General features: G+C 58.5%; 81 protein-coding genes, 6 pseudogenes and 1 CRISPR repeat array (1 of these 88 cut by a window edge). Of the genes and pseudogenes, 45 read left to right on the top strand and 42 right to left on the bottom strand.

The window, feature by feature from the left end; genetic code table 11:
* The 4 genes in view from ccoG to PRZ03_RS18020 are tightly spaced (at most 31 nt apart) and all read left to right on the top strand, a layout consistent with a single transcriptional unit that may run on beyond the window.
* A protein-coding gene (gene ccoG / locus PRZ03_RS18005; RefSeq protein WP_273601634.1) for a cytochrome c oxidase accessory protein CcoG crosses the window boundary here: on the top strand, nt 1–88 show its end. It extends 1,361 nt beyond the left edge of the window; 88 of the gene's 1,449 nt are visible here — the last part of the coding sequence; its start codon lies beyond the left edge, outside the window; its stop codon occupies nt 86–88.
* Nucleotides 88–1,284, top strand: coding sequence for an NnrS family protein (locus tag PRZ03_RS18010; protein WP_273601635.1), 1,197 nt, complete (start codon nt 88–90; stop codon nt 1,282–1,284). The genes ccoG and PRZ03_RS18010 overlap by 1 nt, the downstream gene beginning before the upstream one ends.
* A gap of 31 nt (nt 1,285–1,315) precedes the next feature.
* Nucleotides 1,316–1,648, top strand: coding sequence for a metal-sulfur cluster assembly factor (locus PRZ03_RS18015; RefSeq protein WP_273601637.1), 333 nt, complete (start codon nt 1,316–1,318; stop codon nt 1,646–1,648).
* Nucleotides 1,645–2,706, top strand: a complete 1,062-nt coding sequence (locus PRZ03_RS18020) for a hypothetical protein (RefSeq protein ID WP_273601638.1) — start codon at nt 1,645–1,647, stop codon at nt 2,704–2,706. Before PRZ03_RS18015 ends, PRZ03_RS18020 begins: the two co-directional genes overlap by 4 nt.
* Before the next feature lie 51 nt (nt 2,707–2,757).
* On the opposite strand, the gene PRZ03_RS18025 is transcribed toward PRZ03_RS18020, so the two are convergent.
* The 3 genes and pseudogenes from PRZ03_RS18025 to PRZ03_RS18035 all read right to left on the bottom strand — a co-directional run bounded on the left by PRZ03_RS18025 (nt 2,758) and on the right by PRZ03_RS18035 (nt 6,763).
* Nucleotides 2,758–3,552: a Crp/Fnr family transcriptional regulator gene (locus tag PRZ03_RS18025; RefSeq protein WP_273601639.1), complete on the bottom strand. Its 795-nt coding sequence runs from the start codon at nt 3,550–3,552 to the stop codon at nt 2,758–2,760.
* Between the two features lie 179 nt (nt 3,553–3,731).
* On the bottom strand, nt 3,732–4,451 hold the full coding sequence (locus PRZ03_RS18030; protein ID WP_273601640.1) for an anaerobic ribonucleoside-triphosphate reductase activating protein: 720 nt from the start codon (nt 4,449–4,451) through the stop codon (nt 3,732–3,734).
* Nucleotides 4,448–6,763, bottom strand: a pseudogene (locus PRZ03_RS18035) (ribonucleoside triphosphate reductase). The gene PRZ03_RS18030 and the pseudogene PRZ03_RS18035 overlap by 4 nt, the downstream one beginning before the upstream one ends.
* A gap of 197 nt (nt 6,764–6,960) precedes the next feature.
* Here PRZ03_RS18035 and PRZ03_RS18040 point away from each other — a divergent pair.
* Nucleotides 6,961–7,401 carry a putative zinc-binding protein gene (locus tag PRZ03_RS18040; protein ID WP_273601641.1) on the top strand — a complete coding sequence of 147 codons (441 nt, stop codon included), beginning with the start codon at nt 6,961–6,963 and terminating at the stop codon, nt 7,399–7,401.
* 107 nt (nt 7,402–7,508) lie between these two features.
* Here PRZ03_RS18040 and ipdC read toward each other — a convergent pair whose 3' ends face one another.
* The 7 genes and pseudogenes from ipdC to PRZ03_RS18075 form a co-directional block, all read right to left on the bottom strand.
* On the bottom strand, nt 7,509–9,167 hold the full coding sequence (ipdC, locus tag PRZ03_RS18045; RefSeq protein ID WP_273601642.1) for an indolepyruvate/phenylpyruvate decarboxylase: 1,659 nt from the start codon (nt 9,165–9,167) through the stop codon (nt 7,509–7,511).
* A 72-nt stretch (nt 9,168–9,239) separates the two neighbouring features.
* Entirely contained in the window at nt 9,240–9,713 is a 474-nt protein-coding gene (gene ubiT / locus PRZ03_RS18050; protein ID WP_273601643.1) for a ubiquinone anaerobic biosynthesis accessory factor UbiT, read from the bottom strand.
* Nucleotides 9,706–10,692: a U32 family peptidase gene (locus PRZ03_RS18055; RefSeq protein ID WP_273601644.1), complete on the bottom strand. Its 987-nt coding sequence runs from the start codon at nt 10,690–10,692 to the stop codon at nt 9,706–9,708. The genes ubiT and PRZ03_RS18055 overlap by 8 nt, the downstream gene beginning before the upstream one ends.
* Nucleotides 10,693–10,725: 33 nt before the next feature.
* Entirely contained in the window at nt 10,726–11,742 is a 1,017-nt protein-coding gene (ubiU, locus tag PRZ03_RS18060; RefSeq protein ID WP_273601645.1) for a ubiquinone anaerobic biosynthesis protein UbiU, read from the bottom strand.
* 264 nt (nt 11,743–12,006) lie between these two features.
* Complete coding sequence (locus PRZ03_RS18065) at nt 12,007–12,429, bottom strand: SirB2 family protein (protein ID WP_273601646.1); 423 nt, start codon at nt 12,427–12,429, stop codon at nt 12,007–12,009.
* Between the two features lie 605 nt (nt 12,430–13,034).
* Nucleotides 13,035–13,319 (bottom strand): annotated as a pseudogene (locus PRZ03_RS18070) (DDE-type integrase/transposase/recombinase); the annotation flags it as partial.
* A gap of 149 nt (nt 13,320–13,468) precedes the next feature.
* Nucleotides 13,469–13,693: pseudogene (locus PRZ03_RS18075) on the bottom strand (IS3 family transposase); the annotation flags it as partial.
* Between the two features lie 260 nt (nt 13,694–13,953).
* Here PRZ03_RS18075 and PRZ03_RS18080 point away from each other — a divergent pair.
* Both PRZ03_RS18080 and PRZ03_RS18085 read left to right on the top strand, forming a co-directional pair.
* Nucleotides 13,954–14,652 carry a Crp/Fnr family transcriptional regulator gene (locus PRZ03_RS18080; RefSeq protein ID WP_273601647.1) on the top strand — a complete coding sequence of 233 codons (699 nt, stop codon included), beginning with the start codon at nt 13,954–13,956 and terminating at the stop codon, nt 14,650–14,652.
* Nucleotides 14,653–14,684: 32 nt separating this feature from the next.
* Nucleotides 14,685–15,107: a ribonucleotide reductase subunit alpha gene (locus tag PRZ03_RS18085; protein ID WP_273601648.1), complete on the top strand. Its 423-nt coding sequence runs from the start codon at nt 14,685–14,687 to the stop codon at nt 15,105–15,107.
* A 205-nt stretch (nt 15,108–15,312) separates the two neighbouring features.
* On the opposite strand, the gene PRZ03_RS18090 is transcribed toward PRZ03_RS18085, so the two are convergent.
* Nucleotides 15,313–15,783 (bottom strand): TniQ family protein, encoded by a 471-nt coding sequence (locus PRZ03_RS18090; protein ID WP_273601649.1) that lies wholly within the window; start codon nt 15,781–15,783, stop codon nt 15,313–15,315.
* A gap of 123 nt (nt 15,784–15,906) precedes the next feature.
* Here PRZ03_RS18090 and PRZ03_RS18095 point away from each other — a divergent pair.
* Nucleotides 15,907–17,030, top strand: a protein-coding gene (locus tag PRZ03_RS18095; protein ID WP_273601650.1) for an IS3 family transposase whose coding sequence is annotated in 2 segments (ribosomal slippage) — nt 15,907–16,168 and nt 16,168–17,030 — 1,125 coding nt in all. Because the reading frame shifts where the segments join, the coding sequence is not laid out codon by codon here.
* 136 nt (nt 17,031–17,166) lie between these two features.
* Here PRZ03_RS18095 and PRZ03_RS18100 read toward each other — a convergent pair.
* Nucleotides 17,167–18,453 (bottom strand): diguanylate cyclase domain-containing protein, encoded by a 1,287-nt coding sequence (locus PRZ03_RS18100; RefSeq protein ID WP_273601651.1) that lies wholly within the window; start codon nt 18,451–18,453, stop codon nt 17,167–17,169.
* A 597-nt stretch (nt 18,454–19,050) separates the two neighbouring features.
* On the opposite strand from PRZ03_RS18100, the gene PRZ03_RS18105 reads away from it, so the two are divergent.
* Nucleotides 19,051–23,247, top strand: coding sequence for an EAL domain-containing protein (locus PRZ03_RS18105; protein ID WP_273601652.1), 4,197 nt, complete (start codon nt 19,051–19,053; stop codon nt 23,245–23,247).
* A 116-nt stretch (nt 23,248–23,363) separates the two neighbouring features.
* On the opposite strand, the gene PRZ03_RS23990 is transcribed toward PRZ03_RS18105, so the two are convergent.
* From PRZ03_RS23990 to PRZ03_RS18130, 4 genes are all read right to left on the bottom strand, one after another.
* Nucleotides 23,364–25,853, bottom strand: coding sequence for a methyl-accepting chemotaxis protein (locus PRZ03_RS23990; RefSeq protein ID WP_409993975.1), 2,490 nt, complete (start codon nt 25,851–25,853; stop codon nt 23,364–23,366).
* Nucleotides 25,854–26,162: 309 nt separating this feature from the next.
* Nucleotides 26,163–26,471 carry a hypothetical protein gene (locus tag PRZ03_RS18120; protein ID WP_273601653.1) on the bottom strand — a complete coding sequence of 103 codons (309 nt, stop codon included), beginning with the start codon at nt 26,469–26,471 and terminating at the stop codon, nt 26,163–26,165.
* A 38-nt stretch (nt 26,472–26,509) separates the two neighbouring features.
* Nucleotides 26,510–26,941 (bottom strand): type 2 periplasmic-binding domain-containing protein, encoded by a 432-nt coding sequence (locus PRZ03_RS18125; RefSeq protein WP_273601654.1) that lies wholly within the window; start codon nt 26,939–26,941, stop codon nt 26,510–26,512.
* Between the two features lie 38 nt (nt 26,942–26,979).
* Nucleotides 26,980–28,176 carry a hypothetical protein gene (locus PRZ03_RS18130; protein WP_273601655.1) on the bottom strand — a complete coding sequence of 399 codons (1,197 nt, stop codon included), beginning with the start codon at nt 28,174–28,176 and terminating at the stop codon, nt 26,980–26,982.
* A 322-nt stretch (nt 28,177–28,498) separates the two neighbouring features.
* Here PRZ03_RS18130 and PRZ03_RS18135 point away from each other — a divergent pair, with 322 nt between their 5' ends.
* Entirely contained in the window at nt 28,499–29,866 is a 1,368-nt protein-coding gene (locus tag PRZ03_RS18135) for a metal-dependent hydrolase family protein (protein ID WP_273601656.1), read from the top strand.
* Between the two features lie 183 nt (nt 29,867–30,049).
* Here PRZ03_RS18135 and PRZ03_RS18140 read toward each other — a convergent pair whose 3' ends face one another.
* Nucleotides 30,050–30,292, bottom strand: coding sequence for a hypothetical protein (locus PRZ03_RS18140; protein WP_273601657.1), 243 nt, complete (start codon nt 30,290–30,292; stop codon nt 30,050–30,052).
* A gap of 670 nt (nt 30,293–30,962) precedes the next feature.
* Between PRZ03_RS18140 and PRZ03_RS18145 the strand changes: the two genes are divergently transcribed.
* On the top strand, nt 30,963–31,697 hold the full coding sequence (locus tag PRZ03_RS18145) for a PEP-CTERM sorting domain-containing protein (protein WP_273601658.1): 735 nt from the start codon (nt 30,963–30,965) through the stop codon (nt 31,695–31,697).
* A 613-nt stretch (nt 31,698–32,310) separates the two neighbouring features.
* On the opposite strand, the gene PRZ03_RS18150 is transcribed toward PRZ03_RS18145, so the two are convergent.
* From PRZ03_RS18150 to PRZ03_RS18160, 3 genes are all read right to left on the bottom strand, one after another.
* A complete protein-coding gene (locus tag PRZ03_RS18150) occupies nt 32,311–33,030 on the bottom strand; it encodes an IclR family transcriptional regulator (protein ID WP_273601659.1) in 720 nt (239 codons plus the stop codon).
* 99 nt (nt 33,031–33,129) lie between these two features.
* Nucleotides 33,130–34,323 carry a mandelate racemase/muconate lactonizing enzyme family protein gene (locus PRZ03_RS18155; protein ID WP_273601660.1) on the bottom strand — a complete coding sequence of 398 codons (1,194 nt, stop codon included), beginning with the start codon at nt 34,321–34,323 and terminating at the stop codon, nt 33,130–33,132.
* The gene (locus PRZ03_RS18160) at nt 34,320–35,255 is read right to left on the bottom strand and encodes a dihydrodipicolinate synthase family protein (protein WP_273601661.1); all 936 of its coding nucleotides are present in this window, start codon (nt 35,253–35,255) and stop codon (nt 34,320–34,322) included. The genes PRZ03_RS18155 and PRZ03_RS18160 overlap by 4 nt, the downstream gene beginning before the upstream one ends.
* Before the next feature lie 326 nt (nt 35,256–35,581).
* Between PRZ03_RS18160 and PRZ03_RS18165 the strand changes: the two genes are divergently transcribed.
* The 5 genes from PRZ03_RS18165 to PRZ03_RS18185 all read left to right on the top strand — a co-directional run bounded on the left by PRZ03_RS18165 (nt 35,582) and on the right by PRZ03_RS18185 (nt 42,549).
* Nucleotides 35,582–38,266 carry a TonB-dependent receptor gene (locus tag PRZ03_RS18165; protein WP_273601662.1) on the top strand — a complete coding sequence of 895 codons (2,685 nt, stop codon included), beginning with the start codon at nt 35,582–35,584 and terminating at the stop codon, nt 38,264–38,266.
* 65 nt (nt 38,267–38,331) lie between these two features.
* Complete coding sequence (locus PRZ03_RS18170; protein ID WP_273601663.1) at nt 38,332–39,036, top strand: SDR family NAD(P)-dependent oxidoreductase; 705 nt, start codon at nt 38,332–38,334, stop codon at nt 39,034–39,036.
* Entirely contained in the window at nt 39,020–39,967 is a 948-nt protein-coding gene (locus tag PRZ03_RS18175) for a 2-dehydro-3-deoxygalactonokinase (protein WP_273601664.1), read from the top strand. The genes PRZ03_RS18170 and PRZ03_RS18175 overlap by 17 nt, the downstream gene beginning before the upstream one ends.
* Before the next feature lie 85 nt (nt 39,968–40,052).
* Nucleotides 40,053–41,216: a mandelate racemase/muconate lactonizing enzyme family protein gene (locus tag PRZ03_RS18180; RefSeq protein ID WP_273601665.1), complete on the top strand. Its 1,164-nt coding sequence runs from the start codon at nt 40,053–40,055 to the stop codon at nt 41,214–41,216.
* Nucleotides 41,217–41,226: 10 nt separating this feature from the next.
* Nucleotides 41,227–42,549, top strand: a complete 1,323-nt coding sequence (locus tag PRZ03_RS18185; protein ID WP_273601666.1) for an MFS transporter — start codon at nt 41,227–41,229, stop codon at nt 42,547–42,549.
* Here PRZ03_RS18185 and PRZ03_RS18190 read toward each other — a convergent pair.
* The 8 genes from PRZ03_RS18190 to PRZ03_RS18225 all read right to left on the bottom strand — a co-directional run bounded on the left by PRZ03_RS18190 (nt 42,546) and on the right by PRZ03_RS18225 (nt 50,571).
* The gene (locus PRZ03_RS18190) at nt 42,546–42,875 is read right to left on the bottom strand and encodes an L-rhamnose mutarotase (RefSeq protein ID WP_273601667.1); all 330 of its coding nucleotides are present in this window, start codon (nt 42,873–42,875) and stop codon (nt 42,546–42,548) included. The genes PRZ03_RS18185 and PRZ03_RS18190 overlap by 4 nt on opposite strands.
* An 18-nt stretch (nt 42,876–42,893) precedes the next feature.
* Complete coding sequence (locus PRZ03_RS18195) at nt 42,894–44,003, bottom strand: mandelate racemase/muconate lactonizing enzyme family protein (protein ID WP_276595303.1); 1,110 nt, start codon at nt 44,001–44,003, stop codon at nt 42,894–42,896.
* Nucleotides 44,004–44,030: 27 nt separating this feature from the next.
* Nucleotides 44,031–45,062, bottom strand: a complete 1,032-nt coding sequence (locus PRZ03_RS18200) for an aldo/keto reductase (RefSeq protein ID WP_273601668.1) — start codon at nt 45,060–45,062, stop codon at nt 44,031–44,033.
* Nucleotides 45,062–46,552 carry a 2-dehydro-3-deoxy-6-phosphogalactonate aldolase gene (locus tag PRZ03_RS18205; protein WP_273601669.1) on the bottom strand — a complete coding sequence of 497 codons (1,491 nt, stop codon included), beginning with the start codon at nt 46,550–46,552 and terminating at the stop codon, nt 45,062–45,064. Before PRZ03_RS18205 ends, PRZ03_RS18200 begins: the two co-directional genes overlap by 1 nt.
* A gap of 175 nt (nt 46,553–46,727) precedes the next feature.
* Complete coding sequence (locus PRZ03_RS18210) at nt 46,728–48,011, bottom strand: L-fuconate dehydratase (RefSeq protein WP_273601670.1); 1,284 nt, start codon at nt 48,009–48,011, stop codon at nt 46,728–46,730.
* A 34-nt stretch (nt 48,012–48,045) separates the two neighbouring features.
* Complete coding sequence (locus PRZ03_RS18215) at nt 48,046–48,900, bottom strand: fumarylacetoacetate hydrolase family protein (protein ID WP_273601671.1); 855 nt, start codon at nt 48,898–48,900, stop codon at nt 48,046–48,048.
* Nucleotides 48,897–49,805, bottom strand: coding sequence for an amidohydrolase family protein (locus PRZ03_RS18220; protein ID WP_273601672.1), 909 nt, complete (start codon nt 49,803–49,805; stop codon nt 48,897–48,899). The genes PRZ03_RS18215 and PRZ03_RS18220 overlap by 4 nt, the downstream gene beginning before the upstream one ends.
* Before the next feature lie 13 nt (nt 49,806–49,818).
* Entirely contained in the window at nt 49,819–50,571 is a 753-nt protein-coding gene (locus tag PRZ03_RS18225; RefSeq protein ID WP_273601743.1) for an SDR family oxidoreductase, read from the bottom strand.
* 294 nt (nt 50,572–50,865) lie between these two features.
* Here PRZ03_RS18225 and PRZ03_RS18230 point away from each other — a divergent pair, with 294 nt between their 5' ends.
* The 4 genes from PRZ03_RS18230 (at nt 50,866) to PRZ03_RS18245 (ending at nt 54,633) form a co-directional block, all read left to right on the top strand.
* Nucleotides 50,866–51,654, top strand: a complete 789-nt coding sequence (locus PRZ03_RS18230) for an IclR family transcriptional regulator (protein WP_273601674.1) — start codon at nt 50,866–50,868, stop codon at nt 51,652–51,654.
* Nucleotides 51,655–51,724: 70 nt separating this feature from the next.
* The gene (locus tag PRZ03_RS18235; RefSeq protein WP_273601744.1) at nt 51,725–52,879 is read left to right on the top strand and encodes an alpha-hydroxy acid oxidase; all 1,155 of its coding nucleotides are present in this window, start codon (nt 51,725–51,727) and stop codon (nt 52,877–52,879) included.
* 600 nt (nt 52,880–53,479) lie between these two features.
* Nucleotides 53,480–54,223 carry a DNA/RNA non-specific endonuclease gene (locus PRZ03_RS18240; protein WP_273601676.1) on the top strand — a complete coding sequence of 248 codons (744 nt, stop codon included), beginning with the start codon at nt 53,480–53,482 and terminating at the stop codon, nt 54,221–54,223.
* A gap of 131 nt (nt 54,224–54,354) precedes the next feature.
* Nucleotides 54,355–54,633, top strand: a complete 279-nt coding sequence (locus tag PRZ03_RS18245) for a hypothetical protein (protein WP_273601678.1) — start codon at nt 54,355–54,357, stop codon at nt 54,631–54,633.
* Nucleotides 54,634–54,679: 46 nt separating this feature from the next.
* Here PRZ03_RS18245 and PRZ03_RS18250 read toward each other — a convergent pair whose 3' ends face one another.
* The 4 genes from PRZ03_RS18250 to PRZ03_RS18265 form a co-directional block, all read right to left on the bottom strand.
* Nucleotides 54,680–55,936 (bottom strand): hypothetical protein, encoded by a 1,257-nt coding sequence (locus tag PRZ03_RS18250; protein ID WP_273601680.1) that lies wholly within the window; start codon nt 55,934–55,936, stop codon nt 54,680–54,682.
* A gap of 374 nt (nt 55,937–56,310) precedes the next feature.
* The gene (xseB, locus tag PRZ03_RS18255) at nt 56,311–56,658 is read right to left on the bottom strand and encodes an exodeoxyribonuclease VII small subunit (protein ID WP_273601682.1); all 348 of its coding nucleotides are present in this window, start codon (nt 56,656–56,658) and stop codon (nt 56,311–56,313) included.
* Nucleotides 56,659–56,661: 3 nt separating this feature from the next.
* A complete protein-coding gene (gene xseA, locus PRZ03_RS18260; protein ID WP_273601684.1) occupies nt 56,662–58,467 on the bottom strand; it encodes an exodeoxyribonuclease VII large subunit in 1,806 nt (601 codons plus the stop codon).
* 401 nt (nt 58,468–58,868) lie between these two features.
* Complete coding sequence (locus tag PRZ03_RS18265) at nt 58,869–59,165, bottom strand: hypothetical protein (RefSeq protein ID WP_273601686.1); 297 nt, start codon at nt 59,163–59,165, stop codon at nt 58,869–58,871.
* A 53-nt stretch (nt 59,166–59,218) separates the two neighbouring features.
* Between PRZ03_RS18265 and PRZ03_RS18270 the strand changes: the two genes are divergently transcribed.
* The 3 genes from PRZ03_RS18270 to PRZ03_RS18280 all read left to right on the top strand — a co-directional run bounded on the left by PRZ03_RS18270 (nt 59,219) and on the right by PRZ03_RS18280 (nt 61,179).
* Entirely contained in the window at nt 59,219–59,551 is a 333-nt protein-coding gene (locus PRZ03_RS18270) for a hypothetical protein (protein WP_273601688.1), read from the top strand.
* 624 nt (nt 59,552–60,175) lie between these two features.
* Nucleotides 60,176–60,541 carry a type II toxin-antitoxin system Phd/YefM family antitoxin gene (locus PRZ03_RS18275; RefSeq protein WP_273601690.1) on the top strand — a complete coding sequence of 122 codons (366 nt, stop codon included), beginning with the start codon at nt 60,176–60,178 and terminating at the stop codon, nt 60,539–60,541.
* Nucleotides 60,541–61,179: a zeta toxin family protein gene (locus PRZ03_RS18280; RefSeq protein ID WP_273601692.1), complete on the top strand. Its 639-nt coding sequence runs from the start codon at nt 60,541–60,543 to the stop codon at nt 61,177–61,179. The genes PRZ03_RS18275 and PRZ03_RS18280 overlap by 1 nt, the downstream gene beginning before the upstream one ends.
* Nucleotides 61,180–61,267: 88 nt before the next feature.
* Here PRZ03_RS18280 and PRZ03_RS18285 read toward each other — a convergent pair.
* The 4 genes and pseudogenes from PRZ03_RS18285 to PRZ03_RS18300 all read right to left on the bottom strand — a co-directional run.
* Nucleotides 61,268–61,453: pseudogene (locus PRZ03_RS18285) on the bottom strand (transposase); the annotation flags it as partial.
* A 909-nt stretch (nt 61,454–62,362) separates the two neighbouring features.
* Nucleotides 62,363–63,700 (bottom strand): alpha/beta hydrolase family protein, encoded by a 1,338-nt coding sequence (locus tag PRZ03_RS18290; RefSeq protein ID WP_273601694.1) that lies wholly within the window; start codon nt 63,698–63,700, stop codon nt 62,363–62,365.
* Nucleotides 63,701–63,799: 99 nt separating this feature from the next.
* The gene (locus PRZ03_RS18295) at nt 63,800–64,897 is read right to left on the bottom strand and encodes a S41 family peptidase (RefSeq protein ID WP_273601696.1); all 1,098 of its coding nucleotides are present in this window, start codon (nt 64,895–64,897) and stop codon (nt 63,800–63,802) included.
* A gap of 11 nt (nt 64,898–64,908) precedes the next feature.
* Nucleotides 64,909–65,394, bottom strand: coding sequence for a MarR family winged helix-turn-helix transcriptional regulator (locus tag PRZ03_RS18300; protein ID WP_273601698.1), 486 nt, complete (start codon nt 65,392–65,394; stop codon nt 64,909–64,911).
* 139 nt (nt 65,395–65,533) lie between these two features.
* Between PRZ03_RS18300 and PRZ03_RS18305 the strand changes: the two are divergent.
* The 10 genes and pseudogenes from PRZ03_RS18305 to PRZ03_RS18350 all read left to right on the top strand — a co-directional run bounded on the left by PRZ03_RS18305 (nt 65,534) and on the right by PRZ03_RS18350 (nt 74,680).
* A pseudogene (locus tag PRZ03_RS18305) lies at nt 65,534–66,424 on the top strand (LysR family transcriptional regulator).
* Between the two features lie 187 nt (nt 66,425–66,611).
* A complete protein-coding gene (locus PRZ03_RS18310) occupies nt 66,612–69,245 on the top strand; it encodes a LuxR C-terminal-related transcriptional regulator (RefSeq protein ID WP_273601699.1) in 2,634 nt (877 codons plus the stop codon).
* A gap of 128 nt (nt 69,246–69,373) precedes the next feature.
* Nucleotides 69,374–70,012, top strand: a complete 639-nt coding sequence (locus PRZ03_RS18315; protein ID WP_273601701.1) for a DUF2306 domain-containing protein — start codon at nt 69,374–69,376, stop codon at nt 70,010–70,012.
* A gap of 108 nt (nt 70,013–70,120) precedes the next feature.
* The gene (locus tag PRZ03_RS18320; protein WP_273601703.1) at nt 70,121–70,927 is read left to right on the top strand and encodes a MipA/OmpV family protein; all 807 of its coding nucleotides are present in this window, start codon (nt 70,121–70,123) and stop codon (nt 70,925–70,927) included.
* A 4-nt stretch (nt 70,928–70,931) separates the two neighbouring features.
* Nucleotides 70,932–71,597 (top strand): outer membrane beta-barrel protein, encoded by a 666-nt coding sequence (locus PRZ03_RS18325; RefSeq protein WP_273601705.1) that lies wholly within the window; start codon nt 70,932–70,934, stop codon nt 71,595–71,597.
* A gap of 69 nt (nt 71,598–71,666) precedes the next feature.
* Complete coding sequence (locus tag PRZ03_RS18330; RefSeq protein WP_273601708.1) at nt 71,667–72,545, top strand: CPBP family intramembrane glutamic endopeptidase; 879 nt, start codon at nt 71,667–71,669, stop codon at nt 72,543–72,545.
* 96 nt (nt 72,546–72,641) lie between these two features.
* Nucleotides 72,642–73,415: a substrate-binding periplasmic protein gene (locus PRZ03_RS18335; RefSeq protein WP_273601709.1), complete on the top strand. Its 774-nt coding sequence runs from the start codon at nt 72,642–72,644 to the stop codon at nt 73,413–73,415.
* 216 nt (nt 73,416–73,631) lie between these two features.
* Nucleotides 73,632–73,811 (top strand): hypothetical protein, encoded by a 180-nt coding sequence (locus tag PRZ03_RS18340; RefSeq protein WP_273601711.1) that lies wholly within the window; start codon nt 73,632–73,634, stop codon nt 73,809–73,811.
* 78 nt (nt 73,812–73,889) lie between these two features.
* Entirely contained in the window at nt 73,890–74,258 is a 369-nt protein-coding gene (locus PRZ03_RS18345) for a GIY-YIG nuclease family protein (RefSeq protein ID WP_273601713.1), read from the top strand.
* On the top strand, nt 74,258–74,680 hold the full coding sequence (locus tag PRZ03_RS18350; protein ID WP_273601715.1) for a MarR family winged helix-turn-helix transcriptional regulator: 423 nt from the start codon (nt 74,258–74,260) through the stop codon (nt 74,678–74,680). The genes PRZ03_RS18345 and PRZ03_RS18350 overlap by 1 nt, the downstream gene beginning before the upstream one ends.
* Nucleotides 74,681–75,163: 483 nt before the next feature.
* On the opposite strand, the gene PRZ03_RS18355 is transcribed toward PRZ03_RS18350, so the two are convergent.
* The 5 genes from PRZ03_RS18355 to PRZ03_RS18375 all read right to left on the bottom strand — a co-directional run bounded on the left by PRZ03_RS18355 (nt 75,164) and on the right by PRZ03_RS18375 (nt 80,680).
* Nucleotides 75,164–75,454, bottom strand: coding sequence for a hypothetical protein (locus PRZ03_RS18355; protein WP_273601717.1), 291 nt, complete (start codon nt 75,452–75,454; stop codon nt 75,164–75,166).
* A 287-nt stretch (nt 75,455–75,741) separates the two neighbouring features.
* Nucleotides 75,742–76,338 carry an XRE family transcriptional regulator gene (locus PRZ03_RS18360; protein ID WP_273601718.1) on the bottom strand — a complete coding sequence of 199 codons (597 nt, stop codon included), beginning with the start codon at nt 76,336–76,338 and terminating at the stop codon, nt 75,742–75,744.
* Nucleotides 76,339–76,754: 416 nt separating this feature from the next.
* Nucleotides 76,755–78,824: an AAA family ATPase gene (locus PRZ03_RS18365; protein ID WP_273601720.1), complete on the bottom strand. Its 2,070-nt coding sequence runs from the start codon at nt 78,822–78,824 to the stop codon at nt 76,755–76,757.
* 8 nt (nt 78,825–78,832) lie between these two features.
* On the bottom strand, nt 78,833–79,231 hold the full coding sequence (locus tag PRZ03_RS18370; RefSeq protein WP_273601722.1) for a hypothetical protein: 399 nt from the start codon (nt 79,229–79,231) through the stop codon (nt 78,833–78,835).
* Between the two features lie 111 nt (nt 79,232–79,342).
* On the bottom strand, nt 79,343–80,680 hold the full coding sequence (locus PRZ03_RS18375; RefSeq protein ID WP_273601724.1) for a CAP domain-containing protein: 1,338 nt from the start codon (nt 80,678–80,680) through the stop codon (nt 79,343–79,345).
* A 701-nt stretch (nt 80,681–81,381) separates the two neighbouring features.
* On the opposite strand from PRZ03_RS18375, the gene PRZ03_RS24130 reads away from it, so the two are divergent.
* Together PRZ03_RS24130 and PRZ03_RS18380 are read left to right on the top strand one after the other, a co-directional pair.
* On the top strand, nt 81,382–81,708 hold the full coding sequence (locus PRZ03_RS24130; RefSeq protein ID WP_409993976.1) for an antitoxin Xre/MbcA/ParS toxin-binding domain-containing protein: 327 nt from the start codon (nt 81,382–81,384) through the stop codon (nt 81,706–81,708).
* Between the two features lie 419 nt (nt 81,709–82,127).
* The gene (locus PRZ03_RS18380; RefSeq protein WP_273601726.1) at nt 82,128–82,271 is read left to right on the top strand and encodes a hypothetical protein; all 144 of its coding nucleotides are present in this window, start codon (nt 82,128–82,130) and stop codon (nt 82,269–82,271) included.
* Nucleotides 82,272–82,325: 54 nt separating this feature from the next.
* Here PRZ03_RS18380 and PRZ03_RS18385 read toward each other — a convergent pair whose 3' ends face one another.
* Complete coding sequence (locus PRZ03_RS18385; RefSeq protein ID WP_273601728.1) at nt 82,326–82,703, bottom strand: H-NS histone family protein; 378 nt, start codon at nt 82,701–82,703, stop codon at nt 82,326–82,328.
* A 1,625-nt stretch (nt 82,704–84,328) separates the two neighbouring features.
* Between PRZ03_RS18385 and cas1f the strand changes: the two genes are divergently transcribed.
* The 10 genes and pseudogenes from cas1f to PRZ03_RS18435 all read left to right on the top strand — a co-directional run.
* The gene (gene cas1f, locus PRZ03_RS18390; protein WP_273601730.1) at nt 84,329–85,318 is read left to right on the top strand and encodes a type I-F CRISPR-associated endonuclease Cas1f; all 990 of its coding nucleotides are present in this window, start codon (nt 84,329–84,331) and stop codon (nt 85,316–85,318) included.
* Entirely contained in the window at nt 85,315–88,740 is a 3,426-nt protein-coding gene (gene cas3f / locus PRZ03_RS18395) for a type I-F CRISPR-associated helicase Cas3f (RefSeq protein ID WP_273601731.1), read from the top strand. Before cas1f ends, cas3f begins: the two co-directional genes overlap by 4 nt.
* Nucleotides 88,741–88,784: 44 nt before the next feature.
* Entirely contained in the window at nt 88,785–90,062 is a 1,278-nt protein-coding gene (csy1, locus tag PRZ03_RS18400; RefSeq protein WP_273601732.1) for a type I-F CRISPR-associated protein Csy1, read from the top strand.
* Nucleotides 90,059–91,108, top strand: a complete 1,050-nt coding sequence (gene csy2, locus PRZ03_RS18405; protein WP_273601733.1) for a type I-F CRISPR-associated protein Csy2 — start codon at nt 90,059–90,061, stop codon at nt 91,106–91,108. Before csy1 ends, csy2 begins: the two co-directional genes overlap by 4 nt.
* Before the next feature lie 62 nt (nt 91,109–91,170).
* Nucleotides 91,171–92,214 carry a type I-F CRISPR-associated protein Csy3 gene (gene csy3, locus PRZ03_RS18410; protein ID WP_273601734.1) on the top strand — a complete coding sequence of 348 codons (1,044 nt, stop codon included), beginning with the start codon at nt 91,171–91,173 and terminating at the stop codon, nt 92,212–92,214.
* A 5-nt stretch (nt 92,215–92,219) separates the two neighbouring features.
* Entirely contained in the window at nt 92,220–92,786 is a 567-nt protein-coding gene (cas6f, locus tag PRZ03_RS18415; RefSeq protein ID WP_273601735.1) for a type I-F CRISPR-associated endoribonuclease Cas6/Csy4, read from the top strand.
* Between the two features lie 129 nt (nt 92,787–92,915).
* A CRISPR array of direct repeats spans nt 92,916–96,723; the repeat unit is 28 nt; unit sequence GTTCACTGCCGCATAGGCAGCTCAGAAA.
* Nucleotides 96,724–96,774: 51 nt separating this feature from the next.
* Nucleotides 96,775–97,146 (top strand): annotated as a pseudogene (locus PRZ03_RS18420) (DDE-type integrase/transposase/recombinase); the annotation flags it as partial.
* Nucleotides 97,147–98,486: 1,340 nt separating this feature from the next.
* Complete coding sequence (locus PRZ03_RS18425) at nt 98,487–99,911, top strand: integrase domain-containing protein (protein WP_273601736.1); 1,425 nt, start codon at nt 98,487–98,489, stop codon at nt 99,909–99,911.
* A 318-nt stretch (nt 99,912–100,229) separates the two neighbouring features.
* Nucleotides 100,230–101,840 carry a Fic family protein gene (locus PRZ03_RS18430; protein WP_273601737.1) on the top strand — a complete coding sequence of 537 codons (1,611 nt, stop codon included), beginning with the start codon at nt 100,230–100,232 and terminating at the stop codon, nt 101,838–101,840.
* A gap of 631 nt (nt 101,841–102,471) precedes the next feature.
* A protein-coding gene (locus tag PRZ03_RS18435) for an IS3 family transposase (protein WP_273601738.1) occupies nt 102,472–103,489 on the top strand; the annotation gives its coding sequence in 2 pieces (ribosomal slippage) (nt 102,472–102,733 and nt 102,733–103,489; 1,019 coding nt annotated over the 2 pieces). This gene is flagged as partial in the annotation.

Here is a 103,489-nt window from a genome sequence, read left to right on the forward strand (position 1 = left end):
AACGCACACCGTGTACTTTTTGGCCGAGGATCTGGATCGCCCAGGCTCGGTGTTCCGCAGCAAAGCGGTGTTCTACCTGCCGCGCTGATGCTGAGCCCGCATCGCCCGTTGTTTGCAGCCGCCGCAGCGCTCTGGCTGGCCAGCGCGCTGTGGTGGTCGGCTCAGCTACTGATGCCACCGCCCGCCGGCCTGCTGCCGGCGTCGACCCTGCACGGTTTGCTGATGAGCCTAGGCTTCATGCCCTTGTTCATCGCCGGCTTTGTTTGCACCAGCCTGCCGCGCTGGTTGGACCAGCAACCCATCAATGGCCGGCCTCTGTGCCTGCCGGCTGCTGCGTCCGTGTTCGCTTGGTTGGGCTTGCTGCTGGCCGACGCGCAGGGCTGGCGCCACCTGGCCGGCTTGGCTGCGGCGCTGCCGGGCCTGTTTTTGCTGGGCCTGGCCCTGGGTTTGCTGCGCCGTTGTGGCCGGACCGGTGCGCGCTACTCGGGTCATGCCTGGGGCATCGCCGCCGCTCTGTCTTGGGTGGGCTTATGCCAGCTCAGCGCGGCGTTGGCCTTGCAGATCGACCCGCCGGGCTTGGTGCAAGGGGTGCAGCTGGCGCAGCGCCTCGGTCTGTGGCTGGGTGTTGGCACCGTCTTCATGCTGGCTTTGCAGCGGCTGACGCCTTTTTTGCACGAGCAAGGTCGCCGGACGCCCGGTTTGTTGATCGGCATGCTGCTGAGCTTGGTGCTGCGCTGCGTCCTTGATCTGGCTGCGTTGTGGGCCTGGCCGCTGCCGCCGTTGATGCGCTTGATGTCTGCCGGCGTCCTCGCGCTGCTGGCCGTTTTGGTTTTTCGTGACGCCCACGGGCCTGAGCTGGCCGCAGCGCGGCGAATGCCTTTGGTCGCCCAGCTTTATGTGGGCTATCTCTGGCTGGGCCTGAGCTTGCTGTTGGAGGCGGTGGCGCAGTTGGGGGCCTGGGCCGGGCGGCCTGGCCTGCTCGGCATGGCCGCGCTGCATGCGCTGAGTCTCGGGTTTATGGGCACGACGCTGCTGGCCATGGTGAGCCGGGTCAGCGCCGTACAGCATGGGCGCAGCGTGGCGGTCGACACCGGCCTGTGGCTGATGCAAGGCTTGCTGCAGTTGGCGGTGCTGGGGCGACTGGCGGCGGCGCTGTCTGTCTCCGCCGGGCTGGCTGGCTTGGCGCCATTTGTGCAGGCCGCGGCGTTGGGCTTTGCCCTGCTAGCCCTGGCCTGGTCGCTGCGCTACGGCCCGTGGCTGTTGCGGGGGCGTGCGGTTGATTGATGATGATCATGCGAACAAGGAGCAAATCAGTATGAACGACGACTCAACGCGGCTGCGCGAGCAGATTTTGCTGGCGCTGCGCGGTGTGGCCGATCCCGAAATCGGCGAAAACATTGTCGATCTTGGTCTGGTCGAATCGCTCACCCTGGAGCCTCAGTTGGCCTCGCTGCTGCTGATCCCGACCAGCGCCACCTGCCCGATGGCCGATCAGATCATGGAGGAGGCGGGTTGCGCCATCGAGCGCCTGGTGCCGCTGGACTGGCGCGTCGAGGTCGATATGGACTGGTCCATAGGCTGGACGCCGCAGCGCATGGCTGCGGCCTTGCGCCTGCGTCTGGGTTGGGGCGACGGGCCACTGCCATGAGGGCGAATCAGCCCCAGGCCCTGCCGCGTCCTTGGCTCTTACTGTGCCTGTTGCTGGCCTTGCTGAATTTGCTCTCCGGCCTGTTCGGCGGCCTGCAGCGTTTGGGAGCCGTTGGCGCGGAATTGGGTGGTCAGGCTCTGGTAGGCCACGGTGCTTTCATGATGGCCGGTTTCTTCGCCAGCCTGATCAGCCTGGAGAGAGCGGTGGCTTTGCGCCGTGGCGTTTGGGTGCCGCTGTGCTCGGGCGGCGCTGGTCTGCTGGCCATGCTGGGGCTGTGGCCTTGGGCGGCTGGGGCTTGGGTGTTGTCGGCGCTGGGCTTGATCGGACTGTACCTGTGGGCTGCGCGTTATCGCGCGGTCTCTTTGCCGCTAACGGTGGAGGCCAGCGCGACCGTCTCACTGCTGTGGGCGGCGCTTGCCTTCGCGTTGGGCGCAGCCGATCAGGCGCGCTGGGGCTGGAGCCTGTTTCTGGTGTTGACCATCGTCGGTGAGCGGCGCGAACTGATGCGCTTGCGGCCGCTACCGCGTTGGGCCGAACGGGCCTTCTTGTGGGCCTGGGGCTCGCTATTTGCCGTGGCCTTGCTGATGGGGCCGCAGCCCGGCCTCGCTGCGAAACTGGGCTGGGCGGTGCTGGGTTTGTTGGCCTTGTGGCTGCTGCGATTTGACCTGGCGCGGCTGCAATGGCGCATGCCCGGCTGGCCCGGCCACACTGCAATTTGCCTGCTTGTGGGCTATGTCTGGCTGCTGGCCGCAGCGTTGGCGGGCCTGCTGGGCCAGGGCAACGCCGGCGGTGTGGCCTGGCATTTGCTCTGGTTGGGCTTTGTTTTCGCAATGGTGTTTGGCCACGCGCCGCTGATGCTGCCTGCTCTGGCCGGTCTGCGGCCGCGGCATAGCCGCTGGGCGCTGCTGCCGCTGGCGGTGATGGGGTTAAGCTTGCTGCTGCGCACGCTGGCCTGGTTGAGCGGCCCATCGGCCTGGCTTGCATGGGCCGGCGTCGGCCATGGGCTGGCTTTGGTCATGTTCGGCCTGATCATGGCCGGGCTGGTTAGAACGAAGTGACAGCAAGGTCGGTGCGCAGCCGCCGACTCCCATGGCCGACCGGCTCTAGCCTTAAGACAGCGCCGCCATTCGGGCCGGGGCAAGAATGCGCAGCTCGCGATGGTGCATTTCGATCAGACATTGCTGCTGGAATTGGCGCAGGGTGCGCGACAGCGTTTCTGGCGTCACACCCAGTTGCGCCGCCAGGTCGCGTTTGAGCAGGCCCAGGTTCAGACATTCGCCGCTGCCCTGTAGTTTTTGCTCCTCAAGCAGCCACTGCGCCAAGCGAACTGGAAAGTCTTGCGTACTCATGGCCTGGCGCGCTGCCGTGGCCTCGCAGGCGGCGCTGCCCACGCTGTTCAGCAGCAGTTTCAACAGCACAGGGTGGCTGGCGCAAAGCTCCAATACGTCGTGGGCAGGAAATTCATGGGCGAGCACCGGTGTCAAGGCCAAGGCCGTTTCTGGAAACGGCGCTTGCGGCCAAGCACTGGCCAAATCTATCCACTGTCCGCCTTGCAATGCGCGCCCTTGCCGCCACACGTTTTTAGTGTCGCGCCTGCCCATGCTGAGCTTGCCGCGCACCAACAACCACAAGCTCCCCTGCGTATTGCAGACGCCGTCTCGCAGCAGGATGCCACGCTGCCGTATGCGGTGGCTGCGGCCCAAATGAGCCAGCGCGAGCAAGGCTTCGTCATCTTTGAGCAGGCTCGGCCACGCCTGCTGCAAAGCTTGGGTCAGCAATGCCGAAGCGGCGGCTTGGCCGGGTGTTGGCGCGGCTTCTTGATCCGCGCCTCGCTTCAAAAGCAAGGGTGGCGGCATACCGGATGAAGCCGCTTTAATTTCTTGCAATGGGGTGCTGAGGGTCATAGGGGATGTCTCCTGGAAAAGGCTAGAGGCCGCGCCACGGCGCCCTTGCGGCCCAACGTTTCAGGGGCAATCACCCTAACCGCCCCAAATTTTGCCAACGCCTAGTTGATCAGCGAAGGCCCTTACTCGGCCTTGAACTGGTACAAGATTGAGGATGAGTTCTGCATAGCGGCCTTGTTTCAACCGCGCCGCAGTTGCATCTTGGGGCTGAACAGCTTGAGCTCGGCCAACAGCGCTGGTGCCGGGTAATCGTCCCCCACGGCCGGCAGCGGCTGCGAACAAGTGACGGGCCTTGCCATCTGCAACACCCATTGTTGAACGCCGGCTTCGCGCAGCTGATCGCCGATGGCGCGCAAAACATCGTCATCGTGCAGCAGGGGATGCACGGTGCTGCGGCACTCGAAGGCGACGCCCGAGGCCGCCAAAATCTTCAAGCTATCCCGCACGGCGGCGGCCGACCGCTTGGCTCCGGCCGCGCCCAAACCAGCGATCTTGCCAAGCAGCTTCGCATCGTCAAGCGGGGTCTTGATGTCCAGGCCGACCCAGTCCAGCCAGGGCAGCAGCGGCGGCAGGCGCTGCGGCAGCATGCCGGCCGTGTGCAGGCCGATCTTGAAGCCGAGTGCTCGGGCCTGCGCCATCGCCTGCGGCAGGGCCGGGTCCAGCGTCGCCTCGCCGCCGCTGAAGACCACCGCGTCCAGCAGGCCCACGCGTAGTTCCAGCCAAGCCAGCAAGGCCGGCCAGTGCATGCTCTTCGCGCTGCGCCGCTGCATAGCGGGGTTATGGCAGTAGCCGCAGCGCCAGGGGCAGCCGGCAATGAAGACCACGGCCGCCAAATGGCCGGGGTAGTCCACGCTGCTGAAAGGCGTCAGGCCGGCGACAGCCAGCGCTGCTTGCTTCATCGGCAAAGCGTCAGCGGTGCCCGCTGCGGGCCCGGTTGACCCAGCTGGTCTTCTTGGAAATGCAGGCGCTGCTGGAACTCGCCCTGTTTACCGGTGTTGAAGGAGGCGACGGGCCGGTGGTAGCCCATCACGCGGGTCCAGATTTCGCAGCGCTGGCGTTCGTCTTCGCGCAGCAGGGCTTGGCCGTCGATGGGGCTGAGTTGGAGCTTGTTCATGGTGGGTGTCTTTCGTTCAGTGAGTAAATGTCAAGCAAGGACAGGGGAAGTGGTCAGCGCGTCGGACTTCTGACTCTTGCGCGCCAGCGCCTGGGCGTCGCAGCGGGGACAAAACTCATGTTTGCCGCTCAGATAGCCGTGCGTCGGGCAGATCGAGAAGGTCGGTGTGACGGTGATGTACGGCAGCTTGAAGCGGGACAGCGAGCGCCGCAACACCTCGCGGCAGGCCGCGGCGCTGCTGAGGGCCTCGTTCATATACAGATGCAAGACGGTGCCGCCTGTGTATTTACGCTGCAGCTCGTCCTGGCGCTCCAGCGCCTCGAAGGGGTCATCGGTGAAGCCGACCGGCAGCTGCGAGCTGTTGGTGTAGTAGGGCTGTTCGGGCGTGCCGGCCTGCAGGATGGCGGGGAAGCGTTTTTTGTCTTCTTTGGCGAAGCGGTAGGTTGTGCCTTCGGCCGGCGTCGCCTCCAGGTTGTAGAGGTGGCCGGTCTGTTCCTGGAACTCGATCATGCAGGCGCGCACATGGTCGAGCAAGCGCAGTGCAAGCGCATGGCCGGCGGGGCTGGTGATGTCGTCCCGGTCAGCGCTGAAGTTGCGGATCATCTCGTTGATGCCGTTCACGCCCAGCGTCGAGAAATGGTTGCGCAAGGTGCCCAGATAGCGCTTGGTGTAGGGGAACAAGCCCTCGTCGATCAGGCGCTGGATCAGCTTGCGCTTGATCTCCAGGCTGTCGCGGCCCAGATCCAGCAGCTTATCCAGCCGGGCCAGCAGGCCGGCTTCGTCGCCAGCATGCAGATGGCCCAGGCGGGCGCAGTTGATCGTCACCACGCCGAGCGAGCCGGTCTGCTCGGCCGAGCCGAACAGGCCGTTGCCGCGCTTGAGCAGCTCGCGCAGGTCCAGCTGCAGGCGGCAGCACATCGAGCGCACCATATTCGGAGTCAGCTCGGAGTTGAGGAAGTTCTGGAAGTAGGGCAGGCCGTAGCGCGCCGTCATCTCGAACAGCGCCTCGGCATTGGCGCTGTGCCAGTCGAAGTCTTTGGTGATGTTGTAGGTCGGGATCGGGAAGGTGAAGGCCCGGCCCTTGGCGTCGCCGGTCATCATCACGTCGATATAGGCGCGGTTGATCAGGTCCATCTCGACCTGCAGCTCGCCGTAGCAAAAACCCATTTCGCGCCCGGCGATCTGCGGCACTTGCTCGCGCAGATCATCCGGGCAGGTCCAGTCGAAGGTCAGGTTGGTGAACGGCGTCTGCGTACCCCAGCGCGATGGCACATTGAGGTTGTAGACCAGCTCTTGCATGCATTGGCGCACCTGCGCGTAGCTCAGAGCGTCCTTGCGCACATAGGGTGCCAGATAGGTGTCAAAGCTGCTGAAGGCCTGGGCGCCGGCCCATTCGTTTTGCAGCGTGCCGAGGAAGTTGACGATCTGGCCGACCGCGCTGGACAGATGCTGCGGCGGGCCCGACTCGACCTTGCCGGCGACGCCGTTCAGCCCCTCGTTGAGCAGCGTGCGCAGCGACCAGCCGGCGCAATAGCCGCTCAACATATCCAGATCATGGATGTGCAGATCGGCTTCGCGGTGGGCTTGGCCTATGGCCGGCGGGTAGACCTGGTCCAGCCAGTAATTGGCCACCACCTTGCCCGACACATTGAGGATCAGCCCGCCCAGGCTCCAGCCCTGGTTGGCATTCGCCTTGATGCGCCAGTCACGCTGCTGCAGGTACTCGTCCATGGTGTCTTGCACAGCGACCAGTGTCTGGCGAGCGCCGCGCAGTTTGGCGTGTTGCTCGCGGTACACCACATAGGCGCGCAAGGTCTGGCGCAGGCCGGCCTCGAACAGCGCCGCTTCGACGGCGTCCTGGATCTGTTCAACCGTCAGCAAGGCCTGACCCTCCTCGGCCGGCGGCGTTGGCCGGGCCGGCTGCGCAGCCAAGGCGCTGCAAAAAGCCCACAGCTTGGGTAGCACGGCTTGCTCGCACAGGTGCAGGGCAGCCAGCCGGTCTAACTCGCCGCTGGCGGCCCCGGCGCTGGCCAGGGCCTGGGCGATTTTGCTTGCATCAAAGGCCACCAGGCGGCCACAGCGCTTGCTGATTTGCATAAGGTGAAAACTCCATATCTAGTGTTGGGCTGGAGAATATTCACTAGGGGTAGTGTTTGCAAGCGCAATTGGAGGGGGTGCTGAGGAAACCTTGAGCCAGCGCAATGAGCTTTGTCAAGTGAACTCAAGGGGACAGGGGAGGTGGCGCTTGATGTCGCTCAAAGGTTTCTTTGCCGACGCGGGGCAAGATGGCAAGCATGAATGCAAATCACGCTCCGCTTGATCCGGCCGCTCAGGCGGCAGGTCAACTTCCCCTGGTTTACAGCTGCTCGGGATGCTCAGATGCTGCGCAGCTCGCCAATCATCTGGCCGTTCGTCTGGACCGCGCTGGCTTGGCGGAGATGTCTTGCATTGCAGGCGTGGGCGGCGGTGTACCGAATTTGGTGCGCAAGGCGCGAGAAGCCGCAGCCACGGGGCGGCCCATCATTGCCCTGGACGGCTGTGTGCTGGCCTGCTGCCGCGCCTGTCTGAGTCAACAGAAACTGGAGCCCAGCCGCCATGTGCTCTTGAACGAGTTGGGGGTTCGTAAGCGCTACCACTTGGCTTTCGATGCCGAGCAGGCTGACTGTTTGTTTGCCGAATTGGCCAATGAGCTGAAGGCGCAGGGCCAGGCGCCTTCAAGCGTGCTCAAAGCCTAGCCACGTTGGGGGGCCTTTGCTGACACTGGCTGTCAGTGGCGTCGCCGATTGCCGGCTTGTTCAGCTCGCTTTGCAGGGCCGAGCTGCTATGACCCGGCTTGAATGAATCAGCGGAGCGGCCCGCCTGCATCCGGCATCGAGAGTCGCTTGACCGCCGCAACGAAGCGACGCAGCGTGGGTGAAATCGCGCCAGGCGGCAGCCGAACGTCCAGCAGTTGGAAGCGGCCCCGCTCCGCATGGGCGAGTGCCAAGGCGCGCACCAGTTCTTCGACGGTAGCCACCTTGTAGCCTTTGCCGCCCATACCGGCCGCCATGGACGCAAAGTCCCATTCGCCGCGATCGTGAAAATGGCTTTCGGGTTGAAAAGTGCGCAGCATCTCCCAACTGGAATTGTTGAACAGCACGACGATGGGGTCGCAGCCCAGCGACCGGGCATTGCCGAGCTCCCACCCCGTCATCTGGAATGCGCCGTCGCCGACCAGCACGAGCGGGCGTCGCCCGGTGGCCACTTGCAGGCCCAGACCGGCGGGCACGCCATAGCCCATGGTGGCGTAATAGCCGGGTGCCAGCAAATCGGTGGGCAAAAGATCCAGGGCGGTGAACAGGCAGTCCCCAACGTCACAGGCCACCGGCATCGGCCCGTGGGCCAGCATCATCTGGTTGAGCGCGGATGCGATTGCGGCAGGACTCACGGCCTCATCCGGGGCGGGCAGCTCTTGCGCTGCGGGCAAATTTGGCGGCGCAGCTTGCTGCACCGGCGCGCTGCATGCCGGGCTCGCCGGCAATCGCAACAGCATGGCGTCGACCAGCTCCGCAATCGGGATGGCTTGATAGACGTGGTGGCCCATTTCGACCTGACCCTGCCAGACCCGGATCGCATGTCGGAAATCGATGCGCTTGGAGGACACGGCGAAGTTGCTGTCACTGACAATCGCGCCCAGCAGCAGCAGACCGTCCGAGGACTCGACCTGCTCGCACAGCTCGTGGTCGCCGGCGAGGCCCAGATAGGTGCCCAGGGCTGCGCAGCCCGTTTGGTTGAGCAAGCCTCGGCCCATCAAGGTGGTGGCCAGCGGAATGTTCAGGCGGCGGGCCAGTTCGGCGACTTTTTCTTCAATGCCGTAACGTCTAATTTCAACGCCCACCAGCATGAATGGTCGGCGCGCCTGGCGCAGACGGCTCAACAGCTCGTCGGCACAGGCCGCCAGACGCTCTGTGTCCACGACCTCGGCCGGGCTGCTGCCCACAGGCTCGCAGGCTTGCATCGGCATATCGCGCGGTATCTCCAGATAGACCGGCCCGGCCCGGCGAAGCGCCTGGTCCAGCACCCGGGCAATCAGCGCCGGAGCGGTCCGCGCATCGTCCAGACGGGCCCGGTCCACCGTGACTTCTTCGAGCAGGCGCCACTGCGAATCCAAGGTCTTGACCTGATGGTGCAGCAGCAGGCCGCTATCGGCTTCATGGACGGCCGGCGCGCCCGACAACAGCACCAGCGGCACGCGCTCTGCGTAGGCGGCGGCCATCGGGTTGATCATGTTCAAGGCGCCCGCGCCATAGGTGACGGCTGCGACGCCCAGCCCGCCGCGGGCGCGCGCGGCGGCGTCGGCCGCGAAGCCCAGGCCGGGTTCGTGCGAGAGGGTATGCAGGGGCAAAACGCCCGACTTTTCCATCGCGCCAAACAAGGGCAAGGCAAAGTCACCCGGTATGCCGAAAATCTCGGTGGCGCCGCGTGCCTTCAGGGCCAGCAGCAACTCGTGGGTCAAGTTCATGGCGGAGTTCCGGTGGGGATCAAGAGAGCAAGGGTGCGGGGTGTCTGGCGTTTGGTGTCTGGTGCAAGCGGCTCATCGCTGCGGCCCCCAAGGCGCTCGCCCGCTCGGTTCAGGCCAGAGCGGCCCGATGGCGTCCAGGGTGTTCTTCAGCACCAAGCCGTACTCGGTGTCGCCTTCCATCACCAAGGCGCGCTCAAAGAAAAGGCGATCGGCGTCGTCTTGGCCGCGCAACAAGCGCCAAAGCGCGTCGCTGCGGGCCCGTATGGTCACGGCCGCTGCGCCGGTGTGGGCGCGCACCGCTTGAAAGCCCTGTGGCCCCAGCCGCAGACGCAAACGCAAACCCGTTTCGATCAATTCCAGCTCGACGACGCGGCCCTGCAGCGCCGCGCGCTGCCCGGCATCCAGCTTGGGCCAAAGCAGCCGATCCAGCGCCCGCGCAGCGCACCAAGAGGGCGGCTCGGTCGGCAGGCGTCGCACCAGCTTGCGGGCATGGTCCAACCATGCGGGCAGGGCGCGTGGCGAATTCTTGCTGTCGAAGTCAGACATGTTCCAGCTCCTGCATGCCCGGCTGTCGCCGCGCGTAACCATCCAGCAAAGCACCCGGCAGCGGCAGGCGGCGCAGCTGCTGCAGCGCGTCGCCGGCAGCAGCGCCCTGGTTGAGCACTGCGTCAAACTGCCGCACGACTTCGGCAAAACCCTGGCTGCAGGGCGAGAGGCGCAGTCGATCAACCCCGGCGGCGCGCAGGGCCGGTGCCTGGCCGATCAGGCATTGCAGATCGGCCGATTGGGTGCTGATGCCGTTGAGCGCCAAAAACGCCTGGCCTTCGCTGCTGCGCAGCAGCAGTCCGTCCGCATCATCGCGGCAACGGAACTCGCATTGGTCCTTGCTGAGTCGGTGGTGCCGCGCCGTAAAGCAGCGCGCCGAGAAGGCCAGCGGCATGCGGCCAAAGCCGAAGACTTCGGTGCTGACGCGCTGCGAGCTGCCGACTGGATTGATCAGCGCCACGGCGTCGAGAGCGAGTTCCAGCGGCGCCACCCAGGTGCTGATGCCTGCGCCTGCATGCACTGTTTCATGCGGGGTATCGCGAAGGGGTTCATTGAGGGTTTCACGCAGCGCAGCGGCGCTGTAGATGTTGAGATGCGGGCCCAGCACCAGCGGTCGGCGCCGGTCCGCTGCTTGCTCGCTCCAGGCCTGCAACGCGCTGGTGTCACCGGCTTCGATGCTGAATTCGGTTTGCTCGGTGATGCGGCGCACGCTGCGCAACTCGGCCTCGCTCATCACCAAGGGCAAAGTGGCCAGGCGAACATTTTTGCCGCTTGACTGCAGATCGCGCGCCAGATCAAGCCAGTCGGCGTGGCTGAATTCGTTACGCCGCGAGCAGCACACTTCGCCCAGCACCAAGCAGTCGGCCGGCCCCTCGGCCAGCTCGGCGTAAAACTCCATCATCTGCTGGCGTGGCCACCAGTATTGAAGTGGCCCTACGGTCAAATGCAGACGGGGCAGTTGAAGGCTTGCAGGCGTCATGTCGTTCTCAGGTCATTCATATGCTTGATGCGTTCAGCGCCAAGGGCGGTCGAAGGCCCCGAGCGTGCTCTGCTGGCCTTCGGCCCAGCGACCTAGCTCGTTCTGCCAGGCCGGCTGCACGCTGTAGCGCTCGCCGTTGCGCAAGCTGTCGAGTGCCTCGCGCCAGACACGGGTGACGCCGGCCACATAGCTGGGGCTGCGCTGGCGGCCTTCGATCTTGATGGCGCGCACCCCGCTGGCGATCAGCGCAGGCAGCAAGGCGAGGGTGTTGAGGCTGGTCGGCTCCTCCAGTGCGTAGTCCGGCACCGCAGCGTCGCCGACATTGAAGCGGCCCTTGCACAAAGTGGGGTAGCCACGCGGCTCCTGCGGCCCATAACGGTCAATCAAAACGCCAGCCAGGCGCGCTTCAACGCCAGCCAGGCCCTCGAGCCACTGCACCGCTGCTGGCGGCGAACAAACGCCCGCTGTGTTCGGTGATTGGCCGGTGGCGTAGGAGGACAAGGCGCAACGCCCCTCGACCATCACGCACAGGCTGCCGAAACCAAAGACTTCGATCTCAACCTGGGTGTTGCGGATTACCTGCTGAATCTGCTGCAAGGTCAGCACCCGCGGCAAAACCGCACGCTGGATGCCGAAACGTTGGCGGTAGTACTCGATGGCGGTGTGACTGGTGGCCGAGGCCTGCACCGACAGATGCAGGCGCAGGCCCGGGTGGTGATCGCGTGCATAGGCGAGCACGGCGGTGTCGGCCACGATCAGCGCGTCGGCGCCCAGTGCGGCTGCCGCGTCTACGGCGGCGCACCACGGCCGGTCGTCGCGGGCATCGGCATAGGTGTTCAGCGCCATCAGCACTTGGCGGCCATGTGCGTGGGCATAGGCCACACCCTCGCGCACCTGAGCGTCGTCGAAATTAAGGCCCGCAAAATTGCGGGCATTGGTGGCGTTTTTGAGGCCTAAGTAGACGGCGTCAGCGCCGGCATCGACGGCTTGGGTAAGGGCGCGCAGGGATCCGGCGGGGGCAACTAAATCGGGAACGATAAGGATGGTCATAGGGCTCTGGCTGCAAATTTGCACGACCGGGCCGGTGCCCCAGAGTGCGGGCTGAAGTCTAGATTCGCGAGGCCGTTGACTCTTTGCCCTCCCGCAAGGCTTTCACTTGAGTTCAGTCAAGCGCCTGCTCGCATGCCGAGTCTTGCTTTTTAGACCACCATGCCCTGTTCACAAAGGCGGGCGGAGCTCGAGATCAGCCGCAACTGCTTGATGCTGAAACGTTGCAGCCATAGCATTGAAAAGTCGCTGGGTGGCTTATCAGGCTTAAAAGGGCCAAGCACTGTGCTGGCTTGCCACCGCCGCCATCAGGCTGACTAGGCACAAGGCAATGATCAGTGCCAGTCGTCTTTGCCTCAAATTGCGGCCACGCTTGATGGCGAAAGAGCCCGCCACAATGTAGCCAATCAGCAGGATCAGCCTCAGGCCCAGCCAGTGCTGCACCGTAGGATCCAGACCGAGCATCCACCAAAGGCTCGCGCCAGCGGTCAAGAGCAGCGCATCGACGATCACGCAAAGGCGCCGCGCCACGGTACCCAGAGGCCAACCGTGCCCCGCTTGACTTGCCAATGCGCGGATCACAAAGTAGCCAACGCTGCAAGCCACCAAGTTCAGATGGGTGTATTTGATGAGCCCGTAGTAGGGCACCCTGACCGACATCGCCAGCGGCTGGACCGAATGCATATCCATGCGAATGCGCAATCAAATGCTGGTCGTCGAGGCGCTGAGCAAAGCCGTGACCGACCTGCCGTTCGCCATGCTCGGCGTGGACTTGGATAACGACAGCGCCTTCATGAATTAAACCGTCTATGAATACTGCAAGGGACTTGGTCTTGAGCAAACTCGCTCGCGGGCCTACAAGAAGAACGACCAGGGTTGGGTCGAGCAGAAGAATGGTGCCATCGTGAGGCGGTTGGTAGGCTATGGCCGTCCGAGCGGAAGCGAGGCCACAAATACCCTGGCCAAGCTCTATGCGTCATCACGCCTGTACATCAATTTCTTTCAGCCGTCGTTCAAACTGAAGTCGAAGACACGCGATGGCGCTCATGTGCAAAAGGTCTACTTCACGCCGGCAACGCTTTGCGACAGGCTGCAAGCCCATGAAGGCATCGCCAACTTCAATAGCCGGACAGGACACTCAGAGTGCAGGACAAGGCTCATATTAGGTCACATGCATTGAGCCCGAAGGTGCTCGGGGAACGTCCGAAATGATCGACAGGTCAACGCGAAGGAATCAAGGCCAGTCGTAGCTTGGGTCAGATCAAATCGGCGTTCGAACAGAATGTGAACTGAGTGTCGTAGCTGTCCCCCTTGCTGCCTACCGACGGTTCAATGCCGGCCTCGGCGAGGCGCTCGCTGTACCGAATGGACACGTACTGCGAACCACGGTCCGAGTGGTGAATCAAGCTCCTGTCAGAGTCCGGCCGGCGGTCGTAGAGAGCTTGCTCAAGCGGATCGAGCACGAAGTCGGTGTGCATCGAACTGCTGACCCGCCAGCCCACGATTTGCCTGGCAAATACATCGATCACAAAGGCCACGTACAGCCAGCCCTGCCAAGTCGATACGTAGGGGTGAGTAGACCGGGGGAATTGAACCCCCGGCCCCTTGCAGAACCGGAGGTGAGCCTCTCGACTCATCCGGCTCCCGTCATCCAGCATTCGGTATGCATCCAAGCGACCAATGCACAAATGCAGCATTGTTGGCTTTCGCGACGGTTGACCTCGCGTTCGAGTTCATTGACGCGTTGAGCCTCGGCCGCGCTGACGCCGGAGCGAACACCCGCGTCAACTTCTTGGCGCTGGACCCAGTCCAGCAACGTCTTCGGTACACATCCGATCTTCGGAGCTATCGACTCCACGGCAGCCCATAGCGATGGGTACTCTCCGCGGTGCTCTTGGACCATGCGGACGGCCCGCTCACGGACTTCAGGTGAGAACTTGTTTGACTTCTTCATGGCTCCATCTTCTCAAAGGTTGGAGCCTCCTCAACCCGGGGCGATTCAGTGCAGCAGTAAATCGTCCAAATAGAGCGCCCGACTTTTGCCGCTCGCCCCTCATCCTGAAGAACTAGTGCGCAACAGTGCGACTAGCCCTGACCATCGTTCTGAAGAACTAGGCGTCGGCCAGATTTGACTTAGCGCAAGTTTCGAATTCAGTCACTTCGCAGAATCTCCCTCCAGCAGACCCTCCCATGCCTCTTCTTGGAGCCAACGAAATGCCAACCACTTTCGATCTACTCAGTTATTTGTCAGTGCTGCCCTTGTTTGCCGACATGGAGTCCAATGAATTGCGCCGATTGGCAGACAAGGGCTGCCGCTTGCAGCGCTTGGGCCGAGGCGAGGTGATTTTCCGCGTGGGCGAGTGTTGTGACGAGTTCCATGTGGTGGTGACAGGTCAGGTAAAGCTGTTTGTGCTGGCCAGCAGCGGTGCCGAGAAGGTAATCGAGTTGATCGGTCCGGGTCACAGCTTCGGCGAAGCGCCAATGTTCTCGGGCCAGGGCCATCTGGTCAACGCGCAAGCACTCAGCGAAACCTTCTTGTTGTCCATCTCCAAGAACGCTGTAATGGATGAGATTCAACGCGACCCGCGTTTTGCCCTGCGTATGCTTGTCGGTGTGTCCAATCGCCTGCACGGCATGATCAGCGACGTGGAGTCCTACTGCTTGCACAGCGGCATACAGCGAGTGATCGGCTATTTGTTGCGTGATCACATGTTGCAAGACAAACACTCCGACCAAGCCATCACAATCTCTTTGCCGGTCAGCAAAGCGACCATTGCCTCGCGCCTGTCGCTGACACCTGAGTATTTCTCACGCGTGCTGCATGAGTTGGAGTATGAAGGGCTGATCGAGGTTGACCGCCGCGATATTCACATCCTCAACACTCAAGTCTTGGCAAGATACCCACTACAGTAGCGGCACTCCCTTTTTCTTCGCCTGATCTCCTCATGCAAATCAGTAATTTTCAAGACCTGCTCGATGCCGCTACCTTGCAGTGCGCCGTTCAGCGCTTGCTGCTGGTGTTTGCCGGAGCCACGCTGCCCAAGGGTGCATCGGCCCAGCAGCGCGCCGAGTTCGAGGCCGGCCACGGCGGCGAACTCGATCCTCTGATGTGCGTGGACAAGCTGCCGCAGGAGCTGAGTAGCTTTTCTGCACTGGCGGATGAAGCCGATCAGTTGATGCGCGCCAATCAGCAGTATTGGCAAATTGTTTTCGTGGCCAGCCTATCGGGCAGCTCAGGTCTCCCGCCCAGCCCAGAGCAAGCTGAAAAAGCCTTGACGGCCATGGTGGACGCCATCAGGGGCGGGCGGATCGACGGCTTTATACCCTTCAATCGCCAAGGTGCAGCGGTCAATCTGCAAGCGGGGTAATGGGCCTGGCAATTTGGCCGCGTTCGGCCTTCATCCAGCCCCTGAATACCGGTCAGTGATTTGAGGGGTTCCATAATTTTGCTGCGAGCGACAGGGCGGCCCCGCGGTAGTACTCGTCGGCAAGGATCCCGTCCTGGGCTGTCCGCGAAAGTAAATGTTGGAACAACGCGAGGGTGAATGTGGGAATGCGTGTAATCGCAGCGATCTACGGGCCGACGATGTGGTGCGCGTGGGCAAGAATGGTCAAGTCAGCCACCAGCGGCGACATGCAAGTAGGGCAGGCCAGTGGTGTAGCCACTGCCGCCGGGTCCAGGCGATAGGGGATGGTCTTCCCGCAGTGCGGGCAGGCCTGAATCAGGGGAGCGTTGTGGGTGGGACAGCGGGTGATCGGCGAAAACTGGAACAGTGCTGCGTGAAGCCCTTCGGCCATGCAGGCCGGGCACCAGCGTAAATTGGCACTCGTCAGAGCCAGCGCTGGCGACGACTGCGAGGCCACACAAGCACCGGCGCATAGTGCGCCGGGCTGCATGCCGCTGAAATGGGCGAGGGCGTCGAGATCAAACGCTTCAAGCACGCGCAGGTCAACGCCCTGATACAGCCCTGTGCGCGACAGCGAGCTGACGCAGCGCGCCACCGTCGCATAGGGCAGCCGGTTCACGAACTGCCACTTGCCCACGATCGCCCAGCGCGACTCCACGGGCCGTGACCAGCCCGGCCTGCGGGTGTAGTCGTGACCTGCTCCCCTCCGACCGTACCAAGCAAAAGTAGTAGGGGTCCGCTTTTCAGGAGAATCGCGGACATGAGAAAGAGCAAATTCACCGATGAACAGATCATTGGGTTCCTCAAGCAGGCCGAGGCCGGCATGGCCGTGGCGGAGATCTGCCGCAAGGGCGGGTTCTCGGACGCCACCTTCTACAAGTGGCGCGCCAAGTTCGGCGGCATGGAAGTGTCTGAGGCCAAGCGGTTGAGGGAGTTGGAGGCGGAGAACGCCAAGCTCAAGCATCTGCTGGCCGAGGCGCATCTGGACATGCACGCACTCAAGAGCGTGCTCGGTGTAAAAAGATAGCCCCACAGGCCAAGCGAGTGGCCATCAAACAGCTGATCGAAGAACATCAGCTGTCTGAGCGCCGCGCCTGCGGGCTTGTGGGGCTAAGCCGAGACAGCTACCGGCACCCGCCGGTGCCCAGCGCTCAAACCGAAGCGCTGAAGACCAAGATCGTGCATGTGCGCAGGCGCTTCGGCTATCGGCGCGTGCACGATCTGCTGCGTCCGGAGTTTCCGGGCGTCAATCACAAGCGGGTGTATCGGCTGTACAGCGCAGCCGACTTGGCCGTGCGCAAGCGCAAGAAGGTCAAACGCCCGGTCGGCGAGCGCACGCCGCTGAGCACGGCTCGCCAAGTGAACGAGGTGTGGAGTATGGACTTTGTATCGGACAGCTTGGCCAATGGCCGGCGCATCAAGTGCTTGACCGTGGCCGATGACTACAGCCACGAGTGCGCGGACATCGCCGTCGACTATGGAATCAGCGGCTTGTACGTGACGCGCTTGTTGGATCAGGCCGCCAGGTTCAGGGGCTATCCCGCTGCTGTGCGAACCGACAACGGCCCGGAGTTCACAAGCCGCGTGTTCATCGGTTGGGCGCAGGAGCATGGCATCCAGCACATCTTGATCGAGCCAGGCCGCCCCATGCAGAACGGCTACATCGAGAGCTTCAACGGCAAGTTCAGGGACGAGTGCTTGAACGAACACTGGTTCCAAACCTTGCCTCAAGCCAGGACGGAGATTGCCGCTTGGCGGCGTGACTACAACGAGGTCAGACCGCACAGCAGCATAGGGCGAGTGCCTCCAGCTCAGTTTGCTGAGCCGCATCGCCGAAGTACTGGAGACGCTGCTCGACATCTGATCCCCACAGAATTCCATTAACCTTCAACCCTGGACCCCTGCCGAATCATTGGTACGGCTAAAGGGGGCAGGTCACGGACTCTTTGATCTTGTGCAAGTTCATCTGTAGCAATATTTCCCGAGACCGATCAGAATCAGAATCGCCAAAATATTAACTTCAATTTGAAAACATTTGCACTCGGTCGCGTCCATTGACCTTGGCAAGGTACATGGCATTATCTGCGTGACTAAGAAGAGTTTCCTGATCCTCCCCATGAACAGGATACATGGCTATACCAATACTGGAGGATAAATGAGCAATCCGTTGTGACCCAAGATCGAACGGCTGAGTGATCGATACACGAATTTTTTCAGCCACCTGTACCGCATTGGCCGCATGTTCTAGCGGCGATAAAAATACTACAAATTCGTCACCACCCATACGAGCAACCATATCGGATGCCCGTAGGCAATTCTGCAATCGCTTCGCTACCACTTGAAGGAGTATGTCGCCAGCATCATGACCCCAACGGTCATTCACCGGCTTAAATTGGTCCAGATCTATAAACAGAATAGCAGCCAGTGTGTTATTGCGCCGAGCCAGCTGCAAATCGTGTGCCATTTGGCTGGACATTAGATTTCGATTCGGAAGACTAGTCAGAGGGTCATGATTTGCGAGGTGTAGGATGCGTTTCTCATGGGACTTCCGCAGGGAGATGTCTTGTACGGTTGCAACGAAAAAGTCCACGGTTCTTTGAGGATTTCGGACACACCGGACATCAATTGTAGCGTCAACTATTTCGCCGTCTTTGCGAATAAATTTTTTGTCCATGGCGTAGCCCTCGCTGAGACCCGCCACCACACGGTTAAATTCGGCAATGTCCGCCGCTAGATAATCTTGGTGAGTAAGTTCGGCCCAACTTTTTTCAACAAGTTCTTCACGGGAGTATCCAAGGATCTCGCATAGGCGGTCGTTCACCATCAGCCAGCGTTTGGTATCCGGTGCCGTGATTGCCATACCGATGAATGGTAAACTATAAAATAAGTCAAGTAATTCAGCTTGTTTACGGCCTTTCTCTTCGGCGGCGATTCGATCAGTGACATCGGTCGCTAGCAGCACAGAAGATATTACCTGCCCACTATCAATTACGGGTGATATACGCCCTTCGTACCAACGAATAGAACCAGACGGGCCGTAACCCCTGGCCAAATATTGGCTAACCTGTGCGTGTTCAAAGGTGTATGTCAACGCCGCAAGCATTTCAGCGTGGTATTGAGGCAGTGCCCAAGTACAAAAATGTTTGCCAATTACTTCGCTTGGGACGAATCCGACTAGAACCTTGCTTAGGAAAAGCATTTGCCCGTGCTTGTCCAATTCAACAAATATGTTGTCCATGCTGGCCAACATGGTGTGCAAGGCGAGTGTTGAACCGCCTTGCGTCGTTGGAATTGGGCTTGGAGACATAGGGGCGTGCACCGTTGTTGCGAATTGCGGCCATTTTCCGTCCGCTAGCTCGATTTTTGCATGGGGTTCGGTGTAACACCGCGGCGAACTTTGAGAGTCGCTAGGGGCCTTAGTCCGAACTTGACTCAACCTCACTCGGGCTCGTTCTCGAACTTCACCTTTGGCACATTGCTGATGACGGGCTAAAGTCAAGTGCGTGCCCAAAGCGGACCCTGGTCGACATAGAAGGAACGCTCAACGTTCGAGGTGAGGGCGGGAACCCACGCCTCCTGCCTCACCATATTAGACGACTTGCGATCCTTGAGGTGTCCGAATAAGACCTTCCCATGGTATTCAGCCAACATCACCTCTTGTTAATGGCGATATTCATGTACTTGACGGAAGGAGGAGTCTAGATCAAGCTATGTTCAATGCCTATCTGCTGGATAACTTGACTGAAGCCGCGTTGTCAGCTCTTGAGCGCGCTAGCGGCGTATTTTCAGCAATTGAGGCCAGTTCTCTGAACTTGAAATTTGGCGGAAGTCAAACACCAAGAACATGGATACTTAGAATTTAATATTCAGGTTAACGTGCGCCTAGAACACCGAGGTCATCAAGATGAAGTTAGTCGCTGAGAATCGAGTGATGCAAAGGTTGTTTTGGGTATGGCTCGGCGTCGTTTCATCTCTCCTGATATTTTGGGTATCGGTGGTGTCGGTCATGCGCACCGAGGCGCTGCAAGCCGGGGAAGACGTCGCCTCGGCTTACGTCAAGTTTGCGGAAGTCCAAGCAAGCGGATCGTTCGAATCAGCTGAGCAACTCTTGCAACTGGTGCAACTGCGCTTGTCCACGCTGAAGGCCGCCGGGCAACTGACCACGGCTGCGGCCAACGCGATGCTGACCAAGGAGTTGGCCGGAGCACATCAATTGAATGGGCTCTGGGTCTTAGACAAACATGGCCATGTGGTGTACGACACACAAGAACATACGGTGGGGCTCGATCTTTCAGATCGGAGCTTCTTTACCGCACATACCGCGAGCGAACAAAGTCTATTTTTCATCGACAGGCCGGTAATAAGCCGTCGTAACGACAAATGGCAGCTTAGTGTTTCGGCAGCTATTAGGGCGACAGACGGCAGTTTGGCAGGGGTTGTCGTGGCGTCGATCGACTTACAGTTCTTCGAGCGCCTATGGGGCAATATGGATTTAGGCCCGAATGGCTCTTTGGCTTTGTTGTCAATAGACGGTGAAGTCTTGATGCGAAATCCATTCTTGGCCACCTATTTTGAAAAGAATGTCAAGCACCGGCCCCTCTTTACGCATTACTTACCGGTCAAGTCGCAAGGCACGTATGTCGATGCCAGCTCATTGGATGGAATATACCGCACCTTCGCCTACAAAAGGTCTGAAAGCATTCCAAAGCTTGTCTTGGTTGTGGGTATCTCTCAAGCCCATATGTTGCGGGCTTGGAAAGAATTTTCTTCGGCATCGTTTCTAATATGGCTGGCAGCCTCGGCGGCTCTGGCTTGGTTGAGTAGAAAATTGGCTATAGAGTGGGTTCAACGGATAAAGGCCGAAGAAGCCATCAGCGCAAGCGAATTGTCTTGGCGACACATGTTTGAACATAGCCCGGTAGCCCAATTGCTGCAGTTGCCGTCCTCGTTTATTGTCGCAGTTAATGCGCAGTTTCTAGCTTTGACTGGCTTTGAATCTCCTGAGGTGATCGGCCAAAATTTCAGCGATCATAGTTTCTTTGAGCGCGAAAATCAACTCCGCTCAGCAGAATTCAGTTTACAGAATACCGGCGGGTTTGACGACATCAAGCAACTTCGGCGCAAGGACGGCAAGCTACGCCTCATCAGAATGTCCAGTTGCGATTTAACCTGCGCCGGTGCGTTGCACCGGCTATATTCTTTCACCGACGTGACGCAGGAATACGAAGCCGCTAAGCAAGCCTTTATAAGCCAGCGAGCTTTGGCAGAAATATCGCAAGGCGTACTCATCACAGATTCCGATCGAATGACTATTTCGGTCAACCGCGCCTTTGAAGTGCTGACCGGCTATACCAGCGCTGAAATTATTGGGCGCTCTTGCTCGATATTGCAAGGCGCCTTGACCGACCCTGCGACCGTGGCGCAAATACGCGAGGCGCTTTCCCTACAACAGGCCTTTAAAGGCGAAGTGTTGAATTACCGCAAGGACGGGTCTTTATTTTGGAATGAGCTAACCATCAACCCGGTTCTAAATCAAAAAGGTACCCTGATGTACTTTGTCGGAATTCAGCATGAAATCACCCAGAGAAAAAAATATGAGCAGTATCTTAAAATAACCGAGCAGGTATTCACCCAAGGCAAAGAAGGCATTACCATTACCCACCAAACGGGCAAAATTATCAAAGTAAACAGTGCATTTACAGCGATTACAGGATATTCAGAACTGGAAGTTATTGGCAAGAACCCTAGGGTATTATCGTCAGGCATCCATAATTCTGACTATTTTAAGGATATGTGGGCAGAAATTATGGATCAAGGCTCGTGGTCCGGAGAAATATACAATCGCCATAAGAACGGTACCATCTACCCAGAGTTACTGACCATTACTGTGCTAAGGGACACTGCTGGCAATGTAAGCAACTTCTTGGGAAGCTTTAGCGACCTCACGCAGGTTAAAGCGGCCGAGAGCCACATCCACCGCCTTTCACATTTTGATGCTTTAACGGGCCTACCGAATCGCACCCTCGCGAAGAACAGAACCGCACACGTCATCAGCATGATGCACAGCAGCAGTGAACAGCTCTGCATGTTGTTGGTCAGCCTGGACCACTTCAAAATCATCAACGAAACCATGGGTCACCATGTCGGCGACAAACTGTTGATCGAAACCGCAAAACGCTTGAGCCAATCTGTTCGAGACCAAGATACCGTCTCGCATCACGCAGGTAAAGAGTTCTTGGTCATTCTGCCGGCGACCAACCCGGAGGGTTCTGCGCATTTGGCCGCTGAGTTGCTGTGGAATATCTCCCAGCCCTTCAAGGTGGGTGGGCAAGAATTCGAACTCACCGCATCGATCGGGCTTGCAACCTTTCCTGATAACGGCGAAGACTTTGAGTCCTTGTTCAAATCTGCCGAGATCGCTCTGCATCGAGCGCAAGCCAGTGGACACGATAACTTCAAGTTCTACAGCGAGAAAATGTACCAGGATGTCCTGGGGCATGAAAAAACTGTGCGGGCGCTGCGGTTGGCCCCCGAGCGAAGTGAATTTCAGATGCTCTACCAACCCTTGGCCGATTTGCAGACTGGCAGCATTTGCGGCATGGAGGCCTTGCTTCGATGGCAGCATCCTGAGCAAGGGACTATTTCTCCGAGCATTTTTATTCCAATTGCAGAAACCTCGGGGCTGATGATAAAAATCGGCCTCTGGGTGCTGCGACAGGTTTGCAGTGACTTGCGCATTTGGCTTGACAAAGGTATCAACCCACCCCCGGTTGCGGTGAATATTTCTCCCTTGCAGTTTCATGATCCCAATTTGGTAAATGAATTCTGTGCGGTACTCGCAGAACAGGGCATTTCACCCCATTTGATTCAGTTGGAAGTCACGGAATCGGCTCTGATGGATGATGTAAGCCGTTGCGAAGCGATGCTGCATGAACTCAAAGTGGCGGGTTTCCAACTTTCCCTGGATGATTTTGGCACCGGTTATTCTTCACTAAATTATCTGAAGCGCTACCCTTTTGACAAGGTGAAAATCGATCAGTCTTTCATCCGGGATATCGACAATACTCGTGAGGACGCCGTTATCGTCAAGGTCATCATCTCGATGGCGCACGGCTTAGGTTTGCGCGTGATTGCCGAAGGGGTGGAGACCGAAACGCAATGTGAAATATTGCGCACCAATGTTTGCGATGAGATTCAAGGATATTTGTTTTCTCGCCCAGTGAATGCCGCTGCGCTGGAAAGCCTATTGATAGAGTTGCGCCAACTGCCCGCACATCTATTGCGTTTTCGGAAACTGCAGCGCACGCTGCTGCTGGTCGATGATGAGCCCAACGTTTTATCTTCGCTCAAACGACTTTTCGGCCGCGATGGCCATCATATTTTGTTAGCCAACAGCGGTGCTGAAGGACTAGCAATTTTATCGAATAACAAAGTAGACGTCATTATTTCAGACCAACGGATGCCCGGCATGACTGGGGTAGAATTTTTTCGTGAAGCCAAGCTTCGCTTCCCCGGTACGATCCGTATCGTGCTTTCAGGATGTACCGAACTGCAGTCCGTGACCGATGCGATCAATGAAGGCGCTATTTATCGGTTCTTAACCAAACCCTGGGTGGATGAACAACTTCGAGAGCAAATTAACAAGGCCTTCGAGCACAAGGAGTTGATTGAAGAGAATCAGCAACTGGATATAAAGATTCGTACGGCCAACCAGGAACTGGTGGCGGCCAACCGCCAATTGAGTGCGGTGGTAAATGCAACCCGCAAGAAAGTAGCGGCAGATGCCACCAGCCTGGCGGTTGTGCATGAGGTATTGCAATATGTGCCTACGCCGGTGATCGGCCTTGATGATGATGATGTAATCGTGTTCGCAAACTTAGCGGCCGAGCATCTATTTGCTAGTAAAGGGCCTTTGATGGGCCTCGATTTGCTACATGTCTTGCCCGAGTTGCATCAAGCCATGCTGTCGTTGGCCGCGCAAACAGTCGCTATCGTCGAGGTTTCTGCCGGGCAATTGCAAGTGTGCTGGACCTACATGGGCAGCAGTTCCCAGTCACGTGGCCGCTTGATCACCTTGACGCTGCAGGCGCTGACCCTATGAAGATGCTGACACTGAACCAAGTCCTGGAAATGATCCGCGCTCTGCCGTCTTTGCTGGCCTGGGTGCTGGAGGTGTTGGCTAGCGTTGATTGCGGCCGCCTGAAACGACTTTCACTCTCAGTTTATGATCCATCGTCCCCCCTGCTGAGGCTTGCTTGATTGGTCGCCCTTGCTGTAGGCGTCTTCGGCCAACCTGAAGAAGGCCATCTGCTCTTGCAACTGCACGGCCTGAGCCGACAACTGCTCGGCCGTAGCCGACAGCTGCTCTGACGCTGAAGCCGTTTGCTGCGTCGCAGTGGACAGATGGTTCATCGCGCTGTTGATTTGCGAGACGCCCTGCGATTGCTCGCCCGAAGCTGAGGAGATCTCTTGCACAAGCTCCGAGGTCTTCTGGATCGAGGGCACCATGTTCGTCAGCAGCGTGCCGGCTCTTTCGGCCAGCTTGACACTGTTGCCGGCCAAGGTGCCGATCTCTTGCGCGGCCACCTGACTGCGCTCGGCCAGCTTCCTGACCTCGGCCGCCACCACCGCAAAGCCCTTGCCATGCTCGCCGGCTCTAGCTGCTTCGATCGCAGCGTTCAGCGCCAAGAGGTTGGTTTGGTAAGCGATGTCATCGATGATGGTAATCTTGGTGGCAATTTGCTTCATCGCGTCCACCGTCTGGCTGACCGCTTGCCCACCTTCCATCGCCTCTCGCGCGGCCTTGGTGGCCATGCCGTCGGTGACATTGGCACTGTCGGAGTTTTGCTTTACCGAGGCGGCCATCTCTTGCAGCTGCGCGGTGGTTTCTTCAACGCTGGCGGCCTGTTGCGAGGCCGAATGCGACAGGCTTTGCGAGGTCTGCGAGACCTGATTCGAGGCACCTCCGAGCTGATCGGCCGACACCCGCACCTCGCGGATGGTGTTGCTGATGGTGTCTACCAGCGAGTTGAACTTCTCACCCAACATCTTGAAGAACGAGTCTTTGCCCTCCAGATCAATCCGCGTGGCAAAGTCGCCGCTATTTGCGCCGTCAACCATCGCGCCGACCTCGACTTCGGCCGCTACCTCCGCCGTCCTATCCCTCCACTCCACTACGGTGCCGAGGCGAACGCCCTTGGCATCATTGATCGGATTGGCAGCCAAGGCAAAGGTCAGGCTGCTGACCTTGATCTCGGTTTTGTATTCACTTTTCAGGCCTCCGAGCAGATTGCGCTGATGCGAGGGGTTGCGGTGGAATTGATCAAAATTGCTGCCGACAATGCGGCGAACTTCGAATTGCGGCAGCACCTTGCGCAGCTCGCCTTCGTTCCTTTGCATCATCTGCACTGCCGAACTGTTGCTATAAATGATCTTGCCGTCCGGGTCGGCAATCATCACATTGGTGGAGCACACATCGAGCGCTTGCTTGATGCGGGCGTTTTCAGCGGCCAGCGCTTGCTCAAGTTCCCGGGCGGCCAGCTCCTGTGTGATGTCGCGCCATTCAAGCACCGTGCCAAGCCGCTTGCCTTTGGCGTCAACGATGGGGTTTGCCGCTAGGGTAAAGCTGATCGTCCCGACCTTGATTTGGCTCTTGAATTCAGTCTTCAGGTTAGTGATCAAATTGCGTTGATGGCTGGGTGTCTTGTGGAAGCTGTCAAAGTTGCTGCCCACGATGCGAGCGACATCGAGTTGAGGCAAATACTTGCGCAACTCGATTTCGTTGCCTTTGAACATGGCTTGCAAAGAGTCATTGGTGTAGATGATCAGGCCATCGTTGTCGGCGACCATCACATTGGTCGAGCAGCGATCCAGCGCCTGCTTGATGCGGCTGTTTTCGGCCGCGACAGCTGAATCACGCTCATTGCGGCTGCGCAGCAGATCTTGCATGCCTGCTAGCGAGGCCAAGAGCAGGCCAGGCTCATCGCGGCCGTTGGTCGGAATATCGTTGTTGAGATCGCCCGAGCCGATCGCGCCGGCAGTTTTGATCGCTCGCGTAAGCGGCTGGGTGATACTACGGGTGACGACCCATGCCGCGCTGAGACCGACGGCCAAGGCGAGTGCTGCCATGCCTATCAACAAGCGCTGCGCACTTTGAAATCTTTGCCGGCTTTCTTCGGTTTTGTCATTCGCCCGCTTGTTTAGGAATTCGATAAAGTTAGAGAGTTCGTCCTGCCACAACTTCGATGCCGGCGAAACTTGCTCCAGAATTATCCGGGTGGACTCGGCCTTGTTGCTGCTCGCCAAGTCCATCGCCTGGTCAAGCAGTGGCCGCGTCACGGCGGCCCTCTCCTTGATGCTGACCAGCATTCGCTTACCTTCATCTAGCAGCGGCATTTGTTCAAGCGCAGCCAAGGCTGCGCCGTATGCCGTGCGTGCCGCAATGACCTTGGGACGCTCAGCCTCGATAGCGGCCTTGTCTTGCAACATCACCATGCTGCGGCCGATACGTTGGGCTATGTGGACGCTTTCGGACATGCGAGTAATCAAGCTCGTTTTCTTGACGATGTCTTGGCTCAGCTGCTCGAAGTCTTCATTCATTCCTCGCAGCTCGTGCAGGCCGACCCCGACACATGCCAACAAGAGTGACAGCACGATGGCAAATGCCAAGCCTAGCCTTTGACCGACTTTCAAGTTTGCGAGTGACATTTGTAGTGCTCCGGGAGTTCTTGAGTGACGAATGAATAGCTAAATGGCCCCCCTGGGTTGAACTGCCCCCCAAGATGGTCAGTCGGAAATTAGCAAATCAACGCCTGAACGCTTTACTACTGTACGGGGTTCAGGCCATTTAGTTTGAGCTGTTGTTGAGCTATTTAGTTTCTGCAAGCAGGGTGCCAAGAATCTGCTAGCCGCGCAAAGATCTTGCTAGCATCGGCCAAAACACGGGACAAAGGAAACTCTACTAAGGCAACAAATGACTTCATTTTTCAGCATAACGGGGAAGTGGCAAAAGAACGCTCAGGCTTCAATTTTTCCAGGAACGGCGCCAGTGTGAATGTCGACGTGCTGGCTGGCAAACTCCTTGTCAATACGCGCGTTGGAGAGATACTTAAACTCAGCGTGCAAATCCTGTGACGCCAGCGCAGCACGGATGATTTCCACCTCCAAGCCGCTGTCGGTAGTCTTGTCAGAGGACGGCAAGGTGGCTTGGTCAATGCCAACCTTGACTGAATACGCAATGGCCAGTGGAGCCGCAGCAGTCGGGACCACTGACAACAGCACGATCGCCGCTAAGCAAATTTGCCTTGGCACGACGGAGACACTCATCAAACTCACGGAATGGCGCTCACTGAATACCGCGCCGATTACTCCACCACCAAGACCACCTTGACCGTGGCGTCAACTGCTGATTTTTCGATATAGCCGATCGCCTCGACATTGGCTGCGACGTACTTCTTGACATCAGCAGCCGTCGCCAACTCTTTGGGCGGCGTGGCTTTGCCGGAGAAGGTCAATCGCGACCAGGCGGCCTTAACTTGCGCCGGGGTCTTGCCCGCCGCTTTGCTGTAGAACTGTTCGCGTACGGCGCTGGAATCGGGCAGGTCCGCCAATGAGGCCGGCCCACCGCCGGGCACGGTGCTGGACTTGCCCAGAAACAAACCCGCGGCTTGCTCTGGGGTCAATGTGCTGAGCGAACTCTTGGGATTGACGATCACGGCCAGTTGCGCCTGCGACACCGAGCTCAGCATCATCAAGGCCACCGCCAGCATGGCGTTCAGATTGCGTTTATTCATCATATGGATCTCCTGCTTGAAACTGCTGCTGGGATGCAACCCTAAAAGACCAAGTCATAAGAGGCACTTAAGACCCGCGAGCTGCCTGCGCCGGGCGCGCTGGAGCTATCGCTGACATGGTCGAACTGAAGCTTCAGCGCGGCATCCTTGTGGACTTCATAGCGCAGCGCAGCCAAGCCGCTGCGCAGCTTGACCGGCGCATAAGCTTGCTCGTCATAGGATGATTCCCGGTACGCGCTCGCCCCTGCGGTGAGAGTGAACTTACCCATCCGGTAGCCCAGGGTTGCAAGAAAGAAGTTGGCCTTGTAATTCAGCGTCTCACGGTCGGCGCGGCCGAACTCGCTGCGCACTATCCAATCGCCCCAATCGGCATTCAAAGCCAGGCCTAGAAAACTCTGTTTGGGGCCATTCGAGTAGACGTCGACGGTGCCGCTGTCGCGATCGGTTTGCTTGAACTTGCTGCGTACATAGCTGAGCCGGCCAGTGAACCAGTCGCGCGAAAACTCGAAACTAGCGCCGCCCACGCCGCCCCATTCGACCGTCTTGTCTGCCTCGTTGTAGAGGCTTGAGTAGGGGTTCTTCTTGCTCTTTTCGCTGCCGCCCAAGACTTCGGTGCGCAGCGTCCAAGCGCCCACTTCGGTGGCGTAACTCAGACTGACGCCGTTGTAGTTGACAACATCCCAGCCGTAGACATCGGGGCTGGGCCGGATCGTGTTGTAGGCGTAACCGACGTCTTGAAAATCCGAGTAATAGTAAAGCGGCAGGCGCTTGCGCCCGACTTGCAGCGTCCACTCCGGTGCGATTTGGTAGCTCAGGTACAGCCACTCCAGGTTCAAATGCTGGTCCTTCAACGTGCGTGCGGTGACCTGCGCCGTGGCGCTCCATTGCGGATTGAACTTGACGGAACCCTGCAAGCCAAGGCGCGACTCCGGGGTTGCCGAGAAGTCTTGGTCGTAAACACCGGCATGGCCCCAGTCGGCGATATAGCGGGTGCAGCCATCGTTGAATTTGCTCGCCAAATTGCCCACTACGCAGTCACCAAAGGTGCGCCCCGCTACAAGGGATGCAAAACCCGACCCACTGAACTCCTGCGCCTGCGCCGCCAAGGGCAAGCAAAGCGTGAGCGCCGCAGCACGCCAAACGTGGCGCCGGAAGAGCGCGCACTCTGCATCGGTTCGACGAATGCTGTCGTCTGCGGAATTTGCAACATCGGCCAAGCAAGCAAGGACATAGGGCATGGCGAACTCCTATCTAAGTGGCGGCGGGGCCCGACAAGCAAGCCTTGCAAGATCCCCGGGCAACCTTAGTCCTTTCGCTGCATTTGCGCCTCATGATTTCAAAGCCTTCGCAGAGAAAACCACAATGCTTTGCAGAAATTCCGTCAAACCAGGAAAACATGCCGCTTTCTAGGCGTGCTGAACTGCCATGGCGGCTCGCGTATCAACCACCTAAGGCCGCAACTGTTTCGACATCACTATGACGGACGCCGCCGCTCTGCCTTTTTTGCTTGCAATAATCATCGCTCCATACTAGGCACCGCCTTTCAATAAAGGACTGACTATGAAGCTGCGGCTTGCTCACTTTCGTGCCCTGATCACTACCACGTTGACACTGGCCTACGGTGCCGCGGCGATGGCTCAGACTGCCCCCGCGCCAGCCACAGCCACAGCCGTATTGATAGAGAACGTGCGCATCTTTGATGGCAAAAGCGCCAAACTCTCTGCGCCCTCCAACGTGCTAGTGCTGGGCAACAAGATCAGCCAGATCTCAGTAGCCCCAATCGCTCTGCCGACTGGCGCGACGTTCACGACAATCAAGGGCGCTGGGCGCACCCTGATGCCTGGACTGATTGATAACCATGTCCATGTGAACATGAGCGCATCAACGCTGGGCGAGTTGATGGACCCAGCAGTGCCGCTGGAAGCGATTACCGCCAAGGGTAGCGCCGAGGCCGGTGAGATGCTTTTACGCGGCTTCACTGCAGTGCGCGATTTGGGCGGGCCGGTTTTTGATCTGAAGCGAATGATTGACCAGGGTAAGACGCCCGGCCCGCGAATCTACCCAAGTGGCGCGATCATTTCGCAGACCTCGGGGCACGGCGACAACCGGCATCCAGCGGAACGTTCCCGGCGCTTCGGAGGGACTGCCTCGCGCGCCGAACTGATGAACTCGTCCTATATCGCTGACGGTCGCGACGAAGTGTTGACCGCCACGCGCGAAAACCTTCGCGGCGGTGCCAGCCAGATCAAGATCATGGCCGGCGGCGGTGCAGCCACGATGTACGACCCGCTCGATGTTACTCAGTACACATTGGACGAAATGAAGGCTGCAGTTGAAGCCGCAGAAGACTGGGGCACCTACGTCACAGTTCACGCCTATACGCCCCGTGCCGTGCGACGGGCCATCGACGCTGGCGTCAAGTGCATTGAGCATGGCCAGATGCTTGACGAAGCGACGGTCAAACTGCTTGCCCAGAAGAATATCTGGCTGAGCCTGCAGGTACTGGATCCGGCACCACCGCAGGCCGACCCAAATGTTCGGATCAAGAAGCAACAGGTCGTCGATGGCACGGACAATGCCTATCGCTGGGCTAAAAAGCACAAGGTCAAGCTGGCCTGGGGCACCGACTTCCTATTCAATTCAGCCCAGAACAAGAACCAGAACAGTGACATGCTCAAACTCAAAACCTGGTTCACGCCTGCCGAGATTTTGAAGATGGTCACCCACGATAACGCGCAGTTGCTTGCGCTTTCGGGCCCGCGCAACTCTTACCCCGGCAAGCTAGGCGTTGTCGAAGCCGGCGCCCTTGCCGACCTGCTGCTGGTCAATGGCGACCCGCTGGCCAATATTGATCTGCTGGCAGACCCTGGCAAGAACTTCGCTGTGATCATGAAGGACGGTCAGTTGTTCAAGAACCAAACTCCATGAAGTGGACGCGTGGCTATTTACATCTGAGCAAGTCTGATCCTCATATCCACTGCCGGGTCCGTAGATAGGCAGCTTCGGAGGCGGCCGGCTAGCTTGGACTATGTCAATGACTGGTTTGGGCACCGTGCCGGCGCCTGCTTTACGCATCCGAGTGACAAGAACTGGCTGGGACCGTGGGGGCCCTTAAAGATTTGACTCTTTTTTGAGTCCAAGAATGGCACCACCTACCGCACTGGATGCAGCTGTATAGGGTGTTCCCCCGGCCAGCATCGCCTCGGCCCCGGCGTAGTTTTTGGCATTAATGGCGGCCGCTACCTTGCCAGCTTCGACGTGAAATGCCGCATGCTTTTCTACGCAGATGGCATAACTCTTCATCGAACCATATTTTCCCTTGGCCTCCCCGTGCAGCCAAGTTTGAGCTTCCATTCCGCGCGAGCGCCGATTGCGGTAGTCAAGTCCATACCTAATCTCCTTTGGATGAATTTGTCATTCATCGTAGTGCCCCCCATAAGCCGCCTCAAGCGGAAGCCGCAACAATTTGTAGCAGTTTTGCGTCAATAACCGTGGCCTTCACGGAGTTACCGCGCAGTCAATGCCCTCGAAATGTCTCGGCAGGGGCTAGGCCGACAGTGCGAACAAGCGCCGCAGAGCTGACGTTAGGTTCGCTGACCGTATTGGTCAACAACGGCTTGCTGGCGATGTTGCGCCCGCACGCTCCCGGCCACTTTCCAACGCCGGCGGCTTGCCAGTTTCAGGCAACCTGCGGTTAATGTTGTGGCAGAAGTGTCGGGCCGGAGCTCCTCTACCGCTGGGCAGCGGCTGGAACTTATCGTGGTGGGAGACTGCTCCGATGGAGGAGTTTGACGGGCCTAGAAACCGCGCTACCGCCGGGTTGTCACACTCTCTCGCTCGGTGGCGCAGGTGAACCGGCCGAGGGTTTGCTTTGGCCGCACCGCCGCCTGGTACTTGCCGATGCTCCGGCCTCGCGGGGCCGTGCCAGCACCCCGAAAAGCTTGCCCGAATGGTATCTGAACAGGGGGGGTGACAGCCGGCGCGACAGCGAGCACACTCGCTGAACATTCTGGAGATAGCACCCATGTCTTATGTCGTCGCCTTTCGCCGCCTCGTCGGCGCCGCCTGCTTCCTTACTGTGCTGGCAGCGCAAGCCGCCTTGCCGACTGTCAAGCTGAGCTTCAACCAGGCCTCCGGTACGGTCGGCCCGACCGACATCGTCGAGGTCTGGATGACGCTGACCGTCGATGCCGGCAGTTCGCCTCTGGTGTTCGACAGCACCACAGCGGCACCCTTCGGCTTCGCCGCTGGCGATCTGCCGGCGCAGGGCTACTACAACGACTCGGCGACGTACGGCACCGACCCGGCCGACTTCGCTACGTACACGTACGTTCAGACAAACACCTTCTACGGCTGCAGCGGCACGTTCACCGCATCTTGCGGCCCCGGCGCCTACAGTTTCAACTTTCACACCACCGACACGCCGGCCGCGCCGAGTTTCAACTTCCTGACTGCGCTCAGTCTGCAGCCCGGCCAGAGCAAGAGCTATCTGTTCGGTACCTTCACGCCCAACGGAGGCCCGGTCGTGGAGGGCACCTACACGTTCTACCGGACCGGGGCGACGCTGCTCATCTCCGGACTGGACGCCAATGGCCATGACCTCTCCTCGTACTACACCTTGGGCGAGTCCTGCGCGACCGAGACAGCCGACTGTGCGTTCACGCGCACCGTGATGGCGGTGCCGGAACCTCAGTCCTCTGTCGTGATGGCGCTGGGCCTGCTAGGCATCGGCTGCGTGTTACGTCGCCGCCGCGTCTGACGACCCCAGCGCCGTCAGTTGCTGGGCGGCGTCGCGGGCGGTGGCGCCGCCACCGTTGCATGCTGTGTAGCAGGTGCCACATGTGGTGTGACCGCTCCGAGTCGGGAGCGTGCGACTACATCATCGCCAGAGTGCCGCCGTTAACCAACTCGGTCGGCGAACCGAACGTCAGCTCTGCGGCGCTTGTTCGAGCTGTCGGCTTGGCGCAGGTTCGGGCATTTCGAGACCACTGACTGCCTGGCAACTCGGTGCCCAAAGCCGAAGTTCAGCTCCAGGGGTGGCGGTCGCTGCCGCAACGGTTCCGGTCATTGACCCCTGTGACCCGGATTCACGGTTCCCGCCACTCATGAGTCTCTGAACCGGTTCCGTATCGGCTGCGCCAACGTCCTGTGTCGGGGGCGCTGCGGTCGTCCAGGTCGGCAACTCACGCGGATCCGATAAACCCCAGCCCAATCTCTGCCGGTTCCAATACTGGCGCTCAACTCGCCCGTCAGCAATAGTGAGGCCTTGCTGCACAATTGTTTCACGGAGACAAACATACCTGCACGCAAATACGGTGACCTCCAGAAGCTCTGCCTTGTTGACGTGGGCAGATGAACTCATCTGCAGCCCACTAGCCGAGCTCCTTGGCCGCCTCCCTCAGGGCGTCAACCAATTCTGATGTTGCGCCTTCTGGAATCCAACCCGAGAGTGCCACACCGGCATGTGCCGGATCACCAGTCGAAACCGACACGACATGATGGCCGCGATCATCGGCGACTTGAACACGGGCATAGCCCTGTTTCCTGACTTCATCAAGTTTGCGCAGCAACTGAGGCAGACCTTCAGGGAAGTTCGGGATGTCTTTGCCTTCGTAGATGGCAGCCACCCGCTCGTCCGTCAGTTCCGATAGCAACACCGTGCCAATACCACTTGTTGTCGCTGGCAACAGGCCCATTCGCCCCAACCCCATGGACACTTCAATCCCCGGTGGCGCATGAACGAGGTAGCTCACGTTGTCGTTCCACAGCACGCCCAGCGCCACCGTATGGCCAAATTTCCGCAGGCGCTCCAAAACGGGAAGCGCACGCCGAATCAACCCTGAGGCGAACAAACTCTGAGCCGCCAGTACATGCATACCCGCGCCGGCGGTGTACCGCCGGTTTGCCGTCTGCCTAGCAATGCCAAGATAAGTCAGCGTCTTCAACAATCGGTTGACCTTTGTGGGGTCAATCCCGAGGCGGCGTGCAAGTTCTCTACAGCCGATCGGCTCGGATGATGTGGCAAGCGCTTGCAGCGTGGCGATGCCGTCGATCAGGCTTTGATTGGGCTGAGCACCAAGTTGTGATTGCATGCTGGGAATTTACAGGACTAGGTGATGGTAAAGGTCGAACTGGACTGACGCGAAATTTCAGACGCCAACAATGTCCCTTCAGGAAACGCAACTTGACGATCATTTCACCAATTCAGCGTGCCTCCAGAAGTTGTCATTGGGTGCAACACCCAAGCCTGGCGACGACGGAACAATATACTGCCCATTGCGATAGGCCATGTCGGTATCAAGTAGTTTCAGGCTCTTGTCGAAGATTGAATGCTGCCATTCGTGCTTCCAAAATTCCTTGACGACACAAGACGCGTGCAGACTGGCTGCGAGGAAGATGCCGGCGCCGATCGTTGCATGAGGCGCCATCGATACACCAAGTTCAGTGCAGCGTGCCGCTATTCTCTGAAATTGGGTGATACCGGTATGACCCATTTCAGGCTGGATGAAACGGAGCTTTGCTTGAGGTAGCCGCATCTGCACTTCGTACAAGGTACTCCATTCTTCCCCGGCAGCAATTGGCAACGGACTGCGCTGGCAAACCGCTATCAGGCCCGCTACATCTTCGGGCTTGACCGGCGCTTCCAGAAATGTCGGGCGGTAGGGTTCGAGCTCTCTTGCCAGTGCGATGGCTTCGTCTGCGGTGAACTTCCAGTGCAGATCCACCATGATGTCCGCATCCTCCCCCAGGGCGAGGCGCAAGGCGGAGAACTCATTGACGATGCCCTCGTGGCTGACGACGGCAGCAAACTTGAATGACTCGACACCGGCCAGTTGCCAGTCGCGTGCGAGTGCCACGCGTTCGGCCAAAGTGGCTGCTGGCAGGCCAGACAAATAGCAAGGCACGGTCTCGCGTTGCGCAGACCCAAGCAGCTGGTGCAAGGGCAGGCCGCGGCCTTTGGCCTTCAAATCCCACAACGCGATGTCAATTGCGGCGATGGCATCAACATGGAAGCCTCCGGTGCACCCTCGCACGCGCATCAAGCCGTACAAATCGTCCCAGATGGACTCAACTTGTTCCGGGTCGCGTCCGATCAGGACGGGAGCAAGCAAATCGTTGATGATTTCGCATGTCGCCCGAGGCGCGCAAATGCCATATGTCTCGCCCCAGCCTACGCCACCGTCAGACGTGCGTACCCGCACGACAATGGATCGGTCCACAGTCGGATAGATGGTTCCATTGCCTTGACGGACGATGTAGCCGCGGGCGTTGATGAACTCTTCAGGGCCTAGCGGGCCCAGGTAGGGCGTGCCTCGCGGCGTGCTGACGATAAACGTTTCGACCGAGCTTACCTGGCGGGATGGTGGCGAGGGCTCCACGTTCATGCGCGCTCCGGAAGATCCAGCAGTCCGATGTCAGCAAGACGGGCGAGCAGCGTATTGAGCTCGTCGATATCGTAACGGTCCAAGCTTGGTCCTGCCGCGCGTACGAAGTCGCACTCGATCAAACCGCGCCGTTGCAAAACTGCCTTGGTGAGGCGCCATCGAAAATTGGCCTGCATGCTCAGCAGAGGCAGTGTCTGCTCGAATAGATCACGGGCATGGCGGATTCGGCCGGCCACAAAGTTGGCATGCATCTCGACATGCAATTCAGTGATTTCGCAGGCCGGCATGGTGCCTTTAGCCCCGCGAACCCATTCATCGATGACGTAACGAGCCCCAGCTCCACCGAAGACGGCGTCCAGCGATTCACCGGCCAACTCGCTCAGTTGCGTGATGCGCTGACCTGATGGTTGGGCTTCCTCCTTTACATAACGGATGCCCGCAACTGCTTGAGCCAACTCTGCAACCTTGGGCAAAGGCATGCCGATGCCCATAGGAGCAGGGGCGTTTTGCACCATGACGGCGATGCCGCTGCGCTCATATATCTCAACGAAGTACCGCGTCATGCCCGGCAGATCGTTTGCATGTTCGCGCGGCGTCAGGATCATTGCCGCCGCTGCGCCTGCCTCGGCTCCGGCCCTGGCGTAGGCCTCAGCCTCGACCTGGCTGTTTGCACTGGCTCCAACGATCAGTGGGATACGGCCGTTGATCCAGCGGCCGATTTCGCCAGTCATATGTAGGCGCTCATCTTTGGTGAGCGTGTCGTATTCACTGGCAAGACCAGGGAACACTACGGCAGATGCGCCAGAGTCAATCACGTACTCCAGTACGCGCTGCGTGCCAACCTCATCGATGGCGCCGGAGGCGGTAAAAATTGTTGGAAGGATGGGCATGACGCCGCGAAGTTCAGACATTGCTTTTTCTCCGGTTAGCAAACGGGACGTCCCTTGTCTCCGTTTATGTTGCTATAGAAGCATACCGCAAATTCGACTGAGAGGCGCAAATATAGGGTTTACGTTGATTTCTTCGGTGCGTATGGCTCACATTCCGCTATTAATCAGGGTAAACACGCACGCTTTGCTCTTCATGGAATGATTGCACGTCTCATATTGTTGCTTTAATATATACATCAATGGCTGAGCAAGAAACTCGGTCATCCGCTTGGCACGCAATGAGTTCACTGAATGAGCGCCCTGAAGTAGTGGCCACCACCGGTGCTGATTGATGCCAAAAGGTATTTGGAGACAAAAAAGGATTTGTTATGAAGAAGAAAGTCATTCACGGACTTCTGGTGTCCTCAGTCTTGGCGTCTAGCGGTGTCGTTGCCCAAACGCAAACTTCGACCAATTCAGCGGATGCGAAAAAGGCTGCTTCTGAGAATGCCTCAGATCCCAGTCAGCTTGACCTTGTGGTGGTTTCCGGCATTCGCCAAAGCCTGGAATCAGCGAGGAACCAAAAGCGCAATGCTGCCCAATTTGTGGACGTCGTCGTCGCCGACGACATCGGCAAACTACCGGACCGCAACGTGGCGGAGGCACTGTCTCGTGTTTCGGGTGTCCAGGTCGACCGCGGCGTTGGCGAAGGAACCAATATCTCTATTCGCGGCTTGCGCCAGAATGTTGTGCTGTTCAATGGCCGTGAGGTCTTGGATGCGACGGGACGCGGCGGTACAGGTCTTGACCAACTCGGTACGTCTACTTTCGGCATCATGGCCCTTATCCCCGCCGGCCTGATCTCCAATCTGGAGGTCACCAAGTTGGCGGGTGCTGAGCAGATCGCCGGTGGCTTGGGGGGCGTCGTGGACATCCGCTCGCGCATGCCACTTGATGGCGCCGAACAGTTGGCTGGCAAGGCTGGCTTGACTTACGACCAGTTACCCGGCAAGGCGGGCACTGAGTTGTTTGGTCTAATCACCAGAAAATTCGCTAACAACACCTTGGGTGTTTTGGCCTCGGTGTCCTATGACACCCGCAAACTCTCGCAGCAGGGGCTGGACACGTTTGCCGGTTACCGCACTTTCAGCGATACGTCCGTCACACCTGCAAAGACTCGCTTTGGAAATCAGGACGTCCGCGCTACAGAAATTCAAGAAGACCGCAAGAAAGCCGGTTTCAATGCCGTACTGCAGTGGCGCCCCAACAAGGACTTCGAGCTGATCGCGGACACGTTTTTGTCCAAGCTGGACTCGACACGCGATCGCTTCTGGATTGGCTTTAATCCAACATCCGGCCTCAGCAACGCCGTCTATTCACCCAACGACATATTGTTGTCTGGGCGTGCCGCGGTGCCTGTACTGACCAATACGGAGTATGCCGATGTCAAGGCTGATGTCAGTTCATCAGCCTTGCGTGCCAAGTATGCGCTGACAGACAGCCTTAAGGGCACTGCTGAAGTCACCACCGGCAGGGCCACATCCAGCTACCACCAGCGCTACATGCGCATCCAACCGCTGACCACGGTGCCAACCAGCGTCGACTTCGATCTGACTCAAGGATCGTTTGGCGCGTTCACGATCAACGGGGTTGATCTGAAGGATGCCAACGCTTTGCGGCAGACCATCATGTTTGACAGCTATTTCAATGCCGCTACCGACAGCCAGTCCGTGCGCGCGGATTTGAAGCAAAGCTTTGACTCGCCCTGGATCGACTCCATGGAATTTGGCGCTCGCTACAACAAGCTTGACTCGACCCAAAATCCGCTGATTGCCGACATTCGCCCAGCAGGCGGCATTCCTGCGTCACAGCTTGGGGACTTCTTGATGGTCCATTCGAACCCGTCATTTGCGTCCGGCAACTTCCCAGGCTTACAGCGTAGCTACTTGGTGCCGTCCCGGGATGCATTTTCAAGCTGCGGCGCGTTCACGGCGTTCCCCGCCATTTCACAAAGCGCGCCATGCTTGAGCCCTGCCACCCAGGTGGCTTCCTTGGCCAGCACCTTCGAGGTGAAAGAGAACTTCACCGAAGGTTACGCGAAGTTCAACTTCGACAGCGAAGTAGCCAAGACCATGGTGTCTGGCAATGTGGGCGTTCGTGTCGTGCAAAGGAAGTTGGAGTCGATCGGCAACCTGATCAATCCCGCAGGCGGCACCAATCCCGCATCGGTTAACCGCACTGACAACGAAGTTTTGCCGTCGGCGGTTGCAAGAGTCAACTTGAGCTCGGATACCGTCTTGCGTCTCGGCGCAGCCAAAGTCGTGGCATTCCCGAATACCGCTGACCTGAACAACGGCGTGCGTCTGTTTGCGCCGGTGTACACCAACGGCGTTCTGACGGTCCCTGGAACCGGCACGGGAGGCTCACCGCAGTTGAATCCATTCAAAGCGAACCAGTTCGATCTTTCGCTTGAGAACTATTTTGGAAAGCAAGGCGTTGCGTCGCTGGGACTGTTCAAAAAGGATGTATCGAGCTTCATCATCCAGCGGCAAATCGCAGAAACATACAGCGGCGTCGAGTATTTGGTCAATCGCAAGGTCAACGGCGAAGGTGCAACTGTCACCGGTGCAGAGTTGATGTTGCAACTGCCGTTCTACTTCATGCCGGCCCCCGTCAATGCCTTCGGCATGATGGCGACCTATTCCTACATCGACTCCAAAACGCCGATCAAGGATGCCGCTGGTCGGGTGTTGTCGTTCCCAGGCCTTTCAAAGAACAACGTCAACCTTGTGGGCTATTACGAAGAAGGACCATGGAGCGTACGCCTGGCACTCAACTGGCGCGACAAATACCTGGTCGGACTCTCGGCAGGGCAAACAGGCATCTTCAACGACGCTTACACCGATATGTCGGCCACCATGCGTTACGACTTCTCGAAGGTCGTTTCTTTGAACCTAGAGGCAAACAATTTGCTCAACAGCGAACTGCGCACTTACGACGGATCGACAGAGGGCTTGCGCAACAACGTTGTTTTCGGGCGCGTCTACAAGGCCAGCCTCAGCTTCAAGTTTTAATCGCCGCAGGCCTAAAGGATTTTGGAGATATTGTGGCTTTACAACTAGTAGGAAAGCGAGCCCTGGTGACCGGGGCCGCTAGCGGCATCGGTGCCGCCATCGTGGAACGCTTCAGGGCTGAGGGCGCGTGGGTCGCGGGCCTGGACCTCAGTCCCGCGATGAGCTCGGACTGCGATCTGGTCGGCGACCTTCGCTCCGCTGCCTTTATCGACAGCGCCATGGCGGCACTGTCGCAAAGGCAAGCGATGCCAGACATCCTGGTGCATGCCGCTGCGATCTCAGCGCACGGAGGAGTGCTCGATATAGAACCCGAGCGCTATGCCGAAATCTACGCGGTCAATGTGCTTGCAGCGGTTCGCTTGATGCGGCATTGCGTGCCGGCAATGAAGGCACAAGGCGGCGGGGCAGTTTTGTTGATGTCCTCCATCAATGCCGATTTCGCCACGCCGACCCAGGCCGCCTATGCGGCCTCCAAGGCGGCGCTGAATAGCCTGACCAAAACCGCTGCGCTCGAATTTGCGCCAGCTGGTATTCGCGTGAATGCGATTGCGCCGGCGTCAATCGATACGCCATTGATGCGCGCGGGGCTCGAATCGCGTTCTGACGCAGAGCAGGCAATTGCCGCGAATATGCAGAGGCATCCGATTGCTCGCTTCGGCACGGCACAGGAAGTGGCGGACTTGTCGCTCTTCCTGGTGTCGGAGCGAGCAGCTTGGATAACCGGTGCTATTTACGCCCTTGACGGAGGTGCCAGTGTCACACGCCGCTGATCATTCGGCCAACGACATCGTTGGCATCAATTGGGGCAGTACCAATTTTCGCGCCTATCGCTTGGCCGAAGATGGTCGACTGGTCGATGAGTTCACCAAGGCGGCCGGGGTAGCGGGCCTGGGCAAGCCAGGCATGGCGGCTTTGATCGATGAGCTGATGGCGCGCTGGCCTGATGTCAGCGCAGTCTATGCATCGGGCATGGTCGGCTCTAATATTGGTTGGTGCGAAGTGCCCTATGTGGCGGCGCCGGCCGGCGTCGGCGATGTCGCAAAGGGGGCAACCCGGACATTCATGGGTGTGGTGAAGGTCAATATTGCGCCTGGCGTTTGCTGCAACCGAGAATTTGATGACGGCCCCGACATCCTTCGCGGTGAAGAGATCGAGCTATTCGGCTTCGCTTCTTCAAACCCTGCTTGGAGTGGACTGGCGGCCTTGCCCGGCACACATACTAAGTGGGTCAGATTTGACGGTGGGCGCATCACCGACTTCTTCACCAGCATGTCGGGCGAGATGTTCGACCGGCTGACCGCTGCGGGCCTACTGGCCTCCATCGTAGAAGGTGAGGCCCGTGATTGCGCGGCGTTTCACGACGGTGTTCGTGCCGGGCACGAGCGCCGATTGGGGCTGGGAACCTTGCTGTTTGGCGCACGCGCAAGGGTTATGCGCGGCCGGTTGTCGCGTGCTGATTCGGCGTCGTACTTACGCGGTCTACTGATCGGCTCAGAGATTGCCGACGCCTTGGCTATCCAGCCTGGCCTCGCGAAAGCCAGTGTTCCACTAATTGGGAATGGAACCGTATGTCGACTCTATGCCAGCGCCTTGAGTGCCTTGGGCGTTGAGAGCTGGGTCGTGGATTCGCGTGACGCCTGCATCCAAGGTTTCCTTGCCTTGCACAAGGCCATGACCTCCAGCAATGCTGACGTAAATTAGGCAGTTGAAAAATTGCGGCGCACCACGCTGCCTGCACCAAGCTTGCCGAATTGACTGAACTCAGAGAAGTGAAAGAACTAGATCCATGACTGCGTCTCAGAATTCGATAGTTCAAGTAGAAACGTTCTACCTTCGGGTGAGTAAACCGCAGCTGCCGCACATGGGCAGGCTGGTACCTATGAATGAGCAGGGGTATATCGTGGATCCGGACAACGGCACGATTTACCCCGGTGATGACCGCACGCTGCTGCTCAAAATTTCCTGTGCAGACGGGACGGTGGGCTGGGGTGAGACCTACGGTATCGTCGCCGCAGGCGTGGTTCGCGAGTTGGTGTCCGACGTGATTGGCCCGTTTCTTATTGGCAAGAGTCCGCTGGATGTGCAGGCGATCTGGCAGTCGCTCTACAACATGATGCGGGTGCGCGGCTACACCACGGGATTTTGGTTGGATGCCCTTGCTGCGGCAGACATTGCGTTGTGGGATCTGTGCGGAAAGCTCCTCAATCAGCCGGTTTACAAGCTGTTAGGGGGGCAGCGCAGAACGCGTGTTCCGGCCTACATCACGAGCATTCAAGGGGCAGACCTAGCTGAGCGGCTTGAACATGTCGCTCAGCTGCACGCAGAAGGATTCCGTGCGTTCAAGGTACATGCTGCCACGTCATTCGACGCGGTCGAGTTGATCCGACTCATGCGTGCTCGGTTCGCTGAGATCGAGATCATGCTGGATCTGCATTGGTGCTTTACAGCCGCAGAGGCCGTGTCGATTGCCAGGCAGATTGAACCTCATCGGGTGGCATTTCTCGAAGCGCCTTGTCATACCGAGGACATCGATGGTTTGGCGCGTGTTGCCGCTGCCACGTCGATTCCCGTCGCGGCCGGCGAGGAATGGCGGACGGTGTATGACGCGCATCTGCGTTTGAAGACGGGGGCTCTCGCCGTGGTTCAACCTGAGATGGGACGAACCGGCATCACACAGTTCATACGAATTTGCCAATTGGCCGAGCTGCACCACGCGCGGGTCGCCCCCCATGCAACGATCGGGTTCGGCATTTTTATGGCGGCGAGTCTGCATGCTTCCAGTGTCATCGAGAGCCTCAGTTTGCATGAGGTGCAGAACCATTTCGTGCACAAGTATCTGGGTCACTTCGACACGGCGATGCAATGCGAACAAGGCTTTTACCGATTGCCCGAAGGTCCGGGTTTAGGCATCGCGCCAAAGGACTCGTTGTGGCAGTACCTTGTCCCCTGACGAAGACGATATGACAACGCACCCAGGTACCGAGAAGCCTCTACCCATCTTCAATCAAGGCAGTGCTTCGTCCAGGATCAATGTGAACACAACTTCTCCCTCCGCTCGCCAAAACCTGGCTTGGCTGGTCGTCGCCATGCTGGCGATCTCCACGTTTCTGAACTACATCGATCGGCAGACGCTTTCGCTGCTGGCCCGGCCAATTCAGGAGGCCTTGTCGATGGATGACAAGGCCTATTCGATCGTTGTCACCAGTTTCATGGTGGCCTACACGCTGGGCAACTTGAGTTCGGGCCTCCTGATCGATCGCCTGGGGGCTGTGCGGGCATTGCCTTTCTTTGTCGCCGCCTGGTCCATTGCCGGTGCGCTCAGCGGAATGGTGCAGAGCAGTCCGGAGCTGGCTGTGAGCCGCTTCTTTCTGGGGCTGTTCGAGACAGGCAACTTCATTGCTGCGCCCATCATCGTTTCGATGTATTTGCCTACACATCAAAGAGCTTTTGGCGTCGGGCTTTACACAGCCGCTGCCATGCTTGGCGCAGCAGTTTCGCCGCCGTTATTAACTCATATCAACGAGGCGGTTGGTTGGCGCATGGCATTCGTGTTGATGGGCGGAGCAGGCCTGCTTTGGGTGTTGGTTTGGTGCCTGCTACCGCTCAAACGCAATGCGCGCCAAACTGACGTGGCTCGCGAAGCTGCTAGCCCTGCAGCGGGCGTGGTCGACGTTCAGACTTGGAGACAGGCTCTCGCCGAGCCTCGTGTCTGGGCCTATGGCTTGGGTGCCATGCTCACCTTTCCGGTCTGGTTCTTCTACCTGAATTGGTTTCCGAAGTACCTGACCGACGAACGAGGACTTAGCACCATGGAGATGGGCGCCAAGGCTTGGGTGGTCTATCTGTCCGCAGGCATAGGGTGCATGGTGGCGGGCGGCATTCTTGCCAAACTCATCCGTAGCGGGCTGCCACCGGTTCGCGCGCGCTTGTATGTGATGGCGTCCGTTTGCATCGCTGCGCCAGTGGGGGCCATCAACTTTTGGGAGCCCTCTATAGAGATCAGCCTGGCCTCGGCTGCCTGCGTTGCACTGATTCACATGATTTGGCAGACCACCATCACCACCCTGCCGCTGGAGCTCTTTACAGCAAAGAGTCTGGGCAAGGTTTTTGGTGTTGCCGGTGTCGCAAGCGGCTTGGGCGGCATCTTCAGCACATGGCTGATCGGGCAACTGGTTGGCGTGGTCAGCTACAAGCCCATGTTTCTTGTGATGTCCGTGGCTTACGTGCTGGCCATGGCTGTCATCATTTTGCTGCTCAAGCGGGGCAAGCCGCTGCCGCCCTAATCCAAGTGAAAAACTTCGACCATCTCGGCCCAATGCTCGCCCGGGCTTCGCGTTGCTAGGGGTTGCTGGCAGGGGCTGCAAATAGCCCACCAGCGCTGCGTCTCGGGATCCTCAGCCATTTTCGCCATGTCGGCAGCAAAGTCTTCGCCGTGATACTCGAAATGGCTGAACAGCAAATTCTCGGGCTCACGCAGATAGATGGTGTAGTTGCGGATGTTTGATTTGCGTATCTGCGCCAGCACAGCGGGCCAAACATGCAAATGGAGTTGCCGATATTCGGCAACTTTGTCTGCCCGGATGCCGATCATCATGCCGTAGCGTTTCATCGTAATGTCCGAGTTTGCTCAGCTGCAGCTGAAGTTAGCGATGCGCCGTGCGTGGATCTGCTCCCAATCCCAATCGATGCCCAGCCCCGGGTCTTGCGGTGGCAGCGCGTGACCTTTGGCAATCTGTAGGCGCGACTGCGCAATATCGTCCAGCTGGGGAATGTATTCAACCCATGGGGCGTTAGGCACGGCGCAGGCCAAGCTCACGTGCAGCTCCATCAAGAAATGAGGGGCCACGCTGATGTTGTGGCACTCGGCCAGATGTGCGACCTTGAGCCAGGGCGTGATGCCCCCAACACGGGCCACGTCGACTTGCACAATTTGGCAGGCGCGTGCTTCCAAATAGTCGGCGAATTGACCGCAGCTGTACATGGATTCGCCCACTGCAATCGGAATGGGTGAGTGCAAGCACAACTGCTGATGCGCTGCGATATTGTCTGCCGGCATCGGCTCCTCCAACCAAGCCAAATGCAGGCCATCCAGGGCGCGTGCACGCCGCACGGCCTCGCTCAGGGTGAAGGACTGATTGGCATCGACCATTAATTCGAAGCCCGCCCCGACAGCCGCTCTGACGGCGCTGAGTCGCTGAACGTCTTCGCTGAGGTGAGGTTTGCCGATTTTGACTTTAGATCCGGCGAAGCCTTGGGTGCGGGCGGCGAGCGCTTGTGCGACCAACTCGGCTTCGTCCAGTTGCAGCCAGCCACCTTCTGTCGTGTAGACCGGCACGCACGCCTTGGCTCCACCGGCAAGCTTCCAAAGTGGCTGACCCAGCACCTTGGAGCGGCGGTCCCAGAGCGCCGTGTCAATGGCGGCCATCGCAAGGCTGGTGATGGCGCCGACATGTGTCGCGTGGGTGTGGAAGATCAGGTCTCGCCAAATGGCTTCAATGCGGTCGGGGTCTTGGCCGATCAGGCGCGGGATCAGATGATCCTGCAACATCGCCATGATGGATGAACCGCCTGTGCCTATCGTGTAGCTGTAGCCCACACCCTCGGAGCCATCGCTGCAGCGCAGGCGCAATATCGGCGTCTCCTGACGCACAAAACTCTGAATGGCGTCACAGCGCTGGGTCTTGGGTTCCAGTGCAACCAGGTCGACCTGGACATGTTCGATGCGCGTAATTTTCATTCTCCAAAAGTTGACCGGCAGATGGGACTAGGCCTCAGCCACGGGAAGCGGGGTGCCTGGGAGCAGCAGCCCTTTCTCCAGCAGGCGCTCCCATAGAGAGGCCGGGACTGGTGTTTCGAGCCAAGCTGCAACTTGTTGCAGCTCTTGCACATTGCGCGCGCCTGGTACGCAGCTGACCACGGCAGGGTGGGCCAGTGGAAACTGCAGGGCCGCAGCGGCGAGTGGTACGTCAAACTCGTTACAAACCGTTTGAAGCTGCTCGGCGCGCATGACGATCTCAAGTGGTGCGGCGCCGTAGTCGAATTTGGCGTCTCGCGAAGGGCCGGTGGCAAGGATGCCTGAATTGAATGGGCCGCCAATCACGACGCCGACGCTGCGCTGCGCTGCGATGTCAAGGAATGGGTGGAGCGCACTTTGGTCCAGCAGCGTGTACCGACCGGCCAGCAAGGTGCAGTCCAAGTCAATGTGCTTCAACACATCGATGACGACTTGCCATTCGTTGACGCCCAGCCCCACCGAGCTGACAAGGCCCTCGTCGCGCAGGGATTCCAGTTCCCGCAGGCCACCGCCCTCTGTCAGCTGTTGCCAATAAAGGCCGTGCAACTCGCCGTGCGTAGCGCCGCCGATGTCATGCACCAGCGCCATATCGATGCTAGCCATGCCAAGGCGTTGCAGGCTGTCTTCAAGGGAACGCCGAATGCCGCCTGCGCTGTAGTCGAACTGCGGCTCGAAGGGTAGAGGCCCGACCCAACCATTTTGTTTTTCAGCCGGCTTGCCGGCCTTGGGTTTGAGCAATCGCCCTACCTTTGTGCTCAAGCAATACTGCGCTCGCGGGCGCTCGCGCAGCGCCTGGCCTAGGCGGTGCTCGGAGAGACCGTGACCATAAAACGGCGCCGTGTCAAAGTAGCGCAGGCCGGCCGCCCAAGCAGCGTCCACGGTCGCCAGTGCTTGGGCATCGCTGACGGCGCTGAACAGATTGCCCAACGGCGCACAACCCAGCCCGAGCAGACTGAGCGACAGTCCGGTGCGCGGCAGCTTGCGTCGATCGGATGCTCTCATTAAAAGGTGACCGAGAACAAGGCGCCGGAAGCCGGTGCAGCGGCCAACTCGCGCTCGCTGAGACGCATGCGTGAAGTTGTCACCCAAAGCCGGCCTGCGGCGCCGAAGCAAAGGCTGCTGACCTGGGGTGCCGGCAGCGCGATCGTCCGCAGCAAGGCGCCGCTGTCGGGTGCGATCTGCACGATGCAGCCGCCGCCCCACATGGCGACCCAAAGGCTGCCGTCCGGCGCCATCGCCATCCCGTCCGGCTTGCCGGCAATGCCCATGAAATCGGTCACGATGGTCGGTTCACCGACGCGGCCAGCCGCAATGTCGGCGGGAAATGCAAGCAGGTTGCGCGAGAGGGTGTCGATCACGTACAGGCGGTTGCCGGCTGAATTGAAAACCATGCCGTTGGGGACGCCGAGCCCGGTTGCGATGCGCGTGCACGTTGCATCGACCGAAGGGGCGTAGTAAAGCGAGCCGCGCGTCGCGAGCAGCCCTTTGTGCATGGCGCCGGCCCACAGGCCGCCGGCCAGATCGACTGCCATGTCATTGAAGCGGCAACCGGCGTCGATGGCGGCAAAGGTAATGATGGGGCCGCGTGCGGTTCGGCCTGTGAGTTCGTCGATGGTACAAAAGCCGTCCTCAAGCGCGCCTGCCAAACGCCCGTCGGGCAATTCAACGATCGAAGAGAGCGCGGCGTCCAGCGTCAACACGTCGCAGCGCTGACTGCCCAACTTGGCGCTGAATAGCTTGCTCTGCACCGGGTCCACCCACAGCACTGCTTGCGGGGCCTGTCGCCATAGAGGCGCCTCGCCGATCGAGGCGCGCGGGTTGCACACAATGCTGACGGTCGGCCCGCGATGGACCTCGCGGCAGGCAAGAACCCAGGCTTGTGCTCTTGCGCCGACCACGTCGGCACTATCGCCTTTTCGGTAGAGGTCGGATCCCACGCCGAAGGCGCCGGCCCCCGCCGCTCTGAATGCCTCGATGTTCTGAGGTGTCACGCCGCCCACTGCGACGACGCGAGCGTCTTGCGGCAGTACAGCCTTCAGCGCCTGCAGATCATTGGCGCGGCCCGTGGCGGGAAACAGTTTGATATGGCGTGCGCCTGCAGCAAGGGCGGCAAATGCCTCGCTCGGTGTCTGGAAGCCCGGGACTGGCGTCATGCCAAGTCGCAGCGCCTCGGTGATCACCTCGGGATTGGTGTTGGGTGACACACAAAGCAATGCGCCACACTCGGCCAATTGCCTCACCTCGGACAGTTGCGTGACAGTGCCGGCACCGATGACCATGTCGCGGCCGAAATGTTCGACCAGCAACCGGATCGTGTCGAATGGCGTCGGTGAATTCAGGGGCACCTCGGCAACGCGAATGCCGGCGTCGAAAAGCGCCTGCACGACGGCCACCGCGTCTGAACTTGGGAGGCCACGCAGAATGGCAATCAGCGGCGTGTCCGCGAGGGCGGCCTCAAGCCGCTGGTCTGAATGGCGCGGGGCGTGAGTCATGCGTGCGTTACTCCTAGGTGCTGTGTTGGGCTGACGTAAATGTATATCTATTAGCAACGTATATTTACTCAATAAAGCTAGTCACCCTTATTTTGTCTGAAAATGCAGATGATCCAGCCTCTACTGATTCATCATAAATTGCTTTAAAAGCAACATACGCAACATCTTTCGACCACTACTTCAATGCCTGATGCCGATAGCGGAGCAAAGACTCAGGCTTCATCGTGATGGAGAAGCCAGCTGCAGTCGGCGCGCGGTAGGCCGCACGCTCAATGACGCAAGGGTCGACAAAGTGCTCGTGCAGATGGTCAACGAACTCGATGACTCGCCCTTCCCGCGTCCCGGCGATGCAGAGGTAATCGATCATGGAGAGGTGTTGCACATACTCGCAGAGGCCCACGCCGCCTGCGTGTGGGCAAACTGGCAAGTTGTACTTTGCAGCCATCAGCAGCACCGCCAGCACCTCGTTCAGTCCGCCTAGCCGGCAGGCATCGATCTGCACCACATCAATGGCCTCGCGCATGATGAACTGCTTGAAGAGAATGCGGTTTTGGCACATCTCGCCGCTGGCGACCTGCATCGGCGCGATGGCTTGACGGATGGCACGATGGCCTTCCACATCGTCTGGGCTGGTGGGCTCTTCGATGAACCAAGGCTTGGCAAACTCCAGCTCTTTCAGCCAACTCTTCGCATCAGCGACTTCCCATACCTGGTTGGCGTCGATCATCAGCTGGCGGTGAGGCCCGAGCACCTCGCGCGCGATTCGCAGCCGGCGAATGTCATCCTCGCGGTCCCGGCCTACTTTGAGCTTGATGTGGTTGAAGCCCGCATCGACCGCCTCTTGGCAAAGGCGGCGCAGTTTGGCATCGTCATAGCCCAGCCAGCCTGCGGAGGTGGTGTAGCAGGGGTAGCCTTCGGCCAGCAGTTTGGTCTGCCGCGCGGCCTTGCCTTCGGCGCGCTCGGTCAGCAGGACAAGCGCTTCTTCAGGTGTGATGCAGTCGGTGATATAGCGGAAGTCGATGCAGCGCACCAGCTCAGCTGGACTCATGTCTGAGACCAACTGCCAGACGGGTTTGCCGACAGCCTTGGCCCAGAGATCCCAGGCCGCGTTGACCACCGCGCCAGTAGCTAAATGGATGGCACCCTTGTCCGGGCCAATCCAGCGTAGCTGGCTGTCCGAAGTTATGTGACGCCAAAAACGCCCCATGTCTGCGGTGATCCAGTCAAGGTCCAGGCCTTCAACCAACGGGCGCAGAGCCTCGATCGCGACGCAGCAGATCTCGTTGCCGCGGCCGATCGTGAAAGTCAAACCGTGGCCTTCGAGGCCAGGCTGATCGGTCTCCAACACGACATAGGCCGCTGAATAATCGGGGTCTGGATTCATGGCGTCTGAGCCGTCCAGGGACGCAGAGGTCGGGAAGCGTACGTCGCATACGCGCAGTGTCCGGATACGTGTCATCGAATTTCCTTGCTCGTCTTGGGTTTTTTGCAATTCAGGCCTGGACGGTGCGCTGCTGCTGTTCGCCAAGTCCTTCGATGCCAAGTCGCATCGTTTGCCCAGGGCGGAGATAGACGGGAGGTTTCTGGCCAAGGCCAACGCCAGGGGGGGTGCCGGTGGAGATAACGTCACCCGGCTGCAGGCTCATGAATCGGCTCAGGTAGCTGATCAGGTAGGCGACGCCGAAGACCATCGTGCGCGTGTTGCCCTGCTGGTAGCGCTGACCGTCAACCTCCAGCCAGAGGTTCAATGTTTGAGGGTCGGCAATTTCATCAGCGGTGACAAGCCACGGTCCAATAGGGCCGAACGTATCGCAGCCTTTACCTTTGCACCATTGGCCTTCACGCTCCAATTGGTACTCGCGCTCTGAGATGTCGTTCACGACGCAGTACCCGGCCACGTGGCCAAGTGCATCCGCTTCGGCAATATGACTGCCGCCGCGTCCAATCACCACACCGAGCTCAACCTCCCAGTCCGTCTTGATGGAAGCGCGCGGGATTTGCACGTCATCGTTCGGGCCGCAGATGGCACTGGTCCATTTACCGAAAATTACCGGCTCGGAAGGGAGCTGCATGCCCGACTCTGCGGCATGGTCTGCGTAATTCAGGCCTATGCAAATGAACTTGCCCACACCGCTGACGCAGGGGCCAAGCCTGAAGTCCTTGCCGGGTGTGCCCCTGACCAAAGGCAGCGCTTCGATATCAAGCAGCCGCAGCCGCTCTAGCCCGGTCGGCGTCAGTACTTCGCCGCCAATGCTTGGCACGTGGCTGGACAGATCGCGCACGCAGCCTTGGGCATCAAGGACGCCGGGCTTTTCTTGGCCCTTGGGGCCGAATTGCAGTAGTTTCATGGAGACCTCAAAGTTGTAGGTGAGGATTGCAGACCGTAAAAGCGCTGAGCATTGCCGGCCCAGATTAGGGTTTGCTCGTGGGGAGAAAGCTCACCGATCAGTGTTTCGCAGACCAATATCCAGCGGTCGAAATCGCTCGCCAGCAGCAGCACGGGCCAGTCGCTACCCCACATCAAACGCCGCGGTCCGAACCATTCAAGCAGTGCATCCCATACCGGGCGCACGGCCGCGATCGCAGCGGCTGGGCTGGTCGATGCGGTCTGACTCGCCTCGGTCAACAAGCCTGAAAATTTGCACATCGTCTGAGGCAAAGAGGCGAGTGAGCGCATGTCTCGGCGCCATGTGTCTGCCCATGCGGCATCCCAGCTGCATCCCAGTTGAGGCTTGCCGGCATGGTTGATGACGGCCTGCAACTGCGGGCAATATTGCAAACTTTGTGTGAGCGCATGGAGGTGATGCGGGCGCACGAGCGCATCCAGTCTCAAGTCCAAATCCTGCAGGTGCCGCAGCGCATTGAGTCGGGTAGGCTGAGCGATCCAATGTGGATCTGCTAAGTCCTGAAGCATGGGCCGGATGCCCTTGAACTTTGGCTGTGCGTTGCGTAGCGCCAATTGTTCCGCCACATCGGGTGCACTCAGGTCCACCCATCCGACCACGCCGCCGATGAAAGCATGCTTATCTGCAAGTTGGAGCAAGAAATCGGTTTCATCCGAAGTGGCAGCGGCTTGTACGAGGATGGTCTGTTCGATCCGATGGGCGTCCAGCAGCGGCGCCAGATCGCGCGGCACGAAGTTGCGCAGCAGCGGCTTCAGGACTTCACAGTCATCGCGAAGCCACAGATAGTCACCGCGCTCCCTGAGCCAGAAATGCTGATGGCTATCGATACGCAAGGTGGCGGCAGACATGGATGTCTGCCGCTCAGATCGTCACGCCGCCGTCCACCAGGACGGCTTGGCCGGTGACGAAGCGCGACTCGTCACTCAGCAAATAGATCACCATTGGCGTAATGTCATCAACTTCTGCCAGTCGCCCCATGGGCTGGCGAGCAATGAAGTCTTTCTCGGCTTGGCTGGGGTTGGGGGCAGCCGCTATACGCTCACGCAATGACGGCGTGTCGACCGTTCCGGGGCAGATCGCATTGCAGCGCAGGCCATGCTTGACGACATCGGCTGCGACCGCTTTGGTCAGGCCAATGACTGCGGCTTTGCTTGCGCCGTAGGCTGCCCGGTTCGGGAAGCCTTTGATCGACGAGGCCATCGACGCCATATTGAGAATGGCACCGCTTGCGCCGCACTGCGCCGCTCTGGCCAGCATGCCCGGAAGAAAGGCTTGAATTGTCCTCAGCATACTTTTTACGTTCAAGTCGAAGCTGAAGTCCCAACCAGCTTCGTCAACTTCGAGGATTGAGCCGCTATGCACATAGCCGGCGCAGTTGAAAAGCCCATCCAGGGTGGGCAGCGAGGCGGCGAGTAATTGAACGGCAGCCGTGTCACGCACATCCAGCCGGGCGATGCGAATAGACGGTTCCTCCTGCTGGAGGCGCTCGAGGGCTTCAAGTTGAAGGTCGGTCGCAATGACCTGGGCACCCTCGCGAGCGCAGGCGATTGCACTAGCTCGGCCAATGCCTTGAGCCGCAGCGGTAATCAACAAAGTCTTGCCTGTCAGTCGCATCGCATCCTCGATCGTCTCAGTCAAAAAAACACCAAATGTGTTTGCTGATAAATATTGTGTTCTCATATGAACATCAAGTCAACTAAAATGAACCTTAAAAAAAAATAGCGTGGAGAGCATCAGGTGCCTGCCATTGGTTCAGCTTTGAAGCAGCGCTTTTCGGCTGAGCTTGGGTAGACTGCAAGTTCGAGGTGGCCAGCAGCTACTTGCTGCTTTTCATCTGTAAATTTTGTGTTTTTTGATAAACAAGTTGGTCGGATGTTGCCGCCCGAAGCTAAACAGCAGGAATCAGATATGGACACAGCAGACCGCGCGGCCGGAGAGGCTCAGCGCTATACGGCGCCCGCACTAGAGAAGGGGCTGGATATCTTGGAATTGGTGGCGACTGAAGTGGCTCCAATCACTGCAGCTGAAATCGTGCGCAAGCTCGGGCGCTCGCACGGCGAGTTGTTTCGCATGATTCAGGTGCTGGAATTCAGGGGATTTTTGGAGCGTTCACTCGACAGCGATGGGTATCGACTGACCGACAAGCTTTTTGCGCTGGGCATGAGTCAGCCCCGGATCAAGGGCCTTGTCGAAGCGGCATTGCCGAAGATGCGCGAGCTGGCCGAAGCTACTGGCCAGTCCTGCCACCTCGTGGTTCACTCGGAAGGCCAAATCGTCGTCGTGGCAGGCATGGACTCCAACGAGGAGATCGGGTTTTCTGTGCGAGTTGGCCATCGTCGAGACATGACTGAGACGGTCTCAGGAAGCGTGCTCTATGCTTTTCAGGCCGAACAGCTGCGTAAGCGTTGGGACATCTTGTTAGAAAACCAACTTCAAGCGCCTGGTCGAGACGAGTTCGAACGCCGGGTGCTGAAGGCGCAAAAAAACGGCTACGGCATGGCCAAGAGCGGCTTCTCACCAGGCATCACCGACATCTCGGCGCCAATATGGCGCGGGGAGTGCGCAGCAGCAGCGCTGGCCATTCCATTCTTCGAGTCGACTCGGATGCGACGAACGCTGGACGAGGTCATCGTGTTGCTGAAGGCCTGCTCTGCTGACATTTCAAAGCAGCTCGTTGCAAGCGACGCGTCCGCGTGAACGGAATTATTCGACCGTAGCACGCTACTCACAACATGGAATCAAACCGTTGATTCTTGCCAAAACCATCATGCCCACCATTACCTGCATCGAAGATCTTCGCCTGCTTGCCAAGAAGCGCGTACCACGTATGTTTTACGACTACGTTGATTCTGGATCTTGGACTGAGAGCACCTACCGAGCCAATAGCAATGATTTCCAGTCGGTCAAGCTGCGTCAGCGTGTGGCGGTGAACATGGAGGGGCGCAGCACAGCAGTGGTGATGGTGGGTCAACACGCTGCGATGCCAGTGGCTATCGCGCCGACGGGGCTCGCGGGCATGCAGCATGCCGACGGCGAGATACTGGCGGCGAAAGCAGCCGAGAAGTTCGGCATTCCTTTTACGTTGTCCACAATGAGTATCTGCTCAATCGAGGACATCGCGGCGCATACGAAGGCACCGTTCTGGTACCAGTTGTACATGATGCGCGATCGCGAGGCGATGGTGCGCATGATTGAACGAGCGCGCGCCGCACGCTGCAGCGCATTAGTACTGACGCTGGATTTGCAAGTCATCGGTCAGCGGCACAAAGACATCAAGAATGGCCTCAGCGCGCCGCCCCGCCCGACTGTCGCGAACATCCTGAATCTGATGGGAAAACCTCGCTGGTGCCTCGGCATGCTCGGCACCCGCCGGCACTCTTTTGGCAATCTGGTCGGTCATGTGAAAGGGGTAAGCGACATCAAGTCCCTGTCAGCTTGGACTAACGAGCAGTTTGATCCTAGCCTGTCCTGGGCAGATGTTGAATGGGTGAAGCAGCGCTGGGGCGGCAAGCTGATTTTGAAGGGCATCATGGACGTCGAGGATGCGAAGTTAGCGGCCAATTCAGGTGCTGACGCCTTGGTCGTCAGCAATCACGGTGGGCGCCAACTCGATGGTGCGGAGTCCAGCTTGCATGCTTTGCCGCGCATTGTTGAGGCGGTGGGCTCATGCATCGAAGTTCACATGGACAGTGGCATCCGCTCCGGCCAGGATGTGCTGAAGGCCTGGGCCTTGGGCGCACGCGGCGCCTGGATAGGCCGCTCATTTCTCTACGGTCTGGGCGCGATGGGCGAAGTGGGTGTGACCAAAGCACTGCAGATCATCCACAAAGAGCTCGACGTCAGCATGGCCTTCACTGGCAACACCCAAATGCGGAATGTAGGGCGAGACATCTTGGTGCCTGGTACCTTTAGGACCGCGTAGTTTGTAGGTGCAGATCTGCTCTACCGCCAAGAGACAATAGAAGGGATTCGAGGGTGTTGCTCCTGTATCGGCATTTCCAAAGCTGAAGCTTGCAAGGTGCCGGTCTCAACTTGAAGACATTGGGGAAAAGCACTCTTGCTCGGCGACAGAGCGGTGCCGACGCTACGGATTGACCCGGGCTGGCCCGATGCGAAGATGTGCGTTCGACGGCCGATTTTGAAGGTACAGCGGTCACTCAATTCTCGACAGCTCGAATGGCCGGTGATTTCAGCAACGGTCGTTGATCCGCCAAATCCAAACGACCGCTGGCAGCCTTCTGGTGTCGGGTGATCTCGCGCGATGGGCGACAGCAATGGGCACGCTGCTGCCGCTGACGATGTAGGACCGAGCGACTCCTATAGGGTCGGCAGCGCCAAATCGACCGATCGAACAGCAGACATTGAGCCGGGCCTTATCAGAGCCACGTTGATCGCCGGTGCTCACTTGGAACCGGACGTTGGAGTAACCAACACGGTTGTCAAAGTTGCATCTGGTCCAATGGGCTCTCGCTGCAATCCCCACCTTCAAACTCAAGTGCGTTCCTTAGTCTCCCGCTCCCTAATGCCACTGGCAGTTGCCGGTCTCTTTACATGGCAGCTGCCGGCCAGTGCGGCCTCGCTAGCTGAGGAGGTGGCGCAGTTACCGACCGCATTTGCGCGCTGCTCGCATTTCTTCGCCCAACGCCAGCCGCCTGCCGTTCCTCGCAACCCGCGTGTTCGTGAGCTTTGCTATGGGAGCTTTGCCGTACTGCACAGTGGTGATACGAAAACACCAGTATTCGTTGCTCAGCGCCTCAACAAGCAGGCCCTGGGCGGTATCAAACGCCAGAATGAGCGATTCTTTGCTGATGCAAGGCTGCCTCGCGCGGAGCGGGCCGAACTCGACGACTACAAGCGATCTGGCTATTCCCGCGGACACATGGCGCCGTCAGGCGATATGGCCACCGAGGAGGCGCTTGCCCAATCCTTCTCGTTGGCCAATATGGTGCCGCAGTCGATTCGACACAATTCCGGTGCCTGGTCCAAGATTGAACAAGACACCCGGAAGTATGTGCAGCGTGCCGAGGGCGATGTTTTCGTGATTACCGGGCCGGTTTTCGGCTCTGAAAGCTTGCGAATCGGGACCAACGGTGTCCGTGTACCCACTCATATCTTCAAGTTAGTGTTCGACAGCCACACTCAGAAAGCTTGGGCTCACTGGCAGAGAAACATGGATGATGAGGTCGCATCGAAGCCAATCAGCTATTCGGAGTTGGTGCAGCGCACAGGTGTGCAGTGGCTCCCACCAGGGGCGTTGGCACGTTGATCCCATTGGACTTCAACCGCGGCCATGGATCACCAACAGCCGATCCATGACCTCACCAAGCTGTGGAGTGCCGAATAATGTCACCATCACGGCGACGTATATGCTTTCAAAAAACATCAAGGAGGAGCAAGATGCCAGCCGCCAACGACTCTCTCCTGCTGAAGTTTCGGCCTACAGATTCGGCTCTGGGGGTCACGCGTCAGACGGTCAAGGCCATCGCCAAGCGCCTGGGAGTTCCTGAGACTCAGGTCGTTCACCTTGCGCTGGCGAAGCTAGCCGTGGAAACTCTGCCGGGATACGAAGCTGATGATGGCCCCGTGACGGTCGCGCAATTGGCGGCGGTCAAAGTCGATGCATCCAAGCGTTTGCCAAATGGCAAACGCTTGTCTGAAGAGTCACTGTTCCCATGAGCAGTTGGCGACGGATGCTGCTTTAGCACCGTTGCACCCTGTTTGATCAGTCGATGGTTTCACTGCGCGTGAGCTCGGTGATTTTGAGATTGGGGCCAGTCATCTTTACGACGACGCGTCCGCCAGGCAGCTCGATTTCGTACTTCTGGCCAAAAACTTTTACGGTGCAGCCTTCGTCACGATGATCGACTCGACGCTGGCTCTTGGTTGGGCCGAGCCACTCGCACCAATCGACCTGACAGTTATTGATGACCCGGTCTGGCTGACGTGGCCGTGCTGCCTTCGGCTTCGGCGGCTTCAACAGGGCACCCTGGCGGTGAATGTTTTTCGCGCGCCATGCTGAGTACTCAGGGTGGTCTCGAACCGCAGCAATGATGCTGACAAGTGCCGCTTCGAGCCACTTATCGACAGGCTCTCCGGGCAGCCATTGCGGCCACCCGGAAAGCCGACAGCCGAGGCCCACCAAGTCTGTCAGCTTGAGTTTTTTGCGAGCGAACGCCAGCGCCAACTCCCCTTCCTCGGCGACCAGAGCCTGCCGAACTGACTTCGCATGGGCAGCGATCCGATCGTTTTGGGCGCGCCGCTCTGCGGCTTCCTGAGCCGCCTTGAGCGTCGCTGCGTTCGCGGCGACCTCACCCGCCATTGCCGCGTCGAAAGCAGCCTGCAGTTGGTCCTGCATGGCCTGCATGCCCGGCCACACTGCGCGTGTCAGGAAAGCCTCGCCCGGCTTGAGCTTCTGGACGGCGAGCCAGCGAGGCACCGACCATTTGTCGCCATGCGCTTGGACCTGCGACGCCGGGACGATTGAGGTGCGCTTCAGTTCACTGATGACTTGGCAGCTCTTGGGGCAATGAACTGCAACCATGAAACTCACCGTCACGCTTAGATCGCTTGAGCCTTTGCCGGCTCGGCGAACTTCAACCCGGGCGTCACGATGGGTGGAGGTGATCTCTCGAAGAGAGCACAGGGTTGCGTCCAACTGCCTTTCGTTGGCGGACGCACCACGTCCTGGAAGCATACGAGCCCATCTATAAATGGGCACCCAAAGCTCGCCGGGTGGCGTCTGAATCAGCCAAGCCATGTCGGTCGACTTCAAGATCGGCCATGCAACGCGCTGCTCGAAAGGCTTGTCGCGGCTGAAAAAGACCTCGAGCTCGGTGCGTTGTGGCTGTCTCATGGCTGCGGGATCCTGCATTCCAATCGGGGCGGGCTGCGCTGCCACTTTGTAGTTGTTGACGCGACTGCGGGCCGCGTCACGACGCTGGCTGTATGCTGGTGCTGAAAATTTTGATGGTCTTGACATGGCTTCAAATCGGTTTGTCGGTAGGTCAAATTCTCTGTTTGAGCCCAACGAGACGATGCCGAAACACGACAACTTTTTGGCCCAAATACTGCTATTTTTTGGGTGAGGCTGCCTGCCAACATGAACGACCACTGCACATTCGAGACCAGCCAGCGGCACCGCAAACTCTGCTGCGGGCCAGTGGCTGCTGGGTGGCTGGCACCGTGAGTACGGATCTCGACCGCCAATATCGGCAGTAGCTGCGTTGGCGCCATCCACTCTTGATTTCGAGCTTCGGTCTAGGCATTGAGCGGTTGGATGCCAACCCAGGCATGCGCCCGAAACAATGGGCCTAGGCGACGCACGGGCCGCTGTTGCGCCCTATCTGCCGAACACTAAAACGGAATTTCCCCGTCGTCAAAAGCATCCGAATCTGCCGAATCTGAATGCGGCGGCTCCGGCGGAAGAACCGGTGAACTCTTTGCAGGCGAGGGCGCCGACGCCGCCCCGCGGTTTGGGGCAGCACGATCTGTACGGTGACCATCGTCGGACTCAACGCCGTTCAATGCCTGCTCCAGCGCTTGCTCGACAGCGGCGATGCGGGTCTTGCAGACCTTGTAGGCTTCGACTGACTCGGTGACGATCGTCAGCAGGTCGTCGATATTGGGCTCACGCTGATTGCGCAATGTCTCGGCGTGGGTCTGCAAGACACCGTAGGCCTGCTTGAAGGTGGTTTTTGACATCGCTCACAGCTTCCGTTTCTTGGATTGACCGGCCTGTGCCAACAGCACGCCGTCATGGAATTCGATCTGGATGGCGGTTCCTGCCGCCGCCGTCGCCGCACTGGTGATGGTCGAGCCGTCGGCCCCTCGCACCAAAGAAAACCCCCGGCCCAAGGTCTTGTCAGGCCCTTGGCCAGCCACTTCGCGCATCAAGGCCGCCGACTGGGTTTGGGCTTCGGCAACGATGCGCTGCGCATCGCGCCCGAGCTCAGCGAACGCGCGACCCGATGATTCACTGACCTGTCGAATGTCGGCCGCGGCGCGCTGCAATGTGGACATCGCTTGGCCAGTCACCTCAACCTCAGCGGCGCGCAGCAGCCGTCGACCTTCCGACTTCACTTCAGCCAGGGCTGCCGGCACGACTTGGCGCGCGTTGGCAATCACCTTGTCCGCGTGATGCCGCATGGCTTCGAAGCCCGCCTGGCTTTGGACCGAAGCTGAACGGAGTGTCCCCAGCGCGCGCAGCCGTAAGTCCGACATCAACTCAGCCGAGCTTTCTCGGGCCAGGCTCAGGTGCCGCTGCACATCCAGCTTGATGCCGGCATCCATGGCCTCGACGGCCTGCGCGATCTGCAAAGTGGCCCGGCCGACCACGCCAACAATGTCTTCGAAGTGACGCTTTGCCTCACCCGCGCGGCGGGCTATGGCTTGCTCGATCGCGCCGATGACCTTGGACGGCGTGTCAAACCGGATGTTGGCCACCTCATCCAGAATGGTGTGGTCCCTTTCGTGGCCGATGCCGGTCAGCACCGGGATTTCGAGCTCGCAGATCAGTCGAGCCAGGACGTAGTCGTTCAGCCAGGCCAGATCGTTGACGGCCCCGCCGCCGCGAATGAGCACGACAGCATCGGCCGGCGCACTATGGTGGTCTCCCCATTTGCGCAGCGCGTCCGCAAGCGCTTTGCATATTTCACTCGCTGCGCCGTCGCCCTGGAAGCGGCTGTGCACATATGTGAACTTGCAAAGTCCGTGGCGTTGAAGCCTCGCCGCCTCGGCTTGGAAGTCACCCAGTCCGGCCGCCTGCTCGGGCGCCACGACGATGACTTGCTGGTAGTCCCAGGGCGATGCCAGCTGCTTGTTGGCTTCGAACAAGCCTTCGCGCTGCAAGCGAGCGCGGATCTCGCGTTTCTTAGCTTCGAGGTCGCCCAGCGTGTAGTCCGGATCGATCGCATCGATGACGAGGTTCAGACCGTACAGCGGACTGGCGGTCGGCTTGGTGCGAATCAGCAATTTAATGCCGGCCGCGAGTACGGCACCGGTGGCGCGTTCGAACTCCGGCAGGATCTTGTTGGCGACTGATGCCCAAATCATGGCGCGAGCCTGGGCCAGGGTGTCACCCTGGCTATTGCGTTCGACCAGTTCCAGGTAGACATGGCCCTTTCGGATATCGGCTTTGACAACTTCGGCGCGGGTCCAAACACCCGCCGCATACGCCAAAGCCACTGCCTGGGCCACGCCGTTCAACAGTGTCGACAGCGCCACCCCTTTGGATTGCACGGCAAGATCGGAGCCGACCGGCGCATCAAACGCCTGGGGCAGGGCGCTCGGCCGCACGCCAAGTTCATTCCGATTGGACGACCCAGCGGTCACACTGGCCGACGCACTGCCCAATGAACCACCGACAGCGCTACCAGGCAGCCATTGAGCAAAGGGGGCGAGATCCATGCCGCTCGGAACGTACCAAATTTTCAGCTCGGGATTCCAGCGTGCGCCAAGTGCTTTGACCTGGAGGCGATCCTTGTAGCCGGCCTTGAGTTCAGTGTCTTTCACGACCGAGCTTTAATCAATTCAGCAACCCATAACTCAGCTCGCATGCGAATCGGCACCGCGCGACGAGTCCGTACTGCCACTAGCCGAGGAGGAGCGAGCCGGAGCCTCACCACCCCGCCAGGCGTGTGAATCTTCGAAGACTTTTTTGCAGCCGGAGCACAGGCAACCACGGGTGGCGCGCATGGCGCCATGCTCGTCCCGCGCCACCACCTGCCGAAAACTGGTGGCCCCGCACAAATGACATCGATGGGTGAAGTGTCTGGGTGGCATAGGCTTGTATTTATACGTCATTCAAATGACCCCCGTCGGCAAACTGGTCGGCCTTCAAACACCAGTTGCCGATCCGTGAGTGCATGAAAGCAAACTGGAACAGTCGGGGGAGGGCGGCGCTTTTGCTCGCCTCAGTCGGAAGGCATTGCAGCATTTGCCCGGCCGTCACGACCACTTTCGCCTTCGACGCCGGCACCGATCCTTTCGCCAGCATCACCAAGCCTTGCCGCCATCAGATCGGCCGCCGCGCAGCGCGCGTACACAGCACCGTATTCCGGATCGGCCTTGATGCGTCTCAAAGCTGCCCGGATTGGCGAACTGAATTGAGGCCTGAGCCGACCAAAGGCCAATAGCTGCGCACCATGCCGCTCGGGCAATACCTTCCACCAAGCCACGATGCTGCTTGGATCGTTCAAGTTCAAAATCATGTTCGACCTCCGTGATTCAGGCTAACATAAACACTGTATAAATAACCAGTCATATGTTAGTCGATATCGTCGAACTCAGGATCAAAGGTGTGAGGCGTCCCAAGGCTGAAGTGCGCGCCAGCCGTTCAGCGCGTGGCCTTTTGTTGATTCACAAGCTGCGACCCTGGGAGGATCATGACGGCGCGCCGGTATTCGCGACGCTGAGCGGCTTCGCGCTGCCCGATCTGTACCGGGCGCGCGTGCTGCATATCTCCGGGCGCAATATCGTGGTGGCCGGCCAGCAAGATCACGGGGGTGGTCTCGTGTTCCCGCAGGCGTGGTGGTGCCGGGTAGTCATGGCGACCAGCGCGTGCATGGACCAGGCGGAATTTGAGGCGCCACCATGATCGGAGTGCACGGCGGCTACGCCATAGCCGCCGAGGACATTTCAGTAATCCGGAGTCAAGTTGCCAGATTGCGGGTTACTTTCGCCGGACTGTGTTGCTGGGCAACGCTTGCTGCTCCTTGCAAACCGCAGCCTCCCAAGCTTCCCAAGTTGAGTCACTGACCTCCAAGCCTCGGATAGCAGGTGCCTTGCGCCGAAAGATCATCGTCGTAGCAGCCATGATACGCGCCAGGACTGCTGTCGCGGATTGGGGATTTTGTTGCTGAAAGTGGGGGTTCATCGCCATCTCCTTGAGTCACTACAGCTTCGGCGATGCGCCACAGATGTTCTATCCCACTGAAGGGTACCTACTTTGGGGGGGGGGAGGCGCAGGCTGACTAGGCTGGGCTTTCCAGCAGGATTTGGCACTCATGTCGCGCCGTAGGTCGAAGTGACGGCACAAGGCGAACGGCTTGTGGCGTTTGCAGTGGACCGATACGGCCTGCTGTGGCCCAACCGACAGACGAATGCGTCGCCCGAGCAGTGACACATTGGCCTAAATTAGCCAATTTAGTCCCTATTTATGCAAATAGGGTATTTGGTCCATAATAAGGTCAGTCTGCAACTTTCCTTGGGGGATCCGATCATGGCCACTGCTATTCAGCCTGCAAGCGAGGAGCTGTTTGCGCGTTTGCAGCGCAAGCCCATCTCGGACGTCAAGCGTGAGGGCTGGCGTGGTGTGATGAATGCCGTCGATGCCACGGGTAAGGTGTTGATGACCAACCACGAACGGCCCGAGGCCGTGATCTTGTCTTTGCGTGAGTACAGTTTGCTCACCGAGTTGGCTGCGCGTGTCCAACGTGATGACCAGAGCAAGTTGGAGCAACTGACGCGGGCCTTCGATGAGGAATTGGCGGTGCTCAAGCAGCCAGATGCCGGTGACAGACTGCGGCAGGCCTTTAGTTTGCCGCTCGACTTGCATGGCGAGGTCATTGCAGGACAGAGCTTCTGATGGGGCGGCCCGTTCTGCTGGTCCTGGCCGGTGTCAATGGCGCAGGCAAAAGTTCTATCGGCGGCAACATCATGCTGCGCCGGGCTGGGCTGACTTGGTTTAACCCCGATACCTACACCCGCATACTCGTTCAAGGCGGTATGTCCGCCGGCGAGGCCAATGCGTGCGCGTGGCAACACGGCGTGAACTTGATCGACCAAGCCGTTGCGGCGGGGCTCAGTCACGCCTTCGAGACGACCCTCGGAGGCTCGACGATGACCCAAAAGATCGCCGCGGCCGCCCGGACGCACGACGTTTTGGTCTGGTTCTGCGGTCTGGCCTCGCCGGAGAAGCACATCGCCCGTGTGGCCGCCCGGGTGGTAGCTGGCGGACACGACATTCCAGAGGCCAAGATCCGCGAGCGCTGGGTCCGCGCACCGCTGAATCTCATCGACTTGATGCCCAAGTTGAGCGAGTTGCGCGTTTTCGATAACAGCAACGATGCGGTGCCGGGAACCCCAGTATCGAGCCCGATACTGGTCCTGCACGCACAAGCCGGCATTGTCAAATTCCCCAATGCCTTCGAGGACCTTGAACGTACGCCAGACTGGGCCAAGCCGATCGTGAAAGCGGCTCGCGACTACGAACGCAAGCGTTGAGTCTGCCGCTGCCCCCTCTGGAGTCCGAATGACAGGTTCTGGCCGGGGGCGTCAGTACGCAAACGTGCCCGGCAGCTTCCACTCAGGTGCGCTCACGGAAGCCGTTGCGGCTGTTCAGACGCTCGGGGCTCTTCTCGTCGTAGGCAGCGCCGCAGCGTCCTTCGACGTCGATCTCCATGAGGCGCTGGGCCATGAACTGCACCATCTGGCGCAGAACATCGATGTCGGCTCCCTTCTCGGCGAGTTCGGCTAATGCGATAGTTGAGGCGGTCATTGTGTTTCCTTGGATCAGGGTTGGTGGGTCGCACCTCAACCTTATCCGGACTCACGATGGCCACCCTCACTGGGCCGCCTCGCTCAAAAACTTACACCACCTCCTGGGACATCACCTCGGCAGTTGATCGTGGGGTGGGCTAAAAGTGGCCACGGTGGGCGATATTGGCCCATCCGTGGTGCCCAAAGTGGGCGCGAATTGCCCGAGCTGGCCAATATTTGCCCGGCGAGCTGCGAAGAGGTTGGGCGCAGATCACCCTCTGTGGGCAGTACTCGCCCAGCAACGTGCAGACTTTTGATGGTTCACGCTGTGCTAGGCGTCTTTGGCCCAGGCCAGCCGAACAAAAACAGGAGGTTTGAGGGGGGGTGAGAAATTGGCGCGGAATTCCTGATGGAGACTGAAGCCAGCTGGATGCACTGCGGCGTATAAAGAATATTGAGAGCGGAGATACTGAAAGCGCACTGAAAAAATAGTCCTCTATCCAAAATGCCAACCTCTAAGTCAACGGTGCAGCGGCTGCGGTCATTGGCGTTCGAGAGCCGGACTCACGGTGCAGGCCACTCAGCAGTCACTGTCCCGCATCAGACTTTGCGGTGCCAAGTGTCGGGTCTCGAATGTGCAGCGGTCCTTCAGGCGAGCAGCGTTCGCAATCCTCGGTCAGCCTGGGCCGAATGTCTGCCGTTTAAAACCACGAATAGTTGCTGCCGACACCTTGGAATCCCGTCGAAAGTCGTGACAAAAGCCGGCGGGACGCCGCGAGCGAAACCAATCCGAGACTGGCAGGGTGCGGCACAGTTGGTCGCCGGGTCGGTGCTGTTCTGGGCTTTGGCTGCAGACAGTCATCGCGGCGCCCGGTGTTGACCCGTTCCCTAGGTTGCTCGCGCCCGTCTGGCGCGCTTACGCATGCTTTCAGCGAACCACTCCCAGGACCCACCTAGTTAGGGTTTGCATCGCCGATGGAGCAACCGTCTCTTCAATAAGAAGGTACTCGAAGGCTCGCCCTGATTTAGCAGTCTGGAAGTTGTGATTGAGGCCGGGCAGTTCCAGCACAGTTGCTTGCCGGTTCCCGCTACGGGCCAAAGCTTGCCGAATGGCTGTCAGGTTTTCCTTGGCTGGAACTTGCATGTCCTTCTCCCCGATCATTGCCAATAGCGGCACCCTGACGCGCTCAAGGATGGCTGAGGTGTCGATCCCGATGAAGTGACGGAACCAGGGGGTCAGCAGGCCATCGAACGCTTCGTCAGGCGGCCCCTCGGGGGGTATCTCTAGCAGCTTCTTGACGTCATCAGGAAGAGCCTTGGTGGCAGTCTGCATTGCCGCCAAAGCTTGGCCATGATCGCGTGGACTGGCGGCAATCTCGAACAATTCGAACTCTTGCTTTTGATTGGCTACGACAAGCTCGTCTGGCATGCCTTCAGCGCGTCGTTCCACCGCGTCTTGGAGGCTCTTCAGGTGAATGCCTGACAGGCCCATCCCGGCCATCATGGCTACGAACCTGACCTCAGTAGGCGCCGTGCCAGCCACTAGGGCTGCAACGGTGCCGCCCTCGCTGTGGCCGATTAAACCGATTTTAGTAGGGTCAACTGAACGCTGCTGCGCCAGGAACCGCACTGCGCCCAACGCATCGTCTGCATAGTCATTTATCGTCGAGTGCGGATGCGCTTGTCCACCCGTCAAGCCCACGCCGCGCTTGTCGTAACGCAGCACAACGATCCCCATGCGCGTCAGATGGTCTGCCAGCACCCAGAGCGTCTTGTGAAGTGACATTCCCGCATCCCTGGTGTGCGCGCCCGACCCGGCCAGTAGCACGACCGCAGCGAATGGTCCTTTGCCCCTTGGTATGGTGAGCGTACCAACTGGCGACACCTGAGGTGATTTGGTGTTGAACACCACCTGCTGGACTTGGTAGGGCGCGAGCCCTACCGGATGCTGGGGCCGCCGAAAGAGGCCATAGACGTGAAACTGCCCCCTTACGTTGTCGACTAAGTGCGGGATTGGAAACCCGTTGTGGCCCTTCAAAGTAACGACGGTCGATTGATCGGAAGTTGGCGCCAGGAACGGCTCGGTTGCCACCAGCTCGCGCTTCTCCAACTCGCGTTGGACCGCTGCGAACGATTCCGCCGTGAAGACATACCTCTTGATGGAGTCGGGCGAAGGTTGCCGATCCTTTGCTGCCTCACGCGCGGCGACCGGTGCGAGCGCAGCCAAACTCAGAAACAGGGCACATATCCAGCTCTTGTGATTCAAGCATTTCTCCTTTTGTTTGGCAGGTCGCGGATCGACTTCAACTTCCAAGTGATGGGGTGTGCACTCTTTGTTGAGCGCTGGCGAAGACGGCTTGCAAAATCAGCGTGCCATCACGTTGCTGGTGTCTTCGGCCAACACTTTGGCGATGCGCCCTTCAATGCGCGCCACACGGCCGGGATTTTTTTCCTGCGCCGTGACTTTCTTTAGGATGACCACCTGCGCAGTCTTGAGCGCATCTTCGGCCGTGGACTTGATGTCAGGGGACACGCCGGTGCCTTCCCAGTCGGTCTTTGTGATCGGGTTGATTGACCGTCCATTTGGCACGAAGATACCGAAGTGTGGAGTCAGTCGCATCACATCACCCGGGTGTGCGCCGCCACCGGTGGTTTCACCAACGACCGTCACGCGCTTGAGTTTCTGCAGCGAGTAGCTGAAATCTTCGGCCGCCGAGAAGGTGTGTTGGCTGGTCAGGACATAGACCTCCTTGTCCTTGCCAAAACGCGTGCCCGGCACAAAATCTGTACTCCACATCTGTTCTGTGCGATTGCTTTCGCGGTAGAAGATGTCGTTCAGGTGGGTACGCTCATCGAAGAGGTAGCTCGCCAGCAGGGCCACGGTGGCTGGATCACCGCCGCCGTTCTTGCGAAGGTCGATGATGAGCGCATCGGTGTTCGCCACCAGTGTCATGGCCGCAGCTATAGCCTCGCCCGCCTCCTTAGCCGGGAGGAAGCCGCGCAGGTCGAGGTAGCCGATATTGAACGGCAGCCGCTCAACCCGCTCAACACCGAAATTCGACTTCTTCATGTCCAGCAGCTCGTTGGCGCGCTGATCTGGCGACGGCTTCTTATCCGCGCCTTGTTCGGGCAGCGGCTGTGCGCTGTACATCACCCGCAGGTGCTTGTCGTTTGTCTCGGAAACGAGGTGTTCGGTGAGAAGGTCCGACAGCTTTAAGGCGCTGGTAACGTTGTTGTATTCGCCGCGCTTCTGGTGTTGGCGCAGCGCCGCTTCCATCTTCTTAGCCTTTTCAGGGAACACGTAGTTTTTGTTCAATTCAGCAATGGTGTTGTCAATGACTTGCTGGCGTATGGCCGCGTTGACTTCCATATCTGGCTGATTCGGGCCACCTGGCATCGGCTGAGCGCTTGCAAGTGAAAGGCCGAGCGTGGCAAAGAGTAAGGCCAGTAGCGTCTTTTTCATCTGTTGATTCCTTATGAATTGATGGGGGATGCTGTGTCGAGTTCCGCGCGCGCTTCCCGGATACGTGCGCCAAATGGCTTCGTCGTCAGTGCCTGGATCGTGCTGTCCAAAACTGCTGACAGTGAAAAGGGCAGTTCGGCCTCCAATGCTGCCGATGCTGCGGCGGTTGCCCGCCAGCAGCGCTCCAGTGCCGGAATCAGTTCGCGGCCCTTGCCAGTTAGCGAAATCATCTTCTGGCGCCCGTCCTGAGAGCCAGTTTTGGAGGCAACTAGGCCGTCCTTGACCATGAGGGCTATGGTCTGCGTTGCCGCAGGTTGGGTAATGCCGGCAGCGTCGGCGATGAAGCCGATTGTTGAAGGTTCGTTTGCCATCAAGGCACGCATGACGGGGGTGTAGCGAGGTCGGTAATCGAGGCCAGCTTCTTCGTATGCCGCCGTAACAGCACCATCGAGCAATTCGATTAAATGGCGCAACTGGGTTCCGTGGGTAGATCTCATGGCGCAAATATATCATCACTTATATAAGTTGTTAAGTAAATTTCGGCAATTGGCGCATTGCGGCCTCTTTCAGCGAGGCGATGCAGTCTATTTATTCGGCTCGCTAGGTGTCAGGGCATAGGTTTGATATCGTCGCGGCATGCCAAAGCCCGATCTGAACTTGCTTGTCCCTCTGGATGTGCTCCTGGCGGAGGGCAGCATTGCGCGAGCGGCCAGGCGCTTGCAACTGAGTCCGTCGGCGATGAGTCGAGCGCTCGCGCGATTACGCGAAACGACGGGCGACCCTTGTTGGTCAGAGCCGCACGAGGGCTTGTTCCCACGCCCCGGGCGATTGAACTCCGCGGGCGGGTCAATCAACTCGTGCAAGACGCGGAAGTTATTCTGCGCCCCGCCGAGAAGCTCAATCTCCAGCAACTGGTTCTAACCTTCACGCTGAGAACCAGCGAAGCCTTTGTGGAAAATTTTGGGCCCGCCTTGATTGCCCGTGTGGGCGAAGCGGCACCCGGCGTCTTGTTGTGCTTTGTGCAGAAGCCTGACAAAGACAGCACGCCACTGCGCGATGGCACCGTCCATCTGGAAACAGGCGTCGTCGAGGAGACCACAGCGCCGGAGCTGCGGGTGCAAGCCTTGTTCAGAGACCGCTACATTGGCGTGGTGCGAGCGGGGCATCCTTTGATGCATCGGCGAGATCACCGCCGCCCGCTATGCGGCAGGCCGGCACATCCATGTTTCTCGGCAAGGTTTGGACCGGGGGGCGATTGACGAAGCCTTGAAGCTCGTCGGCCTGGAGCTCAATATTGTCACCGTGGTCGGCGGTTTCGCCACTGCGCTGGGTTTGACTCGCGCCTCCGACCTGATTGCCAGCGTCCCCGAGAGACACACCGGAAATCTGCGCGCAGCGATGCATAGCTTCCCTCTTCCTGTATCCACGCCCGAGTTCACGGTCTCGATGCTCTGGCATCCACGACTGGACAGCGATCCGGCGCATCGATGGGGCCGCAGCTGCGTTCGAGAAATTTGCGCCGAGTAGTTGCTTTGAACGACTGGACACTGTCGGTTCGGAAGCTCGACTTGACACGGCCTCGCTGGTCGCCAAGGGCGGCTTGGCTATCCCTTTGCTTTGGATTCAAGCACTTGCTTGAGCGGAATTTTCTCGGCCGGCAGTTTCTTGAACCCAGCGTGCAAGAACGTCTGCCAGCGGCTCTTATAGTCGCCCCATGACCAAGACATTGCTTGCCACCAAGCTTTACGCGTCCCCGCCGCCGCCACGCAGCGTCGAACGCCTGCGTTTGTTGCAGCGCCTGGACGACGGTTTGCAGGGCAAGTTGACGCTGCTCTGTGCGCCCGCCGGGTTTGGCAAATCGACTTTGCTGGGGACTTGGGTTCAGGCCTGTGAGTATCCAAGCGCTTGGCTGTCACTTGACGAGGGAGAGCGCGATCCTGACCAGTTTGTGGCGTACTTGACAGCCAGCTTGCGGTCCATTTCAAATGATCTCGGCGACGGTGCCTTGGCACTGGCCCAAGCCAGACCCAGACCCTCTCCAGAAGCGGTGCTGATCCATCTGATCAACCGATTGGTCATGCGTCGCGGTCGACTGGTGCTGGTACTCGACGATTACCAGTTGGCCAGTAGCCCTGAAGTAGATGCCTTATTGGCCTTCTTGCTCGACAACATGCCCGCGCAATTGCATCTTGTGGTGGCCTCGCGGGAGGTTCCGGCCATCGCCTTGGCGCGCTTGCGGGCAGAGGGCCAAATGAATGAGGTGGGTCAAGACGAGTTGCGGTTTCATGCAGAAGAGACCCAGCAATTCCTGAACCAATCCATGGCGCTGGAGCTGAGCGAAGGCCAAGTTCAGGCGCTGGATGCACGCACCGAAGGGTGGCCAGCCGGCTTGCAGATGGCGGCCCTTTCTTTGGCTGGGCACAGTGACGCGGAGACCTTCATCCGGTCCTTCACTGGAAGCCACCGCTTGGTGCAGGATTATTTGCTCGAAGAAGTGTTGCGGCGGCAGCCCGCAGCGGTTCAGAACTTCTTGCTCCGCACCTCAGTGCTGGACAGCATGTGCGCCGAGCTGTGCGAGGCCGTCATGCAGGAGACCGGAGGGCATGAGTCATTGCGTCAACTGGAGATGGCCGGTCTGTTTATCGTGCCGCTGGACGATATGCGGCGCTGGTTCCGCTATCACCATCTTTTCGCGGCTATGTTGCAGCAGCGACTGCGCGAAACCGAAGCACTCGCGCCCTTGCATCTGCGAGCCAGTGTCTGGTATGAGGCCCAAGGCATGATCAGTCAGGCCCTGCACCATGCCGTCGCGGCAGATGACACGCCGCGTGCCATTCAGGTGGTGCAAGGGCAAGGCATGCCCTTGTACTTTCTGGAGGACGCGGAACCAGTACTTCGATGGCTGCAAAACAAGACACCGGCGTTTTTGGATGAGCACCCGCAGCTCTGGCTGATGCTGGCTTGGTCCTACCTGGCTACCAGTCAGCACAGCCAGATGCAGGCCCCCATGATTGGCGCGGAAACGGCCATTGACAGCTCAAGCCAGCACCCGGCCTATAGCAACTGGTGCGGCGAGCTTAGCGCTGTGCGGGCTTGGGAGGCGGTGGCTCGCGGTGATGCCATCACGATTGCTCGCGAATCTGCTTTGGCGCTGAAGCGGCTGCCCCAAGATAGTCTGGCTCTGCGCACGGCGGCTCACTGTGCGCTAGGCGTGGCCCACCAGTTCAGCGGTGATCGCTTTGCGGCCCAACAGGTCTATGGTGAAACGCTGGCGATGGCGCAAGCTTGTGGGAACCGCATGATCGCGGTCTGCGCTGCCATTGCGCTGGGGCATCTGCAGGAAGATGACAACCATCTGCATTTGGCCTCTCGCACCTACGGCCAGGCTTTGCAATTATTGGGTGATCAGCCACATGGCGTGGCCTGCCAAGTCCATTTGGGCTTGGCACGCATTCTGTATGAGTGGAACGACCTTGAGTCCGCCTCGGCACATGCGGAAAAGAGCAGCAAACTAGCTGCCTTGCTGGAATGTGACGCCGGATTGGGCGCAGACGCATTGCGTGCGCAAATTCTGTTGTCCCGTGGCGAAACCGATGCTGCATTGACAGCCTTGACCCTGGCCAGCACCGCAGCCCAGACCAGAAACCCGCAGAGTGGAAGGCTCGCCATTGCACAGACTCAGGTGCAGGCTTTTCTGCAGACCGGTGAAGTCATTGCTGCCACGCAACTGGCGCAAACCCACGCGCTGCCTTTGGCGCAGTCCCAGGTCTTGCTCGCCCGGGGTCAAGCCTTGCAAGCGCTTGAGGGTCTGACGACGTTCCTTGCGGCTTCGCAGACTAGCGCACCGGCGACTGAGCTTGTGCGCGCACTCTTGCTCAAAGCACTGGCGTTGGACGCCTTCGCCCCTACCGAGGCGGCGCTGGCCGCACTGGAGGAGGCCATGGCTTTGGCTGAACCGCAGGGCTGGGTGCGTGCATTTGTGGATCTTGGCGGGCCGATGCAGCGGCTTTTGGAAAAGTCGGAGCAGGGTTCCCGCCCCCGCTACACCGCCATGTTGCTGGACGCCTTGCGCAGGCAGTCGGTGGCTCTTGTCAGCCTTGCAGCCCCGGTCCCTAAAGCGCTGCAATTGCCATCGATAGCCCCGCAAACCTTGGCTGAACCCTTGAGTCAGCGTGAGCTTGAAGTGCTGACGCTGATTTACAAAGGCCTCTCAAATCAGGAAATCGGCCAGCAGCTCTTTGTGTCCTTGAGCACGGTGAAATGGCATAACCAGAACATCTTTGACAAACTCGATGTGCAAAGACGCACCGAGGCGGTGGCGCGAGCACAGGCATTGAATTTACTGTGAGCCCGCGAGCGGCGCGGCAAAACCGTACTTTGGTACGGTGACAGGGCCGGGTAGGCCCGCCGACACTGGCAGCCAGGCGATCGACAAGGGGTTGGCGCTACGGCCTAGCTCGGTTCTGTTATTGCGTCATGTCACTTTTGCCAAGTCCTTCCTGGAAGTTGCCGGGTGCCCTGTTGCTCTTGAGCTTGGTTCCCGTGGCCGCCGGCGCCGTGCGCCTGTTGGATGTCTTGAAAGTGTCAAGCGGTGGCTTGGTCACGGCCGAGAACACAAGGTTCATGACCATGCCCGGCGCCGTGCTGGCACATATCGTGGCGGCATCTTTGTTTTGCGTGCTGGGTGCGTTTCAGTTCGATGCGGCGATCCGGCTTCGCTTCCCTCGTCTTCATCGCATCACCGGCCGGGTCGTCGCTCTCAGCGGGATTTTGACGGCGCTGACCGGTCTATGGATGACTGCGGGAATGCACATTCCTGCTGAACTGCAGGGCGAGTTGTTGTACGGAGCCCGCCTGCTGGTGGGGATCTGCATGCTGCTGGCCATCTCGGTGTCGATCCGCGCCGTCCTGCGAGGCCGTATCGCCCAGCACAAGGCCTGGATGATCCGCGCCTATGCGCTGGGCCAAGGCGCAGGGACGCAGGTGCTGATCATGTTGCCGGTGGCCTTGACGGCAGGCACACCAACGTTTTTCTTTCGCGACATCCTGATGACCTCGGCCTGGGGTCTGAATGCGGTCTTTGCCGAATGGCTCATTCGCCGTCGATGGCCATAGGCAGCTTTCGAATATCCCCCGCTTGCTTCTCTGCACGGTGACCCGAACAGGTCAGCCCCCCGGCGTGCCTGCTCGAGAGCCTTCTATCTTTCAATTCTGGAATTCAATATGAACACTGCTTTACATCACATCAAGATTTTGGCCTTCGCCGCCGGCATGGCCTTGGCCGCGCCAAGCGCCTTCTCCCAGGCCTTCGACGCAGTGCGCCTGTATGGCGCAGCGCCTGGCAAAGATGGTGGCACAGTGGGCGCCGCTGTCGTGGCGACCTACGAATACCAAGGATCCGATCAGCGCAGTACATGGGTGATCCCGGTACTCGACTACCAATGGGCAAACGGCTGGTTTGCAGGCATCAGCAACGGCGTCGGCTACAACTTTTCGTCCTCGCCGCAGATGCAGTACGGCTTGCGCTTGACGGCGGACAAGGGTCGCAAGGAACGCCGTGCGAACGCTTTGCACGGCATGGGCGATGTGGACGCCGCAGCCGAAGGCGGGGCGTTTTTCAACTACTCCCTGCCCGAGGGCTTGTTTTTCTCCTCTTCGATCCGCTATGGATCGGGCGTCAACAACAAGGGACTGGTCGTCGACCTGGGCGCAGGCTATTTGACGGAAATTGCACCGAACTGGCACTTGGGTGCCGGAGTCGGCATCACGCTGGCTAACGCCCATTACATGCAGTCGTTCTTCGGTGTGAGTGCCGTCCAATCTGCCGCCAGCGGCTACACGGCCTACTCGGCAAGCTCGGGGGCCCGCGACGCTCGCGCCAATATGGCGCTGACGTACTCGATCGACAAGAGAACGTCCATCACAGCGGCTCTCTCGGTGAACAGCTTGGTCGGTGATGCCAAGGACAGCCCGCTCACGCGCAAGCGCAGCTCGGAGATGGGCGTCGTTGCGATCAGCTACGCCTTCTGACCCTGTGAATGGCGTAGGCCCGAAACCAAATCAAGGACTTCCGATGAAACGATTCATACCCAGCACAGAGATGTGCGCAGCCAGTTGCCTGATCTTTTTTGCTGCACTGGCCGCAGCTTGTCTGCCTGTCCAAGCTCGCGCGGAAGACGGTGTTACCAAAGATGTGCGCGGACCCTACCTCGGCCTTGCGTTTGGCGGCGCTTTCGGAAACCGGGAATCGTCAGATTCAAACAGCAGCAACGACGAAGGCATCGGGCGAAGCGCCAAGATCTATGGCGGCTACCAGCTGAGTGAAAACTTCGGCCTACAAGCCGGCTTTGTTCGCATGCGCGACCTCAACCAAAACACCGGCAGGGGCGCGACGTTGCTCATCCAAACCGCCAACGGTCAGAGTGTCTATGCGGCAGGCACAGCGCGCTTACCTTTGGGAGACTCGTTCGCCTTGACCGGCAAGGTCGGCGTCTCCTTCGGTAAGGTCACCAGTGCAAGCCCAGCAACTTCAGCATCGAACGAGCTCTTGGGCAGCAAGACATCGCTGCTAGTTGGAAGCGGCGTCGAATATGTATTCAACCGCCATGCATCGCTGTCCCTTGAGTTGGAAAGCTACGGCAATATTTCTCCGCAGGTCAAGGGCAATCTGATCACCTTGGGCGTTCGATTCACTTTCTGAATTGCTTGCATATTGAGTGGGCACAAGCTGCACTCAATACGCCCACCAACGGTTGAATAGCTCTACCTCATGACCCCCAATACCTTCATCTCCGAGCCAGGCAAGCCTGACACCAAGCCGCTGCTGCGCCGCGTGGTGAGCCACCCGCTCATGCGCATGCTCGCAGCATCGTTGGCGATGGTGCTGCCGCTGACCTTGAGCTTTGCACTGCTGCAAGCTCTGTTGCCCAAAGAGATGCGAGTCGCTTGGCCCAATCTGCTTGCGGCGCTCGTCTGCCTGCTCGGCTACTGGACCTACGCGAACCGCGTCGAGCGGCGCGAGGTCACTGAGTTGAGCGCGCCCGGCGCCTGGGCTTCTTGGGCGCGCGGCGCCGGACTGGGCCTGTTGTTGGGGCTGATCACGTTGGGGCCACTATGGGCTTTGGGTGTCTACCGCATCGCCGGCATGGGCGACGGTCTTTCACTCATCAAGCAAATCCCTGAGATGACTCTGGTCGCCGTTATGGAGGAGCTGCTGATACGCGGCGTGATATTCCGGATCGCCGAGCAGGCCTGGGGCAGTCGGCGAGCGCTGTGCTTGTCGACCCTGCTTTTTGTGGCGGCTCACCTGCCGGGTGAGATTAACCCGATGGGGATGCTGGTAACTGCGGCAGCTTCACTCGCCTTTACGGCCGCCTATCAACTCAGCCGCAGCTTGTGGTCACCGATCGGCATGCACTTCGCCTGGAACTATCTGTTTTCGGCGGTCTTCTCGGTGCCAGTATCGGGCCACGAAGCCAGAGGCTGGTTGCATGGGGCGATGAGCGGTCCGACCTGGCTCAGTGGCGGAGCGTACGGCGTAGAAGCTTCGGCCGTGGCTTTGCTGGTTTGGGCGCTGGCGGCCGCGCTGTTGCTGCGCAAGGCAATTGCTCGCGGCAAGTTCATGCCGAGGCTCAAGCGCCCCATTTAGTCCAGACTGAAGGCCGCCAAGTGCAGCAGCCATTCAGTGCAAATACTGGAGCGGCGTTGCGAACTGTGAATATTCGCATCACGCGAGAATTGAATAATGCAGGTTATAAAAATTTTGCGTTGTTTCGCGGTTTTTGCCCTGACTGCTTGTGCCTCTCTGATGGCTATGGCTGCCGAATTTAAAGTGGATGTAATTCAGTTTGAGCCGTGGGCTTACCGAGTTAGCAAAGTTGGCACCACGGAGTTGTACGCTGGCGTGTTGATTGAATATATTCGCGAATTCGAACGTAGAAGTGGGCACAAAGTCATTGTCACTCTGACCCCGTATGCACGCGTAGAGCTCAATTTGAAAACCGGGGCAACGGACTTCTCGCTGATGGTTTGGTCAAATATGCGCGCAGCTTACGCGCGCCGCGGTACGAATATTATGCCGCTAAGGTTTGGTGTTCGCTTGGTCAAGGGGGCCGCCGCGAGAACTCATGAAGACTTGCATGGCTTGCGTATGGGTGTCCCCCGTGGCTTGAAGTTGGGTGAGCGTTTTGACGCTGACCCACTCATTGAAAAGCAAATGACCCTCGATTACACGCAAGCTATTCGCATGGCAGTCAAAGGGCATGGCGTATCTGGCGTTGTCGGGTCACTTTCAACAATAGACTATTTGATTCGAAAACTTCACTTTGAAAATTTCTTTGGCGATGAACTTTATTTAAACGTCCTGCATGGGGTGGTTGTGTTCTCTTTGCAATCAAAAAACATCGCGCTTGAAGCGGAAGTAAATGCCATATTTGAGGCCATTGTCCAAGATGGTACGGCGGAGAAAATATACAAGGAAAATATTCTGAATGGCGCTCCCAAAGAAAATTCACAATAGATTTATCGCGGGCATTTATTTAATACACACAGTCAATCATTTGACTTAATTTCGGTGCGCCCGCATACATCCAGTGTTGGACGGCACAATTCGCACACATATGGCCTCACCTACTGCTGTTCCTAAAGCGTCGCTTCTGGGCGCATAACACTGAAACGCAAACACTTTTTGCGCACCCTGGCTATTGAAGCCGGGTTCGCGGATTGGGCGCGCCTTTTGCCTGTGCTTAAAACCTTGGCACCAGCGGCAGTGGCGCACCTGACGACCTTGCAAGGCAACTTTGGTGGGCTGAACCACTGGTTCTCCACCCACGAAGAAGCCCAGGCTTTTGCGCCCGCTCATGGGCGTGAATTCGTGGCCATGGGGCAGCAAGCCATGGTGCCCGGCTTGGACTGAATCCATCTCCAGTATTGCTCCTGTCTTATGAGCTGCTAGCGGCATTCCTGCGGCGCATACCAATCTTTTTGCCCAAAAATGTCAAATCATCGAGAGCTCAAAAACCAATACAAAGAATCCATGGTGCCCATGGGTGTTTTTGTGATTCGCAACACCAAAAATCAGCGCGTCTACGTAGGCAGTTCCAGCAACCTAGAGGGGGCGATGAACCGCCACCGCTTTGAGCTGAGCACGAAAACCCATCGCAATAGTGCCCTGCTGACCGACTGGATTGCCCACGGCCCAGCAGCCTTTCACTTTGAAGTGCTGGACCGCATTGCGCAAAGCGAAAACCCAAATTTCGACTACCCCGCCGAGCTGGCTACTGTGCTCGCGCTTTGGCAAGAAGAACTGCATTGCTTTGGCGCGCAAGGCTACAACCCCGCACCGTCAAAGAAACAAGCTTAATGATCGACCACTCGAATATGCCCACCACCGCAATCGAACACTGCCTGCAAATCACCCAGGCCCATGCCTGCATCCAACTGAACTTAGACGAAGCGCTGGGCTGGGCCCACGGCATGGCTTACCAAGATTTCGTGCTGCTCACCCACATCGCGCAGTCCCCCCAACAACGCCTAACCGCGGCCGACTTGATGCGCCCCATGGGTCTTCCTCTGTCTGCCTTAGTGCGACTCGTACTTCCATTGGAAAAAACAGGACTGTTGCACCGGGATCCCATCCCGGACGCTGATGGCAAGCGTTACGTCACGTTGCGCCCGGCAGGACAAACTCATTTGCGCAATGCAACCGTCACCGCGCAAGCGGCATGCGCGACTGTGTTGACTGCGCTTGTGAACGGCCAACGGGCGCTGTGCCCGACAGATTGATGGCTCATGCATCTGAGGATGTTCACATGGTGTCCCCAGGTCTCTCGCATTGACCGAGCAGCGACTATGAATCTCGCTATGAGCGCGCAACACGGAGCAGCTAACCATGGGCAAGATTTCCGTTTACGCCAGAGGAATCTGATTGCCATTTCGCTGCTTGTGAAAGCTGAAGTTGGATCGTCATGGTGCCCTGCTCCTCGAATTCGTTGATCGGCAGCTTCGGGAGGTGTTGCAGCCATTCGCCCCGCGAAACGCTCAATGGCCGGTGTCGGCAGTAGCGGCCGCCGGTTTGCCAAAAGTGAACGGCAGCAGTCAGCCTAAAGGTGACATAACGCGCCAACCGGCCGCTACGCAGCAGCTAAGGTCATTGGTCATGAAGAGCCGGACTCACGGGGCTGGCCACTCAGCAACCACCAGCCCCGCAACAGAGTTTGCGGCGTTGGTGGCAGCTGACGTCAATCTTCACCGAATCCGATCAGGAAATCAGCCCTCAACTTGGTCAGAATCACGAGCGTTCCGCCGGCCGGCGATGATTCTGCGTGACTCCGCCTGGAGTGAGAGCGCTTCCTTGGGCTCGAATCCGAGGTCGGCAAACACATTCCCGCACGCTGCGGTGACATGGCCTGTCTTCATGTCGGTGCTCTGTTCAGCCTGCCTGCGCATCTCAATCTCGCTGTTCACTCGACGGCATTCAGACCCGGCGCCCTTGATCGCCCCAACCAGTGGGGCGAAGAAGAGACGAAAGCTGTCGCTCCAAATTTGGCCAATCGTCATTTGACACCCCCCAATTTAATCACCATCAAAATATCGTTCCCGCGCTTTGCACCGGCTTTCGTTTGAGCTGCTTTGGTGCCTACGCCAGGGAGCTCGTCCAGGACTTCCGCTCACATTCTTAGTACTCTTCACGGCATGCGCCCGAAACAAGAGGCCAAGGCAACTCAAGTGCGGCCACTGCACCGTGTAGGTACAGCCATGTTTGATGCCATGGCCGCCATCTACTAGACGGAGGGTAGGCCCGATTGAGTGCGGTTCTGGGCGGACCACTTTATGGTGGCCCTCCGCTATAGCTTGCTTCTCGATTTGCGCGTCCTTCGGCGCTCATGCGCCGCAGCAAGTTTGGCTTCGAGCTTGGCAATGACTTGTTCTGCAGGAATCCCATCCCCGGCCGCCTCAGATCGCGCGATCGCCGACAAACCGCGGTGCACGAATTCAGACTGAACGTTGTCAAACGGCAAATCGTCACCAAGCTTAGCGACCAGTTCGAGCAAACTGGATTCACTGACCCACCGAAACTGCCCACGGGCAATTTTAGAAACTTGTTCCTGATCGACGCCGAGCAAACCAGCGGCTGTTTCTTGACTCAGATGGCGCGCCTTGATAGTCCACGCAATTTCCGCCGCCAAAGAAGCCTTGCGCTGCATTCCTGCTGCGTCTGAATAGTTCAGGTCCGCGTAGACATTGGCACTACCGGCTTCGCACAAATCTTGCGCCAGGACTGTTTCGACGCCAAGCGTGCTTCCGTCTTTGTCCATGAATTCGACCTCATACGCCGCGCCCAAGGCATGGACGTGAATGACCACACCAAGAGCGCCGGGCTCAAGTCCTAAGTCCGGCAAGTGGCCCGTCAAGACAACTTTGCTGTGTTCTCTAATCACCATCAAGTGGCCTCTTGCGCTCCAAATCCTCTCGCTCAATGCGATCAGCAAGGCGGCCTAAGGCTGACCCTCCAAACCATGCTGCGACGATGATTGCGCTCACAACAATCAACCATGTGTATTCACTTAAGTCCGTGCTCATAGGATACGACTGCTCCGTATGTTCTTACACCATAAACTCGTTTTCGAGATCCGCACTTCATGTCAGAGTCACCCGCTGCCTCGCGTGGTTAAAACCGATTGGGCCGTCTAGCCTGACCGGCGTCGAGCTGCTTAGGCTCAGCTTGATGTGCTGAATTGCTTGATGATGTGCCTGCTAGGCCAAGCCAGAGCTTCATCCTCGGCATCGCGTCCGGTTCCAGAGCGCTGACTGTGCACCGCATGACTGACTGGCATCAAGGTGGCTCATGGGGTCGGGACTACGACATCAGCCTTGCCCGAGCGGTCGCCAAATCTTGCAGCGTGAGTTCACGCGGCGAGAGCGGCCCCAAGGTTGCGTTGACGGCCTGCGCCAGAATCTCTTTGACGTCGGCCGGTCCGGCCTCGCCGATCAGTCGAGTCACCGACTCCGGCGTCACCTCAGCCGCCAAGCGGTAGTTGCGCTGATCCAGGCTCTTGGTGATGAAAGACTGCAGCGCCTCGCCGCTGAGCCGGTCCAGATGCAGTCGCTCCGAGAAGCGGCCGCCCCGCAGCGCGGCGGCATCGATGTTGCCGATGTTGTTGAGGGCTGCGATGAACACCACCTCGGGCACACTGGCCATCAGCCCGTCCATCGCCTTGAGCACCTCATTGGTGGCGATGCTGGTGTGCGAGAACTGGCGGTCACGCAACAAGTCATCGGCTTCATCGAGAAAGACGATGGCCGGCCGGTGCTCGCGGGCGAGGGCGGTGATGTCACAAAACAGCTTGGGCGTGGCCAAAATTTCGGCCGTCTTGGCCTCAAAGACATGCATGTCCAGCGTGCGGCCGAGCGCCCGTACCAGCGAGGTCTTGCCGGTGCCCGGTGGGCCAAAGAGCAGCACGCCTTTGGGCACGGCGCCGCCTTGCGCTTGGACTTCTTCCCAGTGCTTCAAACGGTAGACGAGCGAATCGATCTGATCGCGGGTTTGTGGCGCAAAGTTCAGATCGTCCAGACCGGCGCAGTCTTTGGGGATCGAGCCCTCACGGCGGCACACCTGCCGGGCAATCGTCTTGATGGTTGCATAGGAGAGCTCTTGGGCGCCACTGTCGCGCACCCGCTTGAGTGCGTTGGACATGAAGGCGTTGCTACGCATCACCCAATGATCGGCCAAGGCGTGTCGCACATCGGGGCTCAAGTTAAGTCGGTATTGAGCCGCCAATGCGGTGATGATGGCCAGGCGAGCTTCACGGTCAGGGTAGGGGACATCGATCTTGAAATCGAAGCGGCCCTCACGGACCACGGCGGGGTCAAGTTTGTCGACGAAGTTGGTGGCGGCCATCAGCACAACACGGTAGCGGCGCAACTCGTTGATTGCAGTCAGCAGCGCATTGACGGTCTTCTTGTCTTCGTTGTGCGCGCTGCCGCCGCGGTCGACTGCCAAGGCATCAAACTCGTCGAAGAACAGCACGCAGGGGGCTTGGCGTTTGGCCTGTGCCACCAGGGCGGCAATGTTCTCTTGCGCTGCGCCCACCCAGCGGGAGGCCACCGTGTCGATGGTGGCCATGATGATGGGCAGGCCCAGTTCGCCAGCCAAGGCTTCAGCGATGTAGGTTTTGCCATTGCCCGGCGGGCCACTGAGCAGCAGGCCGTTGCGATCCGGCACCGGGCCGCCCCGGCGCAGGTTGGCAAAGTTTTGAAGAAAGGGCGCCAGCTCTGCCTTGCAAGCAGCCATGCCGGCGACTTGGCTCAAGCTGAGCGGCGACATCTTGATTGGCGCCACGTCCGCCTCAATAGGGACAGCATTGGCGGGCAAAGCAACTTGCTTGGCGGGCGCCTTCTTGGCTGGTGCGAGATGGGTCGGGCTTTGGTGCTTGCTGATATGAGGCGCCGCGCTACTAGAGGTCGGCGTGTAACCCTGAGGCTGGCGATCACTCCACAGGCCGATGATGGCCCGGCTTGCATGCGCAGACAGCACATAGGCAGCCAAGGCGGCAGCGGCCTGCATCAAGCTGGTCTCGGTAGATTGCAAATGCGCGCTGGCGAACACGACAGCGGCAAACGCCATTTGAGCCGACACACCGGCGCTTCCCCAAAAGAGCAAAGCCCAGGCTCGGCTTTGCCGACGCGTCATCAACCAGGCTGCCGCCACCGTGGCAGGCAAAGCCAACACAACACAACCGCCGCCGACGAGCCAGACCATGTCGCTGGGGTTTGCAGCTTGGCCTGAATGTGCAGCCAAAACCAGCGTCAGTTGCCACAAGGCTACGACGGCCGCGACCTTCCACAGCAAGGGCGTACGCAAAACACGCGCGATCTTCGAGAAGCAGTAGTCGAGAAAATAGACCACGGCTGAGCAGAAAAGGTACATGGATTGATTCACCGTTTGAAGGCTGAGTACGCAGGCAAAGCCACAAAGTTGACCGATAGAGGAGAGCGATCAGCGTCGGTTTCCGCGCCTGCCATCACCAGTTGGGTGAGCCGGCTTCGGGCCTCTTGCTTGAGAGATTTGCGCGTGAAAAAGCTCACCTGGGCAATCACACCCGCTTGTTTGTCCCAAACAAACGCGAACCCGACGTCGGCGCAACCGGCCAAGTCGGCACACACCGCATGCAATATGGCGGGGTTGGCGCGCCATAAGGCCCAAGCTGGCCTCAGCACAAGCATGGTGCTGATCCACGCCAACAAGCCCAGACTCAAGATGAGTTTGCTGAAGTTGCCAGCGTCGGCCCAGGTGAAGGCCAAACGCGGCAAGAAGCGAGTGAGATGGAGTTTCAAAGTGGGTCGTCCTTGGCTGAAAGTGATGCCGATAGCACTCGACTTGCCGCCGAGTTGGTCGGCAAGTGGCCGGGCAAGCTGCGGCTTTTGCGAGTTCGGCAGGGGCTGCGTTCAACCCAACGGCGTCATCTCGCCGGTGCTGAAATGAAACGCCTTGGCAAAGGGCTTGCCGCTTTGCTGGCCCTGGACTTGCAGGAAATAGCTTGCGTTCTTGTCCAGCTTTCGGAGCGGGATCAGAAACACCTGACTGGCGGTGAGGCGGCGATGCGGGTCCACCTCATGTGTGAAATGGAACAAAGGCACTGACACGCCGGCAGCATCGGTCAGCTGCGCCGAGATGATGATAAGACTGCCGCCCGAGGGGTTGAAGAAGTAGAGCGGATGCCCCCAGGACGGCGCCTTCAGCACAGTGCTGCGCAATCCGACAAATGGGTCGGGCGTTTCGCCGGTGGCATTGCCGTCGGTCCCGAACTCGCTCATCAAGCCTCGGCTGCCTTCGCAGGGATAGGACTGCACCGTATCGGGCAACGGCTTTTGCCCGGCGCCAATACTGCCTTGGTTGATCACTGAGACCTGCACCTTGGCAGGACTGAAACTTGTTTTGGCATCCGGGCCGGTGCCTATGGTGTAGGGCATGGGTACCGGGGCTGTGGTGACGGCAATGCCGACATCTCGCGCATCGCTCAAGATCCCAGCCATGTGGTAGACGGAATTGATGAATTTGCGCACAACAAATTCACCCGAGCGCATCGGCCCCGGCAGCTGTGCTTCTGCTTCAGTATTCGTGCTGTACCAGCCGTTGCTCATGACTTCGCCGACGTAGGCTGCGTAGCCTGCAGCTTTTGCACGGTCACTGGGCGAGACGCCGGTGAAGCCAGAAAATGATGGATCTTGGTAATGGTCGATCCCCCTGAAACTGGGGTTCTTCATGTTCTGGGCGATGTAGTCAGCGTGACCTTTGGCCGCCTTGTCGATGAGATCGTTCTGACGCAGCAGTCCGAAACCGCAGTTCGCCCGCTCCTGATTCAGCGTCTGAAGCGCGTCGAGTTCAGCCGACTTCGCCGCATAGGTGGCTTCTGGGACCCAAGTCTGCAGGGTTGAGTTAGGTGCCGGAAGCGGCGCCGGGGCAGGTTCCGGGGTCGGTGTTGGCGTAGGCGTAGGGGTTGGAGCAGGTGCAGGTGCAGGCGGAGGTGCTGATTCGGTGCTTATGCTCGAGCTTGAGCCACCGCCGCCACAAGCGGCCAAGCTTGAAGCCAAGACTAATGTGACGGCTAAGCTGGCAATAGAAGTCAAAGGATAGTGAGCTGATTTCTGCATGAGTTTGATTCCCTGGTGTTGATATGCGAATATTGCTGCTCGGCGGCTGAAATTAGTCATAACAGCCAAAGTTGTTTCTGACTTGAAAGTAGTTTCACGTTGGGCCGGCACGAGCATCGAAAACTTCTTCATTATTTTTTGTTCTTTCGACCTGACTGCTCAAAAGTACCCCAATCGGCGCGGCCATGAAGGGGATTTCCCGCAGCTTGCCCCAGTTCTTTCAAGTACCTGAATACTTCAATCTCAGAGGCACTTTTCGGTTTTTGTACTTGTGGCTTCGGTCTCGAGTTGTTCTGCATCTCTTTCTCCTTGTTGAGTTGAAATAAGAATACAGACAAGTCTGATATGCGCAACTCTGACTGTTTTTATGTGAGCGCTCACTTCTTTCGACTCTAAAAATTCGCCGATCAGACAAGGCAACTGGCTGACCTCAGTCTTGGGCCCTCGTTCCGACTTGTGCTTTACAACTAGTTTTGACGCTCGAAATGGAGGCCTGGACTTTCTGAATTCACGGAAGATAGAGCGTACGTTTTGCTCTCATCCATAGACAAGCGGATAGTCTGCCTCTTGATCCAATGCGGGAGGTTCAAAAAGTATTGATGGTGTGGCCTCTCGCGCCAGAACTTGCCCATTCAACTACTACATAGCTAATTAGTGGAAGGCAAGCTCTCAGCATCGGCAAGTATTTCTTTGGCGTTGATGGAGCAATTCATGTCGCTGCTTGGTCTAGCACATCAATAGTTGCGCCGCTCTTTTGAATAGTGATTGGCCTCGGCAGATCATGTTGCCCCAGACAAATTTATCTGTTGAAGGCTACGGCTTGTCGGCGGCCCATGGCTGAGTGGGGCTTGAGCCCTTCTCAACAGCAAAAGCTGCTGGGTGTCAGCAAGTCCACTTGGCTGGCCTGGAAGGGTGGTCAAGTGCGCGCGCCACTGAAAGCCGCGTGCGCTGAACGTGTCAGCTACATCCTTCGTATCTACGCAGCCCTGGGAACTCATATACCTATCCCGGAGCGGGCTGTAGCCTGGGTGAGTCTGTACAACACAGCGCCATTGTTTGGCGGCAAACCAGCGCTTGCCCGCATGCTGGGGGGTCAAGTCGGTGATCTGATGGTTGTTGCAGACTATCTAGATGCCCTGCGCGGGAGGAGCTTTTCTTGATGCCGGTCATGAGCGGCAGCAGCGCGACTTTGCCGCAGGCAGGGACGGAATTACTGGTCGACGGTGCCCGTGAAGCTATTCGCGAGACGGTAAACACTGGCTTTCAGTCGCGGAAAATCAAGCGGTCCGGTTGTGACCTTGCGCGCCATTGATAGTCGCTGCACACCCACATACGGACGGCAGCGGCGAGTTCGAAAGCGCGTCATGGTTCACTTCTCGTCTTGCGCTCAAGTTGCACGCGCTATTGGGGCAATCGAACCACGTGCGCCAGCGAATCTCTTGAAGAACTTGGTGGCACTGTGCTGCTGCTTGGCCTCAACAACCTTGAATGGACCGTTTGCCCCACAGTGAAAAGTCAAACGCCAGGTGTTTGACGCCGACCATTCGCGCTCTGTGACGAGGTGATCTCAAGAGGCGCCATGGTCGCTGAAATTTCAGCTGTTGAATGGGTTGGACCTGAATTCCAAGTGGCTTCATTACCGCGCACTTGTGTGTTCAAAAATCTCGGCGTACAGCAGAGTTTTTTGATGGCGGCCTGGCAATGGCTGCCGCCGATCAGCTAGGTTCTACTCACAAAAGAACGAGCCTTTCGGTTCGTTCTTTTAACTCAGCATCGATCAGACAGCGAAATCTTCGAGCTTTGCACCGGCGTCAATAGCGGCCTTGAGCCACTTTGGTTTCAAGCCCCGGCCAGACCATTGAGCACCGGTGGTCTTGTCGATGTATTTGGCTGCCACCTTTGATTTAGGGCTGGCACCTGCCGAGGGTGAAGCAATAGCCTTAGCAGACGAACCAAATTTGGTGATGACGTCATTTACAGTAAGGTCGTATTCTTCCAGTACGCTTTTGACCTTAGCAAATCCCTCGGCTCGAGACTGCTCTTTTGCCTCGGCAATTGCCTTATCAAGCGCTTCACGCTGGGCAATCAAATCTGATAGTGCGGCCATATATTGTGGAGTCTTTCCTTGACTGAAGAGGAGAGTAAATTTTGCCACAGATTAGCATTGCAGCTGAACTGCTTTCAAGCTTCGTAGGCGCCATTTCAGCGTCGACAGCTCCAGTTCGAGTTTTATTCACAGAACGGCATAGAAACTCGAACGGTTTCTTCTCCCGCGCATGAACTCACTCAGATAGCGAAATTACCCCTGCAATTTTTGGGCTACCTCGTAAGGCTTCGCATCAAATTCTCCGGGTGTTGGCCCAGACGTCAACTAGGGCCACTTTTGACATCCGCTTTGAAATTCCTTTGAGCCAAATCGATTGAATGATGGCCTGAATAGGTACTAATGGATTGGGGAATAGAGATGCTTCACCCAAAAAATGGGCTCGAGTGTCAAATTCTGGGCGGGCGCCAACAACCTATGAAGTCGACAAAAAACATCAGCTTTCGGACCCCATATGTGGACCCTAGGCCGGATTAAAGGGCACTTGGCGCTGCTGCGTCGCATGCTGCCTAAGTTTCTAACCCCCTACGTCACTCTAATAATTTCAGGTAGGTACCACGCTGCGCGATATTCTCTCGCTCAATTCGTTTCGCCCGGCTGTCCAGAGCTGACCCACCAAACCATGCCAGCGCCAAGATGGTGGTTATTGCTATTGACCAATAGTAATCCCCAGCATCCATATAACTAGACTACAAGTTTTTAAGATCTTGTTCGTGTCTTCGACAAAGCCGACAGTCCAGAAACCCTTGACACTTCGTCTTAGTCGTCCAGATGGTCACGCAGGTAACTACCCAGTAACCACATCAGCAAAATTATGAGAGAAACCAGCCACCAAAATGGGTGGGTCCAAAATGATGCATCATCCATTTTATAATGGTACTGCACTGCCCTCATTCATGCAACGGGTGGATTGGGCGCAACTTGCCCAATCCGGTTCTCGCGTTAGCTCGGGGGGGGGGGTGAAAAGTGGCCACAGTGGACGATATTGACCCACTCGTGGTGCTTAAGGTGGGCATGAATTGCCCGCGCTGGCCACTATGTGTCCATTGAGCAGCTTGGGCTGAGTGCAAATCACCCACTGTGGGCAGTATTCGACCAGCAGCGTGTAGATTCTTTTGGCCTCAGCTGTGCCGGGCATATTTGATCCAAGCAAGCAAAAAACTCGAAAAATTGGCGGCTGGAACTGAGGTGTATTTCGGCACTGAATTCTTGCCGGAGACTGAGGCTAGATGCATGCAGCGCCGCATATAGAGATTCTCGAAGACGAAAGTACTGAAAGCGCACTGAAACAACGAGTCCGTATACATATTCAGGCCATCTAGGCTGCAATCTCATGGTGGACGTGCACTTGACGTCCGCGCACTTTGGCCGCAAAGAATGGACATCTGAGAGGATCTGAGCGAATAGGGGCACTGCTGCATAGGCAACTCAGAAACCCTCAGTGTCTCAATTTCGCGTCGGCGACAACAGGGGCTATGACGCCGGCAACCGGGCTTGCCTACAGCTTGTTCTGTTGAAAGGTCTATGCAGAAAGGCCTTTCGGTGATGTGTTGCAAACACCGCTTGTGTGAGTAAAAGCTGTTGGGTAGCTCACCCTACGAGCTAGTGGCGGTCTAAATTTCAGGGTGAAGCCCGAATTGCTTCACACAACAACTGTTCTGCAACTGGTCACTCACATGGACAACATCCCCTCCAGCGATCTGAAGTCAGTCTTGCACTCCAAGCGAGCCAATGTCTATTACCTTGAGCATTGCCGCGTCTTGGTCAATGGAGGCCGGGTTGAGTACGTGACTGAAAAGGGCAAACACTCGCTGTACTGGAACATTCCGATCGCCAACACAACAACAGTGCTGTTGGGCACCGGGACATCTTTGACTCAAGCCGCGATGCGGGAGCTGGCGAAAGCTGGCGTGATGGTTGGTTTTTGCGGCGGCGGCGGGACACCTCTGTTCGCCGGCACGGAAGCCGAACAGGCCGTAGCGTGGATACCTCCCCAAAGCGAATATCGACCCACCGAGTATCTTCAGCATTGGGTGCGCTTCTGGTTCGACGATGCATTGCGCCTCAGGGCCGCCAAATCATTCCAAACGGCGCGGCTGACGCGGCTGCTGCAGCACTGGCATGAATCCAAGTCGCTCAGGGATCAAGGCTTTGCTGCCGATAAGGATCAACTGAACCAGTTGATAACACAGAGCCGCAGCGGCATTGATCATGCACAAGACGTCACCGCGCTACTGACGGAAGAAGCCCGACTGACAAAGCAGTTGTACCGGATGGCCTCGCTTGCATCGCAGTACGGTGAGTTCACCAGAGCAAAACGAGGCGATAGCGTGGATGCCGCCAACCAGTTTCTGGACCATGGCAATTACCTGGCTTACGGACTTGGCGCTACTGCGGCCTGGGTCTTGGGTATCCCACATTCCCTGGCGGTTCTCCACGGCAAGACCCGGCGAGGCGGATTGGTATTTGACATCGCGGATCTGGTGAAGGATGCAGTTATCCTGCCGCAAGCGTTCATTTCAGCAGCCAAGGGGCAAACCGAACAAGAGTTCCGGCAGGCCTGTATAGAAACCCTGACTCGCAGCGAGGCTCTGGACTTCATGATCAACACCATCAAGGCCACTGCCATGCAGATTGGCAAGGCAGCACAGGCCGCATCAACATGAACGTGCTGCTGATTTCACAGTGCGACAAGCGCGCCCTGACCGAGACCCGGCGCATCTTGGATCAGTTTGCAGAGCGTAGGGGCGACCGCACTTGGCAGACCGCCATCACTCAGGATGGACTCGACACCCTGCGGCGCCTGCTGCGCAAAACTGCGCGCAAGAACACGGCTGTTGCTTGCCATTGGATCCGAGCACTGGATCACAGTGAACTGCTGTGGTCGGTTGGCGATCGCACTAGCTTCAATGAACTGGGTGCCGTGCCCACCAACACCACCAGTCGCAACATCTTGCGTACGCAAGATCAAAACGATTGGCACAGCGGCGAATTGATTCAATTGCTGACGGATATGGCTGGCCTTTTGCATGACATAGGCAAGGCCATTGAAGCCTTTCAGATGAGATTGGAAGGCAAGTTGGTGGGGCGAAACCTCATCCGGCATGAATGGGTATCCCTGCGCCTATTTGCTGCCTTCGTCGGTGACGATGATGATGCCACCTGGCTGGAACGTATGGCGACACCGACAGAAGCGGACTTGGCCTCATGGATGGGGTCGAGACTGCAGAAGGATGGGCTTCATACCGCGTGTACTTCGCCCTTCGCCGCGCTGTCAAAAGCGCCATTGGCGCAAGCTTTGGCTTGGCTGGTCGTGACTCATCACAGACTGCCTGTGCTGCCCTTTGGCGAGCAATTCTCTGAGGTCCTTATTTCTAGCTCCTTGAACCGGATTGAATCAAGTTGGAACGAAGATGAGATCAAGAATGCAACTGCGGAGAGCATCAAACCGTTTTGGAGCTTTCCGCATGGCCTGCCAGTTAGCACCCCGGAGTGGCGGCAGCGCGCCGCCCGGGTAGCCAAGCGGCTTCAGCGTTATGCGGGTTTGCCGATGGGCTCAGCCATCATGAGCAATCCGTTTGCCTTGCACTTGTCTCGCCTGTGTTTGATGCTTGCTGACCATCATTACTCCAGCTTGGAAGTGGGTAGCGACGGCAAGCCCGATGCGCAGCGAGTCAAGGTCGCTCCCGCCAGCAAGTTGGTGGCCAACACCCGAATGATTGGTAAGGGCAGCACAACGCGCGTGGCTAATCAGTCACTTGATGAGCACCTACTCGGCGTGGCCCAACATGGCGCCGAGGTGGCTAGGTTCCTGCCGAACTTCGAGCGCAAGCTGGCGCGCCTTGGCAAGCACCGCAGACTCAAGGCGCGTTCGCAAGAAGAGCGCTTTCGGTGGCAAGACAAGGCTGCTGACTTGGCCGGCGGCATGCGCACTCGAAGCGAGATGCATGGCGCCTTCGTCGTCAATATGGCGTCCACGGGTTGCGGCAAGACTTTGGCCAACGCCAAGGTGATGTACGGCTTGGCTGATCCTGTCTTAGGTATGCGCTGTGCCTTCGCCATGGGCTTGCGAACACTCACGCTGCAAACCGGCCAGGCCTTTCGCGAGTTGTTGGGGCTAAGTGATGACGAGCTTGCCATTCGCGTTGGCGGTGGCGCCAACCGCGCCTTGTTTGAACACTTTGAGGCGCAGGCTGCAGTTTCAGGCTCGGAGTCGCGCCAAGACTTGTTTGATGAAGATGGCCATGTCTTGTTCGAGGGCCAGCAAGACAGCCATCCCTTACTACGCCGCGCCATTGCCGACCCCAATGTGCATGCCTTGCTTACCGCCCCTGTGTTGGTCTGCACGATTGACCACCTGACCCCGGCGACAGAGAGTCAACGCGGCGGCCGCCAGATCGCGCCGATGCTGCGCTTGATGAGTGGTGACTTGGTGCTGGATGAGCCGGACGACTTTGACCTCGCCGACTTGCCTGCGCTTACCCGCCTGGTGCATTGGGCTGGCTTGCTGGGCGCCCGTGTACTGCTGTCATCCGCGACTCTGCCGCCCGCGTTGATTCAGGGCTTGTTTGAGGCCTACCGCAACGGGCGCAGCCATTTTCAGGCCAACTGTGGCGAACGGCCCGGCGCTGATCAAACTCCGCCGCAGGTCTGCGTTCTATGGTTGGATGAGTTCAAACAGCACCAAGCCGATTGCTCAGACCCAGCAGCGTTTGAGCGCGAGCACCTAGCTTTTGTGCAGGAACGGGCAGCCGCATTGGCAGAACTGTCAGCTACTCCGCGTCGGCGGCTCAAGTTGGTGCCCTTGGAGGGCCTGCCTAAAGTAAAGCTTGAGGCCGCCCAGATGTTCGCTGCGTTGGTGTTGAAGTCGGCCAGCGAGCTGCACCAAGCGCACCACAGTATTGACTCCTCGACGGGCAAGCGGGTCAGCTTCGGCTTGGTCCGCATGGCCAATATCGAGCCCCTGCATGATGTTGCTCTAGCCTTGTTCAAGCTAGGGGCTGCAACAGGGCAGCGCATTCATCTGTGCGTCTATCACTCACGATTTCCCTTGCTGATTCGCTCGGCCATTGAACGGCAGCTCGACAGCACGCTTAAACGCCAGCGGCCCGAGGCCGTGTTCGACTTGCCCGAAGTCCGCGCCCGCTTAGACAGCAACGTCGAGTCCGACCAGATATTCATCGTGCTGGGCTCGCCTGTCACCGAGGTCGGGCGAGATCATGACTATGACTGGGCCGCGGTGGAGCCTTCGTCGATGCGCTCGCTGATCCAACTGCTCGGCCGCGTGCGCCGACACCGTGCTGGCGCCTGTGGCGGTACACCCAATGTGCATGTCTTCAGCAGCAATCTTAGGCATTTCGCTGCCCCGGGGCAGGCTGCGTTTTGTAAGCCCGGCTTCGAGCAAAACAGCGGCTCCTATCGACTGGCGAGCCATGATTTGCGCGAGCTGCTGGCCACAGCCGATTGTGACGCCGTTGATGCGAGGCCACGTATCCTGGCTCCGGCCGCCGCTGATTTGCAACCCCAGCAGCGTCTGGTTGATCTCGAACATGCCCGCATGCGTCAAACCATGTTGGTTCAACTCGGTGCGGCACTGCCGGCCACCGGCCGGCATGCGCGTGGGCCAGGGGTTAGCGCATCCAAGCCGTTTTTCAACGCCAGTACTTGGTGGCAGGCGATACCTGGCGATGCTTTGCTGACCGGTCTGATCCCGCAGCAGCAGCCCTTTCGGGCTCAGACCGGCCCGGATGAAATTAGTTTGGTGTTGCTTCCTGATGAAGGCGGTGAGCACGCTGTGTTGCACCGGGTGCTGGAAAACACAAATGGCCGCAGGGGCGAGAAGCTCTATGTCGCCGTGGAGCTTTCCGAGCATCGAGCAATGGCCGATGGCTCGGTTCAAGGTGAACGCATGCAAGCCTGGGGTGTGACCGACTACATGCGCGAGCTGAGCGAACTCGCCGAAGCCATGGGCTTGCCCATGCGCTGGTGCGCCGAACGCTTTGGGCAGGTCTCAGTGAGGGAAAACGACGAGGGATGGCAGTCACATGCCGCGCTCGGATTTGCAAAAAGGAGGCGGGCAGACCAATAGCCAGAATCAGAGAGATCGATATCAATACTCAGGGATAAACAACCATGCAATTACCGAACCCCCAGCGAATAGCCGCGATCAAAGCGGTCATTGCTCAGTTTCTGCAACAACGTAGAGACGACAAGCTCGAGAAACTGCCGGCAGATGACCCAAAACGGTCTGAGCTACTTCAACAGTTCATCCATTCAAGTTGGATTGATGATGCTGCTCACCGCGTCGTCCAGATTCAAGCCGTCACCCACTCGCTCAAGCCAATACATCCCGATGCCAAGGGCAGCAGCCTGTATCGCGAACCCGGCAGCTTGGTTGCCATTACCGAAGTTGGGACACACAGTCTCGGCAAAAACTACGATGCTGATGTGGTCGGTAATGCGGCGGCACTTGATGTCTACAAGTTCCTCAAGCTTAGTCTCGAAGACAAGTCCCTGTTAGAGCTTGCTCTGGCTGGTGACCAAGACTTTGCCGCGGCGCTCAGCGAAGACAGCGCCAAGGCTGAGCTCTTGATGCAAGCTTTTGCGGGGCTGGCAGCCCCGCGAGGACGGCCGAGCAGCCACTCGCAGGCCAAACAACTGTATTGGCTGGCAGACAGCGATGCACATGATGACCAAGCCTTTCATCTGCTCGCGCCGCTGTATCCCACCTCACTAGTGCATCGGGTCTACCAGCAACTGCAGGATGACCGTTTCAGTGACGAGGCGAAGGCGGCACGAGCAGCGCGGAAAGAAGGTTCCTTCCATCCTCGCCCCGTGCGCGAGTACCCGGATCTGGCCATCCAACAACTCGGCGGCACCAAGCCGCAGAACATTAGCCAGCTAAACAGTGAGCGGCGAGGCAACAATTGCTTGCTTGCCTCCCTGCCACCAATGTGGAAATCGGCCGAGGTGCGGCCGCTGCTTGGCGTGAGTTCGATGTTCAAGGTGTTTGGCCGCCGGCGCGAAGTGCTGATGCAGGCCAGGGCATTGCGCCGTTTTCTTGAAGGCAAGCCGGCAGCCAATATTGATACTAAACGCAAGGTCCTCGACTGGGTCAATGGTCTGATTGATGAGCTACTGCAATTCAGCGCAGAGCAGCAGACACTTGCTGCGGGTTGGAGCCAATCCCCCGACTGCGACCTTCCCGCTGCCCAGCGCTTGTGGCTGGATCCCGACGCAGCAAACACTGCTCTCAAGACCGATGACGCTGCCGACCAAGTTGCTGCGGAATTTGCCCGCTGGTTGAATGCCCAGTTACGTGACCCGCTACCGGTTGGGGACCCCGAGTTCTATTACTGGCGCAAGCTAGCACTTGACCAGATCAAACAACAAGAACGGGAGGCCGCATGAGTGCCGCAACAAGCGTAGAACAGGTACTCCCCAGCGTGCCTGCGCTACTGATGTTGCCGCGTATCCGGGTGCAGAACGCCAACGCGATCTCCAGCCCCCTGACCTGGGGATTTCCGGCGGTATCGGCGTTCTTGGGGTTAATGACAGCTTTGGAGCGGCGCCTAGGCCCGGGTTCTGGGGTCGTGTTCCGTGCAGTAGGCGTCGTCTGTCACGGCTTTGAGGCGCAGGTCACCTCACAAGGCTACACACGGGCCTTCCACTTGACCCGTAACCCGGTTCTTAAAGACGGCAGCACGGCAGGCATTGTGGAAGAAGGGCGTGTGCATCTGGAGTTGAGCCTGGTATTTGACGTATTGCTCGCCGAAGGGCAGATCAGTGACACGCGGCGTCAAGCGTTGGCCGAACACATCAGCCAAGTGGTGGCGGGCATGCGTTTGGCCGGTGGTAGCGTGATGCCGCTCTTGCCAAATGCGACGCGGCGGCCGGCGCGACCCACGTTGGATCTGGTGCCAAACGACGCCGACGAGCAAGGTCAGCAGTTCCGTCGTTTGGCCAGGCGCTGCTTGCCTGGTTTTGCTTTGGTGTCACGTGACGACTTGCTGCAAACTAAGCTGACCCAGTTGCAAGCGAGCGACCCGGCCGCGACGGCCTTGGATGCATGGCTGGACTTGTCACGCTGGAATCACCGGGCAAAGCAGACAACGGATGCTCAGGGTGAAATCACGGCCACCTGGGAGACCGATCCGCGTGCTGGGTGGACCGTGCCGATACCTGTGGGCTATGCCGGCTTGTCTGAACTTCACGAGCCCGGCACAGTGGCCGCCGCACGCGATATGCACACGCCTTTTCGTTTTGTCGAATCCATCTGGTCAATGGGGCAATGGGTTAGCCCCCATCGCTTGAAAGGCCTGGATGACTTGCTTTGGTACGCGCAGGTGGAAGGCGAAGGGAAAGACAAGCGTATCTATCGTTGCCGCAACGACTACGCGCCGCCGGAACCTTTGACCCACGGCGAAGCCGATCCGGCCGAAATGGCCAACGCCTGACCGTCGCTCAAAAACCAATTGAATATTCAATTTTCTATCTCTATTCCAAGGAACTCTGAATCATGGCTACTGTCAACACCACCGCATTGAAGACTGCTTCCGTTCTCGCCTTTGAGCGCAAGCTTGATCCCTCCGACGCTATGTTTTTTGCTGGTTCATGGGGTCAACGACGAAGCGCGGCGCAATGGGCGCCCATCTCCGTGCGCGAAAAATCCGTGCGCGGCACGATCTCGAACCGCCTTAAGACCAAGGATCAAGATCCAGCAAAGCTGGACGCTGCCATCGAAAATCCGAATTTGCAGACGGTCGATGTGGCCACCTTGCCTGCCGATGCCGACACCTTGAAAGTGACCTTCACGTTGCGGGTGTTGGGCGGTGCGGGAACGCCTTCCTCCTGCAACAACTCTGCCTATCAAGCCAAGCTCTTGGCCACTGTGCAAGGGTATGTCGAAGGCCTGGGCTTCTCTGAGCTGGCTGGGCGATACGCCCACAACCTCGCCAATGCGCGCTTCCTGTGGCGTAACCGAGTAGGTGCCGAGCAAGTCGAGGTGCAGGTTCAGCACTTGGTTCAGGGGGAGGCTGCGCAGACCTGGATCTTTGACGCCTTGGCCGTGCCAACTCGTGAATTCAATGCCAGCGGAGCGTCGGCGCAGCCTTTGCTGGAATTGAGTGAACTGCTTGCGAAGGGTCTGGCAGGCAAAAGTCACGTGCTGCTGCAAGTGACAGCCTTTGCACGTCTAGGCGCAGCCCAAGAGGTCTATCCATCGCAAGAGCTGATATTGGACAAGGGTAATAGCGGTAAGAGCAAAACGCTCTATGTTGTGGGTGGCGTGGCCGGCATTCATTCCCAAAAGCTTGGCAATGCGTTGCGCACCATCGACACTTGGCACCCGGATGTGGCGGAGTTGGGACCAATTGCGGTTGAGCCCTACGGTTCAGTCACGACACTGGGCAAGGCTTGTCGTCGCCCGACCGAAAAATTGGATTTTTACAGTCTGCTGGACGGCTGGATCTTGAAGGACAAAGTGCCTGCGCCTGAGCAACAGCACTTTGTCATGGCTACGCTGATCCGGGGTGGTGTGTTCGGTGACGCCGGCAAGGACTGAGCGCCATGAGTCATCAGTACTTGGACATTCGTTTGCTTCCTGACCCCGAATTGCCACCTCACGTTTTGATGGCGGCACTTTTTACCAAGCTACATAAGGCTTTGAGCGACTTAAAGGAGGATCAGATTGGCGTGTGCTTTCCGGAGTATGCAAAGGACCCGGCACGGCTCGGCGATCATTTGCGCTTGATTGGCCCTAGAGCTTCACTCGCGCGCTTGATGGAAGGGTCTTGGCTGGGGGCTTTGCAAGAGCAAATCAGCTCGACCGCCATTGCATCCGTACCGGAAGGTGCCGAGCAGCGCGCGCTGCGGCGGGTGCAAGCCAAGAGCAGCCCGGCTCGCTTGCGTCGCAGGCAGATGAAGCGCCATGGTCTTAACGAGGCGGAGGCCTTGGAACGAGTGCCGGATCATGCGGCCGAGTTCTTGCGGCTGCCGTTTGTGCAGTTGTTCAGTGCCAGCACGGGTCAAACCTTTCGACTCTTTCTGGACCTTAGCGAGCCGCAAGGAGCCGGCGTCCAAGGTGTGTTCAATGCTTACGGTTTGAGCAGCACAGCCACCATTCCCTGCTTCTGACCCTTTTTCTAGCCAGACGCGCAAGTGTTTGTAAATCAAGCACTTGCGCGGTTTCATTTGAAAAGGGGTTTGTGCCTTGAAATGAGGGTTTTGAAAGCGCTGACAATGGTTTGTTGCGAACTTTGTCTTGTTCACTGCCGCATAGGCAGCTCAGAAATTCTCGCGTCTCACCAAGGGCGGCCAGCAGATGTTCACTGCCGCATAGGCAGCTCAGAAATTATGAAGTGCGTCAAGGGTGAGGACGATTACGTTCACTGCCGCATAGGCAGCTCAGAAATGCCCGCTGGCCGGCGCCTGCCAGGTGCCACTGTTCACTGCCGCATAGGCAGCTCAGAAATCGACCCGCGCCTGAGCTGCGATCATTTGCCAGTTCACTGCCGCATAGGCAGCTCAGAAAAGATCGTTACCAACGTGAAAGAGGCTCAGCGTGTTCACTGCCGCATAGGCAGCTCAGAAAAGTAATCGGCATGAGGGCATCGTCTCGATTCCGTTCACTGCCGCATAGGCAGCTCAGAAATTCTGGAGTGACCATGGCAGCTATCAGCAACCGTTCACTGCCGCATAGGCAGCTCAGAAAATCGGCACCAAGCCCACGCTTGAAGGCTGCGAGTTCACTGCCGCATAGGCAGCTCAGAAAGCAGTACCCGCATGCGGTCACGCCGTGGCCGGGTTCACTGCCGCATAGGCAGCTCAGAAAAATCGCTTCATGTTTCGCACGGAATGGCGCTCGTTCACTGCCGCATAGGCAGCTCAGAAAATACGCACCATCCATTCCTGGCAGCATCAAAGGTTCACTGCCGCATAGGCAGCTCAGAAAGCTTGAGCATGGTCATCTTGGCGAGCGCCAGCGTTCACTGCCGCATAGGCAGCTCAGAAATACCCAATCCACCCCAAGCACCGCAGAAGTACGTTCACTGCCGCATAGGCAGCTCAGAAAAGGAACGAACCAAGCCGCCCACCAGATGAGCCGTTCACTGCCGCATAGGCAGCTCAGAAAAGCCTCATCGCGCACCGCGGCGACCTCGCCACGTTCACTGCCGCATAGGCAGCTCAGAAAACAACAAGGCCGAGCAGCTTGAGGCGCTGAAGGTTCACTGCCGCATAGGCAGCTCAGAAAACCAAGAAGCCCGCTCTGAGCAATCACGGCGGGTTCACTGCCGCATAGGCAGCTCAGAAATTGAAGGCGTGAAGCAGAACTTGCGGACCATGGTTCACTGCCGCATAGGCAGCTCAGAAATGGAGGTGAAGCGCCTGGAAATTGGGGGCAACGTTCACTGCCGCATAGGCAGCTCAGAAATCTTTGGGATGCCCTGAAAGCGCACTCGAAAGGTTCACTGCCGCATAGGCAGCTCAGAAAAAACGGGCGATAGAGGCAGACGCTAAGCGCGTGTTCACTGCCGCATAGGCAGCTCAGAAAGCGCCCAAGACTCGGCGAGCTGCTTTGTCAGAGTTCACTGCCGCATAGGCAGCTCAGAAAGTCATCGTCTAGTTCGTATCCGGCGGCACAGGGTTCACTGCCGCATAGGCAGCTCAGAAAGCGAGTATTTCGAGGCCGAGCAGACCGTGTGCGTTCACTGCCGCATAGGCAGCTCAGAAACATCCAAAATATGAGTGAATCAATCATGATTTGTTCACTGCCGCATAGGCAGCTCAGAAAATCAGTCCGTCAGTTTGGGCCCGGTTCTTGGTGTTCACTGCCGCATAGGCAGCTCAGAAAATCCAGGCCGGCCAGGCCGCCGAAGCTGCCGCGTTCACTGCCGCATAGGCAGCTCAGAAAGTCGAAGCAATTGGAGCTTGTCTGATGGCCCGGTTCACTGCCGCATAGGCAGCTCAGAAATATTGGCATCGGCTGGGGTGTCGATGTGAAGTGTTCACTGCCGCATAGGCAGCTCAGAAAAATTCGGTCGTTGTTTTGCACTCAGGCTCAAAGTTCACTGCCGCATAGGCAGCTCAGAAAGTGCGGGGGTGATGATCGAATTGCGCCAGCATGTTCACTGCCGCATAGGCAGCTCAGAAAAAGATGCGCCTCGATGTAGCGCAGATTTGTCGGTTCACTGCCGCATAGGCAGCTCAGAAAATCCTGGGCTGCACCCAGGGGAACGTTTCGTTGTTCACTGCCGCATAGGCAGCTCAGAAAGCGAAGAAGCGGGAAGTCGCGAGCTGCCGGTCGTTCACTGCCGCATAGGCAGCTCAGAAATCCCAGCCTGATAGTTCAAAGTTCTTCCCAGCGTTCACTGCCGCATAGGCAGCTCAGAAACAGCGATCGAACTGCCGGTAAACAAGCCCTTGGGTTCACTGCCGCATAGGCAGCTCAGAAACCAGGCGGTCGCCAACGAATGATCTTGTCGAAGTTCACTGCCGCATAGGCAGCTCAGAAAACTTGGCGCGCACCGGCCTTGGCGAGCCAGTCGTTCACTGCCGCATAGGCAGCTCAGAAAATCAGGCAGAAGAAGGCTACTTCGCAATTCACGTTCACTGCCGCATAGGCAGCTCAGAAAACAAGCCGGACACCGCTCGCTACGCTTGCGTCGTTCACTGCCGCATAGGCAGCTCAGAAAACGCTGGCGGGCAACTTTGACAAGGCCGCCTTGTTCACTGCCGCATAGGCAGCTCAGAAAACCCAGGCCATCAGGCATTTGCGCGCCTTTGTGTTCACTGCCGCATAGGCAGCTCAGAAAGCCAGCAGGATGGGCAACTGGCCTTGACGATGGTTCACTGCCGCATAGGCAGCTCAGAAAAAGCGCGTCAATGATGGCCTTAACGTCATCCTGTTCACTGCCGCATAGGCAGCTCAGAAAATAGGTAGCATCAGACGCAAGCGCCGTGTTTAGTTCACTGCCGCATAGGCAGCTCAGAAAACCAGAGCAGCGGGCACTTGATTTGAGCCGTCGTTCACTGCCGCATAGGCAGCTCAGAAAGTTTGGTGCGATGCGCAGATTGACGGCCTGCTGTTCACTGCCGCATAGGCAGCTCAGAAATCGAGGACCCGCCCGAGGCTGACCGAGACAAGGTTCACTGCCGCATAGGCAGCTCAGAAATAGGTGTCATCGCAAACACCGGATGGCTTGCCGTTCACTGCCGCATAGGCAGCTCAGAAATTGATGTCGGCCACTTCGCTCTGCCCATCGATGTTCACTGCCGCATAGGCAGCTCAGAAAGTCTACCGGCGTGCCCTGTTCAGGAAATCATCGTTCACTGCCGCATAGGCAGCTCAGAAAAAACGGGGCCAGTACCGGACGGCACCCCAACTGTTCACTGCCGCATAGGCAGCTCAGAAAAGCAAGGCCAAGAAGGACAAGGCATTGCGCCAGTTCACTGCCGCATAGGCAGCTCAGAAAGCCAAAGTCGCGCTCGCCAAGAGCTACGGCATGTTCACTGCCGCATAGGCAGCTCAGAAAATGGAGGATGAAGTCTTCGGCAGGGCACGCATGTTCACTGCCGCATAGGCAGCTCAGAAAACCTGCGGTCCTCCAGCACCGCCAGAGCTTCGGTTCACTGCCGCATAGGCAGCTCAGAAAATTCCGGCAGATTGCTGGCAGCCCCGGCAAGGGTTCACTGCCGCATAGGCAGCTCAGAAAAACAGGGCAAGGACCAATGTGCTCACGAACAGGTTCACTGCCGCATAGGCAGCTCAGAAAAAACGCCCTTACCCATTTCACTCGCGGCCAAGTTCACTGCCGCATAGGCAGCTCAGAAAAGCTTGGCGATGGCCACCAGCAGCGAGTCAATGTTCACTGCCGCATAGGCAGCTCAGAAAAACAGATTGCTATTAATCCACGCCGCATCCGGGTTCACTGCCGCATAGGCAGCTCAGAAAGCTTTGGTGGATGCTCAACGAATCGCCCGATGGTTCACTGCCGCATAGGCAGCTCCGAAATTGCGGAAGTAGCCGCGCGGGCGCTGCCAGGTGTTCACTGCCGCATAGGCAGCTCAGAAAAGAGTGGCACTGACGAAAAAGCACTACAGAACGATCACTGCCGCATAGGCAACCATGGCGACCGAGCTGGCCTTGGATGCGCTGATGATGGCCGTTTGGCGTCGCCGCCCAGTTGCTCCTGTGATCATCCACTCAGACCAGGGCAGCCAGTTTGGAAGCGATGAATTCACGCGCTGGTGCCGAGCTCATCAACTCGTTCCAAGCATGAGCAGGCGCGGTAACTGCTGGGACAATGCAGTCGCAGAATCGTTCTTCACCAGCCTAAAAAAAGAGCGAATCAAGCACCATAGTTATGCGACACGCAGTGAAGCCAAGTCAGATGTGTTTGATTACATCGAGGGCTTCTACAACTCAAAACGCCGGCACAGCCACATCGGCCAGCTGAGCCCTAAGGCGTTTGAACAGCTTCAAACCGGAAGCTGAGATTTGTCTCCAAAAACGGATGAAGTCCACGTCAAAAAAAAGAGAAAAAATACAAAATCAGCCAACGTATTCTGTTTCATGTTCAATCTTTGTTGTATAATTGAATCGTTTATACCGTCCTCCTGCCAGAACTTGGACGAAAATTTGTCTGGCCTATCACTCGCGGCCCTGTGCCGAGAAAGCCAAAAACGGCTTTCACCTCGCGCTTACTGCGCGTCAAGCTTGGGACAAACACGTCTCTTCAAGCGACCACACGAACATAATGGATCGGCCCTTCATCGGCCACCGCAGCGATCATTGCGGCTCCAGGTCAGCCTGGTCATCCATTATTTAGGGGAACTTGTTTCCCCCTCCTTTGCATAGCGCCGGCCATCGTCAGATGTCCAAACTCGCGAAGGCACTAATTTACACATCAGTCACTCTCAGCCACAACGGCTGGCCGCACCACAAGTGCGGAACACGCGAAAATTCTCGATACATCCTTTGCCCGTGCTGCGTCATCGACGCAGCACTCCTACCGAACTTGTGATGGGCACGGTAGGCCAGCGGCAATAGGGACCCCTGACGACGGTCGACGTTCAGGAGGGCCTTCCCGACAAGGAGTATTTCGGCGAAACAGGCTAGCCAGCCGTCCAGTTCCTCGCGTGCGCCATTAGGGCGCGCGCCAGTGAAGCTGTTGACCTGGCCGCAGTCTGTTGACGCATGGGCGAAAGGGCGCCGAGAAAACACCCTATGGTCCCCGCATCCGCATCCACTGCCATTTAGGCAAGGTGCCAGTGCGGGATCGAGCTTGTTCGTAGGTCATTGACCTCACATGCTCGACTCTCCTCGCGTAGCGGCGCGACGGAGAAGACCTGATGACTGCTTAAGTGCACCGCTCGACCTTTGTTGCCCCAAGCCTTGCGCCTGGGCTTCAATAAAAAACATCGCCCACCCTGACCCCGCGATGAGGACGCGCTGAGTGCCGCGTCCTCCCGCACCCCGGCCGATACACCGTTTGCCTCAGGCACTCGGCGTGGCCACCGCTCTTTTCTTTGCCGCCGTACGTTCGATTCAACCTGGCTGACCTCACAAGGGTCCGTCTCGCGTGGATTCGTGCGTCCAAATTTTTCAGCCCCTCAACCCATTTTCCCTAACGCCGATCGCCCTCGCGATCAGCATCGTCATGCAACCTCGTCGACTGATCCGGCCATCTTCACGCACCAGCGCTTCTCACCCGAGCCCTGGTGCGTGCGGACTCGCCTGAAAAAATCATGCAAAACACAGCGCCCAAACACCGTCAGGCGGCCGGGAGACCCAACCCCGACCGAGGCCAACGAGTTGGCCCTCACGCCACACCCGTGCGTGTGCAGCTCGGCGATGACATCAAATCGCCAAGCAACACGTCAGGGCTGGATCGCCCCGGCCAAATCAATATCAATTGCTGGCAGAGCGATGACTACCGGGCCGACCTGCACGAATTCATGCGGCGATATGGCTATGTCGGCGCAGCCGACATCAACCGCCGCTGTTCCGAGAAAACGAAGACCAACCGAATTGTCGTGCTCACCTCCGTGATCGAGCGTCTTAAAGGACGCATCCGAGGCTTCAGGCGCTTGTCCCAGTTCACTCCCCGCTATGTGCCAGAAATACTGGCCATGTGGAACGAGGGCGGGAATCGCCTCGGCCAGAGCACCGAAATCTCCACCCAGATCCAGAATTTTTCGGTCCTGAATTGGTTCTGGAAGATGCACGGCATCAAAGTCAACCCTATTCGAACCTACGTGAATGACCCCGCCCTCGCCCCCCAGTACAAGCGCGAGTCGATCGCGCGGGTTGATAAATCATGGTCAGGCAACGGGGTCGATGCGGACAGAATCATTGCAGAAGCCCGTTTTCTGGATCCCGTAGTAGCCCGTCTGTTGGAGCTCGCCCGCACCTTCGGGTTGCGCGCCAACGAAACACTTCGCTTGCGCCCCGGCCTTGATGACAAGCACGACCATCTGCATATTCACCGAGGCACCAAAACCGGCCGGCAGCGGGAGATGAAATACGCCACTTTCGACGCCGACCTCATGCGCCAGGTTATTGAGTCCGTCAAAGCTGAGCTGGGCCCAGGGGGACTGCACGCCGCATGGGCGGATAGAACGTTGGTGCAGTCGCGGCGCAGGCTGTACTACATCCTGGAACGATTGGACATCACCAAAAAAGGCCTTGGCGTGACCATCCACGGCTTACGCGCCCAATGGGCGATTGAACAATTCGAGAAATTGACCGGCGCCACCACACCGGTGCGCGGCGGCCACGCCATGGACTACCGGCAGTTCAGCGATGCCAGGCTTGAGATTTCACGCGCGCTTGGCCACAACCGCATCAACGTCACTTCCGCCTACTACGGCAGCTTTTTTGCCATGAAGCTGCCCGCTGAACTGAGGTTTCGCGATTCGTGGCGCGAACTCCAGGCGCACCTGCCCTTCATTCAAGACGCCTTGCACGCCCACCATATCTCAAACCTGTGGTGGGTGGGCGCACGAGCCAACGGCGCCAATGTCGGCAAGCAAGATGGCTGGGAATTCCTCATCGACGAGGAGACGTCCTTTGAGCAGGCAGTCATCGCCAAAGAGTCGCTGGAAAAAACACTTGACGCATGTGGGGTGGGCGTCGTCTGTGTGCATGTCGCTGACCGGGCCCCGCACTCGGCCAAGCAGCGCTGGGCCAACCACGCGCTCCCCCTTTTCGATGTAGCGGCACCTGTGTTGAAGATCGAGCCGGCCACTTCCGCGTAAGCGTCCGCCCAAGTCATCTTGACGGTTTCGGGTGGGCGGAATTTGCGTATCCGTAACAACGGCCGCCGCCGGCTTCGACGCAGCCTTAGTGTCGGATTTTCCCGTTTTCTGAGGCAATCCCAATATCAAATGTTCAAGTTATCGGGACAGAACTCCCTGTTCCCACTTGCCCACCCGCGTCAATCGCCGATAATCGAAATTATGCATTTGGCATAATTTCTAATCGCTTTAATGCAATCTAAATCGTTTTTGTTCATTTGACCCCACTCGCAATCACTACCACTCAGTCGTAAGCGTTCTAGCGCATTCACCCACAATATGAATACACCGCCCGACCCCATTGGCGCCGCATGGCTTGCGAACACATTCAGCGTGGAGCCTATGGCGCGCCTCCCCGTGATGAGCCAAATCGGCGGTCGGCGGTCTACACAAGTCGACGGCGGATTCCGCCTGGAGACCTACCCTGAGGCGATGCGCCCGCCCGACGACTTCAAGTCCCACCTGCAGTTCCACCTTCGACACGAGGTTCCTCACCTTGAGTTCCTCGCCCGACTCTTCGCCAGGAATGGCGCGACCGAGATCCAGGACTGGATCAATTCTGAACCCACGGGCGCCTATGCCCGGCGCGCGGCATTCCTGTACGAATGGCTGACCAAGGCAGATCTCAAGGCACCTGAGCGCCTAGGTGGCAACTACGTGGACGCAGTTGACGATGAACTGGTACTTGCGGCCACGCCAAGCAAGGTAGTCAAGGTGCAACGCTGGCGCGTCAACGACAACTTGCCTGGAACCCGAAGCTTTTGCCCCCTAGTCGTTAAGACCGAGGCCGTCCAGCACGCGTCAGCCCTTGACGTTCGCGCGTTGTTTGGGGAGTTAACCGAAGAGTTCGGCGAGGAACTCCTAATGCGTGCGGCAGCTTGGATGACACTGCGTGAGTCGAAAAACAGCTTCGCGATCGAGGGAGAGTCAGACCGATTGAGCCGCATTCAGCGGTTCGCCGACGTCATGGCAAGGCGAACGGGTCAGGGCGAATTGCCGCTGACGGACGCACTGCTTGCAAACCTGCAAGGCGAGATCTTGGGTGAACTCACTAGTCTGAATCAACTTGGCATCCGGAAGTCACCGGTGTTCGTTGGCGAGACACTACGGTACCAAGAGATAGTCCACTATATCGCACCACCCTTTCGCGAGTTGTCGGACATGCTCGATGGACTGCGGGTGTTCATCGAGCGCACCAACGGCCAATCACCCGTGCTGCGAAGCACGGTCGCTGCATTCAGCTTTGTCTACATTCATCCATTGGCAGACGGCAACGGCCGCGTCCATCGCTTCCTCATCAACGATCTGCTCAGGCGCGACGGCACAATCCCTGACCCCGTGATCCTCCCAATCTCGGCCGTAATCATGGATGACCCTGGAGAGCGCCGCGGCTATGACCGAGTGCTCGATGAGGTTTCCAAACCTCTGATGGAGCACGTTCGAGCACACGTTGAGTTCACAGGCACGCGGACTTCCTATCCGGATGGTGTCACCTCCAATTTCGCTTTCCATGGCGATCTTGAAGCCTTGCCGCTGTGGCGATACCCCGACCTGGGCCCGCACGTCGTTTACATGTCGAACATCATTGGCCGCACGATCACCGAACAGATGCGTGAGCAGTCCAAGTACATGCGAGGACACCAACAGGCACGCCTGGCCATCAAGGAAGTTGTGGAGATGCCCGACCACCAAGCAGACCGAGTCCTTCGATCGCTGGAACAGAACAAGGGCATTCTGAGCAATGTACTGGCCAAGGAAATGCCCGTACTAGCGCGGCCTGGTGTGTGGGATGAGATCGCGGCCGGCGTCGAACTAGCCTTTAGTTTAGAAGCCAGCATCGACAACAGCGTTGTCGAGCGATATCGGCCGGGGCGGCCCATGCAGAACTGACGGTTCTGCCGCCGTGAAGGAGAGTGGGCCAAAGTTGTCCGCTCTGGGCGCAATTAGCCCAGGCCGGTGCTTGCAGAACCTCGGGTGGGCTAAAAGTGGCCACGGTGGGCGATATTGGCCCATCCTTGGTGCCCAAGGTGGGCGCAAATTGCCCGCGCTGGCCAATATTTGCCCGGTGATCTGCTAAGGTTGGGCGCAGATCACCCACTGCGGGCAGTAGTCGCCCAGCAGCATGCAAATTGCTGGTTTCAGCTGTGCTGGGCGTATTTGGCCCAGGCTACCAAGAAAACTAGACAGATTGAGGGGACGCGAAACCGGCGCGGAATTCTTCACGGAGACTGAGGCTAGCTGGTTGCACTGCGGCGTATAGAGAATATTGAAAGCGGCGATACTGAAAGTGCACTGAAAAAAGAGTCCGCGTTCGAATTTTAGGCCTTCAGCAAGAGATCAAGACGCCCGATTATGGTCGGCTTGAGAAGCCGACCTTGACCCGACCTCGCTGCCCCAAACTGCCAAACACCGGTAACAACTGCGGCTTGCCCGCCGGTTGGCGTTCGCTGAATTGACCTGCTCCCCTCCTACCGTACCAAGCAAAAGTAGTAGGGGTCCGCTTTTCAGGAGAATCGCGGACATGAGAAAGAGCAAATTCACCGAGGAACAGATCATTGGGTTCCTCAAACAGGCTGAGGCCGGCATGGCCGTGGCGGAGATCTGCCGCAAGGGCGGGTTCTCGGACGCCACCTTCTACAAGTGGCGCGCCAAGTTCGGCGGCATGGAAGTGTCTGAGGCCAAGCGGTTGAGGGAGTTGGAGGCGGAGAACGCCAAGCTCGAGCATCTGCTGGCCGAGGCGCATCTGGACATGCACGCACTCAAAAGCGTGCTCGGTGTAAAAAGATAGCCCCACAGGCCAAGCGAGTGGCCATCAAACAGCTGATCGAAGAACATCAGCTGTCTGAGCGCCGCGCCTGCGGGCTTGTGGGGCTAAGCCGAGACAGCTACCGGCATCCGCCGGTGCCCAGCGCTCAGACCGAAGCGCTAAAGACCAAGATCGTGGAGATCGCGCATGTGCGCAGGCGCTTCGGCTATCGGCGCGTGCACGATCTGCTGCGTCCGGAGTTTCCGGGCGTCAATCACAAGCGGGTGTATCGGCTGTACAGCGCAGCCGACTTGGCCGTGCGCAAGCGCAAGAAGGTCAAACGCCCGGTCGGCGAGCGCACGCCGCTGAGCACGGCTCGCCAAGTCAACGAGGTGTGGAGCATGGACTTTGTATCGGACAGCTTGGCCAGTGGCCGGCGCATCAAGTGCTTGACCGTGGCCGATGACTACAGCCACGAGTGCGTGGACATCGCAGTCGACTATGGGATCAGCGGTTTGTACGTGACGCGCTTGCTGGATCAGGCAGCCAGGTTCCGGGGCTATCCCGCTGCGGTGCGAACCGACAACGGCCCGGAGTTCACAAGCCGCGTGTTCATCGCATGGGCGCAGGAGCATGGCATCAAGCACGTCTTGATCGAGCCGGGCCGCCCCATGCAGAACGGCTATATCGAGAGCTTCAACGGCAAGTTCAGGGACGAGTGCTTGAACGAACACTGGTTCCAAACCTTGCCTCAAGCCAGGACTGAGATTGCCGCTTGGCGGCGTGACTACAA

This window comes from Roseateles albus, from assembly GCF_028595345.1.
Taxonomy (GTDB): domain Bacteria; phylum Pseudomonadota; class Gammaproteobacteria; order Burkholderiales; family Burkholderiaceae_C; genus Paucibacter_A; species Paucibacter_A albus.

Excerpts from the sequence above, each read along its gene's own strand:
- PRZ03_RS18265 (WP_273601686.1), bottom strand. The coding sequence starts at position 59,165 with ATGATTTTGAACTTGAACGATCCAAGCAGCATCGTGGCTTGGTGGAAG.
- PRZ03_RS18145 (WP_273601658.1), top strand. The coding sequence starts at position 30,963 with ATGTCTTATGTCGTCGCCTTTCGCCGCCTCGTCGGCGCCGCCTGCTTC.
- PRZ03_RS18015 (WP_273601637.1), top strand. The coding sequence starts at position 1,316 with ATGAACGACGACTCAACGCGGCTGCGCGAGCAGATTTTGCTGGCGCTG.
- PRZ03_RS18335 (WP_273601709.1), top strand. The coding sequence starts at position 72,642 with ATGCAGGTTATAAAAATTTTGCGTTGTTTCGCGGTTTTTGCCCTGACT.
- PRZ03_RS18330 (WP_273601708.1), top strand. The coding sequence starts at position 71,667 with ATGACCCCCAATACCTTCATCTCCGAGCCAGGCAAGCCTGACACCAAG.
- PRZ03_RS18190 (WP_273601667.1), bottom strand. The coding sequence starts at position 42,875 with ATGAAACGCTACGGCATGATGATCGGCATCCGGGCAGACAAAGTTGCC.
- PRZ03_RS18220 (WP_273601672.1), bottom strand. The coding sequence starts at position 49,805 with ATGTCTGCCGCCACCTTGCGTATCGATAGCCATCAGCATTTCTGGCTC.
- PRZ03_RS18315 (WP_273601701.1), top strand. The coding sequence starts at position 69,374 with ATGTCACTTTTGCCAAGTCCTTCCTGGAAGTTGCCGGGTGCCCTGTTG.
- PRZ03_RS18100 (WP_273601651.1), bottom strand. The coding sequence starts at position 18,453 with ATGTCTCCAAGCCCAATTCCAACGACGCAAGGCGGTTCAACACTCGCC.
- PRZ03_RS18240 (WP_273601676.1), top strand. The coding sequence starts at position 53,480 with ATGCCACTGGCAGTTGCCGGTCTCTTTACATGGCAGCTGCCGGCCAGT.
- PRZ03_RS18270 (WP_273601688.1), top strand. The coding sequence starts at position 59,219 with ATGTTAGTCGATATCGTCGAACTCAGGATCAAAGGTGTGAGGCGTCCC.
- PRZ03_RS18185 (WP_273601666.1), top strand. The coding sequence starts at position 41,227 with ATGACAACGCACCCAGGTACCGAGAAGCCTCTACCCATCTTCAATCAA.
- PRZ03_RS18360 (WP_273601718.1), bottom strand. The coding sequence starts at position 76,338 with ATGGTGATTAGAGAACACAGCAAAGTTGTCTTGACGGGCCACTTGCCG.
- ubiT (WP_273601643.1), bottom strand. The coding sequence starts at position 9,713 with ATGTCTGACTTCGACAGCAAGAATTCGCCACGCGCCCTGCCCGCATGG.
- PRZ03_RS18140 (WP_273601657.1), bottom strand. The coding sequence starts at position 30,292 with ATGGAAGCTCAAACTTGGCTGCACGGGGAGGCCAAGGGAAAATATGGT.
- csy3 (WP_273601734.1), top strand. The coding sequence starts at position 91,171 with ATGGCTACTGTCAACACCACCGCATTGAAGACTGCTTCCGTTCTCGCC.
- cas3f (WP_273601731.1), top strand. The coding sequence starts at position 85,315 with ATGAACGTGCTGCTGATTTCACAGTGCGACAAGCGCGCCCTGACCGAG.
- PRZ03_RS18010 (WP_273601635.1), top strand. The coding sequence starts at position 88 with ATGCTGAGCCCGCATCGCCCGTTGTTTGCAGCCGCCGCAGCGCTCTGG.
- PRZ03_RS18150 (WP_273601659.1), bottom strand. The coding sequence starts at position 33,030 with ATGCAATCACAACTTGGTGCTCAGCCCAATCAAAGCCTGATCGACGGC.
- PRZ03_RS24130 (WP_409993976.1), top strand. The coding sequence starts at position 81,382 with ATGGCTGAGTGGGGCTTGAGCCCTTCTCAACAGCAAAAGCTGCTGGGT.
- PRZ03_RS18125 (WP_273601654.1), bottom strand. The coding sequence starts at position 26,941 with ATGATGAATAAACGCAATCTGAACGCCATGCTGGCGGTGGCCTTGATG.
- PRZ03_RS18055 (WP_273601644.1), bottom strand. The coding sequence starts at position 10,692 with ATGACGCCTGCAAGCCTTCAACTGCCCCGTCTGCATTTGACCGTAGGG.
- PRZ03_RS18040 (WP_273601641.1), top strand. The coding sequence starts at position 6,961 with ATGAATGCAAATCACGCTCCGCTTGATCCGGCCGCTCAGGCGGCAGGT.
- PRZ03_RS18230 (WP_273601674.1), top strand. The coding sequence starts at position 50,866 with ATGGACACAGCAGACCGCGCGGCCGGAGAGGCTCAGCGCTATACGGCG.
- PRZ03_RS18195 (WP_276595303.1), bottom strand. The coding sequence starts at position 44,003 with ATGAAAATTACGCGCATCGAACATGTCCAGGTCGACCTGGTTGCACTG.
- PRZ03_RS18275 (WP_273601690.1), top strand. The coding sequence starts at position 60,176 with ATGGCCACTGCTATTCAGCCTGCAAGCGAGGAGCTGTTTGCGCGTTTG.
- PRZ03_RS18235 (WP_273601744.1), top strand. The coding sequence starts at position 51,725 with ATGCCCACCATTACCTGCATCGAAGATCTTCGCCTGCTTGCCAAGAAG.
- csy1 (WP_273601732.1), top strand. The coding sequence starts at position 88,785 with ATGCAATTACCGAACCCCCAGCGAATAGCCGCGATCAAAGCGGTCATT.
- PRZ03_RS18310 (WP_273601699.1), top strand. The coding sequence starts at position 66,612 with ATGACCAAGACATTGCTTGCCACCAAGCTTTACGCGTCCCCGCCGCCG.
- ipdC (WP_273601642.1), bottom strand. The coding sequence starts at position 9,167 with ATGAACTTGACCCACGAGTTGCTGCTGGCCCTGAAGGCACGCGGCGCC.
- PRZ03_RS18205 (WP_273601669.1), bottom strand. The coding sequence starts at position 46,552 with ATGACTCACGCCCCGCGCCATTCAGACCAGCGGCTTGAGGCCGCCCTC.
- PRZ03_RS18380 (WP_273601726.1), top strand. The coding sequence starts at position 82,128 with ATGGTCGCTGAAATTTCAGCTGTTGAATGGGTTGGACCTGAATTCCAA.
- PRZ03_RS18085 (WP_273601648.1), top strand. The coding sequence starts at position 14,685 with ATGCAAATCAGTAATTTTCAAGACCTGCTCGATGCCGCTACCTTGCAG.
- PRZ03_RS18215 (WP_273601671.1), bottom strand. The coding sequence starts at position 48,900 with ATGAAACTACTGCAATTCGGCCCCAAGGGCCAAGAAAAGCCCGGCGTC.
- PRZ03_RS18200 (WP_273601668.1), bottom strand. The coding sequence starts at position 45,062 with ATGAGAGCATCCGATCGACGCAAGCTGCCGCGCACCGGACTGTCGCTC.
- PRZ03_RS18350 (WP_273601715.1), top strand. The coding sequence starts at position 74,258 with ATGATCGACCACTCGAATATGCCCACCACCGCAATCGAACACTGCCTG.
- PRZ03_RS18320 (WP_273601703.1), top strand. The coding sequence starts at position 70,121 with ATGAACACTGCTTTACATCACATCAAGATTTTGGCCTTCGCCGCCGGC.
- PRZ03_RS18375 (WP_273601724.1), bottom strand. The coding sequence starts at position 80,680 with ATGAAGAAGTTTTCGATGCTCGTGCCGGCCCAACGTGAAACTACTTTC.
- cas6f (WP_273601735.1), top strand. The coding sequence starts at position 92,220 with ATGAGTCATCAGTACTTGGACATTCGTTTGCTTCCTGACCCCGAATTG.
- PRZ03_RS18365 (WP_273601720.1), bottom strand. The coding sequence starts at position 78,824 with ATGTACCTTTTCTGCTCAGCCGTGGTCTATTTTCTCGACTACTGCTTC.
- PRZ03_RS18030 (WP_273601640.1), bottom strand. The coding sequence starts at position 4,451 with ATGAAGCAAGCAGCGCTGGCTGTCGCCGGCCTGACGCCTTTCAGCAGC.
- PRZ03_RS18165 (WP_273601662.1), top strand. The coding sequence starts at position 35,582 with ATGAAGAAGAAAGTCATTCACGGACTTCTGGTGTCCTCAGTCTTGGCG.
- PRZ03_RS18120 (WP_273601653.1), bottom strand. The coding sequence starts at position 26,471 with ATGAGTGTCTCCGTCGTGCCAAGGCAAATTTGCTTAGCGGCGATCGTG.
- PRZ03_RS18105 (WP_273601652.1), top strand. The coding sequence starts at position 19,051 with ATGAAGTTAGTCGCTGAGAATCGAGTGATGCAAAGGTTGTTTTGGGTA.
- PRZ03_RS18225 (WP_273601743.1), bottom strand. The coding sequence starts at position 50,571 with ATGCGACTGACAGGCAAGACTTTGTTGATTACCGCTGCGGCTCAAGGC.
- csy2 (WP_273601733.1), top strand. The coding sequence starts at position 90,059 with ATGAGTGCCGCAACAAGCGTAGAACAGGTACTCCCCAGCGTGCCTGCG.
- PRZ03_RS18080 (WP_273601647.1), top strand. The coding sequence starts at position 13,954 with ATGCCAACCACTTTCGATCTACTCAGTTATTTGTCAGTGCTGCCCTTG.
- PRZ03_RS18430 (WP_273601737.1), top strand. The coding sequence starts at position 100,230 with ATGAATACACCGCCCGACCCCATTGGCGCCGCATGGCTTGCGAACACA.
- PRZ03_RS18020 (WP_273601638.1), top strand. The coding sequence starts at position 1,645 with ATGAGGGCGAATCAGCCCCAGGCCCTGCCGCGTCCTTGGCTCTTACTG.
- PRZ03_RS18245 (WP_273601678.1), top strand. The coding sequence starts at position 54,355 with ATGCCAGCCGCCAACGACTCTCTCCTGCTGAAGTTTCGGCCTACAGAT.
- ubiU (WP_273601645.1), bottom strand. The coding sequence starts at position 11,742 with ATGACCATCCTTATCGTTCCCGATTTAGTTGCCCCCGCCGGATCCCTG.
- PRZ03_RS23990 (WP_409993975.1), bottom strand. The coding sequence starts at position 25,853 with ATGTCACTCGCAAACTTGAAAGTCGGTCAAAGGCTAGGCTTGGCATTT.
- PRZ03_RS18210 (WP_273601670.1), bottom strand. The coding sequence starts at position 48,011 with ATGACACGTATCCGGACACTGCGCGTATGCGACGTACGCTTCCCGACC.
- PRZ03_RS18155 (WP_273601660.1), bottom strand. The coding sequence starts at position 34,323 with ATGAACGTGGAGCCCTCGCCACCATCCCGCCAGGTAAGCTCGGTCGAA.
- PRZ03_RS18250 (WP_273601680.1), bottom strand. The coding sequence starts at position 55,936 with ATGTCAAGACCATCAAAATTTTCAGCACCAGCATACAGCCAGCGTCGT.
- PRZ03_RS18180 (WP_273601665.1), top strand. The coding sequence starts at position 40,053 with ATGACTGCGTCTCAGAATTCGATAGTTCAAGTAGAAACGTTCTACCTT.
- PRZ03_RS18135 (WP_273601656.1), top strand. The coding sequence starts at position 28,499 with ATGAAGCTGCGGCTTGCTCACTTTCGTGCCCTGATCACTACCACGTTG.
- PRZ03_RS18355 (WP_273601717.1), bottom strand. The coding sequence starts at position 75,454 with ATGACGATTGGCCAAATTTGGAGCGACAGCTTTCGTCTCTTCTTCGCC.
- PRZ03_RS18065 (WP_273601646.1), bottom strand. The coding sequence starts at position 12,429 with ATGGATATGCATTCGGTCCAGCCGCTGGCGATGTCGGTCAGGGTGCCC.
- PRZ03_RS18025 (WP_273601639.1), bottom strand. The coding sequence starts at position 3,552 with ATGACCCTCAGCACCCCATTGCAAGAAATTAAAGCGGCTTCATCCGGT.
- PRZ03_RS18345 (WP_273601713.1), top strand. The coding sequence starts at position 73,890 with ATGTCAAATCATCGAGAGCTCAAAAACCAATACAAAGAATCCATGGTG.
- xseB (WP_273601682.1), bottom strand. The coding sequence starts at position 56,658 with ATGTCAAAAACCACCTTCAAGCAGGCCTACGGTGTCTTGCAGACCCAC.
- cas1f (WP_273601730.1), top strand. The coding sequence starts at position 84,329 with ATGGACAACATCCCCTCCAGCGATCTGAAGTCAGTCTTGCACTCCAAG.
- PRZ03_RS18280 (WP_273601692.1), top strand. The coding sequence starts at position 60,541 with ATGGGGCGGCCCGTTCTGCTGGTCCTGGCCGGTGTCAATGGCGCAGGC.
- PRZ03_RS18300 (WP_273601698.1), bottom strand. The coding sequence starts at position 65,394 with ATGAGATCTACCCACGGAACCCAGTTGCGCCATTTAATCGAATTGCTC.
- PRZ03_RS18295 (WP_273601696.1), bottom strand. The coding sequence starts at position 64,897 with ATGAAAAAGACGCTACTGGCCTTACTCTTTGCCACGCTCGGCCTTTCA.
- PRZ03_RS18130 (WP_273601655.1), bottom strand. The coding sequence starts at position 28,176 with ATGCCCTATGTCCTTGCTTGCTTGGCCGATGTTGCAAATTCCGCAGAC.